Genomic DNA, 115343 nt, shown 5'->3' on the forward strand with positions numbered 1-115343 from the left:
ACTGGTTAACCATTGCCACGAAATTCGAACAAAACACTCATAGCGTAGTAGGTCAAACAGAGAGTTTACAAGGTTATAAAAATGCCCAACCGAGGTCGAGACCAAATCAAAAATGCTGTCAGTTACTGGCCTAGAAGCAATACTTGAAATCAAATGTCCTCAGAGTAGACGTAATGTATATACGACATACCAACTCGCCTGAAAAACGCGTTTTCCAAATCAAAACCGCTCAGCCTACTTAGAAATATTTCACTGATACGAGTTTCCATGAGTTTCTCAATAACAAATAGAAATGAGGCGGATAGCTTGTTAGTCTTCTCTTTAATTGGGTGTCTTGTATCGCCTTGTATCGCCGTCTCAACTTCCTATCCTCAATATGGATCTGGTGGGGCTCGACAATTGGTACCAACTGAAACTATAAATATTACTACTGATAAAATAGATATTCTTCCAAGTAAGTGACTTATGATGAACGAAGAGCAAGCACAATACGCATTAATTGGTTTAGTAAATAAATACCTTACCTCTGATCCAGAAATTGATAATATATTAAAAATTATTAATGATAAGTCTAGACCCGGATTACCAATCCGGGGTGTGCTAGAAAAAATAAAAAAATATCGAACAATAGAATATTCTGAATTAGATAAAGATATTATCGAAGAGCTTCTATATTTATATGGCTAATAAATTTCAACGAGCTGAATTTTCAATATTTTCAATAAGTTAAAATCCTTTAACTTCTTCCAAAGCTCAATCCTGCGATTGAGCTTTTTTGTTTCTCCAGAAAAAACCAAAATTACCAAAGCCTTAGGTCAGCTCACACAATTTAACAAGACCCCCGCCTTAAGTTGCCAACAAAGTGGGCAATGCGGAAGTGGATCACAGGCAGCTTTATGCGTCAGAAATTATGGCCATTAAAGACGTGAGCAAAAGCTACGCGGAGCAAGCGGGCATCACGCAAAATCGTGCGGAAAAAGTCTTAGGTGACAATTTACGTTATTACGTGGACAAGGACTTCCAAGAAAAAGCCAATGCTAATGGATTTGTGCCAGACGACAAGGTATTGGCAGTGTTGGCAGAGTCGTTGGAGGGTGAGGATTACTTAACTGGTGACCTTCCTGTCGTGGAACCCAATTACAGTACTGAAGATGTCATCACTGGTATAAAAAATTATGAGAACAATCAAAGTTACGACTTTAATAACTCGATCATTGGCGGTGAGGCACTTATCGGAGAGGCATCTGATAAAACAGGACGAGATCAGATAGTAAGAGAGTTTTATGATCAAAACTATCTGATTAATGCAACGGACGATGATAAGGCGCTAATGGAATTTGCAAGACAAGCGGGTATTCTTAAAGAGACGGATCAAACCGCAGAGGATGTTAAAGACGGAGTTATTTACCTATTAACGTCGAATCCAATAGAGACGGTGCCACAAATTGTTAATGGGATCGCAGAAGAAGTGCATGACATCATTACGGATGTTGGTCAATACGCTTCGGACAAATACAAACCTATCGAAGAGAAATACATCGCTTCGAACCTTGCTCAACGTGCGGGTGACTTCTACGAAGCCGGTGTGCTTAAAGGGGAAGGGCAAGTCAAGACAGGTGTCTTAGGTATTGAAATTGTTACTAGTGTAGTGGGCGCTGGTAAAGTTGTTAAAGTGGCTACAGACGTTGCTGCAAAAAAAGCCGTTGAGCAAGCTTCGAAAAAAGTGGATTTTGTTGATACTGACAGTGAGATGATTGGAAGCATCGATGTTAGTATGGAGCCTGAAGCAAATTTTGCTGGAAACGTTGGAGATGTTAGTGATCCATCGATAGGTTCAATCACTGAACATATGGTTGAAGCTTCTGTTAAAGGGAAACAGATTTACGGCGGACATGATTCAGACAATTTTTATAAAATTTTGAGTGAAGCTGGTGGTGAAATAAAAGGAAGTCCCGATGAGATTGCGCCAGGTATTTACGAAATAAAATATACTTTACCAGGAAAGACGTATAAGAATGGCTCAGCTTCGAAGACAGTTTATGACCCAGAAGTTTATCCAAATATGAATAAGTTAGCTGATGCAGCTGCACATAAAGCTTTAACTGAATATCAGTTAACTGGAAATGTTCCTGATACGGTTGATGTCGGCGGTATTAAATTCAAAACACCAGTTGTAATTAAAGATGGAGGCGAGCTTCCAATTGTTCCAACTGTTTATCCCGTTGGAAAGGCTGATTAATCGATGACTAATTGGGATGTGGTGCCTAGTGATGAATCTTCTCACCTTTATTTACCTTTAATCTTTGCGTTGAAAGGATATGGCTGTTCTGATAATCCGAAAGGTTTTTATCTTGATAAGTTTCTAGATGAACTACCCTTTGAGGTTGGCGGAGAGCCTGGATGGTTTATTCGACCAGTTGAAGAAGGGTATTTGATTTGGAATTCTTTAGTGTGCCCTAATGAAAAGGTATACAGCAAAACAGAATTTTTGTGTGCTTTAAAAAAAATTTTATCTGCATATATTGAAAACTTTCCAGAGGAAGAGGTTTCTGTTTGGAATATTTTAAATAATTACTTTCTTAATTCTGAATAACAATAATTTAATATAAGGAAATAATACAGGACAGGCATAACTTAGTAGGTATTCACCCTTCAAGGGTGAAGTTTAATGATCAAGGTTTCCCTGATTTTTCACCCTATTCTAAGGCGCAGGTTGACATCAAAGGTTTGACCGGTAATTACATTAAAGACGCAGCGATGGCCAACAAGGCTGTTGGCTTAAAAATCACTCCAGATGGGTATGTTTGGCATCACGTTGAAAACGCAACAACGATGCAGCTCATACCTAAAGACATACATAATGCAGCCCGTCACACTGGTGGAGCTGCGGTATTGCGTAATTAGTAAATTGTGGAATTTTCTTAATGAGCGTAAAATTCTCTAAACCAAAAGCTATTGAGAAAAAAGACATAGATCTTTTTGCTCAGGCTCTAGGCTGTTCTATAACTGATGACTTGAAAAAGTTTTTTGTAGAGTTCAATGGTTCGAAACCTGAGACAAATATTTTCACTATCAGTCAAGATAATGAGTCGGGAGTTAATGAATTGATTCCTATCTCCAAAATTTTGGGAGAGCGTAAATATTTAGATCATGTCGGGGAAAGAGTTTTCCCGGTGGCAGTGGCTGAAGGCGGTAACTATGTCGTTATCGACCTTGACCAAGGTCAATCAGTTTATTTTTGGGATCACGAAGAGCCACAAAATATGATTAAGTTGGCAAGTGACATTCTCAAATTTTTAGATGCCTTGGTTCCGTTTGATCCGGGTAGTGTCGAGTTAAAAGAAGGGCAAGTTGAGTCAGCATGGATTGATCCAGACTTTTTAAAAAGCTTGAAATAATTATCTAGCCCGCATTCGCGGGCTTTTCAATTCATCAACACATCCATCCTAAAATATTCATATTTTCAATAAGTTAAGAATCTCATTGGTGATCGGGAAGACACCTATGACACCACAAATGAAACCATCACTAAGACTAAAACCCTCACGGTAGGGGTGAAAAACGCCTATGCGGATACCTACCTTGCGGTACGTGCTTTAGATCAAGCCAAAGACGCGGTGAAAGACGCCAAAGCGGCCTACGAAGACGCCAAGCAAAAAGTAAAAGACGGCAAATTGCCGAAAAGCGATTTGGACTTTTACAAAGCCAACCTTGCCGTGGCGACGGCTAATGTGGCCAGTGCCACCACGGCGGTTGCGGCATCGGGTGCGGCCGCTGCCGCCGCAGCGTCCACCAGTGCGGGAACAGGCTTTTACGCCACAGCGGGCGTGACCACGCAAACCGACACCAGCTCGACCACCACCAGCCAAGGTCAGTGGAAAGGTTCCAACCTCCAAGTGGGCGGCAACACCAGCTTAACCAGTGACAACAATCTCAACATTGAAGGATCGAACGTCGCTACAGGTGGTCAACTTGCCTTGAATGCCAGCAATATTAATATCACGGCAGGCAAAAACACCCTCACTGAAAGCACTGAAAGCCACAGCGAAGGGGCCAATGCCAGCTATGGCATCAACAAGGGCAGTGTGAGTGGTGGCATCAACGCCAACCAAAGCAGCAGCGACAGCCAGAGCGTGACGCACATTAATAGCCAACTGGTGGCCGGTAATCTGGTCAGCAAGAGTGATAACCTGACCATTGCAGGCGGTAAACTGGACGCGGCCAGCATTGACATCACCACAGACCAACTGGTGGTCACCAGTTTACATGACACCTCCAGCAGCCACAGCGAGAGCTTAGGTGGCAACATAGGTGCCGGTGGCGATGGCATCAGTAATATAGGCGTGAACGCCAGCCAAAGTGAGGCCGAGCGTGCTTGGGTGGCGCAACAAAGTGGCATCACGGGTGGTCAAGTTAACATCACCGCAAACGATACCAGCTTAACCGGGGCGGTATTGGCGTCAACCAATGCACAGGGCGAAGACAATGGCCAACTGACCCTCACCACCAAGACCTTAAATGTGTCGGACATAGAAGACATAGACGAGAGCAAAAACCTCGGTTTCAGTCTGTCCGGTGGTGGCGATACCACCAACATTGGGGCCAACTTTGATGGCTATGAAAAAGCCCAAATCACCAAAGCCACCATCGGCCTTGGCAATGTCACAGTCGGTGGAGACGATATCAACGAACAAGCCCAGTTCGCCGACCTCAACCGCGATGTCACCAACAGCCAAGAAATCACCAAAGATGTTGAGCGTGGTGGCTTAAACGCCAACCTCAGGGTAGACAACCGCCTATTAACGGAAACGGGTCGTCAGAAGATTGCGAAAGACATTACCGACACAACTCAACATGCCTCAGAGATAGCGCAAGCTGTAGTAGATGTCATGGATACCAATCAGGGTGTGGTAGAGGTCTTCGATAATGTTAAGAATTATGCCATTGAGCGGACGGCATTAGTCGAACGCGCGATGGATAAAAAGGCACAAGAAAAGCTAAAAGGAGAAGAAGGAGCTGAGGGCAGTCAGGAAGGCATGCAAGAACTCAGTGATGCTTTAACGAAAGCACAGGGCTTGGAAGAGAAAGCCAATGTTGCACTGTACGATGGCAGCCTAGTTCAAGATGACACCTTAGTGATAGATAAGACTGAGGTAAACAAATCTGAGGTTGAAGGGGCTTATCACGAAGGCGGCAATACTATCTATGCGAACATAGATAAAACCGATATGACGGACAGCAGCAAGGTGGTTGCAACGCTTGTTCATGAGCAAACGCGTCATCGTTTAAGTCAAGAAGGCAGTACTGGCAGTTTATCACGAGATGACCAAACCACCTTGGCGACGAACCATGGTGACAGAGCCGAAGAAGTTTGGAACGCTTACAGCAAGCTAGCAGGCATTAGTACCACCAGTAGCACATCGCAATCTTCGTGGAATGCAGCAAACCGTAATACCTCGGTGGTGCAAGCAGGTACGAAACAGATTGTTGGTGTTAATAACAGTGAACTCAAAGCCAGACAATTTACCCGTACGGAAGCCAGTTTATTGGATCAAGCCAGAGCGAAGATCCAAGACAGCGCTTTGTCGGAGGAAGCCAAAGCGGAAAAAATCACTGAGCTTGAGCAAATTGCTTGTGCAAAAGTGAAGTGTGCGGCAGGGGTATCTGAAAATGATCAACTGTATGACAGCCTGAACGCTTTACAAAAAGCAGGAGAGGAACAGGTTGCCAGCGGAGAAAATATTTACGATGTGTTACACAAATTAGGAGTGAAAACACCAACAAAATCGAATGGTCGTATGGGAGGACGATCTGAAAGTACCTTTGGCTATAACGAAGTTACCGCGTTAAATGATGCTATAGACAGTAATGAAAAACTGGTCACCAAGACCACACAGGTTGCATCAGCAATGGCAGGTGGTGCGGAAGTGGCTACGGGTGCGGCATTATGTGCGACAGGTGTTGGTTGTCCTGCTGGGGGTGCTCTAGCGACCTTGGGAGCGATTACTGTAAAACAAAGTGTTGATGCACTGAATTCAGAGTATGTGTATAAAAGCGGCCAACGGGTAACGGATTCATTCTCCCTTGAAACGCATGGTGGCAGTCATAACCCAGCGCTGGATGCTGCGGTAGACCTAGGTGTCAGTGTGACAAGCGGTGCGGTTGTCAAGACGGCTTTAAAACTCGGAGATGATGCGTATGATGCCGCGAAGAGTGCGCTGAAAGATGGAGCTGGTGCCAAGGGGACTGATAATGTAACCAACGCTGAAGGGTTTAAGGTACCAGATACGGTTACTCGACAAGATAATGACTTTAAGTCACCTACTTTTATAGATGACAAAGGTAATATTAGAGATAAAGCATATATTAAAGATAACGGTGATTTAACACCAGTCGATCCGAATGGAACTGTGTCAGTTAAATCTCATGTCCAAGGAGGGGCTAAAAATAACCAAAATATTTCTACGTCCGACCCTTCGGGCTCTGGTACCCCCAAGGTCTATGGTTCAGAGAAAATAGAAATTGATACGAAAGGATTACAAGAAGCGATTAATCGTGGTGAAGTCAAGGATGTAAAGATTATTACACCTAAACAGGTTCTGAATGAACTAACATCTGACTTAGAAAAAGCTCAGAAACGTTTTGATATGAACCCTAGTGTTACAAACAAGAAAAAATTAAAGAGTGCTATTAGTCGTTTAAATAATGCTAGCCGTGATAATGAATGTATAATCTCCGGTGGTTGTGTTCCTTCAAAATTCATTAAAAAGGTTGAATAATGTTATCGTTTAAAGAGCGAGTTGGAGAGGAAATTTATCATATACTCTATTCTTACGAGGATAAGCATGGGAATGAATTTGAAGATCGTGATGACCTTCTTTTGTGTGAAGATGAAGATATTCCCTTAGAGCGAGTTAAAAAGCTGAAGCTCTTAATCTCTTATGGTTCATCTGATAAAGAAGTGATAATCGCCTTTGAAGCAGCCAAGCTATTATGTGCTTGGGGAGAAGTTGAAGGGATTAAATACATGAAATATTTCATGGAAAAATACTATGGTGATCTTCGTTCATCGTACCCTATGTCACATCATCGTTTGTATGGCTATGACACAACAGTTGAAGAGATAGAAGAGGTTATTATGTGTTATCAGGCGCGATGGAGTGATCGTTTGGCGGCACAGGGTAACTCAATTTGTCCTGAAATAAGGCATATTGTTACTTTAATACTGAATAGAGCGAAGCTCTGTGAACATAATATGCTAGGTATAATCCAAGAGATAAAACAAGAAAAATGGCACTATTTCGATACCCAATTAAAAGAATGCATGATTGCTTATCTAGAAAAAGAAGATCAATCACGCAATAGCTATTGGAATACCATCGATCTGAAAGTTTTTTTTGAAGAACGGGATCCGGAATTTTTATCAAAAATTGAAGAGAAATATGGGGTTATTGATATTCCTGACTCTGTAAGAAATCAGATCTGAGTTGTGTTAGTATTTTGCCGAGAAGATTTAGTCCTTTCCAGTTTTTTTGTTCTAGTATGAGTGGATCTGTTTTATGTAGGCCGACACCCCATATAGTGTCAACAGGGCTTGATTCTACTAATAACGATGGTGCTGTTTTTAAAAGCTTTTTCATAAATTTGGGGTTTTGAGAGAATTTTGCTTCGTTTCCAGTGTAAACGATTTCTTCTCTATGACTCTCCCAAATAGTATCGTCATAATTTTTGATTAGTCTTCCAATTGCTTTTTGCTGCTTTGGATCATCACTAGATAGGATGAGACCAGCAGCGTTCTGATCATTAAAAAGAATTGCTTTTTTATACATCATATATTGTTCAGCGGAATTAAAAGTTGTTCCTTCTATTTTGAAAAGGCAAGGTTCCCACTGACTAAAAGTGCCACTCCAAAAAAAATAATACTTTCTATCTGGTGAATAACTCATTGATTTCGACTTTATTAAGATATTTGAATATGCAATATTTGCGAATGATGTTTTATCGTATTGTAAAACATTTTAATGAAATTATGAACTTAATGAGGAACCTAACGTAAATTTAGTAAAACACTCACTTTAAGTTATTTCTAAGGCCATAATACAGGACAGGCATAACTTAGTTGACTGGCTAAAAAATATACTGTAATTTTATCCAGTATTTTTCACGTTGGAAAAGGAGTTTCCAAATGCCTAGAGCCCGATATCAACAAATCAGTTTAGACAGCACCCCTTACTATCACTGCATTTCTCGATGTGTTCGTCGAGCCTTTCTTTGTGGTGAAGATTCCGTTAGCGGTAAGAGCTTTGAACATCGTCGAGGGTGGATTGAGGCCCGTTTATTGTTGCTTGCTGAAGTCTTTGCGATCGATGTGTGCGCTTATGCCATTATGAGCAACCATATTCATGTCGTGCTTCATATTGATGAACGAGAAGCTATGGAATGGACAACGAAAGAGGTATTAGTGCGTTGGCATAAGTTACATAAAGGTACTTTGTTCACCGAGCAGTACGTCAGTGGTCAGGATTTGCCTGATTATGCTTTGCAACTGGTTGAAGCCTCCGCAGAAGCCTATCGAGAACGCTTGATGGATATTAGCTGGTTCATGAGGGACCTCAATGAGCCTATTGCTAGAATGGCTAATCGAGAAGATCAATGTAGCGGCCACTTCTGGGAAGGCCGTTTTAAATCTCAAGCATTACTGGATGAAGCGGCGCTGATGGCCTGTATGGTGTATGTGGATCTGAATCCAGTCAGAGCTGGCATTGCAGAAACACCCGAAGCATCAGATTACACTAGTGTAAAGCAGCGAGTAAAATCAGCCAAAGCCAGTGAACAACCCAAACCGTTATTGGATTTTATTGGCTATGATCGAGCAGAAAGCCCAAAAGGACTCAGTTTCAAACTATCTGAATACTTGGAACTTGTTGATCTTACGGGCCGCATTGTAAGGGAAGATAAACGAGGCAGCATTGATATAAACTTAATGCCGATTCTTAAGCGTCTGAATATTTCCCATCAAAACTGGTTAACCATTGCCACGAAATTCGAACAAAACACTCATAGCGTAGTAGGTAAAAAAGAGAGTTTACAAGGTTATAAAAACGCCCAACCTAGGTCGAGAGCAAATCAAAAATGCTGTCAGTTACTGGCCTAGAAGCAATACTTGAAATCAAATGTCCTCAGAGTAGACGTAATATATATACGACATACCAACTCGCCTGAAAAACGCGTTTTCCAAATCAAAACCGCCCAGTCTACTTAGAAATATTTCACTGATACGAGTTTCCATGAGTTTCTCAATAACAAATAGAAATGAGGCGGATAGCTTGTTAGTCTTCTCTTGAATTGGGTGTCTTGTATCGCCGTCTCTTTGTTTGAATTAAGCTCACCGGCTCACAATGTTAAGACAGGCCAAGGAGCCGAGGCTCTGCACCCCTACAAGACTAATCGTGGCAGGGAGTTGAACGGCGAAGGTTCCGGCCCTAACAATAGCGCTCACCCTGATAAACCAGTAGACAGAACCAAGTTTGATAAAGACAGGAATCAATACTGGCAGGATAGAATTCAGGAAATTGATGGGGGTAGTTGATGTTGCCAGATAGCGTTACTAAATATTTATCACAGAATTTGAACTGGTGCTTTGAAGATACCTATTCACATGATCAAAAGCAGTTCATCATTACAGACGAACATAAAGATTATTTTTGCGGCTCACTAAGGTTAAAAATATCGAGTTCTGCTTTTATAGATTTCTATTCTGTAGTCGCTTTTATCCCATTAGGGGCTGGCTCCGAACTATTCAACTTGGAATCAATATTAGAAGAGAATACAGTTGGCAGTCGTTATCTGCGTTTTACTTCGATTGAAGGTGAAGGCAGCTATTTTTATGATGTCGAAACTGACGCGGTTTATGACGTGAACTGGGGTGAAGAAGAACTGATGGAGTCAGGCCAGAAAGAACCTTGGTTTACTTCCTTCTTTGATTTTCTTGAGTGGTATTACTCTGGCGTATAAATTTCGCACGTGCGAAATATTGCAGGATACGCAAAAGGTTAACATTGTGCTGCATGAGTGATGGTGTGTTTTTATGTTTTATGAAATGATTTACTGTGATTCAGTAAAATACAGTAAGAGTTAAGTACTTATCAGGACAGGCACCTTAAGAACTCAGTGCTTCCAAGAATTTAACAAGACACCCACCTTAACTCTTAACCTTTTCAATAAGTTAGAATCTTTTAACTTCTTCCAAGGCTCAATCCAACGATTGATCCTTCTTGTTTCTTCTGAATAGCCCAAACCACTAAAGCCACCATCGGCCTTGGCAATGTCACAGTGGGTGGACTTTCCATTGAAGAAAGCATCAACGAACAAGCACAGTTCGCCGACCTCAACCGGGATGTTACCAACAGCCAAGAAATCACTAAAGATGTTGAGCGTGGTGGCTTAGACGCCAACCTCAGGGTGGACAAGCGTATGTTGATGGAAGCAGGGTGTGTTGAAATTGCCGAAGATGTTGCAAAAACCGATATGCTGGTCGACAGCGTCATATTGGTGTGATGAAAATCCAGTCCTTGATTAAGCATTGTGAGCATCGAAATATGTCAATGCCTTATTGAATATTAAGGCTTTTTCTTCAGTAAAAGTTACTAAAATCTTGCTAGCCTGCTATTCTCAACGATTAGGGCAGAAGAAATGATCACGTTGGCAGAAATGTCGGTTGTTTCGTTATGCCTCTCTTATGTTTTAAGGAAGAGAAGGGATTTATATGAATATGTTGAATGCCAGTATGGTAGGTTTTTTGTTGATCGCCGCTATGATGTCAAATCTTGCCCGAGCCCATGAGGCTGGGACTTGGTTGGTTCGAGGTGGTGTCGGCAGTGTTATGCCACAAGAAAGCAGTGGTGATGTATTGGGAACTGGTGAGTTTGAGGTCAGTAATGATACTCAGCCGACGGGCACCATTAGCTATATGTATACGGATCATGTTGGCTTTGAGACGATTGTTGCTTTGCCTTTTGTTCATGATGTGAGTACACCAGGATTAGGCAAGATTGCTGAAGTTTCTCAATTACCTTTCTCCTTTATGGTGCAATATTATTTTGGTGAAGCGACCAGTGATATTCGACCTTATGTTGGCGGTGGTGTTAATTACGCCGTGTTTTTTGATGAAGAAACCGAAGGGAATTTAGCCTCTGACACTGCTTCAGTGGATGCCTCCTTTGGCTTAGCGGCCCATGTCGGAGTTGATGTAACCGTGTCTAATCAATGGTTTGTCAATGCTTCTCTATGGTATTTGGATGTGGATACCACAATTAAAACGCAAAACTCGGGTAATTTTGATATCACGCTTGATCCAATTGCCGTGGTGTTAGCGGCAGGTTACCAGTTTTAGTCTTAAAACTTATGTCTTTCAGAAAACAACCCCATTTTATGATGGGGTTGTTTATGTTTGTTGTGTGATGTTCTGTACTTTCCATAGAGATTAAGCTTTTTCTAGAATAAAGCTCCAAGAGCCATTAATATTTCCTTGTGTTGTTTCAAGGAAAGACAATGAATATCCAATCCGTAGTAAGCTTTTGTCTCTTTTTTTTCTATTCCATTTCGGCCAATGGCGCCAATGATTATCAATACATTGATTATGCACTTGGTATCAGTGACTTAGAAAACACCCAATCCAATGGGGATTACGAATCATTTTCAGGTTCTTTTATAATACAAGATCAGACTTTTCTTGCTTTTGAGGCCAATAACTATCACAAGCAGGGGGTGTACGATATTGATTTAACGGGTTTTGGTATTGGTTCTTATACGGACTTTGGCAGAGCAACGGATTTATACGCTCTCTTACAGTTGATTGTTGTGGATTTGGAAAATAATAACGATAAAAGGGGCTTGCGCTTGTCCCTTGGTGTGCGCTCTAGTATTTCAAGCCGTATGGAGCTGGCCGGGAAAATATATTATGAGGATGTTTATGAAAAAAGCAGTAAAAGTTATGCCCTGGCGCTTAGATATTATGTGACGACAGATTTTTCCGCTGGACTAGGATACGACATGACCAATATCGCTGAGGATGATATGAATCATTTATACGCCGCTTTACGTTTAAATTTTTGAATGCGGGTGAGTTTGGCATAGGATCAAAATTCATCTGATGTCTCTTTATTCAATAATATGTGTTTTATAAAACCAATAATTGTTATTGTGTAACATATCTAACTTGTGGTCATTCTAGGCTGTGGCGATTAGCTTGAGTCATTACTAATGCTTGTGTGAGTGGTATGAATCGTTTTTTTCTAACAGCATGACACAATGCTAAGGAAGGTGCGAATAAACCATATTAATAAGGAGAATTGAGTGGATAATTATTTGCTCTATGTGGGAGTGGTAATGGCGACAGTGAGTTTACCGGGCCCCGCGGTTTTACTCACCTTGAACAATGCTGTTCAGAAAGGCCTTATAAAGACGTTTGCAGGAATCTCGGGTATTGCTTTGGCTATCTTGTTAGTCGCAACTTTATCAGCTACCAGCTTAGGGATTATTTTAGCCGGTTCAGCTGTGGCGTTTAATCTGATCAAAATAGCTGGTGCTGTGTATCTGATTTACCTTGGCGTTAAACTGTGGCGAAGCAAAGTCAGTTTTATAGAACAAACTAGCACAAAGGAAAGCTCTCTATTTAGGTGTTTTATGGAAGGCTTTTTAGTCTCTATTACGAACCCCAAAGCCATTGTTTTTTTCATGTCAATTTTTCCTCAGTTTATTGATGTGCACCAAGCCTATATCCCCCAGTTTGTATTATTGGCTGTGACCTTTAGCTGTGTCGTGGTGGCCATTCATACTCTCTATACTCTGTTTGCTTTGCGGACAAAACGTAAGATCAATGAAAATCACAAAGCTTCACAGGGGATCAGTAGAGTACTTAATAAGATGAGTGGCGGTATATTCATCGGTTTTGGTGTTGGTTTGGCTGCGTCCAGTAGGTAGCCTTGTCTCACTAATTGAATAAATGGCTTCTCATTCAACTTTCATTGTGAGAGACCATTGTGAGAGACAGTCATTTTGGATGCTATTATTCATTAAAAAATACTGCGGTCTTGCCTGTGCCGTTTCTTGTCTGTTTTTGAAAATCATTGTTTATAAAACGACGATGAAAAGTTACACCTTGTTAATTGTAAAATCACGAGACTGAAAGCTGGCCAATTTTTATGATTGGCCAAGTTTAGTTTTGATTAAATCATCAAAATTTCTCCCGAATCTCCATCCGATATGATCATATACGCAATTTTCTTCTAATAGATTTTATAACAAATTAATAAAAATAATATAAATATCAATTGGTTATGATTTTTAAAAGGGTGGCATGGACCTTGCCATAAGGAAATCTGTGTTTTGTCGTTCCTGGTATTAGCGAACTTGAACACAGCATGACTTGTAACGAAAAATAAAAATAAGGGTAAACCATGATATCTAGCTTGCTTCATGACGTGTTTTGGCAGAGCTGTCTTCTGTCAAAAAGTCATCTAATCACACCACAATGCTCTCATCCAGATTTAGACATTTCCATGGGAAGTAAATACGACAAAAGACAATGGTAACGGATACACATCCCTAACAATTGGCTTTTGTAGATTATTTCGAGGGAAGTTATGAACCAGTTTATTGGCTAAAGCAACTGCTGCGTTACGCCTATCCATTCTATTTAGATATAGAGGTTGGCGTATGGGTAAGCCTTATTGTAAGTAGCTTTCTGAGATTCTTGATTCTGAACTCACAATAAAAACAAAATGGTGTTTAAATGAAAATAAATACATATGAAAATCGTCTTTTGTCGATTCTATTTCTTTGTTTCGGCTTTGTCTTTTTTGATCGACTGGCCTTGTCTTATCTTTTCCCTTTTATTGCGCAAGATTTGCAACTGACCAATAGTCATTTGGGGATTTTATCCTCCGCTTTGTCGGTTACTTGGGCTTTATCTGGTATGACCTTGGGTCACATTGCCGATAAAAAAGACTCGAAAAAACTGATTCTAGTGGTGTCAGTTATTGCATTTACCTTGTGTTCTGTCCTTTCTGGTATTGTTACCAGCTTTGTTAGTTTGCTGTTTTTCCGTTCCCTTATGGGGGTGGCTGAAGGTCCTGTTTTGCCTGTTGTTCAATCCTTGATGGCTTCGGCTTCTAACCCTAAACGACGCGGGTTAAATATGGGCTTGATCAATGCCAGTGCGCCAGGTTTGATTGGTGCTGTTATTGCTCCTGTGGTGTTGGTATGGATAGCAACTGAATACGGTTGGCGTTCGGCTTTTTACGCGACCATTATTCCAGGTTTGGTTGTGGCAGCTTTAATTATGTTGTTTGTGAAAAACAAATATGAGCACCCGAATACCGAACCAATGATGGAGACTGATAGTAAAACCAGCATTAAGGATTTACTTAAGCATCGTAATATTGTGCTGTGTACCATCATTTCATGTGTTTATGTTTCTTGGTTTGTCACCATTATCACCTTCACACCAACTTACCTGATTAAAGCGCGAGCGCTTTCACCTGATGTGATGAGTGGCATAATGGGCGCATTAGGGATTGCCTGGATGTTATGGGGTTTTGTGGTCTCTTTTGTTTCTGATCGTATTGGACGTAAACCCGCTATGATCTTTTTTACTCTGGTAACAACAGCCTTCCCACTGGTACTGATTTTTGCTGAGACGGACATGATTTTACCCCTCGCTTTCATTACTTATACTGGGCTTGGGTGTTTCACTTTATTTATGGCAACCATTCCAGCAGAAACGGTATCCCCTCGACAAGTAGCGACTGCGCTTGGTTTGATTATGGGGGTTGGTGAACTGGTTGGTGGTTTTATTACGCCTATCATAGCTGGTGTGCTGGCTGATCAATATGGTCTGGATGTTGTTATGTGGATAGGGGCAGGGACCTCTTTCACTGTGGTGATATTGTCACTATTTTTGCAGGAAACAGCTCCAGCTGTTATCTCTAAACAAGAGGGTAAAGCGGTTTCCTCTTTATCCTAATGAATCTGTTGTAATTCTGTCATTCATACCCACAGGGAGGTGGGACTAGTTTTCTTCCAACATTTTTTCAAAACATCTTTTCTTCAAATACTTTTTCTCCAATTGGTTTTAGATCGACTTTAAAAATCGGTTTCTTGCTTTCAGTATTTCAAATCGAATTTCATTACCTTTGACTATCACCAGTTCGATGTTGCTTCTGGTTGAAACTTGCTGAATTTGGGAAAGCGCTTTTTTTTAGTGCGGAAGAAGGTTGGATGTTACACAAGTGTTCTTTTTTATTTCATCTCTTCTCTTTTATAGACAATCTTATAATGCTTTCAATCTGAATTGAAAGACATGGGTGATATCAAAGCACTGTCTTTTAAGCACTTTCTTGTAAACACTGTCTTAAAAGCCCAGGGGATCATTCAATAAGGTTAGATTGGCAAAGGTTTTGCTTTCTTGATAGGAAATAAATATTCCTTTTGGTGCTTTTTTAAAGCTGTTAACGGTTTTTTTAATCAAACTGAACAATAGAGAGGGGAAAATGGCTAATTCTTGGCGTATGTCTGCTTTATCTGATCGCCATCGGGCGCTCGGTTCAACTCTTGAAGATTGGAATGGTATGGGGACTCCCTGGACCTATGACAGTGACTTGGCGCTGGCGCATGAAGCCATACGCACCAAGGCTGGTTTGATGGACGTATCTGGTTTGAAGAAAGTGCATTATGTTGGACCTCATGCAGAGAGTTTGCTGGATTATGCCACCACTCGTGATATGTCCAAGCTTTATCCTGGTAAGTCGGTTTACGCATGCATGCTCAACGATGAAGGTAAGTTTGTGGATGATTGCATTGTCTATCGAACAGGGCCTAATGCCTTTATGGTGGTACATGGCGCGGGGAAGGGAGATGAAATGTTAGCCCGAAGTGCCCTTGGGCGTCAGGTGGCGATGTTATTTGATGATGATCTGCATGATATTTCTTTACAAGGCCCGCTAGCCATTGATTTTCTTGAAGAGCATGTACCAGGTATTCGTGACTTAGCTTATTTTCATCATATGCAAACACGCTTGTTTGATTGTCCTGTGATGATTTCGAGAACGGGTTATACCGGTGAACGGGGTTATGAGATTTTTTGTAAAGCGGCGGATGTGGGATTGCTTTGGGACACCATTTTAGAAAAAGGTAAACCTCTTGGCATTATTCCTTGTGCTTTTACTGCCTTGGATATGCTACGAGTGGAAAGCTATTTGCTCTTTTACCCTTATGACAATTCAGAAATGTACCCTTTTCCAGATGAAGCGGCTGGAGACACATTGTGGGAGCTGGGATTGGATTTCACCGTCTCAAAAGACAAGACCCAGTTTCGTGGTGCCATCGAACATTTTCGTTTACAAGATACACTCAGGTTTAAAATATTCGGTGTGTTGCTAGAGGGTGATCAAGCCGCAGCGGAAGGGGATACGCTTTGGGTGGATGGTAAACAGGTTGGTGTGATTACTTGTGCTATGTATTCACGCTTAACCAATAAATCCATGGCCATTGCCCGTTATGATGTGGCCTATGCCGTTCAAGGTCAGCCACTTCAAGTCAAGGGCAGTATTGAAGTGGCTGCTGTGGCACATAGCTTGCCATTTGATGATCCTGAAAAGAAAAAACGCACTGTTAAAGGCTAACGATTAGGAGAGGTTATGGAAGCGGACTTTGATTCAAGCATAAAGAGTCGTCCTCTGTATCAAGCTATCAGTATTAATGATAAAGCGATTTTTTCTTTGTTTGTGGTAGAAGCTGGCCAAGATTCAAATTTACAGGCGTTATATCAATTTTGTGATACGCAAAAAGCCATTATCACTTTGCCACTCACTGAGTTATCCGATTCTTCATTGAAAGGCTTTGAGCGAACAATCTGTCCGGATGTTTTGTCCGTTGCCTTTGCGAACTTGCCCATGTCTGCGCAATTGTATGTTAGTGGGTCGGAAGCGTTTCTGTGGGATGTCCATAAATTGGCGGTACAGGCTGGTCTGTTAGCCGAACAGATTAGGCTTAGCCAACCGACGACACCGGCTCGTCGTGTTTTTTGCACTCATTGTTACAACCAAATGGAGAATGTTCTTCATACCCCAGTTGAGTGTTCTGGTTGCGGTTTACCCTTGTTAGTGAGGGATCATTTTTCGCGGCGTTTAGGGGCTTATGTTGGTTTGAATATTAATGCTGAAGATAAAACTGAGTTACCGGCAAGGGAGGCATTAAAATGAATAATGGGCAATTATCAGTAAGAGTTGTTGGCATTCATCAAGTTGCTCCGGCCATTCGTGAGTTTGTTTTGGAAGCCTGTGAAGATGCTCCAACCTTGTTGCCATTTTCACCGGGTTCCCATGTGGTAGTCACCATGCAGGATGGAGCAAAAAAATACTCTAATCCGTATTCCTTGTTAAGCGATCCAAATAATACTATGCAATACAAAATCGCGGTGCGATTACAAGATCAGTCCCGTGGCGGTTCTGTGTATATGCATAAAAAAGTTAAAGTCGGCGATTGCTTAAGTATTTCCGCTCCGGCGAATTTATTTGCGCCTTATTGGCGCGCCAAAAAGCATTTGATGTTGGCGGGTGGGGTTGGTATCACCCCCTTTCTATCGTTTTTGCCTGAGATGCTAAGGCGTCATGCAAAGGTTGAATTGCACTATATGTTTGATGGCTCAGTGACGGGAGCCTATCAAACAAGGTTATCAGACATGCTGGGTGACAAATTGCATTGCTACGACTCCAATCAAAATACGCGCTGCTCTATTGCTGATGTGATGGCTGAACAACCTTTAGGAACGCATCTTTATATTTGTGGGCCAGAGTCTTTGTTGAATAGGGTCAAAGAGGTTGCCGCAGACATAGGGTGGCCGCAAAGTGCGATTCATTACGAAGCTTTTACGGCACCAGCACCGGGTAAAGCTTTTGCGGTGACATTGAATAGTGGAAAACGTATTGATGTTGCTGACGATGAAAGCTTATTGGACGCATTGGAAGCAGCCGATGTGGCGATTCAAAGTTCATGCCGTGGTGGTGTGTGTGGACGTTGTTTTACTGGCGTGTTGCAAGGACAAGTGGAACATCGCGATGAATTTTTATCCTCGTCAGAAAAATCCCGTCAAGATTGTATGATGCCCTGTGTATCGCGCGCGATCAGCGATACGCTGGTGCTCGATTTATAAAGGAAACGAAGTATGCGAGTTGCACCAAAACCGATTCAAACTTTTCGTGATGATTTTTCTTATACCAATAGCTCAGATGCGATTAAACGCTTTCCTTTCCCTTTTCCTGATGACACCTATCGTTATTCGGTCAATATAGAGCCGCATTTGCCAAAAGAGGGTAAGGGCTCGGCCTATGAGTTTTTTTATGATGTGGATGAGCATTACTTGTCGGAAATGGCGGAACGTGATCTTGTCTTGCGCAAACGTCCTTCCAGTTGCTTGATGTTGCCACATATGGATTTGGCCTGTTGGGATTTAATTGATGTGTCCATGACGCATCTTGCTAAGGATTATCCAGAATATTTTACCTTAGCCAAAAATGACGATCAGTGGTGTTGGGAAAATAAGCTGTTAAAGATTAAGGATGAGTTTGTCTTCGGTGATTCTTCAAGCTTACCCATGCCACCTATGGAATACATAGGCAGGCAGGTTCAGGGAGATTTAGTGCTTATGGATCAGCGCGATCAAAATCTCTTTATGGACGCGGGTATTTTGACTTGCCCTGCGGATTGGTCATTGGCTTTTGATGTGGGCATGTCATTTGCCGAATGGCATGGTCCGGTTCCTTTTGTACACAGTGAAGGCATTATTGAACGAGCGCTTAAATTTTTAATATCGATTCCTCAAGGTCAAGCAACACGGCGCTTGAATTGGACCTTAACCGTTAATCCAAGAATGGATGTTTCGCCAGAAACCTACCCTGAATGGGGACCGGATCGCTTGACGGTTACGCCTGATAATATTGCTGAAAAGGTTTTTCTAAGAGTCGAGTTGCAGGTATTTGATCGTATGCCACGCAGTAATGCGTTGATGATGAACATCCGTACTTATTTAATGAATATGCAGGATCTGGTGACCAATCCAGTTTGGGCAAAAAGGCTTTATCATGTTATGAAAACCTTGCCACCAGAGTTGGTTGAATATAAAGGCTTAACCCGTTATCACCCAATGCTGGTGGATTGGTTAGCAAAATATCAAAAGTGATATCGTGGATTGTAAGTGATGGCGCTGTATCTCAAGCTGTGGCTTATAAGTAAGGGGATAAGCGTGTTTAACTGTCCTCAAAAACTTTTTCCATATCGACTTTTTTGTTTTCCCAGAAGTCCAGATTGAGGTGGCTTTCAATCTCTTTTAAGTGAATTTTCATGCACTGAACCGCCGCACTTACATCATTTTGTTCAAGGGCGTCCACTATGTCTTTATGGTCGTTACAACCACATAGGTCGACCGCTTCTATTTGATAGAGAGAAATGATTAATGAACTCCGGGTGATGAGATTTTGTAACATATCAGTCAGTACTGAATTGCCAGCCAGTCTTGCCAAAAGTAAATGGAATTCGCCGGACTCTTTAATGATTTGACCACGTTTATTTCGCTTGATGGCCTCTAATTCTGTTTTCAACTGCTTTTTTAAGATGGCTATGTCCATTTGTCGGCATTTTTCACTTAGGGTCTCAATGATGCCTCGTTCCACAATGGATCTTGCTGTAAAGACTTCTCTCGCTTCTTCTACGGAGGGCTGAGAAATACTGGCGCCTTTATTGGGCACTATGGTCACAATACGGTTAAGTTCTAATCTTTTTAACGCTGAACGAACGTGATTTCGGTTGGCTTTAAGACGAGTGACCAATTCGCCCTCGACCAGACGTGTCCCCGGTGGTAGGCGCTGCTCCGCAACGGCGTTACTGATAACATGAACAAGGCGCTGGATTTCAGATTCTTTGTTAAGGGACATAATATATAAAAGATTGTTAGCAATATGAGATTTTAAATTTACTGTCTCTTATTCACTAAATCAAATGATAAATTTGCACTAATTGAGTACTTTGTGAGCAAAAGTGCACCAAAAAATCCTATTTTTTCGATAGGAAGCCAAACATCCCATTCTCCATAAAAAGTAGTCAAGATACACATTTACAAAACATGGCACCACAATTGCAATATTTAAATTCATGATTGCTAACAATTTTGGATGTTAATGTATGTCGGGTTCGGTTGAGTTGGTTCAGACGACTAAAATTTATGATCAGGTTGCGGTAGTGGATGCCATCAATGTCAAGGTGGAGAAGGGAAGTTACTGTTGTCTGCTGGGCCCAAGTGGTTGTGGTAAAAGCACCACTCTTAGAATGATTGCAGGTCATGAAAGCGTTACTGAAGGCGACATTCTACTGAATGATCGTAACGTGACGAATTTGACACCACGACAACGTGGCACCGCCATGATGTTTCAAAACTATGCCTTATTTCCTCATATGACTTGCCTAGACAATATCGCTTACGGTTTAAAAGTTAGCGGCGTTAATAAAGCGGAACGCCATGCTCAAGCTAATGAAATGTTGTCTCTGGTGAATATGTTAGAGCATGCGAATAAATTGCCGGGTCAGCTTTCTGGTGGGCAACAACAGCGTATCGCTTTGGCTCGAGCCCTTATCTGTAAACCAGATGTGGTGTTATTGGACGAACCACTGTCGGCACTCGATCCATTTTTGCGCATTCAAATGCGTAAGGAATTAAAACAGCTACAGCAACAGCTTGGCTTAACCTTTATTCATGTTACTCACTCACAGGAAGAAGCCTTTGCTTTAGCGGATCAAGCCATTGTGATGTCGGCCGGTAAAATTGAACAAGCCGGTTCCCCAAGAAGCATTTTTGAATCCCCTAAAACAGAGTTTGTAGCGAACTTTATCGGCGGACACAATGTTCTCACTGTGTCTGAAGCAATGCCTATACCAGATGTAACGAACACTTTCTCGGTGCGAGCTGATCACATTCAAACCACTTCTACTTCTGATGATGACATTGTTGTCAAAGTACAAATTATAGACGTTGAATTTCAGGCTCAATTTTATCTATTGGAAGCCAAATTAGAAGATGGTCAACATCTAATTTGTTATTTACCGGAAGATAAATTCAATACCGAACTGATGACGATAGGTAAGTCTATTAACCTGTATTGGTCCCCTGAGCGGATCAATGCGTTTCACTGTTAGTCAACCCAAACGGAGACAACAAATGAAAGATAAAGCGATAATTGATCCAACACATCAAGCGGATAGCCCTGCTACTGAGACGGCAGCAAAGACTCCGTCTTTTAGCCGTCGTTCGTTATTGAAAGGAGCGGCCAAAGCAGGTGTTGCGGCGGGTGCTATCTCTGGCTTCCCGATGATTTGGGCACAAAATATTAAAAACGTGACCTTGCGTCAGTTTGGTACAGGGGTGTCGAATCTTAATGCCATTGCAGATAAGTGTAAGGAAGATTTGGGATTTAACTTACAGCTTACGTCATTGGATTCTGACAGTGTCACGCAACGGGCTGTGACTCAGCCTAAGTCCTATGATATTGCAGATATTGAATATTGGATATGTAAAAAGGTGTTCCCAGCGGGCGTCATGCAACCTTTGGATACCAGTAAATTAAAGAACTTTAGCAAAATTTCACCGCTTTTTATCACTGGTAAATTGACACCAGATTCTGAAATTGCACAAGGGACTGCACCTCATACGGTGGGCTTTGTTGAATCCAAAGGATCCACCAAATTTGCCACAGAACAAACCAATTGGATGACCTTGATTCCAACTATTTACAATGCCGACACACTGGGTATTCGTCCTGATTTGGTTGGTCGCCCCATTACCACTTGGGCAGACATCATGGATCCGGCCTATAAAGGTAAAACCTCAATTTTAAATATTCCATCCATTGGCATCATGGATGCCGCCATGATTTGTGAAGCAATGGGCGAGATTAAATACGCTGATAAAGGCAACATGAGCAAAGCGGAAATCGATAAAACCATCGATATTTTGATTGCCGCGAAGAATCAAGGCCAATTTCGTGCATTTTGGAAGTCATTTGATGAATCAATAAACTTGATGGCGTCTGGTGAAGTGGTGATTCAGAGTATGTGGTCTCCAGCGGTAACAGCCGTACGTAGCCGCGGTATTCCATGTGTATATCAACCTTTGAAAGAAGGCTATCGAGCTTGGGGCGGTGGTTTAGGCTTGGCGTCTCATTTGTCTGGTCTAGAGTTGGAAGCCGCTTATGAATACATTGACTGGTACTTATCTGGTTGGGTCGGTGCTTACCTGAATCGCCAGGGCTATTACAGTGCTGCACCTGAAACCTCTAAGAATTATATGACACCTGACGAATGGGGCTTCTGGATAGAAGGTAAAGCTGCGAAAGGGGATATTTTAAACCCAGATGGTAAGGTCATGGAGAAAGCGGGTGCCGTTCGTGATGGAGGTTCTTATTGGGATCGTATGGGGGCTGTTGCCTGCTGGAACTCAGTAATGGATGAGAACAAGTATATGGTCAGAAAATGGAACGAGTTTATCGTTTCATAATCTGTCTTGGACAAGAGGGCAGGAAGCCCTCTTTTTTATAAAGGTTTACTATCACATGGCGTTATCAAAAAACCATCACAGTTACTGGCAGTCTTTGCCGCTTAGCTTGGTACTTTTAGGCTTTCTCGTTTTTCCTATAGGCGTGATGCTCGTGGTTAGCTTTTGGGATTACAATGAATACTCTTTGCTACCCGACTTTATTTTTGATAATTACGAGTTTTTATTAACCTCAAATGTGACGTTAAAAGCTTACTTACAAACCTTAAAATATGCCTTTTTAACTTGGTTGTTTACCTTTGGAATCGGTTTTACCCTTGCCTATTTTTTAGCCTTTCATGTGCGTACACAAAAAATGCAAACGGTATTGTTTTTACTCTGTACTGTGCCGTTTTTCACTTCGAATATTATTCGTATGATTTCTTGGATTCCGCTACTTGGTCGAAATGGCTTGGTGAATTCCGCATTACAGACAGGCGGTTTCATTGATCAGCCAGTGGATTGGCTGCTTTATAGTGACTTTGCCATTATTCTTGCTTATGTCCATCTCTATACCATGTTTATGGTGGTGCCTATTTTTAACAGCATGATGCGAATTGACCCTAATCTTGTGGAAGCGGCTTTGGATGCAGGAGCCGCACCTTGGCAAATTATGAAAGACATTATCCTGCCCTTATCAAAGTCCGGCATCATGGTCGGTAGTATCTTCGTGTTTACTTTGGTGATGGGGGATTTTATTACCGTCAAAATTATGGGGGGCGGTATTAAAGCCAATGTTGCCACGCTGATTTATAACGAAATCTCTTTACTTCAGTATCCTGCCGCTGCCGCTGGTGCCATTGTCTTGCTGATTACGGTGTTAATGATGTTGATGATTCTGTTTCGTTTAGTGGATGTCCGCAAGGAGCTTTAAAATGAATAAACGACCTTTAAGCTTCTACTTTTTGGCCGCTTTCTTTGGCATTTTTATTTTGTTTCTTTATGGCCCAAATATCACCATTGCTATTTTGTCTTTTCAAGGCGCCGATGGTGGCCTAACTTTTCCTATGCGTGGTGTATCCTTACATTGGTTTGCGCAATTATTGGAGCGTCAGGCGGTGGGAGATTTCGCTAGTGCTTTAGTGCGATCATTAGTCTTAGGTGCCATGGTGATGGTATGTACAGTGATTTTTTCTTTGCTGGCCGGCCTTGCCTTTCGTAAACGCTTTGCTGGCAGTAGTGTGATTTTTTACCTTACTCTTGCAAGTTTAATTTTACCTTCAATTTTAGTGAGTCTCGGCATTGGTCTCATGTTTGATCGCTTGGGGTTAACACCAGAGTGGTTTAGTTCTGGCTTCGGAGCGCATCTTACATGGACCTTGCCGTTCGGCTTGCTCATTATGTTCGCCGTGTTTAACCGATTTAATCCAAGTTATGAGATGGCTTCTGCGGATTTAGGAGCCACCTCTTGGCAAACATTTCAATTTATTCTATTGCCTTTACTGGCACCAAGCCTGACAGGCATAGGCTTATTTGGTTTTACCTTAAGCTACGATGAGTTTGCTCGAACTCTGATGACATCCGGGAGCTTAAACACTTTGCCACTGGAATTGTTTGCCATGACCACCAATGTGACTTCTCCTGTATTGTATGCCTTGGGAAGCGTGACGACTTTAGTGTCATTTGGCGTCATCCTTATCACATTAATATTGGTAAAACAGTTAAGCCCAAGCTCGAAAAAATAAAATCGCTTTTGCAACCTGCTTCAACTTTGTCGTCATTAAGACCACTTTAAACGCTTTATTTGCATGGATTGAAAAGCTGAATAGATTGAGGATGATTAGATGACCATTGCGATTATTAACCCCAACGCATCCCATTTTATGACCAAGCAAATGCAGGCGTCTTGCTCTAACCTAGCTTTACAGAATGAGACCTTGTGGTTTGAATGTGAGAAAAGTCCAGCCAGTATAGAAGGGCATAGTGATGGCATATACGCAGCTTATCATTTGCTGGAAAAAGTTCGCCAATTGGAAAATTCTGCCACACCACCTAAGGCCTATGTGATTGCTTGCTTTGATGATACGGGTTTGGATGCCGCGCGAGAAATTACCGCTTCTCCAGTGATTGGCATTGGTGAAGCGGCCATGCACGCAGCAAGCTTTATTAGTCAGAATTTTTTGGTCATGACAACCTTACAAAGATCTGTTGGTATTCTGGAGCGTAATCTTGATCATTATGGTTTAAGGGTTCGATGTGCTGGGGTGGCGGCATCGGGATTGCCTGTTTTATCTCTTGATGCGGATGAGAAGAGTTACGACATTGTGAAGCAAGCAGCGCATAAGATGTTACAGGCGAAAAAAGCCGATGCCTTGGTGCTAGGTTGCGGTGGTATGAGTCATTGGGTGGACGCGTTACAACAAGACTTGGGTTTGCCAGTTTTAGATGGGGTGCGCATTGCCATCAGCTTTGCTGACAGTTTTATTGGTTTAAAATTATCGACTAGTAAGGTGTTGGGTTATGCCTGGCCTGAGGCAAAGACATCTTGATGAAGACATTTAAAATAGGAAGTTAGGATAACTGGTCATAGTGGTTTAATTTTACTCTTACGCAAAGCTATTATTTAAAGACTGAAATCTAAGGGGGAGAGTGATATTTTGTTCTTAATATCACTCTCCCCACTTCTTATTATTGATGTCGGCTTAATCCTTTTTCAAAAGCGGATAAATGATTTTTCGAAGCCTGCATCAGTTTAGTAAAAGTGCTCTTAATGTCGTCATTGTCAGCTTGTTCTAGCAAAGGATTCTTCAGGAAAGAATCGTACATGGCAATGTTATCAATCTCGGCTTGGACACCGATTGCAAAGGCATCTTTAAGTGATTTTGGCAGCTCTACATGGTTTGCCGAGTTATCATGAGGGATAGGGATACTGTGATTGTTATAAACTTCTTTTAGCCATTTTATGTGTGTTTCTTCAGATCTAATGATGTTGCTAAACGGGCGTTGCTCACCAAATTTATCCATAATCAGTTCATACTCGGAACGCGCTAAATATTCATCCTGTATTGCGTAATCCAACATTTGTTGAATAGACGGTGATTTATTTTGTTTTGCCGCATCAGCACCAAATGATCGATCACTTGCATTAACGACATTAACGACATTAAAGGCAGCAAAGATGATCGCTATTGCCATGCATATTACATACTTAGTCATATGTATTTCCTCGATTGGGATTTATTTTGAACTCTTTATATTAGAATAGTTTAATATATTGGGTGTGCTATCTAACAATGGGTAAATTAAGGTAAAGCCAAGCAGTGAAATGATCTGAATGTGGCTTAATTTGAGGCTCACTCTTGCCTTGATAGGCCGTTTCTCTGATAAGACTGATGCCCAGAAGACTTATTCGCACCTTCCTTAAGCTGATGATAGGCATGTGATCTCTTGAATCATTCATTTGCACATTACTTTTTTTCAATGTAAATACAGGCACTTTTGCTATAGTAAGCTCGCTTAAATATTTGTGAGGTAGTAAGGGTGTCTAAATCGCTTTCGTATTCTGTTCTTGAGCAGCGTCTATCAGAAAATGTGTTGATCCTAGATGGTGCAATGGGAACCATGATTCAAGCTTATAAGCTTGAAGAACAGGATTATCGAGGCGAACGTTTTGCGGACTGGCAGAGCGATTTAAAAGGCAATAATGATTTGTTGTCGATCACTCAGCCTAAGATCATTAAAGAGATACACGCTAAGTATCTTGAAGCGGGTGCTGACATTATAGAAACCAACACCTTTAACGCCAATGCTATTTCCATGTTGGATTATCACATGGAAGCCTTAAGCTACGAATTAAATTTTGAATCTGCTCGCTTAGCCCGTGAAGCCGCTGATGAATTTACAGCAAAAAATCCAGCCAAGCCGCGATTTGTGGCTGGTGCTGTTGGTCCTACCAGCCGAACTTGTACCATATCTCCAGATGTAAACGATCCCGGTTTTCGTAATATTCATTTTGATGAATTGGTAGAAGCTTATACTACGGCTGTTGATGGCTTGATTAAAGGTGGGGTCGATATTCTCTTGATCGAAACCATTTTTGATACCTTGAACGCGAAAGCTGCTATTTATGCTGTACTGGATTATTTTGAGAAAACCGGTGTGCGCTATCCCATCATGATTTCCGGCACCATTACAGATGCGTCTGGTCGTACCTTATCAGGTCAAACCACCGAGGCTTTTTGGAATTCCATCGCTCATGCTAAACCCATTTCAGTTGGTCTCAACTGTGCCCTCGGTCCAAAAGACTTACGTCAGTACGTTGAAGAAATGTCGCGTATTGCTGATACCAAGGTTTCCGCCCACCCGAATGCAGGTTTGCCTAATGCTTTTGGTGAATACGATGAGTCTCCAGAAGAAATGCTGGAAGAAATTCAAGGTTGGGTGGATTCCGGCTTCTTAAATATCATTGGTGGTTGTTGTGGCACCGCCCCAGAGCACATTGAGACCTTTGCCAAGGCGTTTGCAGATGCAACACCACGTGTGATTCCTGACATCGCAAGAGAATGTCGTTTGTCTGGTCTTGAGCCCTTTAATATTGGTGCCGATGCCTTGTTTGTCAATGTGGGGGAGAGAACCAATGTCACGGGTTCCGCCATGTTTAAGCGCTTAATCAAGGAAGGGGATTTTGATACCGCCTTGGATGTGGCGCGTCAACAGGTTGAGAATGGGGCGCAAATTATCGACATCAATATGGACGAAGGCATGTTGGATTCGCAAGCGGCCATGGAACGCTTTTTAAAGTTGATCGCTTCTGAGCCAGACATTTCTCGTGTGCCTATCATGTTGGACTCCTCGAAATGGGAGATTCTTGAAGCCGGTTTAAAATGGATTCAAGGCAAAGGTGTGGTGAACTCCATCAGCATCAAGGAAGGTGAAGAGAAGTTTAAAGAACAAGCTCGTAAACTGATGAAATACGGTGCCGCTGTGATTGTTATGGCGTTTGATGAAGTCGGCCAAGCGGATACTCGTGAACGTAAAATTGAAATTTGTCGTCGTTCTTATCGCATCTTGGTTGACGAAGTGGGTTTTCCGCCAGAAGACATTATTTTTGACCCTAATATCTTCGCTATTGCCACAGGGATTGAAGAACACAACCGATATGCCTTGGATTTTATCGAGGCGACTGGTGACATTACTCGTGAATTGCCTTATGCCAAGGTATCCGGTGGGGTATCCAACGTATCTTTCTCATTCCGTGGTAACAATCCGGTGCGTGAAGCCATTCATGCTGTTTTTCTATACCATGCCATCAAGCAAGGTATGACTATGGGGATTGTCAACGCAGGTCAGCTTGCTCTGTATGAGGACATTCCTTTGAAATTACGTGATGCGGTGGAAGACGCCGTATTAAATCGTACCCCTGATGCCACGGATAACCTATTAGCCATTGCCGGAGAATTTGCGGGTACAGGAGAAGCTGCTGAGAAAGAAACGCAAGAATGGCGTGCTTTGCCAGTGGCTGAACGTTTATCTCATGCTTTAGTGAAAGGTATCACGGAGTTTATTGACGAAGATACAGAAGAAGCCCGCTTGGCTTATGATCGCCCTTTGGAAGTGATTGAAGGGCCATTAATGGATGGTATGGGCGTGGTTGGCGATTTGTTTGGCTCTGGCAAAATGTTCTTGCCGCAAGTGGTTAAATCGGCGCGAGTGATGAAAAAAGCCGTGGCTTACTTGATGCCTTTTATAGAAGAAGAAAAAGCCCGTAATCAAGATTCTGCTTCCTCCAGCAATGGTAAGATTGTTATGGCCACAGTAAAAGGCGATGTTCACGATATTGGTAAAAACATCGTCGGAGTCGTATTACAGTGTAATAACTTTGAAGTGATCGATTTAGGCGTCATGGTGCCATCGGAAACCATTTTGCGTACTGCTAAGGAAGAAGGTGCAGACATGATAGGTTTGTCTGGTTTGATCACGCCATCATTAGATGAAATGGTTCACGTGGCCAAAGAGATGGAACGCCAAGGCTTTGATTTACCTGTGATGATAGGTGGCGCAACCACTTCAAAAGCGCATACCGCGGTGAAGATTGAGCAAAACTACAAACGCAATCAAGTGGTGCACGTTACTAACGCATCCCGCAGTGTTGGGGTGGCGAGTTCGTTATTAAGCCTAGACAATGAGCGTCGTCAACGATTTATTGATGAGGTGCAGGCTGATTACGAAAAAACCCGTATTCGTTATAAAGACAGAGCCAAAGCTGGTCGTCGCGTGAGTATTGATAAGGCGAGACAAAATAAGCCGCCAGTCACCTTTGATAAGCAAGTCGTCAAACCAAATCAGCTAGGTCTGACTGTGCTCAGTGAGCAAGATATCGACCTAGGGAAGGTGAAAAATTATATTGATTGGACGCCATTCTTCCAAACCTGGGAGTTGGCTGGCGCTTATCCGCGAATTTTGACGGATGAAGTGGTCGGAGAAGAAGCCACGCGAGTTTATCAAGACGCTTTAGTCATGCTGGATAAGGTGATTGCTGAGGCCAGTTTACAGGCAAGAGCCGTGGTGGGCTTGTTCCCTGCTAATCAAGTGAATCATGACGATATCGAGATTTACTCTGATGAATCGCGCAGTGAGGTTGTGGAAACCTTATCCTTTTTACGTATTCAAAACGAGTTAACGGCTCCGGGCAAATACAATCATAGCTTGGCGGATTTTGTCGCGCCGAAAGAATCTGGTGTTGCCGATTACATGGGGGCCTTTGCTTGTGCAGCTGGGTTTGGTATTGAACCTCTGGTTGAGCAATATGAAGCGGATCATGATGATTATAATTCCATCATGATAAAAGCCGTTGCAGACCGCTTGGCAGAAGCCACTGCCGAGTACCTGCATGAGAAAGTACGTAAAGAGTTATGGGGTTATGCGCCACAGGAAAACTTGAGCAATGAAGAGCTAATTAAAGAGAAATATCAAGGTATCCGACCTGCACCGGGTTATCCTGCTTGTCCTGATCATACTGAAAAGAGCAAATTGTGGGATTTATTAGGCGCGAAAGAAAGTATTGGCATGGAGCTAACCGAAAGCTTTGCTATGTTACCGACTGCGGCAGTAAGTGGCTGGTATTTCGCGCACCCAGATTCAACCTATTTTGGTGTTGGTAAGATTGGTCCAGATCAGGTTGAAGAGTACGCCGAACGTAAAGGCATGAGCAAAGATGAGGCTGAGCGTTGGTTAGCGCCAAACTTAGGATACGATCCTGAAGACGATCGAGTGTAAAGTAATTCCAACGAGAGAGAGGCGGCATGGCTAAGGTTATTAAGGATTCAGAGCAGCATAAAAATCGCATGCAAGCCATCAAAAAGCATGTTGATAAACGCATTGCTAAGGCACAAGAAGATAAGGGTACCTTTGTTCTGTTAACGGGCAATGGCAAAGGCAAATCCAGTTCCGCTTTAGGTATGGTGGCTCGTGCGCTAGGCCACGGTATGAAAGTGGGTGTGGTGCAATTTCTCAAAGGGGAATGGAATACCGGGGAAATAGATTTCTTTCGTCAGCAAGATAAAGTTCGCTGGGAAATTATGCCGTCTGGTTTCACTTGGGAAACGCAAAATCGTGACGCCGACATTTTATCTTCAGAACAAGCTTGGTCTCAGGCAGAAGAGATGCTGAAAGATGAAAGCTTCGACCTTGTGGTCCTAGATGAATTAACCTACCTATTACATTATGAGTATCTCGACGAAGGGAAAGTCTTGGAGGCTTTGATGGCACGGCCTGACAGCCAACATTTAGTGGTAACAGGACGTGGCGCTTCTGATGCTCTTGTTGAGCTTGCTGATACGGTTAGCGAAATAAAAGAAGTGAAACATGCTTTTAAACGTGGCATTAAAGCGCAGAAAGGTTTGGAATTTTAATCAAAATTAGATTCTTTATCTAATTTAATGAGTTTATTTAGGTGAATATACTCTTCTCTCGCTGATATCATTTGTTTTTTTATATTCGTCAGAAATTTGAGGTGAGATATGTCTTCTATCGAACGTTTAGAAGTGGGTCAACGTATGAGTCGCATTGTGAAACACAATGGCACCATATATTTATGTGGCCAGGTCGCAGCAGATGCGAATGCTGGCATTACTGAGCAGACGCAAACCATGTTGGACAAAGTCGAGTCCTTGCTAGTGCAGGCTGGCTCAGATAAAGAACACATTCTATCAGCGACAGTCTACATTCGTGATATGAAAGATTTTGCAGCGATGAATGCCGTTTGGGATGCTTGGGTGCCAGAGGGGCATGCTCCTGCTCGTGCATGTGTTGAGGCAAGAATGGCTCGTCCTGAGTTGCTGGTTGAAGTGTCCGTTGTTGCTTCAGAAAAGTAATATTGGATTAACTATTATCTTAATTGCGTTTCACGATAACATCATTTTCGACCAAAGCATTGCTTAATACGCGAATGGTTCTTGCCATATCACGAGACAGGTTCATTAATAAAATGCCGAAGTCGAAAGGGTGATTGTCGTGGAAGTCGCTGAACAATTGGCTAGATATTTCTAATAACAAGCTGTCTTCTAATGCGTATAAGCTGCCTGCTCGTTCGTGTAGAGCAATCATAGAGACAAAACCTATGGCTTCGCCAAATTTAACAGTACGAGTGCGTGTCCTTTTTTCATTATGTTGTTTGTAAAAGTCTAACGACCCGTGTAGCACGGTATGAAAACTATTACCTTGGCCACCATAAGAAAAAATTTCTTCTCCTTCCATGACTCGATGAATGACGCCATTTTCTAATAAATATTGGATGCCCGTTTCAGATAAAGCACCAAAAATAGAACCTTTTTTTAGTTCTGCAGGTGAAATATCGTATTCAGACTCTGTTGCTAAGACGGTATGCATAATTTCCTCCCGTCAATTTTCTCTCTCTTATATTTCTTCGGCCACTTCAATCAAAACTGAATAGTCGATCTGTTACTAGCTATTATCGACATTGTCCCCAAATATCACTAAGGGCTTTTTGTTTGAACTGGTAACACTTTTGTTTTTCTAGTTAACACATTATGCGGCTTTGTAAGCGTCAGTGATCTTGTGTGGAACTTATTCTATGTAAAGTCGCACCTTGAGTAACTTGTATGCGATAATGGGGCCAACTTTTTGCTACTTAGAGCAATTTTTATTATTTTCTGATTAAGAGTGGAAGAATACTTTGTTAACGACAGCCAATATCACCATGCAATTTGGTGCAAAACCTTTATTTGAAAACGTGTCTGTTAAATTCGGCGAAGGCAAACGCTATGGACTGATAGGTGCGAATGGTTGTGGTAAATCCACTTTTATGAAGATTCTTGGCGGTGATTTGGAGCCAAGTTCAGGTAATGTTTCAAAAGATCCCAACGAGCGTTTAGGTAAATTGAAGCAGGATCAATTTGCCTATGAAGACTATTCTGTTATTGATACCGTTATTATGGGGCACACAGAGCTTTGGGCCATTAAGTCGGAGAAGGACGCTATTTATGCTAAGCCTGAAATGACTGAAGAAGATGGTTTGCGCGCAGGGGATTTGGAAGCGGAATTTGCTGAAATGGATGGTTATACTGCTGATGCTCGTGCCGGAGAGCTTTTGCTGGGTGTGGGTATTCCGACAGAACAGCACTATGGTTTAATGAGTGAAGTGGCGCCAGGATTGAAACTTCGTGTATTGTTAGCACAGGCTTTGTTTTCCGATCCAGATATCTTGTTGCTGGACGAGCCAACCAACAACTTGGACATTAATACCATTCGATGGCTAGAAGGTGTGTTGGTAGAACGTACCTGTACCATGATCATCATTTCCCATGACCGTCATTTTTTGAATTCAGTCTGCACCAATATGGCCGATTTGGACTATGGTGAATTGCGTTTGTTCTCAGGTAACTATGATGAGTACATGACGGCTGCCACACAGGCTCGTGAGCGTTTGTTGGCAGACAACGCCAAGAAGAAAGCGCAAATCAATGAGCTGAAATCTTTTGTCAGTCGTTTCTCGGCAAACGCGTCGAAATCTAAGCAGGCGACTTCTCGTGCTAAGCAAATAGACAAGATTCAATTAGAGGAAGTGAAGCCTTCCAGTCGTCAAAATCCCTTCATTCGCTTTGAGCAAGAAAAAAAGCTGCACCGTTTGGCATTACAGGTTGAGAACCTTGCTAAATCCTACGATGAGAGGATTTTCAGTGATCTTAATATGATGGTAGAAGTCGGTGAACGTATTGCCGTTATTGGTCCAAATGGCATTGGTAAATCGACCTTGCTGAAATGTTTAGTGGGTGATACAGAACTGACTAAAGGTGAGGTGAACTGGTCTGATAACGCCAATATTGGTTACTACGCTCAGGATCATGCTCATGAATTTGAGAAAGATATGGATCTTTTGCAATGGATGGGGCAGTGGGGTCAAGAGGGTGACGATGAGCAAGTCATTCGCGGTACTCTTGGGCGTTTGTTGTTCTCCCAAAACGATATTAAAAAGTCAGTGAAAGTCTTGTCTGGTGGTGAACAAGGGCGTATGTTGTTTGGCAAACTGATGCTGCAAAAGCCAAATGTTCTGGTTATGGATGAACCGACTAACCATATGGATATGGAGTCGATTGAATCCCTAAACCTAGCGTTGGAACACTATCCTGGCACCTTGGTTTTTGTCAGTCATGACCGTGAATTTGTTTCCTCCTTGGCGACGCGCATAGTTGAGGTGACAGCGGATGGCATTGTCGATTTCCACGGCACATACGATGAATATCTGGCCAAGATGGACAGCTAAAAAAGCTTGTCTAGTGAATCGTTAACATAAAGGGAAATCGATTGATTTCCCTTTATGTTATCTTGTTGAATTTTATGATGCTAGCGTTTGTCTTCGTACTGATCTGCTGTCTGAAATTCTATTATTTCCACCTTGTCTCCTTGCTGAATCACCCCTTGATTCAGAGCGATCATATTGATGCCAAAAGTAATTCCCTCGTTTTTTAGTTTACGAAATTTTGCTAGGGTTTTCAGTGGCTCTCCTTTTTTGCTACGCTCAGCATTATCAGGATCTATCGTTGTGAAAATGCAGCGTACACAGGGTTTCACATATTCAAATTCTACTTCTCCAATGCGAATGCGTTTCCAAGTGTCTTCGGCAAAGGCTTGATTGCCTTTGATTATCATATTGGGACGAAATTGCGCCATGCGGATGTGTTCTGGACAAGTTCGATTGAGCTCTTCAAGTGAGGCTTCGGTGGTTAATAAAAATGGATAACCGTCTGCAAAACCAACTGGTGAGTCAGGGCGTCGGCTGGTAAAACGTTGTGTGCCTTCACCAAAAAAAACCAGCTCAGCTTCGGTGCCTAGTATAGATTGAAACCAGTGGTTGGCTTCACTACTTACAGATTGTGCTGACAGGTTCTGCCCCCAAATAGTGACATCTCTGTAGTCTTCAGAGAAACTCACAGGGTCTAGAATTAATGTTTTTTCGTTGCTTGGATGGCTTAGTTCAAGGCAATTATTAGGCAATATCTTGCCGTTAATTTGGGTTAATTGCGGATGTTTTCGGCCTGTAATAAAGTCGCCATTAGGCTTAACTAACATATAGCGTCGATCATTAGTAAGTCCTGAAAATAGCACTTCGGTTTGATCGATGTTAATTCCATGAATGGATTTAATTGGGTAAATCGTGAGTTCACTGAGCAAATAAGACATAACAACTCCTGCTTTGAGAAATTATTATTGCCTATTTTTTAATCGCTGTAAAAAGGGCGGTATAAAAACCTTGCAAGCCTAGCTACAAGGTTTTCTCTGTCTAGATTTTGATTTATAAGTAATAGGATTTTAATGGTGGGAAACCATTAAACTCGATTGCGCTGTAAGTGGTCGTATAAGCTCCTGTAGACAACCAATACATACGGTCACCAATGGCTAAATTCAAAGGCAAGCCGTATTTGTAATTCTCATACATGATGTCGGCACTGTCACAGGTTGGTCCAGCAATAATAACTTCTTCCAACTCGCCACCTTTGTCGACATGAATAGGGTACTTGATGGATTCATCTAAGGTTTCGATCAAGCCAGAAAATTTACCAACATCGGTAAATACCCAGCGATTCAAAGCAGTATGTGATTTACGGGAAATTAAGACCACTTCACTGACCAGAACACCCGCGTTCGAAATTAAGGAACGACCCGGCTCAAGGATGATGCGGGGAATATCATTTCCGAAATCTTCTTCTAGGAAGCGGGTAATCTCTTCTGCATATACGGCTAATTCGTTGGTCTTAGAAAGGTAGTTAGCGGGAAAACCACCGCCCATATTGATCATTTGCAATACTATACCGTCTTCTTTTTTTAGGCGTTCGAAAATGACTTTCACACTCGCAATAGCGGCATCCCATGCGCCAATATCACGTTGCTGAGAGCCCACATGAAAAGATACACCATAAGGTACTAGACCTAATTCTTTTGCCAATTTCAATAAATCCATTGCCATGTCAGGACGACAGCCAAATTTACGGGACAATGGCCAATCCGCTGTGACCGTACCTTCTGTGAGGATACGCACGTAAATATTAGAACCTGGCGCGGCTTTGGCAATGTTGCGCAAGTCAGCTTCAGAATCCGTCGCAAACATACGCACGCCCTGGTCATAAAAGTAACGTACGTCTTTGGCTTTTTTGATGGTGTTGCCATAACTTACCCGATCTGGTGATACATCGCCAATTGCGAATAATTTGTCCAGTTCGTAGCGAGATGCAACATCAAAGTTGGCACCACGGTCGCGTAACAGGGTTAGAATTTCTGGTGCTGGGTTGGCTTTGATGGCGTAGAAAATATCCGCAACAGGAAAACCTTTGGTCAGCTCAGAATAGGCCTCATCAATGATTTCAGTATCAATAACAACAAAAGGGGTTTCTTTGCTTTCTGAAAAAGACTTGATACGCGCGAAGCGTTCAGGTGTGTAGAATGCATTGACGTCAATAGACATGGAGATACTCCTATTTAGCAAACATAAACCGATAATTAAGTAACGTCTTTACCTTCTCCCGTCCTACTTATGGCTGTTACTTATCCGGCTATATGGCCTTAAGCGACGAGCGCAGCAGTTGAAGCGGTGCGGATTATGTTCAGCAATGACGCGGAGCGCAATTTAAGGCCGAATTGGCTGTCCGTCAAGTGTTTTTTTGGAGAGTTTAAATAAAAAAAGAGGCAACAAAGCCCCGGTGAAATTTTTGTATCTTTGCTTGCTTTTATTTACGCAGAAAAACAGTCTGAATTTGGAAAATACCACTTCCAGCGATTAGAGCAACAACGAAATAAATCCCTTCCATAGGGTTATTGGTTAAGGCGGTAAGGCCTGGACCCGGACAGTAGCCACTTAATCCCCAGCCAATACCAAATAGACCTGCGCCAACAAGTAATTTGCTGTCAATGTGTTTGAGGTTAGGTACTTGCCATTCTTTGGCGAGGATAGGATTTAGACGTTTATTTTTGATCCAATAGCCAAGTATGCCAATGGCTAACGCACCTCCCATGACCGCAATGAGGGAAGGATTCCAATGGCCAAAAATATCTAAAAAACCTATTACAACAGCGGGATTGACCATTTCCGAAATAGCGAGACCTAAGCCAAATAACAAGCCGGTTAAAAAGGTGATCAATGCGTACATAAGTGATTCCTATTATTTGGTGATGGCAACAGTGAAAATGGCTGTCGTCATAAAGATTAGGGTGGCCACAATAGATCGCATAGATAGGCGAGAAATACCACATACACCATGCCCACTGGTGCAGCCTCCACCTAAACGTGTGCCATAGCCAACCAATAAACCTGACAAAATCAATAACCAAGGACTTCTTAGCTCTGGTAATGGCATACTAGGTTGAGTGAGAGTTCCGTAGGCGCTGCCTCCAATAATAAGGCCGATAATGAAAAGCAATGGTAAGAGCCGTCCCTTATTAAAAAGAAGCTGTGATAAAATACCACTGATACCGACAACACGGCCCATAGTAAGTAGGTAGAATGTTGTGGTAACGCCGATAAGCAAGCCCCCTATTAGGGGATAAAATAGCTGCTCCATAATCTACTCCTAAGTAATATTAGATAATACTAATTCAATAACATTAGTTTTGTCTAATGTTATTTGTCATGAAATAGTGGAAACAAGTGTGAAATCAATTTGGTTGGGTCAAAACCCACAGCAAGCAAAGTATATTTTTATTTTGCCTAATCTGCCTGAATGGCATTCAGCAATGGATAATCTCAAGCCCGATGTGGCGGATTTGATTCAGCGCAATGGTAATCACTGGCGAAAAATTTTGACCATAATGGCAAAATTAACCGTAACTAATGGAAATGATTGGCGTGTTCATAGAGATCATAGCTTATTTGAGCAGCTTGCTGTTGTTTTTGATATTGCCTCATTAGAGAAGGTGAAACCTTTATCAGAACACACTTTGGTATTCATCGTTGGGCGTAAATTGCGTGCAGAATTACCCATTGCAGAAGAAAGTACTAAGTTAAACTATGAGTGTTGGTGGCACCGCAATTATATTTGGTGTCCGTATTTGGATTATCGTCAATTTCCAAATGCACTTATTGCCGAATTGAAAGGCTATGTATTGGAGAAGTAATACATGTTGAACCTGTTAAAAAATTTGTTCAGTTTGCCTGCTGAGGAAGAAGAACAAATCACCTATCAAAAAGCGGTTGCATCCTTGTTAATGGAAGTTATGTTGGCGGATTTCCAAGTGGCCCCGCAAGAAGAACAAGAGATCAAGCGTTTACTCAAAGAAGTGACTGATCTTGGTGAAGACATTGATCAACTTTATATTGATGCTCGCGCGGGTGTAGAGGAAGCTAATGACTTATACCAATTCACTAAGGTTATTAATGAGAAAGCATCCCTGTCCCAAAAAATGGATCTATTAAAAGCATTATGGCATGTGGCTTTGTCTGATGGCAGTCTTGATGCTCAAGAAGACCATAGAATTCGCCGCATCAGTGAGTTGCTATTTATGCCCCATTCGGAATTTATTCAGGCCAAGTTGGCGGTGCAGCAAGAATTGCAATCCGAATAAGATCTAGCTGATTTAATGTTAGGAAATAAAAGAGGTTTTAAAACAAAAAAGCGCAGCTCAGGCTGCGCTTTTATTATGACTGGACTCAATTATTGAGCAAAGGCTTATGCCGCAAAGTTGGCTGCTGCAAATTCCCAGTTTGCAAGTGCCCAGAAACCTTTTAGGTAGTCCGGACGAACGTTACGGTAATCAATATAGTAAGCATGCTCCCATAGATCTACTGTGATTAGAGGCGTTTGGCCTTCAGTTAGAGGTGTCGCAGCATTACTTGTGTTAACGATATCTAGCTCGCCTGAAGCCGTTTTTACTAACCAAGTCCAGCTTGAACCAAAGTTGTTAACTGCTTTGTCATTGAAGGCTTCTTGGAACTTCTCGAAAGAGCCCCATTTTGCATTGATTGCGTCAGCCAAAGCGCCAGTAGGTTGTCCACTGCCGTTTGGTGTTAGGCTGTTCCAGAAGAAAGTATGGTTCCAGATTTGAGCTGCATTATTGAATACAGGGCCTGCAGGAGCTGACTTCAAAATCTCCTCTAGGCTTTTGCCTTCATACTCAGTACCCGGTACTAGACCGTTCAACTTAACAACGTAAGTATTGTGGTGCTTGCCGTGGTGGTATTCCAATGTCTCAACAGACATGTGTGGCTCTAACGCATCTTTTGCGTATGGAAGAGCGGGCAATTCAAAAGACATTACGATTCTCCTTGCTTTTAATTAACTAAATTGCTTGTTATCAAGCAGTTAATGGTGCATATATAGTAGCACCTATGAAACTAAGATAATATTATTTAGAATTGTTCTGTAAGGTTTTTCCATAATTTTTGTTAATAACCAATATATTAGAATTCCATGCGAAGAGATGATGATGTAGAGATCCCGAGTATGACTCTGGATCAAGATGAAGTGACTGAAAGAAGAGCAATGGACGCGACTAAAGCACGGCCTGCACCTTCTCCTGCAAAACCTGCTCACGCACCGACTGTCGTACATAAGAAGCAAAGTTTGCTAGGCGTGTACCTTTTGCTGCTGATCGTATTACTGGTGTCTGCTGGCGCTGGTTACTGGTTATGGCAACAAAATCAACAATTACGTGATGAACTGTATGGTGCTAAGAGCGAAATTGAGAACTTAGATCATCAGCTCATAGCTGCTGATGTATCGGCTAATGAACAAGGTCAAACGGTTGAGCAAACACTCAAAACCCATGATAGCGAAATTCGTAAATTATGGGGGGTGGCTTATGATCGTAATCGCAAGAGCATCGCACAAAATTCGGAAAACGTGGAAGCGTTAAAGCAAGAAATTGCTTCACTTAAAGCTGATATTTCCACCCAAACTAAGCGTATTGCTCATCAGGATGAAGCCTTCAATGAGCTTGAAGCCGCCTATAATAAATTGCTGGCCAGCGTCGCTCAATTAGATAAGGACTCAAAAACTACGTCAGATCAGCTTAAAGCCCAACAAGTTAATCTGCAAGGCCAAGCGGCACAAATTGCTTCAGCTGAGCGAAGTCTTTCAACTCAAGCGAGTAAGGATCAGGCTCTAACCACAAGCCTTGATCAACTGTCACAAAATGTTTCCAATTTACAGCAACAATTGAAACAAGTGGAAAATAAAGCGTCTAGTGTTAGTAATGCTGAAATTATTAATATGCAGCAAACACTCAAACAACAGCAGGAAGCCATTCAGTCCAGCGATGCTTTTCGATCTCAGGTTAATACTGAGATTATCCGTCTGCGTAAGCAAATTAATCAGCTGATGTTAGAGCAGCAGTTGAACGCGCAATAAAAAACCAAGTATTTGTTGTTGCAAAAGGCCGATGTTGTTATGCATCGGCCTTTTTACTTGTTCCTTTATATAAGCCATTTCTATATAGCTTTTTTAATATGCATATTCTACTAAAGTCTAGAAGGAATGATTTTTATAACCTAAAGGCATGTTATAGTGGCGAAATTGTAAAAGCCTTAAATTTTGAGTAGGACGTTATGACAGAGGCAAGACTAACCCACCTAAAACAGCTGGAAGCGGAAAGTATCCATATTATTCGTGAAGTCGCGGCTGAATTTGATAACCCGGTAATGCTGTACTCTATTGGTAAAGATTCAGCTGTGATGCTGCATCTTGCAATGAAAGCCTTCTATCCGGGCAAACCACCTTTTCCTTTGATGCATGTTGATACCGGCTGGAAATTCAAAGAGATGATTAAATTCCGTGATGAAATGGTTGCCAAGTTGGGACTTGAGTTAATCGTACATCAAAACCAGGAAGGCTTGGAGCAGGGTATTGGGCCTTTCACACACGGTAGTGCCAAACATACTGATGTGATGAAGACTCAGGCATTGAAACAGGCTCTAGATAAGTACGGTTTTGATGCCGCATTCGGCGGAGCTCGTCGTGATGAAGAAAAATCCCGTGCCAAAGAGCGGGTTTATTCGTTCCGTGATAACAAACATCGCTGGGATCCAAAAAACCAACGTCCAGAGTTGTGGAACATCTATAACGGTAAGGTAAACAAGGGGGAAAGTATCCGAGTTTTCCCACTGTCAAACTGGACTGAGCTGGATATTTGGCAATACATCTACTTAGAAAGTATTCCAATTGTACCTTTGTATTTCTCTGAGAAACGTCCTGTAGTTGAACGAGATGGCACTTTGATCATGGTCGACGATGACCGTATGCCCCTCAATGGTGAACAGCCTGAAATGAAATCGGTTCGTTTCAGAACCCTAGGTTGTTATCCGCTGACAGGTGCGGTGGAATCACAAGCCAATACCTTGCCTGAAATCATTCAGGAAATGTTGTTGACCAAGAGCTCTGAGCGTCAAGGGCGTATGATTGACCACGATTCAGCAGGATCGATGGAAGAGAAGAAGAAACAAGGTTATTTCTAAGTTTGGAGTAAATAGAGCATGTCTCATCAGTCAGAATTGATCAGCCAAGACATACTTGGTTATCTGAAACAGCACGAAGAAAAAGACCTGTTGCGTCTTCTTACCTGCGGTAACGTGGATGATGGTAAAAGTACTTTAATTGGCCGTTTATTACACGATTCAAAACTTATTTATGAAGATCATCTTGATGCCGTAAAACGCGACAGTAAAAAGTCAGGTACGCAAGGTGAAGAGGTGGATTTGGCTTTGCTTGTGGATGGCTTGCAAGCCGAACGAGAACAAGGTATCACCATAGATGTTGCTTATCGCTACTTTTCTACTGAAAAGCGTAAGTTCATCATTGCCGACACGCCTGGGCACGAACAATATACACGTAATATGGCGACAGGTGCCTCTACTTGTGATCTGGCGATTATCTTGATCGATGCACGTTATGGTGTACAGACACAAACCCGTCGTCACAGCTACATTGCTTCTTTATTAGGTATTAAGCATGTGGTTGTTGCTGTAAACAAAATGGATTTGGTGGATTTTTCGGAGCAAACTTTTAATGACATTCAAGCGGATTATTTGAAATTTGTGGATCAGCTTGGTGACAGAAAGCCTGCCGACATTCAATTTGTACCTATGTCGGCGTTGCGCGGTGATAATGTGGTGAACTTATCGGACAGCACACCTTGGTACCAAGGCGATACCTTGATGGCCATTTTGGAGTCTGTAAAAATTGATCGTGATGTAAAACAAGATGCTTTCCGTTTGCCTGTTCAATATGTCAACCGTCCTAACTTAGACTTCCGCGGTTTCGCGGGTACCATTGCTGCGGGTCAAGTGAAACCTGGCGATCAAGTAGTGGCGCTACCATCAGGTAAGACCTCTAACGTAGCTAAGATAGTTACTTTTGACGGTGAATTGAATGTCGCTAAGGCAGGTCAGGCGGTTACTATTACCTTAACGGATGAGATCGATATTAGCCGTGGCGATATGTTGTCTCATGTCGAACAAGAGCCTCTCATTTCCTCAGCGTTACGTGCATCTATTGTATGGATGGCGGAACAAGCTTTGGTGCCGGGTAAGCTATACGACTTTAAGCTGGGTACTCAAACTGTGCCTGGTAAGGTACATCACTTTAATCACAGGGTGGATGTAAATACCCTTGAGAAAAGTGAGATTAGTGAACTTGAATTGAATGGCATTGGTGATGCTGTTTTACAATTTGATGCGCCAGTCGCTTTTGATGAGTATCAAAATAGCCGTTTAACCGGTGCCTTAATTATTATTGATCGTTTGACCAATGTGACCGTTGGTGCGGGTATGGTGGAAGAGGCTGTGCTTGAGCTGGATCAAGAGTCGGTTGTTACTGCTGAAGATCGTGCTGCACGTCTTGGTCAAAAGCCTGCCGTGATCGCTTTAAGTTGGGATGTGCTTGAAAAATCTGATGCGTTAGAGCGCTTGTTATTGCGTCAAGGCATTACATCTTTAGTGAATGTCAATGCAACGGCTGAAGAAGCGGCTTTGCTTCGTGAAACGGGTGTGGTTATTTTGGTTTCAGACGAAAGTGTTGCGGACTATAGTATTTCAACCAGCAATATAGACGATGCGGTAGAGCAAATTATCGCCAGCATTCGTTTATAAAAGCTGAGTAAGAATGGTAAAGGCCAGAATTGGAGCTTTCTCCAATCCTGGCCTTTTTGTTTTTGAGTCTATATTTATTTGGATTTAAGCCAATTCAGCGTCTTGTCGTTTTACTTCTTTATGTTGGTCTTCATTGCTACCATATTTCCAATAACTGGAAATATAAAGCTCTTGCTTTGCGATGCCTTTTTCATGTTTAAAATAATCACGTAACAAACGCATACTACTGAATTCACATGCTGTCCAAACAGCGGGTAATCCTGACAACCAAGCCAAGTTTTTAACTTGGTCGAGTAGAAATGTTTCATTCTTGCCCGGTTGTGGGTTAACGGCCCAATGCAGGTTAATACCTTCTGGGTGGGTAAGGGGTTGAATGTCTTCTTCAGAAACCACTTCGATCACAGCGTGACCTCTGGCATTGTCGGGTAATTGCGCTAGATTAACACTGATAGCGGGTAGGGCTGTCATATCCCCCACTAATAAAAACCAATCTCCTGATTCGGCAATCATTTTCTTAGGGCCGGGACCGCCAATCATTATTTCATCACCAGCTTCGCAGTTACGAGCCCAGCTTGATGCGGGACCACCGTCTTCATGTAACATAAAATCAATGTCGAATTCATCAGTACGTTGCTGGCGTATGGTATAGGTTCGAATGATAGGCTTTGAGTCTGTGATAAAAATCAGTTTTACATATCCGCTTTCTTGATCGGCCGGAAGGGTATCCATATTGCTGCCGCCTAAAGTCACACGTAACATGTTTGGGGTGACTAATTGTTTACGAATAACGGTGAAGTTACGAGGTTGCATTCTACTCATGATAACGCCCCTTCTGATTGTGTGGGTGAGGTTAAATTCTGTTTCATTCGATTGGCTAGGGCAATAAATTGCTCCAGCTCAGATTCAGCGATGTTTTGACACATGCGCTGACGATTTTGTTGGTCGATTTGCTGAATCTTAGCGTAAATGGCATAGCCTTTATCCGTCAGGTTAAGTGACTGACAGCGGCGATTAGTAGGGTGTTTATCTTTACTAATGTAATCTTGTTGCAGCAAGTCTTTTAGTAATCTGGCAATTTGAGATTTATCAAGATGGAGCTTTTGAGCAATGTCTCGTGCGCTGCAATTTGGAATCTTGCTAATGCATTTTATGGCTCTGATGTGTGTAATGGCTAATTCTATGCCAGAATTTGTGGTTGCAGTTTTTAATGCCGTTCGATAGCTGCTAACCAAACCGTGTAAAGCTTCGCTAATGGATGCATTCATAAATAATAATCTCTATTAATTGAGAATGATTGCTAATGTATTTAATTGGGTTGATATTGTCAACTCAGTGGTTTGCAAAGAATTGAAATACCATATTTTTTACAATATTCAAGTATTCCCTGCATCAGGATTTAAGTGTGAATGATAGATAAATCTTTTGTTTTTAATGAGGTTTTGGCAGCGCTTGAGCTGCGTTTTGTGACCGCCAAAAAGGCCGCTCAACAAGCGAAAGAAGCGGCGACTAATGAAGAAAGTGTGGCTGAAACCAAATACGATACTTTTGGTCTTGAGGCCTCTTATTTGGCGCATGGTCAATCAGAACGCGTTTATCAGTGCGAGCAAGATTGGCTTAATTTTAAGCGTATCATGACAACAAATATGCTATTAGATCCTCAAGATGATGTGATTAGTTTATGGAGCACGGTACATCTTCAAGCATCTGAAAATGGTGCAGGTGAAAAATATTTTTTATTAAGCAATATTGCTGGTGGATTAAATCTCCCCCTGATTGATAAGGGTAAAGAGCTGGGGCTTCTTGTTTTGATTTCGCCTAGTGCTCCAATAGGGCAAATGCTTATGAATAAGAGTAAAGGTGAGACAGTCTTTATTCCGAAAGCAGGGCAACAGATTGAATTTGAAATTGTTGGCATCAATTAAGGGTTTCAACAACACAAATTTTACTCTGCCTATAGAGAGTCGGACGCGCTTCGCATATAATGCTTGGCCTTTAAATTATTCAGATACTCTGACATTGAAAGAATAGCGCCTTAATGCTGTTTGTTTGATCAGAAAACATACTAAGAACACTAGCTTCTCGTACTGAGACGGTAATAGGAAAGAAATTATGCGCAGCCATTATTGCGGCGAATTAAATGCTTCTAACATTTCACAAGAAATTACTTTATGCGGTTGGGTTCATCGTCGTCGAGATCACGGTGGTGTTATCTTTTTAGATGTACGTGATCGTGAAGGAATTACACAGGTTGTTTTTGATCCAGACCGTGCCGATAGTTTTGCTTTGGCTGACAGTGTGCGTAATGAGTACGTTATTCAATTGACTGGTTTGGTTCGTGCTCGTCCAGAAGGCACCATCAACCCCAATATGCGCACGGGTGAAATTGAAGTATTAGGCACCAGTTTAGAAATCTTGAACGCTGCGCAAACGCCACCTTTCCAGTTAGATGAACATCAGGCAGTAGGCGAAGACATTCGTCTTAAGAATCGTTTTATTGATTTACGCCGTCCTGAGATTCAACAAAAAATGCGTTTTCGCTCTAAAGTGACCTCTGTTTTGCGTCGTTATCTTGATGACAATGGCTTTCTAGACATTGAAACGCCTATTTTAACACGTGCTACTCCTGAAGGTGCTCGTGATTACTTGGTGCCAAGTCGTACTCACCAAGGTAGCTTTTTTGCTTTGCCACAATCGCCTCAGTTGTTTAAGCAATTGTTGATGGTGTCAGGTTTTGATCGTTACTATCAAATCGCAAAATGTTTCCGTGATGAAGATTTGCGTGCGGATCGTCAACCTGAATTCACACAAGTGGACATTGAAACTTCTTTCATGTCCGAAGAACAAATCATGAGCATGACAGAGCAAATGATTGTGAACTTGTTCAAAGAGTTAATGGACATTGATCTTGGCTCTTTCCCACGCATGCCTTATTCAGAAGCCATGGAAAGCTATGGTAGCGACAAACCAGATTTGCGTATTCCATTAACTCTTGTGACAGTGTCTGATTTGATGACAGATGTTGACTTTAAAGTCTTCTCTGGTCCTGCAACAGACCCGAAAGGCCGTGTTGCAGCGTTGAAAGTACCAGGTGGCAACAGTCTAACGCGTAAACAAATCGACGATTACACCAAGTTTGTTGGTATTTACGGTGCGAAAGGTCTGGCCTACATTAAGGTGAACGATAAATCTAACTTAGAAGAAGGTTTGCAATCTCCGATTGTCAAGTTCTTGCCAGTAGAGGTGCGTGCTGCATTGCTTGAGCGTTTAGAAGCACAAGATGGTGATTTGATTTTCTTCGGTGCTGACTCTGCGAAAATTGTCAATGAAGCTCTAGGAGCATTACGTTGCAAGTTGGGTGAAGACATGGATCTTTACACTTGCCAGTGGGCACCTCTTTGGGTAGTAGACTTCCCAATGTTTGAAGAAACAAGTGATGGTGGCATAACAGCGATTCACCATCCGTTCACCGCACCTTCTTGCTCACCAGAAGAATTGAAAGCGAATCCGCTAACGGCTTTGTCACAAGCTTACGACATGGTGCTTAACGGCACTGAGCTCGGTGGTGGTTCCATTCGTATTCACCAAGCGTCCATGCAAGAGGCTGTGTTTGAATTGTTAAACATCAGTGAAGAAGAGCAAGAAGAGAAATTTGGTTTCTTATTAGACGCATTGAAGTTTGGTGCGCCACCACATGGTGGTTTAGCGTTCGGTCTGGACCGTTTGGTTATGTTGATGACTGGATCAAATTCCATCCGTGATGTGATTGCTTTCCCGAAAACTCAGAGCGCGACTTGTTTGTTGACTCAAGCGCCGGGTGAGGTGAGTGAAAAGCAGCTTAAAGAATTGAGTATTCGCGTTCGTAAGCCTATTGCAGAATAAGATTTGCAAGGCAAGTGACAGATTTGACCTGCTTGTCGTGATGGAAACGAAAGAATAGCGTAAAAGGCCGCAAAAATGCGGCCTTTTTTGTATTTACAGATTGCATCTCTACGAAAGCCCTGTTGAAATATACAGTGATGTTACAGAACATGAGAAAACAATGATTCAAACTCGAATTATGGCCATTGACCCGGGGTCACGTGTAACTGGGTTTGGCATTATCGATATCATTAACGGTAAGCCCCATTATGTGAATAGCGGTTGTATTCGCTTGCCCGATGAAGACTTATCAGTCAGGTTGAAGCACATTTTTAATGGTGTTGAATCCTTGTTAAAAGAATACCAACCTGCTGAATTCGCCATTGAAGAAGTCTTTATGGCAAAGAATGCCAACTCGGCATTGAAACTGGGGCAAGCCAGAGGCGCAGCCATTGTTGCTGCTTCTTTACAGGAATTGGCGGTTAATGAATACGCAGCTCGTCGAGTAAAACAGTCGGTTGTGGGCAATGGTAATGCCGATAAATCCCAGGTTCAAAGCATGGTGCAATTGTTATTAGGTTTGACGGAAAAACCACAGGCCGATGCGGCAGATGCCCTTGCGATAGCGCTTTGTCATGCCAATACCCGCACTTCTGGTGGCTTAGAATACGGTACAGGTAAACGTGCTGGTAGAACGGCCAAGCGCTGGTCAGAACTAGATATAAGGAAAATGATGTGATAGGTCGAATTGTCGGAACCTTGGTGGAAAAAGCCCCGCCAGAGCTGTTAGTGGATGTGCAAGGAGTGGGTTACGAGATCAGTGCCTCAATGACCACTATTTACGATTTACCTCAAACTGGCGAACAAGTCATTCTATTTACCCACCTGATTGTCAAAGAAGATTCTCATGCCTTATTCGGCTTTTCTGATAAGAGTGAACGCGCTCTGTTTCGTATTTTAATTAAAGTAAATGGCATAGGGCCGAAAATGGCGCTGGCCATTCTTTCTAGTATGTCGTCAGAAGAGTTGATTGCTAATGTTCAGGATTCTGATGTGACGGCATTAACTCGTATTCCTGGTGTAGGAAAGAAAACGGCGGAACGACTGATTGTTGAATTACGAGATAAATTGGGACAAGCGGCGAAAAACGATTTGTTTGCCGCGCCAACTGTACTTCGTCAAGTTCAGGCTGATCCTCGTCAAGAAGCAGAGGCTGCTTTGATTGCGTTGGGTTACAAACCTCAAGAAGCTGCTAAAGCCATTGCCGCTGTGCCAGTGGATGGTGCTGACAGTGAAACGGTAATTAAGGCGGCCCTTCAAGGCATGTTGAGGAAATAGCATGATAGAACAAGACCGCATCATCTCGGCAGAGTTAAAAGGCAATGATAGGCAAGTAGACCGAGCCATTCGACCGCAAGCCTTGGCCGAATACATAGGTCAGCCTGTGGTTCGTGAGCAAATGGAAATTTTCATCCAAGCGGCTCGTCAGCGGGGAGAACCCCTTGATCATACTCTTGTGTTTGGCCCTCCAGGATTAGGTAAAACAACGTTAGCGCATATTATCGGTAACGAGATGGGGGCTGATGTGAAAACCACATCAGGCCCCGTGCTAGAGCGTGCAGGGGATTTGGCTGCATTACTAACCAATTTGAATGAAGGCGATATTTTGTTCATCGATGAAATACATCGCCTTAGTCCCGCCATCGAAGAAGTGCTTTATCCAGCAATGGAAGACTACCAATTGGACATTATGATAGGTGAAGGGCCAGCGGCTCGTTCAATAAAAATTGAACTACCACCCTTTACGCTTGTCGGAGCTACAACGCGAGCGGGTTTGTTAACTTCTCCTTTGCGTGATCGTTTTGGGATTGTGCAGCGTCTGGAGTTTTATGATGTTGAATCTCTTACCACGATAGTAACCCGATCGGCAGGCAAAATGGGGATAGATCTGGATGAGTCAGGCAGCTTTGAAGTGGCACGCCGTTCTCGTGGAACGCCGCGTATAGCCAATCGATTATTGCGACGTGTAAGAGACGTTGCGCAAGTCGAGGGTGCTGAGTTAGTTGGACAAAAAGTTGCCCAACGGGCATTAGATATGTTAAGTGTAGACAGTCAGGGATTCGATCATTTAGATAGACGTATGTTATTGACTATGATAGAAAAGTTTGACGGTAGGCCAGTAGGCTTGGACAGTGTTTCTGCCGCTCTTGGGGAAGATAAGGATACGATTGAGGATGTGATAGAGCCGTTTTTAATTCAACAAGGCTTTGTGATTCGAACACCTCGTGGTCGTCAGGTGACCAAACGAGCTTATGAACATTTTAATTATCAGTTACCAACCGATTTGAAATAGAGGTCAATAATGTCAATTTGGGGACTTATCGCCAGCGCTAGTTTAGTTGTACAGCTTGTAATGTTGACACTATTGGCGGCATCTTTATTTTCTTGGATTGTGATTTTTCAACGCATCCGAGTGATTAAACAAGCGAAAAAAATTCGCTCAGAATTTGAAGATCAGTTTTGGTCGGGCATGGATCTTAGTCAGTTGTATCGTAAATTGACACAGGATGGACGTATGGTGGAAGGAATGGAAACCATTTTCACCGCAGGTATAAAGGAGTTTACTCGCTTGAGACAAAATCCAAATATGGACCCTGATGCCATAATGGATGGTGTTCAGCGTGCCATGCGCGTTGCTTTGTACCGTGAAGAAGAAAAATTAGATCAACATTTGCCTTTCTTAGCAACGGTGGGGTCAACCAGTCCTTACATCGGCTTGTTTGGTACCGTTTGGGGGATAATGCATTCTTTTATCGGTTTGGCACAGGTTCAGCAGGCAACGCTAGCAACTGTAGCGCCTGGTATTGCGGAAGCTTTGATTGCAACCGCCATAGGCTTAGCCGCTGCGATTCCTGCGGTAGTGGCTTACAACCGTTTTTCGACAGCTTCTGATTCCTTAAGTGCGAGTTATGATAATTTTGCCGAGGAATTCGCTAGTATATTACATCGAAAAGTGCACGTTCGTGAGGGAGGCGCAGCATAGTGGCTCGCTCTAGACAAAAGAATAAGCGCCGTCCAATGTCAGAGATCAATGTCGTTCCTTACATTGATGTCATGTTGGTACTTTTGGTGATTTTTATGATTACCGCTCCTATGCTGACCCAAGGTGTGGATGTTGAGCTGCCCAATGCTAATGCTGCTCCCATTAAAAACAGTGAGAATGATGTATTGATTGCATCCGTTGATGCAAAAGGCCTGTTTTATTTAGATGTGGGCGGAGAGCAAGAAACCATTAGTTTGTCTAATTTGCAAACTAAAGTACGTAAGATACTCAATCAAAACCCGAATATGTCGGTTTTGGTACGGGGCGACAAAAGTGTTTCATATGGTGATGTTGTTGGTCTAATGGTAGCGCTTCAAGGGGCAGGTGCTCCAAACGTAGGTTTGGTGACTGAGCCGGAAAATTGATATGAAGTGGTTACGCAGTGACAGTTACAGTCTTCCTATAGTATTGGCTTTAGTACTTCATACTGGCGTTGTTTTGGCGGCTTTTTTCGCAGTTGGTTTTGGTACTAGTGAGCGTAAAGAGCCTAAGCAACCTGTCATTGTAAACGCTAAAATTATTGATGTTTCAGACACCATTATTGGTCGGCGAGAAGCAGAACAAAGGGCGGCAGAAAAGCGTGCTGCAGCCTTGGCAGAAAAAAAACGCAAAGAAGCAGCAGAGCAAGCAAGACAAAGAGAAGTGGCTCGTAAAGCTTTGGAAGAAAAGCAAAAGCAAGTTGCGCAAGCTAAGCGTTTAAAAGAACAAGCCGCAGCAAAGCAACGTCAAGAAGCGGAAAGGAAAGCTTTGGAGCAGAAGCGTATTGCCCAAGAAGCTGAGAAAAAACGTCTTGAAGAACAAAAACGCATAGCGGAACAAAAGCGACAGGAAGAAGTTAAACGAGTAGAAGAACAAAAACGTCGTGAAGAGGCTTTAGTTCGTCAAGCTGAGGCCGATAGGTTGGCAGAACAAGAGCGCAAGCGCCAAGAAGAAGCGGCTCGCATTGCAGCGCAGAAGAAAGCAGAGCAAGAGGCTGCACGTCAAGCCGCTGCTGAAGAGGAAGCTAAACGTCGTGCAGCAGATGAAGCTCAGATGGTTCAGTCAATGAGTGATTTAATTAATGCTCGTGTTACCGCTGCTTGGATTAGACCTCCAAGTGCACGTAATGGAATGAAAACGGAATTACGCATTTTTTTCTTACCTAACGGGGAAGTTATGAGTGCTCAGGTAATGCGAAGCAGTGGTGATGCCATATTTGACCGAAATGCTTTAAATGCTGTTTATCGAGTGCAACGCATAGAAGAGTTGTCTGATGTGGATTCGTATATTTTTGAGCGTAACTTTAGACAAGTAGATTTAATATTTAACCCGCAAGACTTGAGAAACTAATATGTTTAATAAAAGCTTAGCTGCTATCTTTTTATTTTGTGTCATGCTAAATACAGCAAAAGCCCAGTTAGTGATCGAAATTACCAGTGGGGCAGATCAATTGCTGCCTATCGCGATTGTACCTTTTGGATATGATGGTGTAGATGCGTTACCAGAAGATATCGCACAAATAATTCAAGATGATTTATCCAGAAGTGGATTGTTTCAAGCTATTCCTCGCAGTAATATGTTAAGTATGCCAAGCAAAGAAGAAGATGTTTTCTATCGGGACTGGCGTTTGCTAAAGAGTGATTACGTTGTTATTGGTTCAGTGAGAAAACTGCCAAATAATAATTATAGAATTGGCTTTGAATTATTGAATGTATTAAGTCAAGAACCCGTTGAGAAACATGCTTCCATCGATGTTGGCGTTAATAACTTCCGTGATGCAGCACATTATATTAGTGATAAAATTTACGAATTATTAACAGGTTCTCGTGGTGCATTTAGTACTAGAATTTTATATGTTACAGCGGACGGTGATCGCAGTGCACCAACTTATCGATTACAGGTTGCTGATGCGGATGGACATAGACCCCAGATTGTTGTGGAATCAAAAGAGCCTATTTTATCGCCATCGTGGAGTGGTGACGGCAAGAAAATTGCTTATGTTATGTTTCGCAATAGACGCCCTAATATTTTTATACAAGAATTAGCTTCTGGGACACGTCAGCAAATCGCACAATTTAGAGGCTTAAACGGTGCGCCAGCTTGGTCACCAGATGGAAAGAAACTGGCTATTGTGTTATCTAAGGATAATAATCCAGAAATTTATACGCTCGATATTGAAACACAAAAACTCGAACGTATGACAAACCATTATGCAATCGATACAGAACCGAGTTGGGAGCCTGATGGTAAAGGAATAGTTTTCACATCAGATCGAGGGGGGAACCCGCAGATTTATCGATTGGATGTAGATAGTAAGCGTGTGGAAAGGGTAACATTCGAAGGTGACTTGAATACACGAGCAAGAATGACACCGGATGGACGTTATCTTGTTACTGTTCAGAAAAATGATGGCAATTATCATATTGCGTTACAGGATATGAAGACTGGCCGAGTGCAAATTCTGACAGAGACTTACTTAGACGAATCACCAAGTATTGCACCAAATGGCAGTATGGTGATATATGCCACAACCTATCAAGGAAAGGGTATCTTAGCCGTAGTATCCGTTGATGGACTTGTTAAATATAGGTTACCATCAGCAGACGGTGATGTACGAGAGCCATCTTGGTCCCCGTATTTCAAATAAAGACATTGAGGAGTGAATAATGAGTGTAAACAAACTAGGTAAGTTTGCTGTAATTGGGTTGTCTGCTGCGTGGCTAGCAGGCTGTAGTACAACAGCAACAGATACTGATTCTTCTACTGTAGCTGAAGACGGAACGACAACTGAGCAAGTTGATGATTCCGCTACTGGCTCTTCAGACCAATCTTTTGGTGCTGATGAAGACGGCGCTGTAACAAGTGTTATCGTTGAAGAGTCCGCTGAAGATACAATGGTTGATCCGCTTGCTGGTGTTGACACTGTATTCTACTTCGACTTTGATAAATCAATTGTCCGTCCAGAAGCTCGTGAAGCCTTGGCGAAACACGCTGAGTTTCTAGTGGCAAATCCTGATGCAAGCGTTGTTCTTGAAGGTCATGCTGATGAGCGTGGTACGCGCGAGTACAACATGGCACTGGGTGAGCGTCGTGCTAAAGCGGTTAGCCGTTACCTAACTATCCAAGGCGTTGCTGCTTCTCAAATCGAAACGGTAAGTTTTGGTGAAGAAGTGCCAGTTGCTTTTGGTCATGATGCTGAGGCTTGGCAATTAAACCGTCGTGTTGAAGTTCGTTACGAATAATGAACGGCAAAGACATAAAGATTCGCTCTTTAGCAGTGGTGCTGTCTTTGGCAGCGCCACTGGCTTTGTCTGAATCTAGCCAATCTGCCGGAGGTTTATCTCCAAGTGCCGCAGCGGACTTGTTATTTCAGTTAGAGACTCTTCAACAAGAAGTTCAGACCCTTCGAGGTATGCTTGAGCAACAAGGTCATGAACTTAAGTTAATGAAACAAAGTCAACGAGATCGCTATATTGATCTTGATAAGCGTATTTCATTGCTCATGTCTGCTTCAGTAAATAAACAAGCTGCTCCTACTATTACTCCCTCTATGCCTTCTGCTGTGATACCGGTTACGCAGACAGAAAGTGTGCCGTCTGATGTTGTGCCTGCAGGATCACAACCTCAATCAACACCAGTCGCAACACCAACCGCTAACTTGCCAAGTACGCCATTAGCACCTGTGCCTTTGTCTGCTCCTTCTGAACAGGCTAAAGAAGCATACGCAAATGCTTACAACCTTATTCGCGAACGTGAATTTGCGCAAGCGGACGTGGCTTTGACTCAGTTTGTTATGGACTATCCTAGCAATACATTAACGGGCAATGGCTATTATTGGTTAGGCGAGGTGAAGCTAGTACAGGGTAAGGCTCAAGAAGCCTTGACCGCTTTTACCACAGTTATTCAAAAATTTCCTGGGCATGGTAAAGAAAAAGATGCTTTGTATAAACTGGGAACTGTAAATGACCAATTGGGTAACAGTGAGCAAGCAAAAGCTTATCTACAAGACGTTATTAAGCGCTTTCCAAACAGTAAAACGGCTAAGTTAGCCGCCGGTTATTTAGGTAAAATTAAATAACTTGCATTTCCCAACGGGCCCTGTATCATACGCAACCCGTTGGGTCGTTAGCTCAGTTGGTAGAGCAGTTGACTTTTAATCAATTGGTCACTGGTTCGAATCCAGTACGACCCACCAATATTATCTTTTACAATGGCTAACTTTATTCTATTTTGTCATATTAGGACCAAATGGATTTTCCATTCGATCTACTAGCCATACTTTTTCCTCGCCCAGTTTTAGTAGGGGTAATATTATGTTTGATACTTCCACCAAAGCCGCTCTTAGAAGTACAGTGCAAAAATATTTAGCCGATGCTGAAAAGCAGCTTGAGGTTCCTGCTGTAGATAATGAGTCGCTTCGCCAAGAGATCAAACAACTCCTTAAAGAGAAGCAAGCGGTTTTAGTGGCGCATTATTATACGGATGATGCCATTCAAGAATTAGCCGAAGAAACTGGCGGTATTATTGCGGATTCATTGGAAATGGCTCGTTTCGGAGCCAATCATTCAGCACAGACCTTGGTGGTTGCTGGTGTAAAGTTTATGGGCGAGACCGCTAAGATTCTCAGCCCTGAAAAGACCATTTTAATGCCTACTTTGGAAGCTACCTGTTCTTTGGATATTGGCTGCCCAATTGATGAATTTTCTTCTTTTTGTGATCAGCACCCAGATCGTACTGTGGTGGTATATGCCAATACATCTGCTGCGGTAAAGGCTCGAGCAGATTGGGTTGTTACTTCTAGTATTGCACTTGATGTCGTCAATCACTTGGTTGATCAGGGAGAGAAAATTATTTGGGCTCCCGATCAGCATCTGGGAGGCTACATTCAGCGTGAAACCGGCGCGGATATGATTCTTTGGGACGGTGCTTGTATTGTTCATGAAGAGTTTAAAGCGAAAGGTATTTTAGATCTTAAAAGCATTTATCCAGACGCAGCTGTATTAGTGCATCCAGAGTCACCAGAAGCCGTTGTTGAAGTTGCAGATGTCGTTGGCTCTACATCACAATTGCTGAATGCTTCAAAGAGTATGAATAATAGTACCTTCATTGTTGCCACAGACCGAGGTATCTTTTACAAGATGAAGCAGGCTTCGCCTGAAAAGCGTTTTGTGGAAGCACCTACTGCAGGTTCTGGCGCAAATTGTCGTAGTTGTGCCCATTGCCCTTGGATGGCTTTAAATAGCCTTGAGCTGCTTAGGGATTCATTAAGAAACATGTCTGGTGAAATACATGTTTCAACTGAATTACGCGATCAAGCTTTGATTCCATTGCAACGTATGTTGGACTTTAATAAGCCCGCTTAAGTTATTTGTTTAAGGTCGCCAGATATTTCATTTCTAAGTCAGAGTACGCCAGTTGCAATCTGTCGTATTCTAAGCTCTTTTTATTAAAACTAACCCTTAATTCTTGGTAATCATTTTCCGATATATGGGTATTCAATTGCTCTTTGAGCTGAGCTGTCGCTTGGACTAATTTCCGATTTCTCTCTTTTTCTTGCTTTAAAGGAATAGATTGGGAACCAAAATCTGGATTTTGCAAAATGATTGCATCTACCTGTTGTTTTAATTCATTATTTTTTTCTTCCGCCATTTCCAACTCTTGAGCCAGCAAGGTAACGCAAGTTTCTGATTCTTGTAACAGTCTTTCAAGTGCTTGAGTGTCTTTTTCCTGTTGCATTAGATTTTCAGAATTGTTATCGGCGGCCATGGCGTCACTCAAATCATCTATTAATGAACCAAGCGTTTCTTTTTTACTGCCAGCAAGGCTTTGTAAATTGCCAACTGCGGTTTGATTTTTATTTGATAATTGTTGTTCCATTTCAGCTAAACGTTGATCTTTATCGGAGATGTTTTGTCGTAAAGCTTCGATAGAAAGGTCGGAGTTTTGTAATTCATTTTCAAGTTGCAATACTAAGCTGTTCGATTCTTCAGACATTCGTTCTAATTTTGCCACGGCTACTTTTTGAGATTCGAGGGTTTTATCTGAGGCCTGGTGTTGTTTGGCGTATTCTAACTCACTACGCAGTTGTTCTATGACGAGTTTTTGTCTGTCCGCTAAACTATTTAACGACATGATTTGTTTGTAAGAAGAGGTGCGATTTGGCTCTTTTTGACGTTCATTTTGATTCAGCTTAGTGGATATGTTGGATGTGTGCTCAACAGCATCATCTTGCAATTCTTCTAACCTTTCAATGCGTTTTTTTAGGGCGTCAGCTTCTTTCTGAAGACGTTGTTGTTCGTTTCTTTTAACGTTCAGTTTTTGTAATTTAGCGGCGGCATTGTCAATACTCTTACGTAAATCCTCGTTCAGTTTATGTTGATTCTTAGATAATGTTTCTTTTGTAATAAGGGATTCAGAGGTCTGATAGAACTCTTCTTCCATTTGCTTAAGATTTTTATGCAGCTCTTCAGGGTCTGAAGTTTGTAGCTTGGGCGTGGTAAGTGCATATAATAAGCTAGATAAAAAACGGGCGAGAATAGGTTTAGGTTTATTGCTGACTTGATTCAGTACAATGGCTCTTTCAGCTTGCAAGACGGTGCCCCATATTTTTAAGGTGGTTATTTGATTTGGCTCCATAGCGTCAGGATTGATTGATGCAGCGGCATGGCTAATTTGTTTATCGAGAAATTGCGCAAAAGCCTTATAGGATAAATCTTCTGATGGCGTATCCTTCGAGTTTGTATCATTGGTTTCTGTGATCTTACTATCTAAGGTTTGTTCTTCAGAATCGGCTTGAGCGATTTTATTTTTTACTGATTTGTTAAGCCATATGAACACCAGATTTGCTACAAGCAAAACTGTGGTGATTTCAAGTATTGTCCAAATTAACCACTTTGACATAAGCACTCCCAACGCAATTTTATCTGATATCCATTATCATTAACGTTTGATACTTGATAAACTAATATGATTCTTATGAGCATAGTTTAAAGGAAAGCTGCTTTCTATGAGTAAAGATTTTTTAACCTTCATACGTAATCGTGTATCTCAACCTGCTTTAACCTCGCCAGCACCAAGTGAAAATGAATGGCGAGATATTTTAGACGCGGCCAGCCGTGCTGCTGATCATGGCAACCTGAAACCGTGGCGGTATCGGATTTATGAAGCAGAAGGGCGTAATAAGTTAGGTGAAATATATTGGCAGCATGCACTAGCTGAAGTGCCTGATTTACCAGACAATAAACGTGAATCCTTTATTAATAAAGCGTTTCGAGCTCCCGCTGTATTATTAGTCTATGCCAGCATCCAAGAGCACCCAAAAGTACCTGCTATTGAACAGGTTATGGCGACATCTGCTGCTGCCCAGCAGGTATTGTTGGGTTTAAATGCACTAGGTTATGGAGGCATGTGGCGCAGTGGGCCTGCCTGTTTCACGCAAAAAACAAAAGATTTGCTTCAATTGCAAGGCAATGATCAAATTGTGGGTTTAATTTATGTTGGCACACCAAAAGATGCCGAAAAAGTGGTTCAGGAAACTCATTTAGAAGAACGTCTTAGTTGGGTAAGGGATTAATTTTTAACAACAAATCCTAAAAACAAGTTGCAAAATGACAGCTGCATCACTAATATATGCGCACTTGTTATCCAGTAGGTAACAGACCTGTTTTGGTGAGCTGTCCGAGTGGCCGAAGGAGCACGCCTGGAAAGTGTGTATGTCGAAAGGCATCAAGAGTTCGAATCTCTTGCTCACCGCCATAATCGCTTAAATCGATATAAAAAAACCGCTACTATGAAGTGACCCCCAATAGTTGGACACCAATTATTGGGGGTCTTTTTATGCCTGCAAAATATGTTTTTGTGTTTCATTCATCAAAGAGTTTATGTGCTTGATCAAAAATCACAGGTTTGCCTGCTTGATTGGTAGAGGCGATGGTCATTTTGGCTTCCAGTACAATTTGCTGATCCGCTTGTCGAATAATGGTTTGAAAGAAAGCAAATTTTAATTTAGATACCTTTTCTGCTCGGGTAAGGATCTCAAAGACATCGCCACTTCGTAAAGACCGTTTGTAATCCAATTCGCCTTTTATTAAAACCAAATTAATACCTTGCTCGGTGATTTCAGCAAAGTCTAATCCTTTAGTCTTGATAAAAGTATGACGAGCATGCTCAAGGTAGTTCTGATAAACAGCATTATTCACTATGCCTTGCATATCACATTCATAATCCCTTACTTCAAATAAAAGAGAGTGTTTTTTGTCGTTCGACATTAATTGATCATCCTTCTATACGTGATGTGCGACTCGATTTTTGCCTGATCTTTGAGCATATGTTAAATAATGTTGAGTTCTTTGTACTAAGTCGATAGGGCTTTCATCGCCAAGTAAGGTGGCAACTCCAATGGAGGCTGTTACTTTTCTGAGTAGGCTATTGTCGTTTTTATTACGAATTTTTTGCTGTGCAATATGAAGTCGAGTTGCATCAGCCAAATCAGAGGCTTCTCCCAACTCCATTTCCTTGAGGATGACAGCAAACTTGCCATTTTTAAGTCGTGAGATAAAAGCAAGCTCTGGCAAAAATTGAGTCAGGGCTTTGGCAATATAGAGAATTAAAGAAGCGGTAACTTTCTTACCGTATTCTTGTTGGAAATTTGCCAAATCATCAATCTCGATTAATAGTAGCGTTAAATCATCTTCAGCAAATGGCGCTAATGAAAAAAGAGTTCGCTCAAAGCCTTTTTCATTAGACAGTAAGGTCATTGGATCCAACTCAGTATTTTTCTTAACGTCGGCCAGTTCTTGTCGCAGTCTAACCAACTCATCTTGAGCATGGATTAAGGTTTCCCCAAACTGTTCCACTATTTGATTGGCTTTAAAAGCACGTCGATCCAATAGGGTAGCAATTTGTTCTAGTCTTTTTTGATCAGGACTGTTGTTAAGCGCATTACGGGCATCTTTAAGAGATTGGTTGAAAATAGATAATTCTTTAGTAATCGAAACACTTTCTTCTGACAGGGTTTCAGTCAGGTGATTCAATGAAGCATGCTGTTCATCAGACTGTTTGATGTCCTCGGACATAATGAATTCATTAAAAAGCTCTTTTGAAACAAAGGCCGGAAGACTGCCAAAGCGACGGATGGCGCGATCAACCACTTGATTTAATTTAGGGTTGCTATTCGATGCGTATTGATACCAAATGCCATAGTTGTAGGGTGTTGGTGGTATGTCCAACTTTACCATTAATGGTATTGCTGACCTCATTAACTGGTTGGCTTCTTTTGTACTATGTTGAAACATAGAAACCTCTATTGCGACTCATCACCACTAAAGTGTTCTTTTCTTGGCGGCATTCCATCTATTGAGCTATCGCTCAGCCATATCGATGATGTTGATATTAAAAAAATTGATAGAAATATGAGTTTTTATACTTATCGGATTAAACACCCGAAAATTTAGCTTTATAGCCTTCTTTTTCCAATAAATCCTTTAATTTATTGCGATTATCCCCTTGAATTTCGATATTGCCATCTTTTACCGAACCACCGGTACCGCATTGAGCTTTTAGTTTTTTTGCTAATGTTTTTAACTGTTCCGCTGTTAAGGGAAGCCCTGTTATAAGTGTTACTCCTTTTCCTTTTCGACCTTTAGTTTCCAACTGGATGCGAACATTGCCATCACCAAGTATCGAGTCATTTTGACATTGGCAATTGTCTACAGAAGATTCGCATTCAGGACATAAGCGACCTTGATCTGTAGAAAAAACTAGGTTTCTTTTTTTCATCAGGTAAGCATTAAAATTAGTATAAAAAACGGATACTTAGTATAACACTTATCCTGTTACACTTAAGTGAATAAAAGTAAAATTAAACATTTTTCAGCAAAATTTAGCTAACTCGTCTAAGATCATAGGGTATGCTTTGTAAACCCTATGTTGATCATGAAAAACTTCATTCAAATTCGTCTCGCTAAGCTATCAGATATTGATCAAATTTTACAATTTGAAACGAAAAATCGTGAATGGTTTGCGCAATTTTTCCCTCATTACAGGACAACACCGCCAAGTGAGCAAAGATTGCGCAAAGACTTATGTGGTAAAAATGCCAAATTACACTATCTGGTCACATGTGGAGAAGATAAAATCATTGGCCGTTTTAATGGACAATTTTTGGAATATAAAAACAATTCTATTGAGGTTTCGTATCGGCTTGATAAAGCCTTTATTAATCTTGGCATTGCCAAATATGCTCTTAAGCATTTGTTATTAATTTGGTCTAGTCAGGGCATTCAAGAAATTTACGCCACGGTTGGTGACTACAATAAACCCTCTATAAGAGTACTTTTATCTTGCGGTTTTTTTGTCGACGAATTTTGCCCAAGTTCCGTCAATTTGCATTCTAAGATTGAAGATGGCTGGGTGTTTCGCTGGTCAGATTTGGTTGAGGTTAAGGAAGGAGCCTATAAGTCTTCTGAACATCAGTCTTATCAGAGAAACGGCCTATCAAGGCAAGAGTGAGCAGGAATGTTAATACCTTTCAATCACTCTTAACACAGAGAGTAATCACCACTTTAGTCAATTTGATAGGGCGCTAACCTATTAAACATGTCTTGTATATCCTCTGGAAGAGGAGCATGAATCTGCATTCTTTCTTGATTGATAGGGTGTGTAAACTCAAGCTTAGAGGCATGAAGTGCCAATCGTAAATCCTCTCCCCAAGCTTTTCGTAACGCTTTATTTATATGTCGGCACCCATAGCAAGTATCGCCCACCAGCGGATTAAGAATATGTTTAAAATGACGTCGAATTTGGTGCTTTCTGCCTTGTTTCGGTATGACTTCAAGCCAACTTAAACGCATTTCCTCATAACGACTCACTGCAATAGGTATTTGATAACGATGAAGACGTCGATAACGGGTTTCTGCGCTTTTTTCAGTACCTATAATTTTAAAACGTGAGCGTCCTTTATGTTCATTGAGCTTGGCCAATGGGTAATCAATATGACCTTCTTTATTGCTAAAACCCCGCACCAAACAATGATAGATTTTCTGTGTTTTTGAATCACTAAATTGATCAGATAATTCTCGTGCCACACTAGGGGAAAACGCCATTACCAGTGCTCCAGATGTGGCTCTATCTAAACGATGAACAGGGAAAACCCATTGCCCCGTTTGGTCTCGTAATCTTTGTACGACGGCGTCTTCTTCTCCTTTTGCTAAATGCGTACGATGAACTAAAAGACCTGAAGGTTTATTAACGACAACTAGGTGTTCGTCTTGGTAGAGTATGTCTAAGGTCATTACTGGTGTTTCACAAAATGGCTGATGTGTGCAATAGCAAGTTTAACCAATTCTCGCATAGCGCCTTCACTGGCCCAAGCAATATGTGGTGTTAGTAAAAAATTAGGGTTTTGGTTTAATTGATTTAAAGGAGAAGATGATGGCATAGGTTCGACAACCGACACATCAAACGCAGCACCTGCAATTTGGTTTTTTTGGATAGCTTCCACTAAAGCGGATTCATCGACTATGCCGCCACGACTCATGTTAATGAGTAAAGCATGAGATGGCATGAGGTCAAATTCTCTGGTTGAAACGAGATTGCGAGTTTCTTCGGTCAGTGGACAATGCAGACTGACTATATCAGCTTGCTGAATTGCTTCCTCAAAAGCCATGTAGCCTTCACGGATGTTTTTTGCTTGCTTACGTTCAGCAAAGATGACCTGCATACCAAATGCTTTCGCCAAAATAGCAACTTGTTGTCCAAGTTGGCCACTGCCGATAATGGCCATAGTAGAGCTTGCTAAATCCCTAATAGGATAATCCATCATGCAAAAAAACTCGGATTGCGACCAATCACCAGCCTTAACATCCGTTATGTAGCTTAATAGGTTACGTCTTAGGGCCAGCAACATGGCAAAAGTATGTTCTGGAACACTAATTTTAGAATAACCTTCTACATTTTGTACTTTTATGCCTAGTTCTTGACAGGTTTGCATGGGGACATTGTTGGTACCCGTCGCCATTACTTGAATCAATTTTAGTTTGTGTGCTTGCTTTACCGTCTCTGCAGATAAAACCACCTTATTGGTTAACACTATGTCGGCTTCAGCAATCCGCTGCAAAACTTTATCTTCTGATGTGTTGTGAAACTCAACGTACTCTGAAACCAAGCCAGTTAAATCAATTTCAATATCTTGCGGGAAAGAGCCACGGTCCAAAAATACGGCTTTCATAAAGTTTCCTTATTTATCCTCTACCGATTCTTCCTTTACTGTTTATTTTTCTCTATCAGGGTCATGATATAGGGAAGTATGTTTTTTAAAATGATTGGTTGGCCATCTTTGTTAGGGTGGAGGCCATCACTCTGCATAAGATCTTTGTTTAATGCTACGTCTTTTAGCATAAAAGGCATATAGGCAATTTGATACTCAGAGGCGATGTCCTTATAAAGGTTAAAAAACATCTGGGTGTAGCGTTTACCATAGTTTTGCGGAATTTGATTACCTACTAATAATATCTTGGCATCAATCTGTTGAGCTTGCTCAATCATGGTTTTTAGATTTTGTGTGGTCTGATTCAAAGGGTAACCACGTAAAGCATCATTGGCCCCTAGTTCAAGAATAACAAAATCAGGCTGATATTCATTCAATAATGCGGGCAAACGCGACAAACCACCCTGAGTGGTTTCACCACTAACACTGGCATTGATCACATTAATTTCAGGGTGTGATTGATTTAATTGATTTTTTAGTAAACTAACCCAGCCATCTTGTTGTCTTAGATTATAGGCAGCACTGAGACTGTCTCCCATAACCAGTAGATTGGCGGCATTGGCAGGCACACTAAGACTGAATAAAAGCAGCAAAACTGCAAGATTTTGAGCGATTTTAACTAACATAAACAACCTTTAGAGTATTTAAGTATGAGCAATAAAACGGCAATTAAAGTCAGTAATCTTACTCACACAGTGACATCAAATACAGGGAATTTAACCATATTGAAAGGAATCAATATGGAAATTAACGAAGGTGAGTCCGTGGCAATTGTTGGTTCATCTGGCTCAGGCAAGTCTACTTTGCTTGGATTGTTAGCGGGTTTAGATGTCAATACATCAGGCGACATACTCATTTATGACAAACCCTTTTCACAGCTTGACGAAGAGCAAAGGGCAATTATTCGAGGTCAGTATGTGGGTTTTGTGTTCCAGTCTTTTCATTTGCTACCAAGCTTACAAGCCATAGAAAATGTTATGTTGCCCGCCGAACTCAAAGGTGACAAAGAAGCTCGATCAAAAGCCGAAGCCTTGTTGGACAAAGTAGGTTTGTCGCATCGTTTGACACATTACCCCAATCAGTTATCTGGTGGTGAGCAGCAACGGGTTGCCATTGCCCGCGCTTTTGCCTCACAGCCAAAGATTTTATTTGCTGATGAGCCAACCGGTAATCTTGATGAAGACAATGGTAAGTTAATTGTTGATTTGTTATTTGATCTTAATCATTCACAAGATACGACTTTGGTATTGGTAACTCATGATAATGATTTGGCGAATTTGTGTGATCGTCAACTGGTTATGTCTGCAGGTCAATTAACGGAAAAATCCCTATGATGTTTATTTTACGTTTAATGCTGCGTGATTTGCGTAGCGGAGATTTAATTACCTTATTGGCAGCACTGGTCATTTCGGTTGGTACTGTGACATCGATTGGTCTATTTATAGATCGCTTACAGTTGTCTTTTGAGCAAGAATCCGCCAATTTACTTGCCGCTGATCGTCTGGTCAGAACGGATTCACCGATAAAAGCAGAGTGGCAAGAGAAAGCGGCTGAGCTTTCTTTGGAGCAAGCTCAGCGCACCTCATTTACCACCATGATGTTCGCCAATGATGCTTTACAGTTAGCTCAAATCAGTGCGGTAACGGACAATTATCCGTTACGTGGTGCTTACCTAGTGGATCAAAATCTGTTCGGTCAAGGAGCGAGCTGGGATAAACCGCCAAAACCCGGTCAAGTGTGGTTGTCATCTCGTTTGGCAAGCATGCTTGGCGTCAATATTGGCGATCAGGTGGAGATTGGCGAAGCAGAATTTATCGTAAGTCAATTTTTGGTACGAGATCCTGGTTCTACGACATCCGCTTTCGCGATTTCTCCGAGAGCTGTAATCAATGCTGCTGACTTAGATAAAACACAAGTTATTATTCCTGGTAGTCGTGTTCGTTATTCTTTGTTGATGGCAGGAGATAGAGATGCTTTAACGGAATATGGCGATTGGCTGCAACCACAGCTACAAGAAGGTGAAAGATGGCGTACACCAACACAGCGTGGTGAGCGAGTAGGCGATACGATAGGGCGAGCGGAATCTTTTCTCTTATTGGCGGGAACTCTTGCAGTTGTGATGTCAGGTATTGCTATGGCATTAGCTTCATCGCGCTTTGTGAAACGACATCTCATGCAAGTTGCCATTCTTAAAACCTTAGGCGCAACCCCTAAATTTTTAAGCTGGGCATTTATTCAACAACTTAGTTTGTTATTTACCATTGGTACACTCATTGGTTTAACCATTGGTTGGGTAATACAAGAAGTCATTGCATCCTTGTTGTCCGGCTTGATGTCAACACAACTTCCAGAACCCTCAGTGACTCGTATGTGGCTTGGTATCGCAACGGGTTTAGTTTCCATGCTGGCGTTCTGTTTACCTTTGGTCCTGCGTCTTATCAAGATATCGCCTTTGTCGGTTCTGCAGCCCAGTGTACGAATTGAACAGAATACCGCCATTATCTATGCTTTAGGTTTTGCGGGTATGTACGCTTTGATGTGTATTTACACTAAGGGCTTTTTACTGCCCACGGTAATGACCTTGAGTATTATTGGTATTGGACTCATTGTTGGTTTACTCGGCTTTAGTGTATTCAAGCTTGGTCGCAGTTTGACCTCAGGTGCTACCAGCGGTTGGCAGATAGGCTTGGCCTCCTTGTATCGTCGTTTACTGCCAAATTTATTTCAACTTTTGGTGTTCACCTTGATCATCATGTTGACCTTGATTTTGATTGGTGTGCAATCTAGCTTGATCAGTGATTGGCAAAAACAGCTGCCAGATGACGCGCCAAATCATTATGTGTTTAATGTGCAAAGCAATCAGGTAGAGGCGATTAATGAAACCACTGCAGCACTGGATATCCCGCATTCGTCTTGGTATCCAATGGTTCGTGGTCGTGTTATTGAACTCAATGGTGAAAGCGTTGATGACTTGTATCCAGAAGGTCGCGGTGAACCTGAACTAGTAGATAGAGAGCTTAATTTGACTTGGTCTGATGAATTAGGGCAAGGCAATAAGCTGCTAGAAGGGGACTTTTCTGCCAATGGTTTGTCTATTGAGCAAAGAGTGGCTGAAGAAGTGGATCTTGGCATAGGCGATGAGCTAACGATAAACATAGGTGGCAATATTATGACCTTACCCATTACCTCTATTCGTGAGGTGGATTGGGGATCCATGCAGCCAAACTTCTTTCTGATTTTACCTAAGCAAGCCTTAGAAGATTATCCAGCCAACTTTGTAAGTAGCCTGTTTGTGAGTGAAGATCAGGCGCAAAGTTTTTATAAAGCCATGTCCAACTTCCCTACAGTCTCTATTCTCAACGTAGGAGATGTATTGAAGCAGATTCAAACCATCATTGGACAGTTATCTCAAGCGATTCAGTTGGTCTTACTCTGTATTCTTGCTGCTGGTGCATTGGTCTTGTTAGCCAGTGTTCGTTCTACGTTGGAAGAGCGACTTGAAGAAGGGGCCTTGTTACGTGTACTTGGCGCTAAGAGTCAACTGGTAAGGCAATCTATCTTTGTGGAATTTGGCGCCTTGGGCTTTTTCTCCGGAGTGATTGCAGCGCTTGGTGCAGAGCTTTGTCTGTATGGCCTGCAAGTCTATGTGTTTAATAGTCAACCCAGTTGGCATTTAAACCTTTGGTTGTTTGGGCCGCTGATTGGTATCATTGTGATATTAACGATAGGTGTGTTCGCTAGCCGTAAAGTGCTAAGAGTGCCACCCATGCACCTATTACGAGATATTTAATCTTAATAAATCAGAGCATTCATGTATAAAGAACAACAAGGCTACATCGTCAGTCGGCACACCAAGGAAGTAGATGGGCAGATTGAGATGAGCCTTTTTGTTAAGACCTCAGACAAAACCCTTAAAGTCGTTCCAGATAGACAGTTGCTGAGCTTTTTCAGTGATATTCCACTTGAAGTTTTACCCGATAAAATATCTGGCGTTACTTATCTACCAAGTCAACTGCTTTCTTTTGAGCACAAAGCCGTACAACTTATTCAGAGTAAAAGCCAAAAAGTACATCAGCAGTTAGTTCAGTTTGTTAAGCAAGCTGGTTACCAGGTTTACGAAGAAGACATAAAAGCACCAGATCGATATTTGATGGAACGCAACATACGTGGCGCAGTGCGTTTTATTGGCGAAGAAGCACATGGCGGAAACCTCTATCGGAATGCCAAGCTCATCGCCGGAGAGTTTCAACCAGCTTGGAAAGTCTGGTCGTTAGACATTGAAACCTCTGTCACACATAACCAAATTTTATCCATTGGTATTATCGGTGATGATTTGCGCATGGCTTTTGTGGTTACTCAGCAAGAAGCTGAGATTGATGGTGTGGCATGCTACCAAGATGAACGCAGCATGTTACTGGCTTTTATGCAGTGTATGAAAAAGCATAACCCGGATATCCTGATCGGTTGGAATCTAATTGGCTTTGATTTGAATTTTATTGACCGACGTTGTCAATATCTAGGCATTCGCCCGGCCTTTGGTGTTAATGGAGAATCCTGGAGCATTCGTTCATCGGAGAATCAGGGTAAGTTTTTTGCCACCATTCCTGGTCGAGTTGCATTAGATGGCATTACTTTACTTAAAGTAGGCGGTTATCATTTTGAGTCTTATAGCTTAAACAATGTGAGTCAGGAAATACTTGATGATAGCAAGTTGTTACATGGCGGTGACCGATGGCAAGAAATTGAGCGTTTACATCAGGAAGATTTAGCCTCTTTTGTAGCTTACAACCTGCAAGATTGTGATTTGGTTTGGCGGATTTTCGATAAACTCAAATTGATCGAGCTTCAGCAAACACGAGTAGACCTTACCGGCATTCCATTAGAGCAAACTGGAGGCTCGGTGGCTGCTTTTGAGAATCTATATCTGCCTCGTCTTCATAAAGCGGGATTTGTGGGGCCTGCCTGGCGAGATGAAGCTTTCGTTGCCAGTCCTGGTGGCTTTGTAATGAATTCGATTCCAGGCTTGTATAAAAACGTTCTCGTGTTTGATTTTAAGAGCCTTTATCCAAGCATTATTCGTACCTTTTACATTGACCCTTTAGCGCGTATAAGTGGTCAACAAAGTCTTTCACAAAATCAACACCTGGTCCCTGGATATCGCGGCGCTAAGTTCAATGCCAATATGGCCATTTTACCCGAGTTAGTAGGTGAGCTTGCTCAAGCTAGGGAGCAAGCAAAAGCGAAAAACAACGATATCCTAAGCTATGCCATAAAAATCATTATGAACTCTTTTTATGGCGTCTTAGGTTCTAATGTGTGTCGTTTTTATCATGCTGAATTAGCCAGTTCCATTACCATGCGCGGTCATGAAATTTTGCAAAGGACCAAGGATTGGATGGAAGAAACAGGAGCGCAAGTGATCTACGGTGATACGGATTCGCTGTTTGTGGTGTTGAACGATGACTCGCAAGATCCAGAAAGACTAGGACATGCTTTGTGTCAATCCATCAATAATAAACTTCGCCATTGGTGTCGAGAGTTTGCACATCTAGATTCCTATTTGGAATTAGAGTTCGAAACGCTTTACCAGGCTTTTTTTATGCCAACCATACGTGGTCAAGAAGAAGGCAGTAAAAAACGATATGCCGGAAAAACCAAAGATAAGATCGTCTTTAAAGGTCTAGAAGCAGCTCGAACCGATTGGACTAAGCTGGCTCGAGAGTTTCAAAAGAATTTATTTGAAATTGTTTTTAATGATGAGCATCCAGCAGACTATATCAAATCGGTTGTTGAGGACTTGAGATTAGGAAAGTTTGATTCGTGGCTTATTTACAGTAAGCAGCTTAGTCGTCCTTTGTCTGAGTATCATAAAAATAAGCCACCCCATGTTCGTGCTGCCATGATGATAGACGAAAAACGCGCACAACAAGGCTTACCGTTAGAATACGATAAAGGTCGTAAACGAGTGTTTTACCTTCATAAGACAACTGGAGTGTATCCGTATGAGACAACAGCAGATTTAACAGATCTTGATTACGAACATTACATAGAAAAACAGTTGTTGCCCATCGCTGATAGTATTTTACCGGCTTTTAAGACAGACATGACAAGCTTATTGTCTCAGCAAATTTCCTTACTTTGAGCTAGAGAACTATTTTGCTTTAACAACTAGGTTAAAGACACGTTGGGTATTGTCCACACTGGCTTTTATGACAGCGTCCAGATCCATATTGCGCAATTCTGCCACCTGTTTTGCAACATAAGCCAAATATTTGGGATGATTTTTTTTCGGTCTTGGACGAATGGTACGAGGTAATAAATAGGGCGCATCCGTTTCCAGCAAAAGCTTGTCCAAAGGTATGTGAGGCACCGCAGCTTGTAAGTCCGCACCGCGTCGTTCATCACATACCCAGCCTGTGATTCCTATATGTAAACCTAGGGCCAGATAGTTATCCAGTTCTTTTATTGAGCCAGTAAAGCAGTGAATAACGGAATGTTTTGCCACCTCGGGACATTGCCGTAAATACTGGATCATTTCTTGGTGAGCATCACGTTCATGAAGGTATAAAGGCAAAGAGTATTGTTCAGCTAACTCAATTTGCTGTTCAAATACGAATCTTTGCTGTGTTGGAGTAGAATAATTACGATTAAAATCCAAACCTGTTTCGCCAATTGCCACAGGGTTCAGTCGCTCAATCAAGTCTGTTAGTGTTTGTTTGGAACTGGATTGCCAAGTCTTGGCTTGATGAGGATGACAGCCAATGGTTTGCCAGAGGTTTTGATAGGACTGGCTATATTGTCCTAGTAAATGACTTTCTTCCAAGTCTGAAGCGATGCATATCATGCCATTGACGCCTTCAAGAGCCGCTTCATCAATTGTGTTTTCTAGATCCTTTAAAAAGAGTGAGTGATTAAGGTTTACACCAATATCTATCATGCTTGTATCATATCTTTTGTGTCAATTAGGCTGTCTACATAGATTTTTTTCAACACGTCTTTACTGATTCCTTTGCTCAACAATTGATCAAAAGGGATCTTTTCCCAACGTCCTGACTCATAGGCTTCCACCATTCTTAAAATACCGCCTAAATTCCCTTGGTATTCCAACAATGCCTTTTTGATATTCACATCCAGAGGCAGATCTTTTAAAAGACTGTTGAGGTCTTCATCATAAAAACTGGGTAAATATGAAAATAAGCCTACTAAAAATGCCCCTTCCAATTTAGGAAACAAGGTAGCACAAATGTTTTGGCAGAAGTAAGCTCTTGAAACAGCCATAGAAAACAAGCAATCGGGCTTTCCTGAGACGCTGTTGAGCATCACCAGTCCTAGCCATTTCACCAAATCTCTGACCCCAATAATCTCAACTGCACGTTGGGCATTAGAAACATTAAATTGACTGTGATATCGCGCTGTATGGGTAAGTTTTATAATACGGTAAGTTAAGGTAGGGTCCTGTTCTATGCAATCTGCCAGTAACCGCGGAGAGGTTTCATGATTATTGAGATGGTCAAGTAACTCAATCAAAATGTCTTTGTAAGCAAATATTCGCTTGCCAGTGACTTTGGATATTTTACGAATAAATGGGCCACTAAAATTGGCATTTGGCAAAACCGCTTTCAATACTTCAAAATCATGGGCTTTATGGATATTGTTAATCCATATATTTTTTGCGGCGATCTCGGTTTGTTCGGTAAAATTCAGAATATCATCAAGCGTGCATTTCTCTAAATCATATTCTACATACGAAAAAACATTGATGAAATCTGATTCATAGCTATTGGCGCATGGGTTTATCAATCCCAATTGGTAGCCAGCAAAGCGTGCATTTAATAGAACATCATAATACTTATCTTGATCTAACCCCTGGCAATCTATAAACAAAACAATCTGAGTATCGTTAAGTTGCGGAAGAGTCGATAATTGTTCAGGGTGGATAGCAAAAAAACCGAGTTTATTCTGAATGATTTCATTCAGATCCATATCAACAAACAATGTACTTATGAATGTCTTTTCATCTTGGTATAAGTTAGTATCAGGGTATAAGAGCTGATAAGCAACGGTCTGGGATCTTTGATTAACGACAGCTTTTTGGCAGAAAAGTACTTCATCGTGATTCATTTTGTTTCCCTACGTAAAGAAAGACGTCACAAAAAAATACTGTAAGCCATAGCTGAATGCAATATCATGGTTATAATGGAATAACGCCTTAATTAGAAAATTGTGTGGAGTGATGTATGGCGAGCATGTTAGACGCTGTAGACCAAAGAACCAAACTGGTAGGTGAGAACCGCTTAGAATTGCTAATGTTCCGACTCGGCGGAATGCAAATGTTTGCAATTAATGTCTTTAAAGTTCAAGAAGTCGTACAGTTACCAAAACTCAACTTAATGCCACATCGTCATCCCTCTGTTGCGGGAGTGACACATTTCCGTAATCGTACTATTCCAGTCATTGATTTGTCAGAATCCATTGGTATGAAACCCATTGAGAGAAATGAATCTTGCAATCTTATTGTTACTGAATACAACAATACGGTACAAGGCTTTATGGTGGGTGAGGTTGATCGCATTATCAATATGAACTGGAATGAGATTTTACCACCACCAGATGGGGCAGGACGTCAGCATTATTTGACTGCCATCACTCGTGTAAGCGATCGCATTGTTGAAATCATAGACGTAGAAAAAGTATTGGCTGAAATTTCACCTTATGACAGTACAGTAAGTGATGAAGTAATCGATAATGATCTTCTGGCTCTAGCGAAAGGTTTAGAAGTGCTAGTTGTTGATGATTCCTCTGTTGGTTTGGCTCAATGTCGTTCAACATTGGATTTTATGGGCATTACAGTCCATACAGCAACGGATGGTAAGCGTGGCCTTGAGAAATTAAAGAAATGGGCTGACGAAGGTGAAACCGTACCAGATAAGCTCTTAATGATGATAACAGACGCTGAAATGCCAGAAATGGATGGCTATCGATTGACGAGGGAAGTTCGTGAAGATGCACGTCTTAAAGATTTATACATTGTACTACATACTTCCTTGAGTGGTAGCTTCAATAAAGCCATGGTACAAAAAGTAGGGTGTGATGATTTTTTATCAAAATTCCAGCCAGATAAATTGGCGAGCTTAATTCAAGAGCGTATCCGTAGCGTTGTTCATCGAGAATAATGTTTAATGATGAGAGGGCATTTGGCCCTCTAAATCTGTTTAATATGGCTTTTGTTCTCTTATTTATCTTTTCAATTGACCTGATTTAATGATCATTAAACTCTCGGTGTTGTTTTTTTTTATTGGTGTCATGGCGGGCGTTATTAATCGTTACACACCTATCTCACGGTCTATTCTAAGTCTTACTTGCGGTTATTTCTTCTTACCCGTGCTTGGCATTAATCTGGCGAGCTTTTATCCCTATTTATTGGCCAGTGTGCTGGTGGCGTGTTTGCCTGTTTGCCTCTATGTATGGTTAAAAAAATTGCGTCATGTAGAGCCCCAAAAACTGGTGTTTAAATACGCTCCAGGCATTTCTATGGGGGCAGTTGTTGGTGCGCAGTTAGTGAGTATATTGTCCTACAAAGTACTGATTATAGTCTTGTCAGTATTTCTTTTTTCTTTACTCTTGATTCAATCCTATAGATTAATTAGCCATGTTAATGGAAGCGTCATATTACATTCACACGTCAATAAGTGGCTTAAAGCATTAAAACCTTTGCCGCTAGGAATGTTTTTAGGCACAGGCGCCGTTCTTTTTGCTGATGATTGCCATACTGTCTCAAAGAGTGTCCTTGATGGGGCTGACTCACATCAGCCTGACAATCAAAATGGACTAAGTGTGTTTGTTTGTTTTGCGGCAATGATAGGATTTGTTTTTCCAGCAGTACAACCCGTATTCATTGATGTGAATGTGTCAATGGATTGGTTTGCTGGTTTAGTGTGTTTGCCCATTTCTATGAGTCTGGCCGCTGGACTTTTTATTGCGGCTTGTTTTCCAGCTTGGACAATTAATGATTTTGAAAAAAAATTCATTTCTTTTTGTATCATTCTGTATCTGGTTATCTGTTTGATACGCATTTGGTTTTAGCAAGTAAAAGAAGTCATTTGACCGTAAAATAACGTGTTTTTACACCTTGTTAATTTACTGTTGGCCTATAATAAGCAAGGATTTTCTAAAGGGTTTAATTCCATGAAAAAAAATAATATTGGCGTTTTAATGATGAATCTTGGTACGCCAGATGCCCCAGAAACAGGGGCGGTAAGGCGCTACTTGAGAGAATTTTTATCTGACCGTCGGGTTGTGGATCTAACCCCATTGCTTTGGAAACCTATCCTAAATCTTATTATTCTTACCATAAGACCACCAAAAGTGTCTAAGGTCTATCAGCAAGTATGGATGGACGATGGTTCGCCTTTATTGGTACTAAGTCAAAGACTAAAAGACAAACTCAAGATACAGCTCACGGAAGAATTTCCAATGCCGATCGCCATTGAGTTGGCCATGACTTATGGCAATCCTAGTGTTGAAAAGGCGGCTCAAAGTTTGCGCGAACAGGGGGTCAATAAAATTTTGGTACTGCCTATGTATCCACAATTTTCATCCACGACAACCGCTGCAGCATACGATCGCCTAATGCGTTCATTAAAATCATGTCCGCATTGGCCTGAATTGCATTTGTTGGAAGATTACGCTGATCATCCATTGTATATCACTGCCTTAGCAAATTCGGTAAAAGCACAATGGGAATTACAAGGAGAGAGACGTCATCTGGTCTTTTCTTATCATGGCATTCCTAAGCGTTATGTCGGCAAAGGCGACCCTTATCAGCGTCGTTGTGAACTGACTAGTCGATTAGTCGCTGAAGAGTTAGAGCTGGACGATCAGGATTGGACGCATGTTTATCAATCTCGCTTTGGCCGTGAAGAGTGGTTAAAACCCTACGCTGATGAGACCTTACGAGCCATGCCGGAAATGGGCATTAAGAAAATTAATGTTATTAGTCCTGCGTTTTCAATCGATTGTATCGAGACTTTGGAAGAAATTACGCTGGAATTAGGTGATGAATTCAAACAACATGGTGGCGTCGCATTTGATTACATTCCTGCATTGAATGACAGCTCAGATCAAATCGCCTTATACATGAGCTTAATTGAAGAACACATAAAAAATTGGACTTAACATGACTACGAATCGCCAAGCTTTCAAATTCATAGCTTTTGATGCCGATGATACCTTGTGGCGAAATGAAGAAATTTTTATGAATGCACAAGATGAATTCATTCATTTATTGTCACCATATCATGATGAAGTTTATGTGCGCGAACACTTAGCTGAAGTGCAAATTAGAAATCTTGAACATTTTGGTTATGGTATCAAAGGCTTCACCTTGTCTATGATAGAAACAGCGATAGAGCTGACGGAAGGCCGAATTCTTGGCAGCGAAATTCACGAAATTATCGCTTTAGCCAAATGCATGGTTGCTATGCCGGTTGAGGTTTTACCCAATATTGAAAACGTATTGAAGACGCTAAAGAAAGAGCATAAATTATTCGTCATTACCAAAGGTGATTTATTGGATCAAGAAAGTAAATTAGCACGTTCAGGGATTGTTGATTACTTTGATGCGATAGAAATTGTCAGTGATAAAACAGCGGCCACCTACGAATCGATTTTGCTTCGTCATCAGATAAAAAAAGAAGATTTTTTAATGATAGGCAATTCATTAAAATCAGACGTGCTGCCAGTGTTAGATATTGGCTGTCAAGCCATACATATTCCTTATCACAGTACATGGGCTCATGAACAAGTAGATGACGCAGTGCTCGCTGAATACGACAACTTGATTCAATTGAAAGAGGCTGGTGATATTTTGACTTTTATCAATCAACATGAGTCGACCACTTTTGCCACTGTTTAAATAAAATGTGTTGCTACTTTTTTTCTGCTTGATAAGTGAAAATGATGAAAAAAATACTAATATCCTTATGCCTAATTTTATTCATGTCCTCCTCTCTGGCGGCAGCGTCCAATGTTGAGCAAGCGCAAGAAAGTGCTGCGGATATGTGGGATAAAACCCAGCAGGCGGCTGTTGAATTCGCAGATAAAGCCTCAATCACCGCGAATGATTTGGGAGATAAAATCATTCATCACGGTTCCATAGCAGGCGATAAAGCCGCTGATATTAGCTCTGACGTATGGCAAGCCATGAAACAGGTGGGGGCAGAAACCGCCGAAGTGGCCCGACATGGAGCAGATAACGTTCGAAATCTATTTCAAAAAGAAGAAGCACAGTGTCAGCAAGATTCTGCACTTTGTTTTAAGGATTAGCTTTTATCATATTGGTGTAATCGATAAGCATGGCTCAAGATAAGGATTCGACACATCCTCCAGACAACCATTGGGAAGAAGAGTTTCTTCAGCAAGATGACGCGCATATAGCGGCTGCTCAGGTGCGTTACCGTTGTCCGAAGTGCCAAAGCTATCTGCAAAAACGCAATGGATCAAATGGCGTATTCTGGGGCTGTGAAGCCTATCCAAGTTGTGATTACACTGCTAATGATGAAGATGGCATACCTGTTAGGGCAAAGCGTTATCTCTGTCCTGCTTGCCAATCGCCGTTACGGCGCAAACAATTTAAAGACAATGTGTTTTGGGGATGCTCAAATTACCCCGACTGTAAAGTGACAGTAGAAGATGATAATGGCGTTCCTTCTGCTACTAAAAAGTACCCCTGTCGTGTTTGTGGCCATTATTTGGTGCGAAAAAAAAGTAAGAACGGCTATTTTTGGGGCTGTATTAACTATCCTAAATGCACCAATACGTTAAATGATGACAAAGGACTGCCAGTATTACGTAAGAAGCGGTGAGGTCACTTCAAATTGAGCTCTTGCTGGTAGGCATTATGACTTGCCTCAATATTTTCTAATGCAGGCACCAAATCCGGGTAGATAAATTCATAGCCTTGTTGCTGTAAATGAGAAGGCAATACTTTTGGTCCTAAGGTTAGTAAAGTTGACATTTCACCGAAGATCATTTGCAGAACAAATGAAGGGGTCCATAAAATACTAGGTCGATTTAAACCTTTTGCATATTGTTTGGCAAACTCTTCCTGTGTCACATTATTGGGGGCGACCAAATTATAAATACCACGGAAATTTGGGTCTTCCATCGCATTTAAAATGCACTTTTTCACATCTTCAATGTGAACCCAGTTGAACCATTGCTTGCCACTACCAATAGGCCCGCCTAGACCTAAGCGGAATGGCAGGCGTAATTTGGCTAACGCTCCACCATCTCCTAACACTACACCCAATCTAAGAATAACTAATCGTGTTTCATCATTAGTGTGGCTGGTTACAGCTTGTTCCCATAAATCACAAAGCTCATGTGCAAAACCAGGCTGAGTAGGGCTATTTTCATCTAAATCCATTTGGTTGCTTGGTCCGTAAAAACCAACCGCAGACATAGATATAATGGTTTTGGGTACCTGATGCAGCAAATCAAACACCCGATGGGTAAGGTTGACGCGGCTGTTGATCAGGGCTTCTTTGCGTTTTCGGGTCCAACGTTTAGCCGCAATGTTTTCCCCAGCGAGATTAATAAAAACATCGAAAGTAAAGTCCAATTGAGATAAAGCGGAAAAATCGATCTGTTTTACCTGGTCGGAGAGTTTTTTGGACTTCTTGCGTACTAAAGCATAGATGTTGGCATTAGGACTAATCAGCTCTTCCAGAAGTGATTGTCCTATGAAACCTGTCGCACCTGTGATCAGAATATTCATCTTAGCTGCCTTTTCTCTTTGCCTGTCTTAAAATCTAGTAGAAACGCATCAAAATGGAAACTGGATCATATTAAAACAGATTCACTTCTGTTCATGTCTAGGTCTGTAGTATTTATGTCTAGCTCGGTCGACTCTTTTAATACTTCTTTTTAATCAATATGTTATGCCTTTATTGGCATAAGCTTAGAAGGGCTTATTGGTATGTTGTTAAAGCATTTTAACGTTTTTTTACGTGGCACCTTCTTTTTCTTGAATAGGATGGCTAAAATGGTCGTTAGTTCGATTTATTAGGTAAGATAATGCAACGCAAAGAATACGATCACATCATTCTTCTTGCACACGGAAGTCCTGACCCTCTTTGGAAAGAACCTTTCGAAACCCTGCATCAACGCGTTACTGCACTGTATGGTGAAGACAACACCAGTTTGGCTTATATGGAGTTAACAACGCCGTCTTTACAAGACGTCGTACATGCTCTCGCCCCTGAAGTAACATCAGTAGCGGTTTTGCCATTATTTTTAGCCGTTGGACGTCATTTGCGTTCAGACGTACCTGCGCAAATAGCAGAGCTTCAATCAGAACAGCGTAATATCGTGTTATTACCACCAGTCGGTGACGATGACATAGTAAAGCAAGCCATGGAAAGTGTGATAGCTGGATATTTAGGTAAGGAATGAGAATGCAATTGTTTTTAGTGATGAGATGGAGCCAATGCTATGCTGTTTAGCCATTTGCCAGATGAGATTTTTCAGGCATTAAGCGGTTCGAATAAGGCTCTTGTCGAGGCGGTATTATCTGATTTAGCCGATGTTTTCTATGATCACGCTGAGGATCCTATTAAGGACAAATCCACCATCATAGAATCGATAGAAGATACCCTTCATAAATTGGATACTCTGTCATGGCATGAGGATCAAAAAGAGTCCTTTGATTCACCTAAGACAATTCACGATTATGCATTACGTATATATCATCGTTTGGTCAATACCGGCTGGCTAGTAGAAGAACAAGAACTGTATCGTGTTAGTGTGTTGATGACTCCGCAAATCTCTATGCTGCTACGATCTCTGGTGGAAATTAGCCGTCACGGTAAACGTAATTATGGTGCAACGGTGCTAAGTATCTTGAGCAATCTAGAAGCCGTAGCGAAACACCCCAAAGAACGTGGTGTTACTTTAAGACAATCCGCCGAAGCTGCTCGTGAATTCTCAGCCCACTTGAACCAAATTCTTCTAGGTATACGTAGTCTACAAAGAGAACTCTTTGCGAGCCGAGATCCTAAGGCCATAGTCTCTGGCTTTTTTGAATTATTTGTAGAAGGTATCTTAATTGCCGATTACAAAACCATTAAGACCAGCAACAATCCATTCCGTTTTCGTCGTCAAATCCTCGAATTGACACAGGAATTCCTCTCTAATCCAATAACCCTGGGGCAGGTAGCCCAATGTTATGTCGACCAACAGGTTATCACTATGGCCGAAGCCCAAGTCATGGTAGAGAGGGATTGTCGTGATATTATGCAAACCTTTAGCAATATTGAACAACGTCTTGAACGTATTGATGAATATCGCTATCGACTTGAAAAACGTGCCGCTGATACGGCACGATATATGGACAGCTCTCGTCCCGGTATGGCGACGAAAATCGCCGGAATAATAAGCGACGTGGCAGAATACGATCACTTGCCAAGCTTAACACAAGTGATTGGTGCAAAATTTGTTGGAATGTCTTCAGCAGCACAGCCGACTAAGCGTCGAGAGCCGCCACCACCACGAATCATGACACCAGCTGAAGTGTCTGCCGATGCGATTAAATTCCGCGATCAACAACGTCGTTTCCATGAAGCTCGTCAAGTGACGGTTGCTAAGATGCAAACTTACTTAGAGAAACAAATGGCGGCGGAAAAAGAAAAACATATCTTGGAATTCACCATTAATTCAGTTGAAGATTTTGTATGCTTTGACCATTTGCGCTACATAGGCTCGTTGGGCGTCAACTCAAAGAAACTGGAAAATGTGTTTGAAATTCAATTTACCGATCAATATTTAGATGTTCATGATTTCGTTGAATGCCGAGAGTTCAATGTCGTACGTAGGAGCGAAGCGTAATGCTTAGAGAATTAAAAAAGGTCGTTGAAGAGTCAGGAAAGGATGCGCAAGAATTCCAACAGACTGCTAACTATGTCATTGCCAATCAATTTGCCAGCGCATATAAACATGGACAACGTAAACATTACCTACTACTTGAGTCTTACCAAGAGTATTTTGATCGTCTTTTTGACGCTCTGGGCATGAAACTTTATATAAATGAAAATGAGCGTTTGGCTGGCGTCTTACCAATTCAACGAGAAGCCTTCGTACGATTAAAAACAGACGAAACACTCTTCCTACTCGTACTGCGTCAAATTTATGAAGAAAAGGTGGAAAATTTTGAAGTTGACAACGGTTTTGTGGCTACCAATACCCACACAATTTTGGACCGATTTGTACACCTAGTAAAACGTGAAATCCCCAGTGAAACACGTTTTAAAGATATCTTATCTCTCTTTAGCCGTCATGGTGTGATCATACGCGGTAAGACATACGAAGAAGACAGTAAAAATCAAATAATCAACATCACACCTGTGGTGCGTTTGATTGTGACAGAAGCGTATCTAAGACAATTAGAGTCTTTTAATGGTACAGACCCTGATGACGATGACACGGAAAGCAATGAAAGCGATGTTGAACTCACATCTGAAATCAACCAAGACTAGGGCCTGAAAATGAAAAAGTTAAATCGAATTGTTTTAGTGAATTGGTACCTGCTTGGTGCAGAAGAAATTAGTATTCGTGGTAATACTGCGATTATAGGTCCTACAGGTTCTGGTAAATCTTCCCTGTTGGACGCTATTCAGACCGTACTAACCGGCGCCAGTAAGCGTCATTTGAACTACAATGCCAGTGCTAATGATGGCAAAGCAAGTGGGCGTAGTATTCGTTCCTATATATTGGGTATGATTGATTCAGGCCAAACCAATGCAAAAATGTTTGGTACGGAGCCAAGACAAGATGCCACTTGTTATCTAGCCTTGGTTTTTGAAGACAGTGTGACCGGAAAAGAATCCACTGTTGGGTTAACTTTAAGTGCATCATTGGCGTCCCCTGAAGAAGATGTATTGGGCCGTTTTGTATTACCTAACTTCGGCGCTAGAAAAACCGATTTCATCGACCCTATGCAGGGCAAAAGTTATCAAGCCAAACCCTGGATTGAAGTTCGTGAAGCCCTAAAGAAAGTCTGTTTAGACCCATACATCAAATCTGGTAGTGCATCCGCTACACAATACATTAATCGCTATTTAGAAGAACTTAGCCCAAGTGCGGATCAATTAATTACCATTGATAGTTTCTTGAAAAACTTTAAGAACGCGTTGAAATTTGTGCCAATTGCCTCTCCAACACGATTTGTTCAGGATTTTGTACTAGCAGAAGCGCCACTACAAGTCGGTGCCTATCAAAAATCTTTGAACGAATATCGCCAACTTGAAGCAAAAACCCTTGAAGTGTCTAAGCGCATTGATGACCTGAAACTGATTCAACAAGATTGCGAGAAAAAACATCAACACGACCAAAATGCCATCAACTATCAATGGATTGCCACAGAAGCACGTTTTGACGAGCTGGGTAGTAAACAAGATGACATACAGGATCAGTACGACCTTCAAAAAGAGCGTGAAGAAGAAATTGAAGAAGAACTGGCAACCCAGTCAAGCTTGTTAAAACAACTGCAATCCCAGTTGCTTAGACTCGAGCAACAATATGAACATTCTGACGTAGGCTTAAAGCTTCAACAACTTGAACAAAATAAGAAGCTGATTGAGCTACAAGGCAAACAAGACCAAAAATCCATATTGCAATTACGTCAACTCGCCGTTCTGTTAAAAGCCCTAGATGGTTTCAGTGAGCTTGTTTCTAACAACACATTAGAATTGGCAAAAGAACTCAGCCAATTAGAAGAAGTCATCTCGGAAGATGGCCGTATTCTTGGCAACCTAAAACCACTAACGCAAAAACTAGCCGCATTAAACGAGGCCCTAGACAAAGAAAAGTCTTTAGTATTTGGTCAGCGTTCTGAATTGAATCGCAGCATCCTCAACTTGAAGGACGAATGTAAGCAATTAGAATCGGATGTGTCCTCATTAAAAGGGGGCATCAGTCCATTATCGCAAAATACTAAGCGTCTAATTGCTTTATTGAAAGAAGCAAATATTACCGCTACACCACTTAGTCACTTAGCAGAAGTAACTGAGCTTAAGTGGCAAGATGCCATTGAAGGGTATTTAGGCGCTCAGCGTGAAGCTCTGATTGTTGAACCCGAAGACGCAGAAGAAGCGATTCGTATTTTTCGAGCCCATCGTCGTCAGCTAATGGGCTGTCGTGTCGTTGATACCACACAGACCCGTCTATGGCTAAACCGTGGTGACCATACTTCCGCACTGAAATTCATTCGCTGCAATAATGATCACGCTCAAGCCTATTTGAATCGCCGTCTCGGTGGCATTAAGCCAGTTGAAACAGAGCGTGAATTGTTGCGCGAAGACAGTGCAATGACTGCGGATGGTATGTTAAAGCTTTCTGGGACAATTTCGACCATACGTTCTGTGCCCCATATGATGGTAGGTATCAACACGGAAGGTATGCGCGAGTCCCGTGAACAGCAATTAAGAAACCTCAGTAATGAATTAGCTGAATTACTTAAGTCAGATCAACGTTTGGAGCAAGCGGATTCTTTGCTAGGTCGAGTGATTGCAAACAATCAATTTGATCTCGATAGCTTGGGCAATGCCAGTCACGCTGTTACTCGTCTAGGACAAGAACTGGAAAGCGTTAATGCTGAAATCAGTCAGTTACAAGAACATGATGACACCGACTTACAAGAACGCATCGAAGAATTAAAGTCACGCATCACCAATGTTGAGTTAGAACAGAAAAAACTGGATCGTGAACGCCAGCAAATCTCTGAACAATTTGGTGCTTTAAACACGCAAAAAACTCAGTTAAGTACTGCCCTTGCTGCGTTAGATGAAGAGCGTACTAAGCTGACATCGAACCCTAAGTACGATGCAGAATTTGCCAGTGAACGTTATGCTTTACTCGAAAGCAGTATGGTTCATGGTGCCGCAATTTATAAAGAGGCCATCAGTCGTGCGGAAAAGGCCAGTGAAAAAGCACGTAATTTTGATCAGAAAGTTCGCAAAGAAGTGGCTGATCATTACGCTAAATACCATCAAGCAAGCTTAGACGATGATAACCAACTCGATTATTTAGAGTCTAAGTTTGAAGAGTTCGAGCACTACGTGTCTTATCAAATTGATGTGTTAAGCGAAACCGAATTGGCCAAGTACGCTAAAAGAGCGGAAATTGCACGCCGTGAAGCAGAAGAAACCTTCCGTTCAGATTACGTCTCCAAGTTGAAAGACTCCCTTGATCAAGTGGCACACATTATTCGTGAGTTAAACCACAGTTTGAAACGTCGCCCATTTAACCAAGAGATTTATCAGTTCCGCTATTACCCTAACGGTGACATGAAAGACATTCTGGATTTAGTTGAACGCTTTAGCGTACAAGATCAAGCCAATGTCGGTGGTTTATTTGACCCTCAAATGAGCAATGATCCTGAACATGCTCGCGCGATCGAAGCCATTCAAGACTTGATCTCAGATGAAGAAAAGCAACAAGATTTAGCCGATTACCGTAAATTTTATAACTTTGAAGTCGATATCTTAGATAATGAAGGTAATAAGAAGACCACATTGAGTCAGCGTATCCAAACTGGATCGGGTGGTGAGCACCAAATTCCGTTTTATTTGGCCATCGCAGCCGCTTTGTCTACTACTTACCGCTTACATGAAACCATGGATGGCGATATTGTAGGGGGCTTCTCATTGGCTATGTTTGATGAAGCTTTCAATAAGATTGATATGGTGAAAACCTCGACTTGTATGGGCTTTATGAAAGATATTGGTTTGCAAGTTATAGCCGCCGCACCAGATGATAAACGAGCCGTTATGGCGGCCAATATGGATACCATTATCAGTGTATGGCGAGAAGGGGGTGCGGTGTCAATTGATGTGGCGTATCCTAAAGAGAAAGGCCAAGTTTTGTTAAATGGGCAATCTGAAAATTTATTAACCCTAGCTTAATGAGTAATGCATGAAGATACAGCAACAAATTGAAGGGGTTTTGACTGAGGCCTTTGCTGTTCATCATATGACTTTGTTGAATGAAAGTCATATGCATAATGTGCCGCTGGACAGTGAGTCGCACTTTAAACTCATACTGGTATCTGATGACTTTATCGGTAAGAGAGCGGTACAAAGGCATCAGCAGATTTATTCAGTGCTGCATGAGGAAATGCATTTGATACATGCTCTCGCACTGCATCCATATACAATAGAAGAATGGCAAAAGCGGAATGAAAATGCGCCGCTATCACCAAAATGTCACGGAGGTGAGTAACGTCTAAGCGTTACTCTAATAAAATGAGTATTAGTGTTATACAAGACGATAAGACAAAAGTGGTTACTATTAGCCTAATCGGTAGCTTTGATTTTTCATTATTTAATGATTTTCGTGAAGCTTATTCAGACTTGAATGGGTCGTATGATCGCTACATAATCGATATGTCTTCTGTCGAGTATTTAGACAGCGCAGCTTTAGGTATGCTACTCAGTATGCGCAATGCCATCCCGGATCATCAGGAAATTGAATTACAGGGCGCAAACACTTTTATTAAAAACATTTTAATGATTTCTCGCTTTGATAAACGCTTTAAGATCATATAGATAAACGCTTTAAGATCATACAAAAGGGACGAATGAAACTATTATGCATAGACAGTGAACCAGTTTATCGTGAGGTACTAACACTCTGTGCGCAGAAGGAGGGCCTCGAAGTAATGACAGTAGGTTCTTATACTGAGGCCATTTCTGCTTTCATGGATTTTTCACCTGATATTGTCACTATGGATGTGATAGTCAAAGGGGGAAAAGGCTTAAATTTGGTCAAAGAACTGAAGAAACTAAGCGGTACACGCTTTGTCCCCATGATTTTTTTGGCCTCACACACATCTGAATCGGTTATGGATCAGTGTTTCCATTCTGGCGCTGACGATTTTTTACCTAAGCCTTTTGATGAAATGCTCTTTAATATACGTCTTAAAACTCATATGCGACATGTAGCATTGGTTAAAGAGATGTATAAGAAAAATAAAGCGCTTACTTTTTTCCAAGACATGATTGAACGTGAGCATGAAATGGCTCATCAAGTTCTGGATCATATTCAAACTCGTAGCGAGAAAAATTCTAACCAAGTTGCCATTACGCGCATTTCGGCCGCCAGCTTTAATGGTGATTTGGCTCTTGTCAAAAAACGATCGGACGGCTCTAGATTAGTCTTCGTTGGTGATTTTACTGGTCATGGCTTACCTGCATCGATAGGTGCTTTACCTGTTATGCAAACTTTTTTTGATGCCGTGGATGATTTGACTGGTCTTAGTGAATTGGCCATTCGAATTAATAAAACTCTTTATAGTCTTTTGCCGGATTACATGTTTTGTGCTGGCTATCTGTTGCTATTAAGTCCTGATGGGAATTTTTGCTATTGGGGAGGAGGTATGCCGCATGCGGTGATACGCCGACAAAATGGTGAATTGGATTTTATCCAATCTTGTCATATGCCCTTGGGAGTCCAATCGACGTGTGAATTCGACCCTAGCCTAAAAACCAACCACCTTAATTCAGATGACACCCTAGTGATATTGTCAGATGGGGTTGTGGAATTAAAAAATATTGAAAATCAAATGCTTGGTGATAAGAAAACCAATGAATTGATTAACCTGCATTATCAAGATAAGAATCTTGTTTCCGCACAAACTAAAATGGAAAATGATCTTGAAGAATATTTAGGAGAAGCAGTGCAATTGGACGACATTACTTTGGTTGCACTGCGTACTTAAGGAAGGTGCGAATACGTCTTACTTAAGGAAGGTGCGAATAAGTCTTCTGAACATCAGTCTTATCAGAGAAACGGTCTATCAAGGCAAGAGTGAGCAGGAATGTTAATACCTTTCAATCACTCTTAACACAGAGAGGCCGTTTCTCTGAAAGACCCGAAGGGCGTGGTCTAAGCTCTCTTTATTCTTTGTTAAGCTTCTTGCCAATATGTTTAATATTGGACAGCGAAACTTGCCTCGAATAAAAGAGAGTTATCCACACGCTGAAGTCAGTGGACTTGTTCGTACCTTCCTTAACTGTTTTTACGATTATTTTTCTTAGAAGATTTGTTTTTATTGCTTTTCTGGCGCGCATTTTTTGCCACTGATTTTTTCTCTGGCTCAGTACGTAATACCAAGAATAAATCGGTCATCACCTCTGGAATTTGGGCGATACAGGAAAGCGTTAACTTTTCACTAGAACGTATATCAATGACTTCATCGTCATCAAAAAGATCTGAGGCAACCATGATGGGAAGCAAAAGCTCAGCTACTACTTCCTCTTTCTCTGATTCAAACCATTGGGCTTCGGTCATAAAAACACCTTCCATGAAACCTGTGGCCCATTCTTGCAACTCGCTTAGTTCTTCAGGAGAAGACCCCATTTCGATAGCACATGGCAAGATAAAACCGTCTTCTGACTCAAGCTCTTTTTGAATATCAATAAAAAGACGAGACAGATACTGCGTAATTTGCTTTTGTTGCTTGTCGTTTTCGAATTCAGGTGTTTCTTCAAACACTACAGGCAGCCAATTTGATTCACTGATAGTCACAGGACAAATTGACAAGGCTGTCAGAAAGCCGTGAGCCATCACAAAGTTTTGGCATTCTTCATGAACCAGGTCAGAATCTAAAAAATCTTCTAATGTTTCCAGTTCAAGATCATCAAGAGGTTGGTGAGCCATGTGTGTATTCCTAATTTGAATTTAGCTGAGAATTCTAGCGAAATGCCCCTTAAAAATCGATGCAGATTTTTCGCAAATCAGTGATAATGAGCGAATGAGTGCAAATAAACAATCTGCCTTGGAGCAACTAGGCTTCTCTGCATATCGCCCCTTGCAAGAAGAAGCAATTGATGCCTTGCTTAATAATAGAGATGTGGTTCTGGCCGCACCGACTGGTGGCGGAAAATCCCTTGTTTATCAAGTAGCTGGTTTGGCAAAAGAGGGGGTTGCTGTTATCGTCAGCCCATTAATTGCTTTAATGAAGCAGCAAGTTGAATTTTTGAACCTTAAATCAGTACAAGCAAGGTTTCTAAACTCCACGCTAAATCCAGGGGAGCAAGACGACTTAACTTGGTCTATTCGACATAATCACATTAAATTTCTTTACTTGTCACCAGAGAAGCTAATTCAACCATCTGTCATCGGCTTATTGCAAAGTGTCGACATAGCCTTGTTCGCCATAGACGAAGCTCATTGTATCGCACAGTGGGGGGGATATTTTCGTCCTGAATACAATCAACTAGGCCAAATTAAACAACTCTTTCCGGCACCTCCTATAGTTGCTTTAACAGGCAGTGCCGATAAAACCACATTAAACAGCATAAATCAGTCACTTAATTTACATAATAGCTTGTTGCTAAAAGGCAGTATTGATCGACCAAACTTACAGCTGCAAGTTGCTCAAAAAAAACAAGCGAAGCAGCAAATCCTATATTTTTTGCATCATGAAGTTGCTGGCCTTTCAGGCATTATTTACTGTCGTTCACGCAATAGCACCGAACAATTATCTCAATGGCTCAATCAGCTTGGCTTCAGCAGTGTTTACTATCATGCTGCCATGCAGGACGAGGCTAAAAATAGCAGTCATAAAATTTTTTCTGAACAGCTTGGTACTATTATGGTAGCAACCACTGCCTATGGAATGGGTATTGACCTTCCGCATATCGGCTTTGTCATACACATGGATTTACCCAGTTCACCTGAGTCTTATTATCAAGAAATTGGACGTGCAGGACGTAATAATCAAAGTGCTAAAACCTTATTACTCTATGGCTTGCAGGACATGATCAAAGCCCAGCAATTAATTGCTTTAGAGGCACGAGATTACTTTACCGAAGCACAACGATTACGAGACTTATTTGCCATAATTGAAAGTCGTCAATGTCGAAAACAAAGTTTATTAGCTTATTTTGATGAAGAAATAGAGGAGTGTGGTTATTGTGACCGCTGTAGAGCCAAACAAAAAGAACATAATGTCACTATCGCAGCACAAAAGTTACTGTCACTTATTTATCACACTCGAGGAACGCAAGCCTTTTCAACTTTAATTCAGGTGTTGTTGGGCAAGCGAGTCAAAGCCACAAAAAACATTCAAGCGGAAAAACTGTCTTTATTTGGTCAAGGAAAAGAATTGTCTGAAGCCCAATGGAAATCAGTAATCCGACACCTTTTGGCTTTTGAATACATTCAGTTGGAAAATACACAAGTGTTTTTTGTTCGTCTAACGGAAAAGGCACGACAGATACTAAAAGGTGAAGCTCAGCTTATTGTTGCCAACGATTTCTATTACCCAAGGCTAAGCGAATCAGAATTGTCCAATGAGCATCTGGCTTGGCACACGGTATCTGCTTGGCGTCATCGAAAATCTGTGCCGTTATCGGATGTACAATTGCGTAAGATATGCCAACATAAACCTAAAAACGCCGCCTCATTAAGCCGTTTAGTAGGAATTTCTCTTGAGGAGGTAAATCACTTTGCCGAGTCACTATTGGTATTATTGCATCAAGAGCAGTCGACATCAGTATTGCAATGAATCATGAAGAAAACACAAGCTCGCCAAATGAACAAGCCATACTAGAAGCATCGGTTGAACACTGCTTTCAGTGTGCTGATGCTTTTTTTGGCCACACATTTCTGCGTGCTTCATGTAATTTAAAACAAAGGGGCAAAGCTGCCGGTACAGCCCATTTGCAAAAAAACGAGGTACGCTTTAATGCCTTTATGTATCGACAATCACCAGAAAAGTTTCTTAGCACCGTTGTGCCACATGAGGTGGCTCATATCATTGTGTATCAAATATACGGTTCTAATGTTCGTCCTCATGGTAAAGAGTGGCAAGCTGTGATGAGAAAAGTCTTTGGACTCTCACCAGATAGAACCCATGATTTTGACGTTCCACCCCCAAAAACGCAATTTTTATACGCCTGTCAGTGTCAGCAGCATGAATTTACCGCCCGTCGCCACAATAAGGTGATGCGAGGAACGGAATATCGTTGTAAGACTTGCTTACAAAAGCTTAGCTTTGTAAATCAAATCTAAATATGATGGTAATTGAAGCCTAAATCATGGAATTTTATGCACAATTTACTCTGACGCTGCATTTTTAATGCTATGTGTATGCGCTTATAGTAAAATGCATCTGTTTTGTTTTTAGTGTGTGAATGATGGATCTATCAAATCGTCCCAAAGAAAAATTAGAGCTGAATAAGCTGCAGAAACGCCTTAGAAGATTGACAGGTCAAGCCATTGCCGATTTCAATATGATTGAAGAAGGCGATAAGGTTATGGTGTGTTTATCTGGCGGTAAAGATTCTTATACTATGCTTGAGATTCTACGTAATCTGCAAGCCAGTGCACCGATTGATTTCTCAATCGTTGCAGTCAATCTTGATCAAAAACAACCTGGTTTCCCAGAGCATATTTTACCCGCTTATTTGCAAGAAACCGGAGTGGATTTTCATATTTTAGAGCGCGATACCTACAGTATTGTTAAAGAAGTGGTGCCAGAGGGTAAAACAACTTGCGGCTTATGTTCACGCTTACGTCGCGGCTCTTTATATGGTTTTGCTGAAGAGATAGGCGCGACAAAAATTGCCCTTGGCCACCATCGTGATGACATATTAGAAACCTTATTCTTGAATATGTTTTTTGGTGGCAAACTAAAATCCATGCCCCCCAAATTACTAAGTGACGACGGCAAACATATTGTTATTCGCCCGCTTGCTTATTGCAAAGAAAAAGACATCGAAGCCTTTGCTGAGTTAAAGAACTTTCCTATCATCCCTTGTAACTTATGTGGTTCACAGGAAAACTTACAACGACAAGTAGTAAAAGACATGTTGCAAAATTGGGAAAGGGAGCACCCCGGACGTACCGATACTATGTTTACTGCCATGCAAAATGTTGTACCATCTCACTTAGCCGACACAGAATTATTTAATTTTAAAGAGCTGAAGCAATCTTCTTCAGCTCTTGATCGACTTAATATTATTTCACTATAGGATTTGCGAAATGAATTTAAACCTTAAAGCCCTTTTCCTAACTCTAGGTCTATTAGGCTCATCCATTGCCACTGCAGCTTCAACAGCGACCGTTCATTTAACCAATGATACTGTTCAAGGTGATGTGAATTTGGATATGGGTACCTTTGGTCTTGGAGGAGGGGTGTCCTATGATAAGGATGAAAGCATCACAGCTGGGTATTTGGGCTTCAATGTTCAGGATTCCGAAGGTGCTTCAGGGCCCCTGCAAATTGGCATTGGCGCTCGAGTATACGCTGTTGAGGCAGACAGAACGGTTGATGACGACGATATCTATACAGCGATAGCGCTTGGCGGTTGGTATCGCTACACACTTCAAGAGGCTAATCGCGTTGCTATCTATGGATCTGGTTATTACGCACCTGAGGTGCTGTCATTTACCAACCTAGATCACATGTATACTTATGAGTTCCGACTAGAATACATGACCATGAGAAATGCTCGCGCTTTTGTACGTTACGGTAATACTGTCATTGTTTTTGATGATAATAGTCGTAAAGAAGCCAATACAGGCTTTGCTGTTGGTGCAGAAGTTGAATTTTAATTCAATGCGATAGTTTGAAGATTAAAAATTGCTGAAATATAAAAGGTGGCCAAATGATGGCCACCTTTTATATTGCCCAGCTTATCGAAAACAAGGCTTAAAGTTCCTTATTCACCATCAAAAGCGCACAAGCTGAACACGGGAACCTGAGTATCACGTAATTTCTGGCTGCCACCTAAATCCGGTAAATCAATAATGGCTGCCACTTCTTTAATATTGGCACCTTGAGCTGTTAATAACTTGATGGCAGCAAACAGGGTACCACCAGTCGCAATCAAATCGTCAAATAATAGCACTTGATCACCAGAATTAACCGAGCCTTGTTGAATCTCCAACTCAGCTTCGCCGTATTCCAATGCGTACTTTTGAGAAATGGTCTTGCCTGGTAATTTGCCTTTTTTACGAACCAGAATAAGAGGCTTTTGTAACTCATAAGCTAACACAGCAGCAATTAAGAAGCCGCGAGCATCAATGCAAGCTATGTGAGTAATATCGGAATCGATGTAGCGATGAATATACGCATCCACAACCATTCTCATGCCTTTGGGATCACTGAAAATAGGGGTGATATCACGAAAACTAATACCTTCCTTTGGCCAGTCTTCTACGGTTCGAATGAGAGATTTAACGTAAAAATCATCGTAAAGCATCTCGAAAATTGCCTCTGTATTATTCAAAAGTGTGCAATTTTATCACAATCAGGCGCTACGCCAATGAGTTTTTGCATCTCTTCAAAATTCACGATTTGTATTTCCTTACCATCAACATGAATCAGTTCATTTTTCTGAAAGCGAGTAATGACGCGACTCACTGTCTCAACTGCTAAGCCAAGATAATTACCCATCTCGCCTCGAGACATTGATAAGCGAAATGCTGAAGCAGAATAGCCACGTTTTTTAAACCTATTAGACAGATTTAATAGAAAAGAGGCGACTTTTTCATCGGCATTTTTTTTGCCTAATAACACCATCATCTGCTGATCATCTGAGATTTTTCGGCTCATCAAACGAAAAATTTGGTGCTTCAATGAAGGAATTTGATTGGATAAATCTTCAAGATGGGCAAACGGAATTTCGCATACGGTCGTTGTTTCTAATGCTTTAGCAGAAACAGGGTAACTGTTTGAATCAATACCACTTAACCCCAATAGCTCACTGGGGCAGTAAAAACCAGTAATCTGTTCTTCACCAAAAGAAGTAATTTTGTAGGTTTTTAATGTGCCTGAACGAACGGCAAAGAGTGAACCAAAAGCATCTCCCTGACGGAATAAAAATTCACCTTTTTTAAGCGGACGCTTACGTTCAATAATTTGATCAAGTCGGTTAATGTCTTCATCAGCTAATGCAATAGGAAGGCATAATGCGTTTAGACTGCAATTCTGACACTGTGAAGTAAGTTTACTGCTGAATCTAGGCTGAGCGTGTGTAATAGCCATAGTGAGTTCTCCCTGATAGAAATCTAGATAACTTTTGAATACTGTATTGCACTATTAAGATGTTTATCGAACACCATACAAACGCAACGTATTAGCAATCTGCCTCGTTCGGTTACTCTTATCCCATTTCTGCCTTGAGATGAAAAGTATTGCACCATATTATCTGCGAGAATTGGCTCCAATCTTGCCAGCTCATCAGAGAAATATTCGACAAATTTAATCTTATGTTTTTTCTCAATAAAATCAAAACTCAGTTGAAATTGGGACAATAAGGTCATAATAACATCATGACGAATACGATCGTCATTATTACTGATATATCCTTTTGCAATGGCTAGCTGTCCGTTTTCGATACTTTCTTTGTAGGCATTCAATTCCAATAGGTTTTGCATGTAAACCCCATTGATGTTGCTAATCCCAGAAACACCGAAGGCGAGTAAATCTGTGCCAGAATGTGTGGTGTAGCCTTGGAAATTACGATGTAACAACCCCGCATCACGAGCTTTGGTCAGTGCATCTTGCGGTTTGGCAAAATGATCCATACCTATGTATTCATAACCTGAGTCCAGCAAATAATTAATGCTCATCTTGAGTATAGCCAGTTTTTCTTTGGCAGGAGGCAAGTGTTCTTCTGGCAAACGTTTTTGTGAACGAAAACGGTTAGGTAAATGTGCATAGTTAAATAAGGATATTCGGTCAGGCGATAACCTAATTACATCGTCTAATGTTTTCTTAAAACCAGACACGGACTGAAAAGGCAAACCATAAATAAGATCAAAATTAATAGATTGAATACCCAGTTCACGGGCGTTATTAACTAACGCCTTGACCAAATCATAGGACTGGACGCGGTGAATACTTTGCTGAACCTTAGGGTCAAAATCTTGCACGCCTAGGCTAATTCTATTAATGCCAAGTGAAACTAATTCTGCAAGCTTATCCTCATCAATTTCTCTAGGGTCAATTTCAATACTAAAGTCCTGACGCCCATCTTGCTGCAAATTAAAATTATCGTGCAGATGAGCAAACAAGATACGAAAATGTTGAGTATTCAAAAAAGTGGGGGTGCCGCCCCCAAAATGTAATTGTGTCACCTCACGACGATTGTCTAGCATCAGACTTCTCAAACGCATTTCTTCGCCCAACAGCTCAACATAATCAGAGCCTTTATCATATTGCTTGGTGACTATTTTATTACAAGCACAGTAGTAGCAAAGGTTCGCACAAAAAGGGATGTGGAAATACAAGCTCAATGGCGCACGCGATGGCGCCATCATATTGGTAATTAAAGCGACTTTATCAATATTCACATCAAATTGCGGCGCGGTAGGATATGAAGTGTATCGTGGCCCTGAAAGGTCATACTTGGCGATTAGAGCATCATCCCAAATCATTACTTGCTCCTATTAAAATTTCTAATAGGAAGTGTACTCTTTGCCCAACGTCCGTTAGCTGACCTAGATCAATAAATTTAGACCCAAGTGAATTAAATCCCTATAATTGAAGCTTTTGCGGCATTCTATGACAAGCAGACTTGTATTAACCCATGGTGCTGGGGCAGGCCATCAAAGCGATTTTCTCACACAATTAAGAATGGAGTTAAATGCGCATCAGACCTGTTCCGTTGAACCTATAACCTTTGACTATATGAAAATCCAAGAAAGCAACGGGAAAAAACGGCCACCGCCTAGATTTCCTACCTTGGTTACTGAGTTAGAGGCACATATTAAAAATACTAGCGATTGTGTGCTGGCAGGAAAGTCCATGGGGAGCAGGGTGGCAACACAGCTTACTGAATTGCCAAATATTAAAGGAGTTGTTTGTTACGGCTTTCCTTTTTACCCACAAGGCAAACCGGAGAAAAATCGTTTATCCTTTTTAGAAAATCTAGCCAAGCCTTGTCTAATCATCCAAGGCACGCGGGATGGACTTGGAAATTTTGATTGGGTGAATCAGCAAACGCTTAATAGCAAGATTCAAATGCATTGGATCGAAGGTGCTGACCATGACTTTAAATTGTTAAAAAAATATCAGCGAAGCCAACAAGATGTCATTGCCGAATTGGCTAAAGTAACACTTGCATGGCTAAAGCAAATAGCGAAACAGTAATTAATTAAAAGAGGTTTTGAATGGAACACCAAGCTGAGCTTGATGCGAGTGGTCTTCTTTGCCCTGAACCCGTCATGATGTTACATGGGGAGATGCGAAAAATAGCGGCAAACGAAGTATTAAAGGTCATAGCAACGGACCCATCCACCACACGAGATATTCCAAAGTTCTGCCAATTTTTAGGCCATAAACTGGTTCAACAAGAAGAACACGAGAACATCTATTATTATTGGATCGAAAAAAAGGGGGCTTAACGCCCCTATTTCAAGTGCTCATGCGCAACCCATTAGGCCACTCTGAGTTTTTGATTAGTCTTATCGCCTTGTACAGCAATTTTATAGATTTGTTGAAAGTTAGAGAATGATACGTCGATATCCAAGCGCAATTCTCTTGCCACATCATTTGAAGACACTAAGCCTCGAATGGATTTGGTGTCCTCGTCAATAACCAATAAGTGTTGATACTGATTGTTACGTTGACTAAACAACAAGGATTCAATATCTGAGTTCGCCAATGATTTATATGATAAAGCCAGTAAGTTTTCCTTTGGGCGCATTAAATCGGCAACCAATAATTCCGAGCGCTGGTAACCATCTGCTACTTGCTTAATGAAAATATCCTCAGAAAGATCTTCCAGACTGATCACTCCGATAAAATGATTGCCAGCGTCGACTACCAACTTCATACGCACATGCTCTTTACGCATTAATTTTACCAGTTCGTCTGCTCTTACATTAGATTCAATCACTCTTGGTCCACCCGTTTTAAAATCCGTAAATACGGTTAGAGCGGGTGAATAGAGATTGGTATTATCAGCCATTACGGGCCAAGTTAGTTCGTTTACGTCTTTTGTAGATACATAAGTTAGCGTTTTCATAGCCATGTTCCTCGATACAATAAAAATAAAAAACAATTAGATGAGGTTATGACTAGGCGGCGCTCTGGCTTCGGTTAGGGTTAAGTAGGGGCGGGGGGTAAAATCCTGCAGGCTATTGTAGAGATTGAATTTTCTAACAAATGTTAACGGCAAGAAACTTTGATTTTGACCTATATCTTTGTCAGAGCTTATTTCCTGATCGGCGACACTGGTCTCGGTAAAAGCTTGTTCTATAGCAGGTTCTATCCAACGCAATTGACTCACTTCATTGGCATTAGCGCGCTGAGACACTGTCAATAATGACGACAGCAAAACGGCCAATATGATGAGTAATTGTGTTTTCATTTCACACCTACAAAAATAACAACACCTTCAATATATGCCTGTTAAACAAAAAAGCACAGTATTTTTGTAAAGATGCCCAAAATTTGCACTCTGTGCATGATTTAAGCCCATGAAAATCTGATCATATATTGATCTATGTCGCGTCTATTGTCTTTTTAATTGCCTACAATTTTAACGGTCGATATCACTTTTAGGAGAAGATGATGAAAGCGGCAGTTGCAAATCAATTTGGTGACAACTTAAACATCGAGACATTAGCCAAACCCGAAATTCAAGACCATCAAGTACTGGTCAAAATTCATGCCTGTGGGGTTTGCCACACAGACCTTCATGCTTGTCATGGGGATTGGCCCGTTAAGCCAACACTGCCTTTGATTCCGGGACACGAAGGCGTTGGTGAAATAGTGGAACTAGGTGCCAGCGTTAAACATCTTAGTATAGGTGATCGTGTTGGTATCCCTTGGCTCTATAGTGCTTGTGGTCACTGTGAATACTGCTTGGCAGGAGATGAAAATCTTTGTTTGTCACAGCAAAATGCGGGCTATTCTGTGGCAGGCAGTTATGCCGAGTTCTGCGCGGCTCATGCCGATTATATTGTAAAGATTCCTGACGGTTTGAGTTATCTTGAAGCCGCGCCTTTATTCTGTGCTGGAGTAACCACTTATAAGGCATTGAAAGTGTCCGAAGCCAAGCCTGGGGACTGGGTTGCCATATTCGGTATTGGCGGCTTAGGGCACTTAGCGATTCAATACGCCGTTGCTATGGGATTTAGGGTAGTGGCCGTCGACACAGGAGATGCCAAACGACAATTGGCGGAAAAACTGGGTGCGGAAGCATTTTATGATTTCAACATCGACAATGTAGTAGCTGAAATTAATGAATTAACAGCTGGTGTTCATGGCAGTATTTGCACCGCCGTGAGCAAAGTTGGCTTTAGACAAAGTTACGATGTGGTAAGGCGTGGGGGCAAGTGCGTTCTAGTAGGATTGCCACCAGAGGAAATGCCATTACCCATATTCAATACTGTTCTCAATGGCGTCAGTGTGGTTGGCTCTATTGTCGGCACCCGCAAAGATCTTGAAGAATGTCTTGATTTTGCCGCCCGAGGTAAGGTTAAAGCCATCATAGAAGAAAAGCGTTTGGAAGACATTAATGACATCTTTGCTGATATGGAAAAAGGCGAAATCACAGGCCGTATTGTCATGGGCATAAGCTCTTAACTTCTTAGCATCAATCCTCATTGAGTGCGCAAAGGCAGGCGCACTCAACTTTTCACATCATTCAATTTTTCACATCACTAACTTTGCCTTACTCAATTCCAGTAAACATTTTTGCCGTCTATTTCGAGCATTATTGGAAAAATACGTCAATACTATGCATTTAGCACTCATGTTCTGTATCAGTTTGTATTAGAATAAGGGCGTTTTTTCGAAGTCATTACTCAGTGTTGCGTAATTCTGCCATCCTATGAGTCGACTTGAAACAAATTATCCAACCGCGTATTGATTGATAAAGGAGCTCAATAATGAGCAAAACTCGACCGGTCAACTTAGATATAAAGACCATACGTCTGCCCATTACGGCAATAGCCTCTATTTTGCATCGTATCTCAGCTGTCATCATTTGGGTGGGCTTGGGTATGGCCTTGGCTGCTGGCTATTTCTCTCTACAATCAAATGACAATTTTGATGCTGTCTTTGGGTTTATTACTGAAAACTTTATTGGTCAGTTTATTGTATGGGGTCTGTTGACGGCGTTTGGCTACTACATAGTGGCAACGCTGAAGCACATTATTCAAGACTTTGGTCATTTTGAAGAGCTTGAAAGTGGTCTAATGATTGCCAGAGTTGCAATCGGCCTAGGTATTCTATTAAGCATTTTTTCAGGAGTTTGGGTATGGCTATAAGTGCTGCGGACAAAGCAAGAAGCGGAACAAAAGAATGGCTTTTTCAGCGCATAGCGAATGCTTTGATCTGTATTTGGGCTATTGTGACTGTCATTTTATTAATCGATCATCAGCCAGCTAGCTTGGCGGATTTGTCGGCCTTACTTGCACCTATGTGGTTTAAAGTCTTTTCAAGTCTAGTTTTGATTATGGCGGCATTTAACTCTGTATTAGCAGGATGGCAAATCAGTACGGATTACGTTAAAGGCATTTTGATTAATTTGCTTTTTAATTTATTGGTTCGTTTAATCAGCCTAGTTTATCTTGTAGCGGGTTTATATATGCTCTGGAGCTAGCAGATAGCTGGCTTTATATAAATATACCTTTAAAAAAGGGGTTGCTAGTTAACTAGCAACCCCTTTTTACTGACAAGCATAATCAAGCTGGCATCATAATAGTGGCTTCACCTGACACAACCACCTTGCCCTCACATTCGCATATTGTCTTAAGAGTAACCCGGCGGCGGCGCTCATTTATATCGATCACGGTGACCTTGGTGACAACTTCTTGCCCAATCAGTACAGGAGCACGAAACTTCAAGCTTTGCTCAAGATAGATGCAACCCGGTCCTGGAAGCTGTGTACCTATGGCTGCTGAAATAAAACCAGCGGTTAGCATGCCATGAGCAATGGGTTGGCCAAAGGATGTGGTTGCGGCGTATTCAGCATCAAGATGAACCGGATTGGTGTCACCAGTAACTTGTGCAAATAGATTAACATCTTCCTGAGAGACCTTTTTCACCAGTTCTACGGTTTGATCTAGAGTTAATTCTTCAAGCGTATAACCTTTGTTCATAGGGAATCCTTATTATCAAAATTTTCGCTATGTTACACTTTCAGATATCCAATTAACAAACATTTAAGGTTGACAATCAATGAGCTGGACGGAAGAAGAGGATAAACAGGCAGCGCAAACTGCGCAGCAAAATCCTTTGGACATGGAATCTTCACAAGACATTAACCCAAATCAAGAAATTTGGAGCCTACTAAAAGAAACCCTGGCTGAAAATGTAGCGGAAAAGCGTCGGGCAAGACGTTGGAAAATATTTTTTCGTTTTGTCAGTTTAGGGATTTTTGTTGGCATCCTAGTGACTTGGTTTTCTCGTATTAATATGGATGACATTGGCATACAAGGAAATACGGTCGCCATTATCCCAATGCAAGGCGTTATTGGTGCTGAGTCAGACATTGAGTCAACAGAAATGGTGTCTCTTTTGGATCAAGCTTTCCGTACACCGCAATTACAAGGTGTGGTGATAGAGCTAAACAGCCCAGGGGGCAGTCCAGTGCATTCAGGCATTATTTATGATGCCATACGTAACAAACAAGCTGTGTATCCTGATATCCCTGTCATAGTGGTGGTAGGCGACATGGCGGCATCGGGTGGCTATTACATTGCCTCAGCGGCGGATGAAATTTATGCCAACCAAGCCAGTCTAGTGGGATCAATCGGAGTCATTTCCGCGGGCTTTGAGGCCAGTGAGTTCCTTGAGAAAATCGGCGTCGAGCGCAGAGTCTTTACCGCCGGTCGCAACAAAGCATTTCTTGACCCCTTTACCCCCATGACGGATGAAGCGAAACCAAAGTGGCAATCTGTTCTGAACGAAACACACCAACAATTTATTAATGCCGTAAAAGCAGGGCGAGGCGATAAATTGCAAATAACAGACGATGTGTTTTCCGGTATGGTCTTTACTGGTTCACAAGCGGAAAAAATTGGCCTGATTGATGGATTAGCCAGCATTAATCAACTTTTGGACATGCGTTTTCCTGAGGCCAAGCCTATCTTGTTTGAACCGAAAGAAGAACCACTAAAAGAACTGGCCAAAGAATTGGGTGTTGAGTTTGCATTACAAGCTTTTAAGCAAGTTAATATACAGTAACCGCTTAAAGAGTTAGTCTTCAAAAGCGCCATTTCTAGATCAGAATAAAGGGCGCTTTTTTTATGTCTATCCAATAAGCCCTTACGCCAGACTGTGTAAGCAATTTACATTTTTGCATGGTGAATTCTTACAATAAGGCATCTCACCTAAGAAACATGGAGCCAACTAAGAATAATCGTTATACTGTGCGCTTCAAATTCATCTCAAGGGCAAATAAGACGTAATGAGCAACAGACAATCTGCCATTCGCGATTTATCTAATATTAAAGACTTTATCCGCTGGACCTACACACGCTTTCAAAATGCCGATTTATTCTATGGCCACGGTACAGACAATCCTTGGGATGAAGCCGTACAGCTGGTGATGGGAGCATTAAAATTACCCTTAGATTTTGATCGCGACATGCTGGATTGCGCCCTCACTCAAAACGAAAAAAAGCAGATAGTCAAACTTGTCCACCGTCGTATAAACGATCGTGAACCCTTGCCATACCTGCTGGGCGAGGCATGGTTTATGGGCTTGCCATTCTACGTTAGCAAAGACACTCTGATTCCCCGATCGCCAATTTTGTCTTTATTGGAGTGCGAATTTTCACCTTGGCTGATGCATTACCCCTTTAACATTTTAGACATGTGCACGGGATCAGGCTGCCTTGGCATTGCCGCATCCTTGGTGTTTGAAGATGCTCAGGTGGATATGACAGATATTAGCGAAGCCGCCCTCGACATTGCCAAGAAAAACATACAGCGTCATCAACTAGAAGACAGAGTACAGACCATTCACTCTGATATGTTTGCAGCCTTGCAAGGCAAACAATATGAATTGATCATTTGCAACCCACCGTACGTAGACAAAAAGGATTTTGATACGGCACCGCAAGAATTTCACAATGAGCCGCAACTGGCACTTACCTCTGGGGAGGACGGCTTAGAATTTACCCACAAATTCCTACATCAAGTCGCCCATTACCTTAAGGATGATGGTATTCTTGTGTACGAAGTTGGCAACACAGAAATCGCTCTACAAGAAGCCTATCCTGATACCCCTTTTATGTGGGTTGAGTTAGAGCAGGGTGGTAACGGCGTGTTTATCTTAACCAAAGAACAATTAAACGAACTATTACACGAGCAAAATTAATCTATGTCCGGCAATACTTTTGGAACGCTTTTTAAAGTCACCACGTTTGGTGAAAGTCATGGGTTGGCCTTAGGCGCCATAGTCGATGGCTGCCCTCCAGGCATTGAAATCAGTGAAGCCGATCTACAGCGCGATCTCGATTTGAGAAAACCAGGCACATCTAAACACACCACGCAACGTCGCGAACCCGATCAAGTCAAAATCTTATCTGGCGTGTTTGAAGGCAAAACGACCGGCACACCAATAGGCCTACTGATTGAAAATACCGATCAACGCTCTAAAGATTATGGCAACATAGCGAATACTTTCCGCCCAGCTCACGCAGATTACACCTACGACCAGAAGTACGGTTTTCGAGACTATCGCGGAGGTGGTCGTTCATCGGCCAGAGAAACAGCCATGCGAGTGGCTGCTGGCGCCATTGCCAAAAAGTATCTCAAACAGCAGTTTGGTATCGAAATTCAAGGCTTTCTATCTCAACTTGGCCCCATTAAGCTGGACACCAAAGATCTGTCGCAAGTGTACGATAACAGCTTTTTCAGTCCAGACCCTGATGCCATTCCACAACTTGAAGAATACATGACAGCTTTGCGTCGTGCAGGGGATTCGGTGGGGGCTAAAATCACCGTCATTGCTCGCAACCTCATGCCCGGACTCGGTGCGCCTGTGTTTGACCGCTTAGATGCCGATATCGCCAAAGCCATGATGGGTATCAATGCAGTAAAAGGCGTTGAAATTGGTGATGGTTTTGATGTGATTGAACAAAAAGGCAGTGAACATAGAGATGAGATGACCCCAGAAGGTTTCTTGAGCAATCATGCAGGCGGTATTTTAGGCGGCATTTCATCAGGGCAAGACATCTTAGTTAATATTGCTCTGAAACCCACTTCAAGCATCACCACGCCTGGTAAGAGTATCGACCGGGATGGCAACTCGATTGATATCATCACCAAGGGACGTCACGACCCTTGTGTGGGCATTCGCGCGACACCCATCGCTGAAGCCATGCTGGCGCTTACTTTAATGGATCATCTATTACGTCATCGTGGTCAAAATGCCGATGTTATGTGCGCTACTCCGATAATAAAAGGGCAAGCGTAAAACTTGCAAAGCAATCAAAAAAGCCGCCTCTTATGTTGCGGCTTTTTTGATTAGCGAAGATTAATTATGAAGGATTTAAAAGAGATTGTTTTTATGTCTTCCGTTATTCGAATACAAGTAGGTTCCAATAATCCAGTCAAGGTCAGTGCAGCAAAAAGTGCTTTTGAACAGGCTTTCCCTAATCACATTATTCATTGCCAAGGCATGACAGCGCCATCTAACGTGGCTGAGCAACCTATGACAGAAGCAGAAACGCGATTGGGCGCACAAAATAGAGCCATTTATTGTCATCAGCATCCTATTGATTCCAACATGCAATATTCTGTTGCTATGGAAGGGGGCGTTGATGACTTTCAAGAAGGGCCTGCGACCTTTGCCTATGTAGCGATTATGGATCAGCAAGGAAACTTACATACTGGCCGCACCGCCAATCTACCGTTGCCAGCGGCCATTTATCAAAGATTACAACAAAATGAAGAACTTGGCCCCATTATGGATGACGTCTTCAACACGGTAAACATTCGTCAAAAAGGCGGTGCCATTGGGTTATTTACTAATCATGCCGCTACGCGAGAAAGTGTCTATAGCCAAGCGATTATCTTAGCCTTGGCACCAGTACTACATCCGATTCATTTTTAAGCACGTTAGAGAAAAGCCATTATGAAGTACCAATGGGTTATTTTTGATGCCGATGAGACCTTATTTCACTTCGATAATTTTTCAGGTCTCAAGCAGATGTTCAAACAACATCAAGTCGATTTTGATCAGGCTGACTTTGAAGCTTACCAAAAAATCAACAAACCTTTATGGGTGGCATACCAAAATGGCGCCATTACCGCCACAGAACTTCAAACCAGACGCTTTGATGAATGGTCAAAACGGCTCGGTATTAGCTCGCATGAGCTAAATCAAAATTTTCTGCATGCCATGGCGGATATCTGTAAAACCCTTCCTGGCGCTAAAGAGCTGGTAAGACAACTACATCAAGCTGGAACCAAAATGGCCATTATGACGAACGGTTTTACCCAGTTGCAAAGCATACGTTTAGAACGAACAGACATGCATCATTTCTTTGACCACCTGATCATTTCAGAACAAGTAGGGCACGCCAAACCCAGCTCAATCATCTTTGATCATGCCTTCGAAAAAATGGGACAGCCTGACAAACAAAACGTACTCATGGTTGGCGACACATTGGAATCAGACATTTTGGGTGGCAACCAATATGGTATTGACACATGCTGGTTAAATCATAACAAGCAAACGGATACCATCATTACTACCGATATCATTCCCACTAAGAGCGTTGGCAGTCTGATGGAATTACACTCCTGGTTATTTAAAGATTCCCTTATCAAATCACTTTAATAAAATTTTTGGGATGTTAAAAATCTTTATAAAACAACGCATCTAAATAAAAGAAAGAGATTATATAGTCCCATCAAACAATCTAGATCAGAATCAAGATTGAATGGCGTTTAATCGAAAGGCTTAATTATCAACGGGTAATTGAATATTGAACGACAGAAAAACTGAGAAACAGTTTTGATTGTACTGGAATCAATAGATACTGCTTAGATATTCACCGTGGACCCAATGGATTGCAAGCATGGAAGGTGAGTGCAGTGCTACTATCCACTTCCCCTAAACTTCTAAATTTCTTATAAAAGTAAATTCTTTGGCGCTTTCTCTCAGCCTATAAGTAGTAGAAGGCCTTCCTTTTCCAGAGGGAGCCTTTATGCCAATTTCTTCTACTATATCTGCTTGCTCTAAACGTCTACGAAAGGATTTTTTTTGAATGGTTTTATCAATCAAAACTTCTAAAAAATGCTGTAACTCTGGCAATGTGAATTCTTCAGGAAGCGCGTAAGCTGGTACCATGGAATAGAGAGCTTTCTGTTTCAACCTTTCCCTAGCGGCTTTCATAATCGCTATATGATCAAACGCGAGATCTTTCGTTAATGCTTCTTCATACACTTCCCAGCGCACTTCAGATACATTCTCAACAAAGCTTTGACAAGCTTGCCAAGCGACTAATGCAGTATAAGCCACAGTAACTGACCACCCTCTAGCATCTCTATGCTGGTTACCAACACTCATCAGTTGTTCTATATAAGGAGCTTTAACACCAGTCTTCTCTTGCAATTTACGTTGCACTGTATCTTCTAAAGACGAGTCTTTTGATTCATCCACGAAACCACCTGGCAAGGCCCATTTATCTTTTTCTGGATACTCGCTTCGCTTGGTGAGTAACACCAATAGCTGTCCATTATGAAAGGTAAAAATAGCCGCATCGACTGTAACAAGTGGCGATAGATAATCTCTACGATCATATTTCTGTAGAAAAGCAGCTTCTGAATTGTGCATTTTTAACCACCTTAAATAACATTGTTAGTAATAATATTAGCACATAGTGTCTTTAAGACAAAAAATATGTTGACAAATATAGTGTCTATAAGACACTATATTATCACACAACGAGGTAATGGAGTGTCAACATGAGTATTCGAGCCATAGCAAATCAACAAGAAGCATTAGATATAGCATTCTTAACTTTTTCAGGAGGAGAGAGGCATGTGCAGTTAGCGGAAACCTCTTTGCTTTACATCAACCAAATCGATCTAGAGTGTCGAATTCAAAACACGACAGATGTTATGGATTTGCTATTACTAGTGAATGCTCTGCGCCATAAGTTTGGTATTGATTTAATGATCAATTTAACCATTCCGTATTTGCCTTATGCTCGTCAAGACAGAGTTTGCGCACCTGGACAGGCATTCTCACTAGAAGTGTTTGCAGGAATATTGAACAGCACAGCTTGTAACAGCATGACTGTATGGGATTGTCATAGTCAGGTTGGTATCGATCTAACTCAAGCGCAAAACATTACTCCTGAGAACATTATTGCAACAAGCCCTAAATTAGTAAGCCTATTAACAGCAGAAAGCAGTGTATTAGTTTGCCCTGATAACGGCGCCAAAGTGCGATGCGAAGCAATTAAAACGTTCTTTTCTCTTCCTTACATGATTCAGTGCGAAAAAAAACGAGACCCAAGTACAGGAAAAATCACTCATACAGAAGTCGGAGTTGAGTCTTTGAAAGGGAAAACAGCAATCATTACCGACGATATCTGCGATGGCGGTTTCACCTTCATTAAGATCGCTGAGCAGCTTAAAGCAAAAGGAGCAGAGAAGGTTGTGCTGTATGTAACACATGGGATTTTCAGCAAAGGTATCGAAGTATTTGATGGTTTGATCGACGAAATTTACACCAGCAACAGTTTTGAGAAAGCCTTCAACAACACAAAATTAAACGTAATTAACTACTAATAGATTATAAAGAAAGGAGTATTTTCATGAATCCATTAATGGCCATAGACTTCTATAAAGCAGACCACAGACGCCAGTATCCAGAGGGAACAGAATACGTGTACTCTAATTTCACCCCAAGATCATCTCGCTTAGCGCCTGTTATTGATGGTTTTGATGATCGAGTAGTCTTTGTTGGTTTACAAGGCTACATAAAGCGTTTCTTGATTGATACTTGGAACGAAAATTTCTTCAACAAACCTAAGCAAGACGTTATTGCAAAATATAAACGCCGTATGGACTCTTCATTAGGGGAAGGAGCTATACCCGTAGATCACATTGAAGCTTTGCACGATTTAGGCTACTTGCCATTAGAGATTAAAGCCTTGCCTGAAGGCAGTCGCGTTAACATAAAAGTGCCCATGTTCACGATAATTAATACGCTCCCCGAGTTTTATTGGTTGACTAACTACTTAGAAACCAGTGTCAGTGCTGAAGTATGGAAAATGTGTACAACGGCAACGATTGCCTACGAGTACAAGCGACTTTTAAATAATTATGCCTCTAAAACCGGTGCACCGTTGGACTTTGTGCCATTACAAGGGCACGATTTTAGCTTCCGTGGTATGAGTTGTATTGAAGATGCTGCTCAATCAAGCATGGGACACTTAACCAGTTTTATCGGTACGGATTCTGTTGCCGCTATTGATTACGCCGAAGATTACTACAATGCAGAAGGGGTGGTTGGTGTTTCCGTACCGGCCACTGAGCACAGCGTCATGTGCATGGGCACTCAAGATGGCGAGATCGAAACTTTCCGTCGGTTAATTACCGAGCTGTATCCAAAAGGCGTGGTAAGTATCGTGTCTGATACGTGGGACTTTTGGCAAGTGGTAACGACCTTCGCTAGTGAATTGAAGGATACCATTCTTACTAGGGAAGAGGATGCCCTCGGCCTTGCTAAAGTGGTATTTAGACCAGACAGTGGTGATCCTGTAAAAATCATTTGCGGTGATCCTAGCGCAGAGCCTGGCTCTCCAGAGTATAAAGGTGCAGTAGAATGTCTTTGGGATATTTTTGGTGGAGATATCACTGACAAGGGATACAAAATGCTCAACCAAAGAGTAGGGTTGATCTATGGTGATTCCATCACGCTACAACGAGCAGAAGCCATTCTAAAAGGGATGGAAGCAAAAGGCTTTGCTGCAAACAACATTGTTTTGGGGGTTGGTAGCTATACCTATCAGTATTTAACCCGAGATAACTTTGGATTTGCGATGAAAGCCACTTGGGGGCAAGTTAACGGAGAAGGAAGAGAAATCTATAAAGACCCTGTTACCGATAGCGGAACTAAGAAGTCTGCCCGAGGCTTACTGCGTGTCGAAAAAACGAAAAATGGTTTTGAGCTCTTCGATCAGCAAACACAGGGACAAGAGAAGCAGGGTGAGTTAAAAGCCGTATTCAAAAACGGCTCATTGTTGATAGACCAGTCTCTAATGGAAATTAGAGACAGATTAGCCATTTAACCATGTCGTGCCTTAATAGATACCATCTTTTAAGGCACTTTCATTTGGAGATGTTTGAATTTGAGTACCTTAAAAACCATCGTTTATATTGATATGGATGATGTATTGTATGATTTTATAGGCGCTTATAATGAAGCCTTGCTTCGAACACCTGAAATCCATTACCCACAATCACAATACGGTTTATAGCAATTTAACGTCTATATTTGGTGCTATTGAATCGGTATCAGAACTCATTAAATCAGAACAATTTGCCCCATAAATCCTTAAACTTATAGAAACTCAATTTTCTCTTTTTTCTTGTAACCGCAAAAACATGTTAATTTTTCAAAAGAAAGATCATTGTATACACGATATATTACTCTTTTGAAATTGGTACTTGGATGGAAGTTTTGAAATCTGCATTGCGATGAAATTCACCTTAATTATTGTAGAAGGAAGGATCACTATATATTTCAGTTATTTCCGATAAATGTTATTATCGGAAATAAATATAAGAGGAAAAATCCCCACAGTTTTGGTTGTACTTTATACTTTTCAATGAGTTAAGTTGTTTGTTAAGACGTGCTAACCCATTCCATCACTTTCTGACAAATAACTCTTCTGATGTTTCACGCACTATTTTATAGCCAGTCTCAGGTATTTATTAATGTCATTTTAATTTGCGTATCAATATAACTAAGAGTCAATCATTGAATAAAGGGTTTTCCAATAAATAACGAAATCGATGAAGGATATTTTCCAATTTTTCAATACAGGGTTATGAACACATAAAGTTGATTAAAATTTGAGCGTCAAGCATTTTGCTGATAGTGTGCATATTAGGTATGTAATTAAATATATATCTACTCATTATAAGATAACCATAAAAAGTAAGATTAAATGACGCTTACAAAGGAGAAGTTACATGAAAGGAAAAAAAGGAATATATAGAGGTTTGATTAGGACGCTGTGTTTTTTAATATGTATGCCATTATCATTCACCGCGATATCTCAACAAAATAGCCCAACCCTAGACCCCGAAAGTGATGGACAGTGGGGCGAATTAAAAAGCTGGCCATTAATTCCATTGCATATGCTCACCTTGCCTGACGGAAAAGTTCTTTCTTTTGGAACCAATGAATATGGTATGCAAGGCGGTTCATTCATTTTTGATGTTTATGATCCAAAGGAAGATCTGCACTTTACCTTGCCCAATCCATTGCCTACCGACATATTTTGTTCGCACGTTGCCCTAGATCCCACAACCGGTAAAGTACTCATTTTTGGTGGTGATGCGCGTAAGTCTGGGCCAGGTAATGCACTTGATGGTGTAAACGCACTAACCATTTTTGATCCAAAGACATTTTCTTTAACCGCTTCATCGCAGACCATGGAATATGCTCGCTGGTACCCTACTGTTGTCACACTCTCTAATGGAGAGATTTTGGTATTAGGTGGCCGAGACTTAGCACAAAATGGTAGCCATATTCCTGAAGTTTGGAATTCATCAACCGGGTTTAGAGAATTAACGAATGCCGCTATTGCAGACTTTCAAGGAAATCTAAACGACGCGGTATCGCTGGATGAAGCCTGGTGGTATCCACATGCATTCCAGCGTTCTAATGGTGATGTGGTGGTTATAGATGCCTATGGTAATGACGTGTACATCATGAATACCAGTGGCACAGGTACCCTTACCAACGCGGGCACCTTGCCCTTTGCTAGCCACAAGATGGATCCGTCGATAATGTACGACGTTGATAAAGTCTTAATGGTGGATATTGATGGTGGTCTGTGGTCTGTTAACCTTGCGACCAGCACACCAACCTATACCGAAGTTGCACAAATGCCTGACGGGCGCACAGCCGCCAATATGAACATTCTCGCAGATGGCTCGGTGATCATTACAGGTGGGACTGATTATGATCAAGCGCTTTTGGGCCAAGGCAGTGATCCCGTCGATTTAACCAATGCACAATACGACGCCTTGCGTTACATTCCTCAAACAAATCAACTTCTTACACTGGAAGCCGAACAAGTTGCTCGCCTTTATCATTCGGCGGCAGTTCAGCTTGAAGACGGACGCATAATTTCAGGTGGCGGTGGTGCACCTGGCCCGTTACAAAACTTAAATGCACAGTTTTTTACCCCCGACATTTTTTACCAAAATGGTTCGCTTGCTACTTTGCCAATCATTCAGTCGGTTGACAAAGTTGCAGATAACGGTGCTCAAATAACGATTAAAGTAAATGATTCATCAGTTATCAGCAGTGTCGGTGCGGTTCGCTCTGGCGGTGTGACACATTCGACCAATTCTGATACTCGCTATCTTAGTCTGACTTTTTCAAAAGTCGATTCAACCACCATTGTAGCAAATTTACCCAATGCCAATATCATGATCCCAGGTCACTGGATGCTTGCGGTTGTTAATAATGCAGGAGTTCCATCAAGCTATTCCTCTATTGGTGTAGGTGTGGCATCGGACTTTTTTGATGGGTTTGGCCCCCTCTCTGCCGCGGCCACCCCTTTACGAAAAGATCAGCCAAACATTAATGGTGCATTTAACGTAGATGCCTTAGCTCGCTTTGACGATATAGATGGCGGAAATTGGCAACGTATCTTTGATTTTGGTAATGGCATAGCAGCGAACAATATTTTGTTAGGGCAAGTCGAGGATACCAATGCAATGCGGTTTGAAATTCACAATGGTGGTGCGTTTGCAACGTTAGATGTAGCAAATGCCATAGTAGAAGGTGAAACCGCATTATTTTCAGCTAATGTGACCGATACTGGTTTTATGTCTCTTTATAAAAACGGCATTTTAATAGGGTCAGTACAAGGGATAGTACCACCAGACGTAGACAGAAATCTCGAACTCGTCGGCTACTCTAATTGGCCCGATGACAGTCCGCTGATTGGTGAAGTATCGAGTTTAGTCTTCACCGGCAATGTTGATTTCCCGGACTCTGATTATACGCCAGTGCCAACCGGCCTAGCGTTTTTTGCAAAAGCGGTGGCACATTTCGATAACCTTGGTGGTGGAGCATGGCAACGGGTTTTCGACTACGGCGATGGCCCTGCAACCAACAATATCTTACTTACCCAAGTGATTTCGGGAAACACGCTACGGTTTTCGTTTTGGAAGGATGGCGTAGAACACATACTTGATGTACCTGGCACAATTGTACAAGGCGAATCTGCAAGCTTTATTGCACAAATCACACAAGACGGACTGCTGCAACTATTTAAAAATGGTGAGTTAATCGGCAACCAACAAGTGACAACACTGCCCGATGATGCCGACAGAACTAACAAACTGATAGCATCCTCTAATTGGGTTGCGGATACCCCTTTAATTGGCGGTGTCACCTCGATTTTAATTGACGAAAATGGCAGTAACCCAGTGCCGACAGGCTTGGCATTTTTTGCCGAAGCCACCGTGCGTTTTGACGATATAAGCGCAGGTACATGGCAACGGGTTTTCGACTATGGAAACAACGACGCAACTAACAACATTAGGCTTACTCAAGTTAACAACACAAGCACCCTACGTTTTTCTTTTTGGAAGGATGGCACAGAACATAAACTCGATGTGTTAGGAGGCATTGAAGAAGGAAAGCAAGTAACCTACCGGGCTCAAGTTGATACCAATGGCATAATGTCTTTGCATAAAAACGCTGAGCTGATTGGCGAATTTGATGCCGCTACTACTCCTACTCACGAAGACAGACCCAATAAACTAGTAGGCTCATCAGCATCTACGGGTAGCGTCAGTACTAACCCGCTCATTGGTGAACTGATATCTATTGTTGTAGATGAAAATGGCAGTATTCCACTGTTAAATAATTTAATCTTTTTTGCAGAAGCAACCGTTCGTTTTGACGATGTTGACGTCGGTGAATGGCAACGGGTTTTTGACTACGGCAATGGCCCTGAAGAAGATAATATCTTTCTCGGTCAAGTAATAGATAGCGAGACAATGCGCTTCGCTTTCTGGAAAGGCGATGTCGAGTATTCACTCGATATTCCAGGTGCCATCGTTGAAGGCGAAGTCGTCACCTATACCGCACAAATTACGTCAAGTGGGTTGATGCAATTATACAAAAACGGGGACCTTTTAGGAGAATATCAAGCGCCAACTGTTCCTGAGAATGTTGAGAGAGCAAACAAGCTTGTTGGCGAGTCTAATTGGCAAGTCGATACGCCTCTAGATGGAGAAGTGTCCTTTATTACAGTACTGGATAACCTGTAAAGCGTGCGAGGATTGCCTTCTCTACTTGCAAGTTGATGCAAGTAGAGAAGGTATACCCTACCTTATGGGTTAAGCTAGCTACTTTCTAAAGATCGCTTTTTATATGAAGCATTATCAGAAAAATTAAAGACCTCTAAAATCTATTTAATTCCTTTCGAATGACGCCCCTAAGCCTGTTGGCATTCATCACCACAGTAACTGAAGACAAGGACATAGCTGCTCCGGCAATAATTGGGCTAAGTAACCAGCCGGTGAATGGATATAAGATTCCAGCCGCAACGGGAATTCCTAAAGTATTGTAAGCAAAAGCCCCCCAAAGATTTTGTTTAATATTACGAATGCTGGCTTTACTCACAGAAATAACGTCCACCAAGGCATTGAGATTGTTATGCAATAAGGTGACGTCCGCGCTTTCTATGGCCACATCGGTTCCTTGCCACATAGCAAAGCCCACATTGGCTTGTGTCAGCGCTGGCGCATCATTGATGCCATCACCTATCATGCCGACCACATACCCCTGACGTTGAAGAGATTGAATCCGTTCGAGTTTGTCTTCTGGCATCAATTCCGCATGACATTCATCCAGTGCTAATTGACTGGCAAGCTGCATGGCGTTTATTTTTTGATCACCGGTCAGCATTACCAGCTTTATGCCCATGTTTTTTATTTTTTTCAATACGTTAGAAACATTTTCTTGAAGCGGATCTTGCAATAAATAATGGCTTAACAATGTGTCTTTTGTGAATAGAAAAATATGACTACCCGCCTCCATAGTATTAATAGAAGGTGGAACAGTAAGCCCCATCTGGTTAAACAGTTTGTCATTACCAAGGTAGTACCAGGTGTTTTGATATCGACCACGTACACCTAAGCCGGGCAAATTTTCATATTCTGTTAATTCAATGTCAGCAAAAGAAGGTTTGTCCCACCTTTGATGAGTCACCTCCTGCTGATCAATATAGTCAAGCAAGGCTTGAGCCAGAGGGTGATTGACTCTATTTTCCAGAGCTTTAATCATAGCATGAAGAAAACCAATTTGAGCATGCTCACTAATTAGCTTGTCTTTTATGACCCTAGGCTTACCTTGCGTAAGGGTGCCGGTTTTATCAAACACTAAACAATCCAGTTTGCTGGCCACTTGCAAAGCGTCCCCATTACGAATCAGTCCCCCAACCTCTGCAGCTTTACCTACCCCTATCATGGTTGAAATGGGGGTCGCCAAACCAAGGGCGCATGGACAAGCAATAATTAATACCGACACAGAGGTTACCAGCATATAGGAGTACTCATGAGCTTCTGCAAAGTGATACCAAGCTAACGCAGTCAGTATGGCGACTATGATAACGCTCGGTACAAATATCTCAGACACCTTATCAGCCAAGTGACTGATTGGCGGCTTAGAATTTTGCGCACGACTGACCATATCCACTATCTTGGCAAGCTGGGTTTGCTTGCCGGTTTTAAGCACCCTAATCAGCAAACTGCCATTGGTATTGATGGTACCAGCCTTAACGGCATCTCCTATCCCTTTATGCACTGGCTCGGATTCCCCCGTTAACATGGCTTGGTTCAGATAAGACTGCCCTGCTACCACTTCGCCATCGACTGGCACCGCATCACCAGCGCGCAATCGCAGCAAATCTCCCACCTTTACAAGTGCAACAGGCACCGAAAGATCTTCACCGTCACGAACCAGAATGGTTTGCTTGGGGGCTAGATATAACAAATTTTGTAATGCTTGATTGGTCTTTCTTCTGGCTTTCACTTCAAGTGCCTGACCTAGGTTAATTAAACCAATAATCATCACTGCGGCTTCAAAATACAAATGTCGAGTATTGGCTGGTAAATAGTCAGGCAACACCACCACTAATGCGGAGTACAGCCAAGCACTGCCGGTGCCAATTGCGATTAACACATCCATATTGGCATGATGTGAACGGACGGCTTTCCATGCACTGATAAAGTAGTGCTTCCCAGCGAAATACATGACGAAGGCACATAGAATCCCCATAAAAGACCATACAAGCTGATCGGTGAGCGAGCTCACTATCATGCTTCCGCCCAATAAGCCATAGAGCATAAGGGGGATACCAAGGGAAAGCCCCATCAAAGATGAGATTATTTTGTGACGATATTCTTTGGCATCTTTAGCCGCTTTTTGTGCTGCGTTTTGTTGCGCATCCGTCACCAACTCACCTTGATAACCCGCATGGTAAATAGCCGCCAATAAGTCTTGATGACTGGCAGAGCTGGTCACTTGAGCAAGGTGACTGGCAAAATTCACGTCAACCTTTTGGGTACCCTCTACTTGGGTTAAGGCTGTTTGAACATTATTAACACAAGCGGCACAGGTCATGCCTGAAATTGCAATTTGATACTCATTTGCAGCTTCCCTTGCGGGTTGAGTTAAATGCGCTGTTTCTCCTCCATCCGCCTCATTCGATGACCCATTATCCACTTCTTGCAGGGAAGCTTTTTCGCTTTTTTCGCTTTTTTCGTTCTTTTCGCTCAATGCAAAACCCGCTTGCTCAACACTGTCTCGGATCTGCTCTAAGGTTAAATCGGATAAAACCTCTAGTTGATTGCCCTTAGGCTCACCACTCACTTCGGCATTCGGGCTCATTGTTTGAATCTGTTCGCGTATTTTACGAACACAGGATTGGCAATTCATGCCATAGACGGACAAGGTCAATTTTGCTTTATTTGCTTCCGTCATGGCCATCCTCCAATGGGCTGTTTTTTTTGGAAACAGCCTGTAGGGAAACAGCTTGCGCTGAGACATCTTGCCAATCTTCAATTAAACAACAAATAGAATGACCATTCGGCACGCCGTCTGGCATAGATTCCCAAGTTGCTAAAGCCGCTTCCATGTTGGCGAGATGCGCTTGTAACTGCGCTATCTTAGCCTTGGTTTGAGGTACTTTTTGCTGGAGTAGATCCCGTACGGTAGGGCAAGGAGAATCACCATTATCAGACTGCTGCAGAATGTTTTCGACCTGCTTAAGGCTAAAGCCAAGTTCAGTCGCTTGACGAATAAATTTCAGCCGTTGCAACGCCTTATTGTCATACAGTTGATACTGGTTATCAGGGTGTCGTTCGGCTGTGATCAGGCCCAAGCGAGTGTAATACCGAACGGTATCTGGGCTAACTAAGGCTTTTTTTGCTATTTCACTGACGCGCATACCCACTCCTAATGTCATTCATTCTAAAAAGATAAACTAATAGCTTGAGTATAAAACCTATGAGTAACACACAGGTCAAACATTAAGACAAAAAAAACCGACCTGCATTTTTGCACATCGGTTCGACAAGAAAGGTAAGAATCCGTTTTTTTAAAGGTAAAGCCTTAATGAAGTTTTAATTTGGGTTTTACCACCTTGCCAATTTTCTGTGCAGCCATAATCACAGTAGCTTTGATCCAGCCGTGAATGGCAATCAAATGCAATCGATACAAGGACACATACACAAAACGCGCTAAACGACCTTCAATAAACATAGAACGACTGCTCAGGTTGCCCATCAAGCTGCCCACAGTACTGTAACGACTTAGATTAACGAGTGAACCGTAATCCTTGTATACGTAGTCTTTCTGAGTTTCACCAAGAAAAGCGGATTTAATGTTGTCGAACACCAAGGATGCCATCTGATGTGCAGATTGAGCACGTGGCGGCACAAATGAGCCATCTGCTTGTTTGCAAGCACAGCAATCACCTATCACATAAACATTGTCGAACTCTGTGGTTTGTAAACTGGGTTTCACCAAAATCTGATTGTTTCTTGTGGTTTCAAAGCCCTCAATCTGTGCCACAAAGTCAGGGGCTTTCACGCCGGCGGCCCAAATCATGAGGTTAGCATCAATGGTAGCTTCCTCAGCGGTTTGAAAACCACCATCAAAAGCGCGAACCACACGGGTTTTTTCGCTGATTTTAACGCCCAAATGGGCAAGTTCTTTGGCGGCTAAGCCAGCAATACGATCTGGCAAGGCCGGTAATATTCGCTCACCTGCTTCAATTAATTCCACTTGAACACGCTTACCAGACATCTCTGGCATGCCATAAGATTTAAGCAATTCTGCCACATGGAAAAGTTCAGCGGAAAGCTCAACTCCCGTTGCACCACCACCGACAATGGCCAATTTCAGTTTGGAGTCACCGCCTTCTTGGTGAATACGCAAAAATTGTTGCAATAAGGCTTGCTGAAAGCGCTCAGCTTGACGATGAGAGTCCAAGAAATAACAATGCTCTGCCACGCCGGGGGTGCCAAAGTCGTTACTCACGCTACCCACCGCCATGACTAAGATGTCGTAACTAAGACTGCGTTCTGGTAAAACTTGGTGGCCTTTATCGTCTTCAATGGCCGCAAGGGTTAACACTCGCTCCTTGGGGTCAACATTGATCAGGGTGCCAAGTTGAAACTGATAGTGATGTTTGGCTGCGTGAGCTCGGTAATTTAAACCATCATTGTTGATGTCTAACGAGCCTGTTGCCACCTCATGAAGCAAGGGCTTCCAAATGTGCGTCTGACTTCTGTCAATCAATACCACTTCGGCTTGACGTTTTTTACCAAACACTTTGCCAAGCTTGGTCACTAGCTCTAAACCGCCAGCGCCACCGCCTACCACCACAATCTTTTTCATATGTGCCACCTATAAACATTGAATTATCGGGAAAAGATTCCACAAAACCCTTTCCCGATAAGACAGTAAGGCCTTTTATTATTATCAATGATTTTGTCGTTGAGCCAAGAGTTTATCCAGGGTATTCGCAAATACCATTCTATCTTGTTGACTGAAACTGGCTGGCCCACCTGTTTGCACGCCAGAAGAACGCATCTGCTCCATGAAATCGCGCATATTCAAACGCTGGCGTATGTTTTCCTTAGTATACAACTCACCCCTAGGATTAATGGCCACAGCACCCTTATCAATGATTTCAGAAGCCAAGGGAATATCAGCCGTAATAACAATATCTTCAGCCGTCGCCTCTTCCACTATGTAATTGTCCGCCACATCGAATCCGGAACTTACCACTCGACGTTCAATCCATTTAGATGGTGGAATAGACACTGCTTGGTTAGCGACAAGAATACAAGGAATTTGAACGCGTTCAGCGGCACGAAACAGAATGTTTTTAATCACATTTGGACAAGCATCCGCATCAACCCATAAACGCATAAGAACTCCTTATTAAATAAGGCGTTATTATTAGCCAGAGAAAGTATTAAATCCAGTTCAATCTACTAGAAAACAAGGAGGCATAACCTCCTTGTTTTACACAAGGGTGACTTTGTAAGCGACAAATGATCACATATTGGGGTAATTTGGCCCGCCAGCTCCTTCCGGCGTCACCCAAGTAATGTTTTGTGAAGGGTCTTTAATGTCGCAGGTTTTACAATGAATACAGTTTTGAGCGTTGATTTGAAAACTGGATGCGCCTTCCGCTTCCACCACTTCATAAACACCCGCCGGACAATATCGCTGAGCAGGCTCAGCATATTTTGGTAAGTTGGTGCCAAGGGGAATATTGGCATCGGCCAAACGCAAATGACAAGGTTGATCTTCCTCGTGATTGGTATTGGATAAAAATACCGAGGACAACTTATCAAAGCTTAACAAACCATCTGGTTTTTTATAATCTGGTGCCGTATGTTTATTTGCGGTTTCTAGACAAGCGTAATCTGGCGTCATGTCATTGAAGCTAAGAGGAAGATTACCCGCAAAGATATTTTGATCCAACCAGTTGTAAGCCCCGCCCCAGAAAGTTCCCAACTTATGCATCACTGGAACAAAATTACGTGCCCGCTGCAATTCCTTGCCCAACCAAGATGAAGTTAACACTTCATCAAAATGAGCAAGCTCAGACACATAACTATCCGCTTGTAAGGCATCATAAACCGTGTCTGCAGCAAGCATGCCGCTCTTCATTGCGGTATGGGTGCCTTTAATTTTAGCAGGGTTAAGGGTGCCCGCATCGCAACCAATAATCAGGCCACCTGGGAAGCTTAACTTGGGCAATGAAGACCAACCGCCTTTGGCAATCGCTCGCGCACCATAGGAAACTCGCTTACCCCCTTCAAGGTGCTTAGCAATCAATGGGTGATGTTTGTAACGCTGAAACTCATCATAAGGACTTAGATAAGGGTTTTTATAGTTCAAGTCGACAATCAAGCCGACGACGACTTGGTTATTTTCAAGGTGGTACAAGAAACCACCGCCACCTGCTTCTTTACCTAACGGCCAGCCTGCTGTATGAATGACGGTGCCAGGCTTACTCATTTCAGCAGGCACATCCCAAAGCTCTTTAATACCTAGGCCATAATGTTGTGGCGCTTTGCCTTCATCTAGCTTGTATTGAGCAATAAGTTCTTTGCCCAAGTGACCACGACAGCCTTCTGAGAAAATGGTGTATTTGGCTTTTAACAGCATACCTGGCATATAGCTGTCTTTTTCCGAACCGTCTTCAGCGATGCCCATGTCGCCGGTAATGATGCCTTGCACATTACCCTCTTCATCGTATGCCAATTGGGCTGCAGAAAATCCTGGAAAGACTTCCACGCCAAGATTTTCCGCTTGTTCCGCCAACCAGCGCGTAAGATTGCCAAGGCTGATAATGTAATTGCCTTCATTGTGTAAGGTTTTTGGCATCATCCAACTGCTCAATTTGCGAGCAGCGCTTTCTGAGCTCAACCAATGCAATTCATCGACATTAACTTTCGTTTCCAGTGGTGCGCCCATCTCCTGCCAATCTGGGAACAACTCGGTTAAGGCTTTGGGGTCAACAACGGCACCCGATAAAATGTGGGCACCAATTTCAGAGCCTTTTTCAACCAAACACACACTGATCTCTTTTTCGTCAGCCTGAGCTTTTTGCATGATGCGACACGCAGTGGAAAGACCTGCTGGGCCACCACCGACAATCACCACATCAAATTCCATTACTTCTCTTTCTGTCATACTGCCTCCCAACAAGGGCAAATTTTTATTGTTATTTCGCGATATTAACGCGCAAAACTCGCTTCATTCAGCACTTCTACCGATTCACGACCAGACTCAATGGCCAGATAGAATGCACTTGCTCTTGGCAAAATATGATCACAATAAAAGATCACGGACTGACGCCAAGATTGCTTTTGCTGTGTGTCCATTTGGGAATCTTGTTGACTGACAAACAAGGCTTTGACTTGCAGCCAAGCACCAATCACGTAACCCATTAACATCATGTAAGCATAGGCGGAACCTGTGCCTAGTCTAGTGTCTTTTTGCATTGCAGCTAAACACAAATCGGTGGCTTGTTTGGCCTGCTCTATCGCCTTCGCCAGTTTTTCCAGCGGCGCATCTGTAACGGCGCCTTGCCACTGCTCTAGGTCGCTGGCCATTTCAACCAACAAATCCTGCACAGCAGCACCTTGATCGGCGTAGAGTTTACGTCCAATCAAGTCGATGGCCTGTATGCCATTGGT

General features: G+C 41.9%; 116 protein-coding genes and 2 tRNA genes (2 of these 118 only partly in view). 83 read left to right on the top strand and 35 right to left on the bottom strand.

The window, feature by feature from the left end; all coding sequences use genetic code 11:
* From ABXS85_RS01865 to ABXS85_RS01900, 8 genes are all read left to right on the top strand, one after another.
* On the top strand, nucleotides 1-134 hold the 3' portion of the coding sequence (locus ABXS85_RS01865) for a transposase (RefSeq protein WP_353668358.1). Its footprint begins 835 nt before the window's first position; the window shows 134 of its 969 coding nt (coding positions 836-969); its start codon lies off the left edge, out of view; the stop codon is at nucleotides 132-134.
* Nucleotides 135-465: 331 nt separating this feature from the next.
* Nucleotides 466-687: a hypothetical protein gene (locus ABXS85_RS01870; protein WP_353668359.1), complete on the top strand. Its 222-nt coding sequence runs from the start codon at nucleotides 466-468 to the stop codon at nucleotides 685-687.
* Nucleotides 688-910: 223 nt separating this feature from the next.
* Nucleotides 911-2239: a CdiA family toxin C-terminal domain-containing protein gene (locus ABXS85_RS01875; protein ID WP_353668360.1), complete on the top strand. Its 1329-nt coding sequence runs from the start codon at nucleotides 911-913 to the stop codon at nucleotides 2237-2239.
* 3 nt (nucleotides 2240-2242) lie between these two features.
* On the top strand, nucleotides 2243-2593 hold the full coding sequence (locus ABXS85_RS01880; RefSeq protein ID WP_353668361.1) for a hypothetical protein: 351 nt from the start codon (nucleotides 2243-2245) through the stop codon (nucleotides 2591-2593).
* Between the two features lie 65 nt (nucleotides 2594-2658).
* Nucleotides 2659-2904 carry an HNH endonuclease gene (locus tag ABXS85_RS01885; protein ID WP_353668362.1) on the top strand — a complete coding sequence of 82 codons (246 nt, stop codon included), beginning with the start codon at nucleotides 2659-2661 and terminating at the stop codon, nucleotides 2902-2904.
* A 20-nt stretch (nucleotides 2905-2924) separates the two neighbouring features.
* Entirely contained in the window at nucleotides 2925-3398 is a 474-nt protein-coding gene (locus tag ABXS85_RS01890; RefSeq protein WP_353668363.1) for an SMI1/KNR4 family protein, read from the top strand.
* Nucleotides 3399-3554: 156 nt separating this feature from the next.
* The gene (locus tag ABXS85_RS01895) at nucleotides 3555-6779 is read left to right on the top strand and encodes a hemagglutinin repeat-containing protein (RefSeq protein WP_353668364.1); all 3225 of its coding nucleotides are present in this window, start codon (nucleotides 3555-3557) and stop codon (nucleotides 6777-6779) included.
* Complete coding sequence (locus ABXS85_RS01900) at nucleotides 6779-7486, top strand: hypothetical protein (protein WP_353668365.1); 708 nt, start codon at nucleotides 6779-6781, stop codon at nucleotides 7484-7486. The genes ABXS85_RS01895 and ABXS85_RS01900 overlap by 1 nt, the downstream gene beginning before the upstream one ends.
* On the opposite strand, the gene ABXS85_RS01905 is transcribed toward ABXS85_RS01900, so the two are convergent.
* Nucleotides 7449-7946, bottom strand: coding sequence for an NADAR family protein (locus tag ABXS85_RS01905; RefSeq protein ID WP_353668353.1), 498 nt, complete (start codon nucleotides 7944-7946; stop codon nucleotides 7449-7451). The genes ABXS85_RS01900 and ABXS85_RS01905 overlap by 38 nt on opposite strands.
* Nucleotides 7947-8185: 239 nt before the next feature.
* Between ABXS85_RS01905 and ABXS85_RS01910 the strand changes: the two genes are divergently transcribed.
* The 11 genes from ABXS85_RS01910 (at nucleotide 8186) to ABXS85_RS01960 (ending at nucleotide 19237) form a co-directional block, all read left to right on the top strand.
* Nucleotides 8186-9154, top strand: a complete 969-nt coding sequence (locus ABXS85_RS01910; protein WP_353668366.1) for a transposase — start codon at nucleotides 8186-8188, stop codon at nucleotides 9152-9154.
* Nucleotides 9155-9588: 434 nt separating this feature from the next.
* Nucleotides 9589-10014 carry a hypothetical protein gene (locus tag ABXS85_RS01915; protein ID WP_353668367.1) on the top strand — a complete coding sequence of 142 codons (426 nt, stop codon included), beginning with the start codon at nucleotides 9589-9591 and terminating at the stop codon, nucleotides 10012-10014.
* A gap of 318 nt (nucleotides 10015-10332) precedes the next feature.
* A complete protein-coding gene (locus ABXS85_RS01920) occupies nucleotides 10333-10557 on the top strand; it encodes a hypothetical protein (protein ID WP_353668368.1) in 225 nt (74 codons plus the stop codon).
* Nucleotides 10558-10765: 208 nt separating this feature from the next.
* Nucleotides 10766-11392, top strand: a complete 627-nt coding sequence (locus ABXS85_RS01925) for an OmpW family outer membrane protein (protein ID WP_353668369.1) — start codon at nucleotides 10766-10768, stop codon at nucleotides 11390-11392.
* 158 nt (nucleotides 11393-11550) lie between these two features.
* Nucleotides 11551-12114, top strand: coding sequence for a hypothetical protein (locus tag ABXS85_RS01930; RefSeq protein WP_353668370.1), 564 nt, complete (start codon nucleotides 11551-11553; stop codon nucleotides 12112-12114).
* A 240-nt stretch (nucleotides 12115-12354) separates the two neighbouring features.
* Nucleotides 12355-12981: a LysE family translocator gene (locus ABXS85_RS01935; RefSeq protein WP_353668371.1), complete on the top strand. Its 627-nt coding sequence runs from the start codon at nucleotides 12355-12357 to the stop codon at nucleotides 12979-12981.
* An 811-nt stretch (nucleotides 12982-13792) separates the two neighbouring features.
* Nucleotides 13793-15025 carry an MFS transporter gene (locus tag ABXS85_RS01940; RefSeq protein WP_353668372.1) on the top strand — a complete coding sequence of 411 codons (1233 nt, stop codon included), beginning with the start codon at nucleotides 13793-13795 and terminating at the stop codon, nucleotides 15023-15025.
* A 526-nt stretch (nucleotides 15026-15551) separates the two neighbouring features.
* Nucleotides 15552-16682: an aminomethyltransferase family protein gene (locus tag ABXS85_RS01945; protein WP_353668373.1), complete on the top strand. Its 1131-nt coding sequence runs from the start codon at nucleotides 15552-15554 to the stop codon at nucleotides 16680-16682.
* A gap of 15 nt (nucleotides 16683-16697) precedes the next feature.
* Nucleotides 16698-17261 (top strand): dimethylamine monooxygenase subunit DmmA family protein, encoded by a 564-nt coding sequence (locus ABXS85_RS01950; RefSeq protein WP_353668374.1) that lies wholly within the window; start codon nucleotides 16698-16700, stop codon nucleotides 17259-17261.
* Complete coding sequence (locus ABXS85_RS01955; protein WP_353668375.1) at nucleotides 17258-18211, top strand: PDR/VanB family oxidoreductase; 954 nt, start codon at nucleotides 17258-17260, stop codon at nucleotides 18209-18211. The genes ABXS85_RS01950 and ABXS85_RS01955 overlap by 4 nt, the downstream gene beginning before the upstream one ends.
* 12 nt (nucleotides 18212-18223) lie before the next feature.
* On the top strand, nucleotides 18224-19237 hold the full coding sequence (locus ABXS85_RS01960; RefSeq protein WP_353668376.1) for a DUF3445 domain-containing protein: 1014 nt from the start codon (nucleotides 18224-18226) through the stop codon (nucleotides 19235-19237).
* Nucleotides 19238-19304: 67 nt separating this feature from the next.
* Here ABXS85_RS01960 and ABXS85_RS01965 read toward each other — a convergent pair whose 3' ends face one another.
* Entirely contained in the window at nucleotides 19305-19988 is a 684-nt protein-coding gene (locus ABXS85_RS01965) for a GntR family transcriptional regulator (RefSeq protein WP_353668377.1), read from the bottom strand.
* 247 nt (nucleotides 19989-20235) lie between these two features.
* Here ABXS85_RS01965 and ABXS85_RS01970 point away from each other — a divergent pair, with 247 nt between their 5' ends.
* The 5 genes from ABXS85_RS01970 to ABXS85_RS01990 all read left to right on the top strand — a co-directional run bounded on the left by ABXS85_RS01970 (nucleotide 20236) and on the right by ABXS85_RS01990 (nucleotide 25125).
* A complete protein-coding gene (locus ABXS85_RS01970; RefSeq protein WP_353668378.1) occupies nucleotides 20236-21243 on the top strand; it encodes an ABC transporter ATP-binding protein in 1008 nt (335 codons plus the stop codon).
* Between the two features lie 22 nt (nucleotides 21244-21265).
* Complete coding sequence (locus tag ABXS85_RS01975; protein WP_353668379.1) at nucleotides 21266-22600, top strand: PotD/PotF family extracellular solute-binding protein; 1335 nt, start codon at nucleotides 21266-21268, stop codon at nucleotides 22598-22600.
* 55 nt (nucleotides 22601-22655) lie between these two features.
* Nucleotides 22656-23510, top strand: a complete 855-nt coding sequence (locus tag ABXS85_RS01980) for an ABC transporter permease (RefSeq protein ID WP_353668380.1) — start codon at nucleotides 22656-22658, stop codon at nucleotides 23508-23510.
* A 1-nt stretch (nucleotide 23511) separates the two neighbouring features.
* Nucleotides 23512-24321, top strand: coding sequence for an ABC transporter permease (locus tag ABXS85_RS01985; RefSeq protein ID WP_353668381.1), 810 nt, complete (start codon nucleotides 23512-23514; stop codon nucleotides 24319-24321).
* Between the two features lie 99 nt (nucleotides 24322-24420).
* Complete coding sequence (locus ABXS85_RS01990) at nucleotides 24421-25125, top strand: aspartate/glutamate racemase family protein (RefSeq protein WP_353668382.1); 705 nt, start codon at nucleotides 24421-24423, stop codon at nucleotides 25123-25125.
* A gap of 139 nt (nucleotides 25126-25264) precedes the next feature.
* Here the strand turns inward: ABXS85_RS01990 and ABXS85_RS01995 are convergent, their stop codons facing one another.
* Nucleotides 25265-25792: a DUF2202 domain-containing protein gene (locus ABXS85_RS01995; RefSeq protein WP_353668383.1), complete on the bottom strand. Its 528-nt coding sequence runs from the start codon at nucleotides 25790-25792 to the stop codon at nucleotides 25265-25267.
* A gap of 324 nt (nucleotides 25793-26116) precedes the next feature.
* Between ABXS85_RS01995 and metH the strand changes: the two genes are divergently transcribed.
* The 3 genes from metH (at nucleotide 26117) to ABXS85_RS02010 (ending at nucleotide 30948) form a co-directional block, all read left to right on the top strand.
* Entirely contained in the window at nucleotides 26117-29851 is a 3735-nt protein-coding gene (gene metH / locus ABXS85_RS02000) for a methionine synthase (RefSeq protein ID WP_353668384.1), read from the top strand.
* Nucleotides 29852-29877: 26 nt separating this feature from the next.
* The gene (gene cobO, locus ABXS85_RS02005) at nucleotides 29878-30486 is read left to right on the top strand and encodes a cob(I)yrinic acid a,c-diamide adenosyltransferase (protein ID WP_353668385.1); all 609 of its coding nucleotides are present in this window, start codon (nucleotides 29878-29880) and stop codon (nucleotides 30484-30486) included.
* Nucleotides 30487-30594: 108 nt separating this feature from the next.
* Nucleotides 30595-30948, top strand: coding sequence for a RidA family protein (locus ABXS85_RS02010; protein ID WP_353668386.1), 354 nt, complete (start codon nucleotides 30595-30597; stop codon nucleotides 30946-30948).
* 19 nt (nucleotides 30949-30967) lie between these two features.
* Here ABXS85_RS02010 and ABXS85_RS02015 read toward each other — a convergent pair whose 3' ends face one another.
* Nucleotides 30968-31462: a cyclic nucleotide-binding domain-containing protein gene (locus ABXS85_RS02015; RefSeq protein ID WP_353668387.1), complete on the bottom strand. Its 495-nt coding sequence runs from the start codon at nucleotides 31460-31462 to the stop codon at nucleotides 30968-30970.
* A gap of 307 nt (nucleotides 31463-31769) precedes the next feature.
* Here ABXS85_RS02015 and ABXS85_RS02020 point away from each other — a divergent pair, with 307 nt between their 5' ends.
* Nucleotides 31770-33356, top strand: a complete 1587-nt coding sequence (locus tag ABXS85_RS02020) for an ABC-F family ATPase (protein ID WP_353668388.1) — start codon at nucleotides 31770-31772, stop codon at nucleotides 33354-33356.
* Between the two features lie 80 nt (nucleotides 33357-33436).
* On the opposite strand, the gene ABXS85_RS02025 is transcribed toward ABXS85_RS02020, so the two are convergent.
* The 4 genes from ABXS85_RS02025 to ABXS85_RS02040 all read right to left on the bottom strand — a co-directional run bounded on the left by ABXS85_RS02025 (nucleotide 33437) and on the right by ABXS85_RS02040 (nucleotide 36645).
* Nucleotides 33437-34273, bottom strand: coding sequence for an MOSC domain-containing protein (locus ABXS85_RS02025; protein ID WP_353668389.1), 837 nt, complete (start codon nucleotides 34271-34273; stop codon nucleotides 33437-33439).
* 112 nt (nucleotides 34274-34385) lie between these two features.
* A complete protein-coding gene (locus ABXS85_RS02030; protein ID WP_353668390.1) occupies nucleotides 34386-35552 on the bottom strand; it encodes a type III PLP-dependent enzyme in 1167 nt (388 codons plus the stop codon).
* Between the two features lie 262 nt (nucleotides 35553-35814).
* The gene (locus ABXS85_RS02035) at nucleotides 35815-36234 is read right to left on the bottom strand and encodes a DUF6691 family protein (protein WP_353668391.1); all 420 of its coding nucleotides are present in this window, start codon (nucleotides 36232-36234) and stop codon (nucleotides 35815-35817) included.
* A gap of 12 nt (nucleotides 36235-36246) precedes the next feature.
* On the bottom strand, nucleotides 36247-36645 hold the full coding sequence (locus ABXS85_RS02040; RefSeq protein ID WP_353668392.1) for a YeeE/YedE family protein: 399 nt from the start codon (nucleotides 36643-36645) through the stop codon (nucleotides 36247-36249).
* Nucleotides 36646-36733: 88 nt separating this feature from the next.
* On the opposite strand from ABXS85_RS02040, the gene ABXS85_RS02045 reads away from it, so the two are divergent.
* Nucleotides 36734-37198 (top strand): hypothetical protein, encoded by a 465-nt coding sequence (locus tag ABXS85_RS02045; RefSeq protein WP_353668393.1) that lies wholly within the window; start codon nucleotides 36734-36736, stop codon nucleotides 37196-37198.
* Between the two features lie 3 nt (nucleotides 37199-37201).
* The gene (locus ABXS85_RS02050; protein ID WP_353668394.1) at nucleotides 37202-37645 is read left to right on the top strand and encodes a TerB family tellurite resistance protein; all 444 of its coding nucleotides are present in this window, start codon (nucleotides 37202-37204) and stop codon (nucleotides 37643-37645) included.
* 104 nt (nucleotides 37646-37749) lie between these two features.
* Here ABXS85_RS02050 and ABXS85_RS02055 read toward each other — a convergent pair whose 3' ends face one another.
* Complete coding sequence (locus ABXS85_RS02055; protein ID WP_353668395.1) at nucleotides 37750-38334, bottom strand: Fe-Mn family superoxide dismutase; 585 nt, start codon at nucleotides 38332-38334, stop codon at nucleotides 37750-37752.
* Nucleotides 38335-38490: 156 nt separating this feature from the next.
* On the opposite strand from ABXS85_RS02055, the gene ABXS85_RS02060 reads away from it, so the two are divergent.
* From ABXS85_RS02060 to cysN, 3 genes are all read left to right on the top strand, one after another.
* A complete protein-coding gene (locus ABXS85_RS02060; protein ID WP_353668396.1) occupies nucleotides 38491-39429 on the top strand; it encodes a hypothetical protein in 939 nt (312 codons plus the stop codon).
* Between the two features lie 197 nt (nucleotides 39430-39626).
* Nucleotides 39627-40532: a sulfate adenylyltransferase subunit CysD gene (gene cysD, locus ABXS85_RS02065; RefSeq protein WP_353668397.1), complete on the top strand. Its 906-nt coding sequence runs from the start codon at nucleotides 39627-39629 to the stop codon at nucleotides 40530-40532.
* 18 nt (nucleotides 40533-40550) lie between these two features.
* Nucleotides 40551-42164 carry a sulfate adenylyltransferase subunit CysN gene (cysN, locus tag ABXS85_RS02070; protein WP_353668398.1) on the top strand — a complete coding sequence of 538 codons (1614 nt, stop codon included), beginning with the start codon at nucleotides 40551-40553 and terminating at the stop codon, nucleotides 42162-42164.
* An 84-nt stretch (nucleotides 42165-42248) separates the two neighbouring features.
* Here the strand turns inward: cysN and ABXS85_RS02075 are convergent, their stop codons facing one another.
* Nucleotides 42249-42983, bottom strand: a complete 735-nt coding sequence (locus ABXS85_RS02075) for a siderophore-interacting protein (protein ID WP_353668399.1) — start codon at nucleotides 42981-42983, stop codon at nucleotides 42249-42251.
* The gene (locus ABXS85_RS02080) at nucleotides 42980-43429 is read right to left on the bottom strand and encodes a MarR family transcriptional regulator (protein WP_353668400.1); all 450 of its coding nucleotides are present in this window, start codon (nucleotides 43427-43429) and stop codon (nucleotides 42980-42982) included. Before ABXS85_RS02080 ends, ABXS85_RS02075 begins: the two co-directional genes overlap by 4 nt.
* 141 nt (nucleotides 43430-43570) lie before the next feature.
* Here ABXS85_RS02080 and ABXS85_RS02085 point away from each other — a divergent pair, with 141 nt between their 5' ends.
* The 13 genes from ABXS85_RS02085 to nadA all read left to right on the top strand — a co-directional run bounded on the left by ABXS85_RS02085 (nucleotide 43571) and on the right by nadA (nucleotide 54467).
* A complete protein-coding gene (locus ABXS85_RS02085) occupies nucleotides 43571-44086 on the top strand; it encodes a GreA/GreB family elongation factor (protein WP_353668401.1) in 516 nt (171 codons plus the stop codon).
* 187 nt (nucleotides 44087-44273) lie between these two features.
* Nucleotides 44274-46043 (top strand): aspartate--tRNA ligase, encoded by a 1770-nt coding sequence (gene aspS, locus ABXS85_RS02090; RefSeq protein WP_353668402.1) that lies wholly within the window; start codon nucleotides 44274-44276, stop codon nucleotides 46041-46043.
* A gap of 160 nt (nucleotides 46044-46203) precedes the next feature.
* Entirely contained in the window at nucleotides 46204-46761 is a 558-nt protein-coding gene (gene ruvC / locus ABXS85_RS02095) for a crossover junction endodeoxyribonuclease RuvC (protein WP_353668403.1), read from the top strand.
* Nucleotides 46758-47360 (top strand): Holliday junction branch migration protein RuvA, encoded by a 603-nt coding sequence (gene ruvA, locus ABXS85_RS02100; protein WP_353668404.1) that lies wholly within the window; start codon nucleotides 46758-46760, stop codon nucleotides 47358-47360. The genes ruvC and ruvA overlap by 4 nt, the downstream gene beginning before the upstream one ends.
* A 1-nt stretch (nucleotide 47361) precedes the next feature.
* A complete protein-coding gene (gene ruvB, locus ABXS85_RS02105) occupies nucleotides 47362-48375 on the top strand; it encodes a Holliday junction branch migration DNA helicase RuvB (RefSeq protein ID WP_353668405.1) in 1014 nt (337 codons plus the stop codon).
* 9 nt (nucleotides 48376-48384) lie between these two features.
* On the top strand, nucleotides 48385-49065 hold the full coding sequence (gene tolQ, locus ABXS85_RS02110) for a protein TolQ (protein WP_353668406.1): 681 nt from the start codon (nucleotides 48385-48387) through the stop codon (nucleotides 49063-49065).
* Entirely contained in the window at nucleotides 49065-49490 is a 426-nt protein-coding gene (gene tolR, locus ABXS85_RS02115) for a protein TolR (RefSeq protein ID WP_353668407.1), read from the top strand. Before tolQ ends, tolR begins: the two co-directional genes overlap by 1 nt.
* Nucleotide 49491: 1 nt before the next feature.
* The gene (tolA, locus tag ABXS85_RS02120; RefSeq protein ID WP_353668408.1) at nucleotides 49492-50454 is read left to right on the top strand and encodes a cell envelope integrity protein TolA; all 963 of its coding nucleotides are present in this window, start codon (nucleotides 49492-49494) and stop codon (nucleotides 50452-50454) included.
* Between the two features lies 1 nt (nucleotide 50455).
* Entirely contained in the window at nucleotides 50456-51751 is a 1296-nt protein-coding gene (gene tolB / locus ABXS85_RS02125; protein ID WP_353668409.1) for a Tol-Pal system beta propeller repeat protein TolB, read from the top strand.
* 19 nt (nucleotides 51752-51770) lie between these two features.
* Entirely contained in the window at nucleotides 51771-52346 is a 576-nt protein-coding gene (gene pal / locus ABXS85_RS02130) for a peptidoglycan-associated lipoprotein Pal (protein WP_353668410.1), read from the top strand.
* On the top strand, nucleotides 52346-53182 hold the full coding sequence (gene ybgF, locus ABXS85_RS02135; RefSeq protein WP_353668411.1) for a tol-pal system protein YbgF: 837 nt from the start codon (nucleotides 52346-52348) through the stop codon (nucleotides 53180-53182). Before pal ends, ybgF begins: the two co-directional genes overlap by 1 nt.
* 41 nt (nucleotides 53183-53223) lie before the next feature.
* Nucleotides 53224-53299, top strand: a tRNA-Lys gene (locus ABXS85_RS02140).
* 118 nt (nucleotides 53300-53417) lie between these two features.
* On the top strand, nucleotides 53418-54467 hold the full coding sequence (gene nadA, locus ABXS85_RS02145; protein ID WP_353668412.1) for a quinolinate synthase NadA: 1050 nt from the start codon (nucleotides 53418-53420) through the stop codon (nucleotides 54465-54467).
* A 1-nt stretch (nucleotide 54468) separates the two neighbouring features.
* Here the strand turns inward: nadA and ABXS85_RS02150 are convergent, their stop codons facing one another.
* The gene (locus ABXS85_RS02150; RefSeq protein ID WP_353668413.1) at nucleotides 54469-56004 is read right to left on the bottom strand and encodes a hypothetical protein; all 1536 of its coding nucleotides are present in this window, start codon (nucleotides 56002-56004) and stop codon (nucleotides 54469-54471) included.
* Nucleotides 56005-56110: 106 nt separating this feature from the next.
* Between ABXS85_RS02150 and ABXS85_RS02155 the strand changes: the two genes are divergently transcribed.
* On the top strand, nucleotides 56111-56677 hold the full coding sequence (locus ABXS85_RS02155) for a nitroreductase (RefSeq protein ID WP_353668414.1): 567 nt from the start codon (nucleotides 56111-56113) through the stop codon (nucleotides 56675-56677).
* A 94-nt stretch (nucleotides 56678-56771) separates the two neighbouring features.
* A tRNA-Ser gene (locus tag ABXS85_RS02160) sits at nucleotides 56772-56859 on the top strand.
* 107 nt (nucleotides 56860-56966) lie between these two features.
* Here the strand turns inward: ABXS85_RS02160 and ABXS85_RS02165 are convergent.
* From ABXS85_RS02165 to ABXS85_RS02175, 3 genes are all read right to left on the bottom strand, one after another.
* Entirely contained in the window at nucleotides 56967-57371 is a 405-nt protein-coding gene (locus tag ABXS85_RS02165) for an acyl-CoA thioesterase (protein ID WP_353668415.1), read from the bottom strand.
* A 15-nt stretch (nucleotides 57372-57386) separates the two neighbouring features.
* Nucleotides 57387-58397, bottom strand: coding sequence for a GGDEF domain-containing protein (locus ABXS85_RS02170; protein ID WP_353668416.1), 1011 nt, complete (start codon nucleotides 58395-58397; stop codon nucleotides 57387-57389).
* A 139-nt stretch (nucleotides 58398-58536) separates the two neighbouring features.
* Entirely contained in the window at nucleotides 58537-58881 is a 345-nt protein-coding gene (locus ABXS85_RS02175) for a translation initiation factor Sui1 (RefSeq protein ID WP_353668417.1), read from the bottom strand.
* A 147-nt stretch (nucleotides 58882-59028) separates the two neighbouring features.
* Between ABXS85_RS02175 and ABXS85_RS02180 the strand changes: the two genes are divergently transcribed.
* Nucleotides 59029-59613 (top strand): GNAT family N-acetyltransferase, encoded by a 585-nt coding sequence (locus ABXS85_RS02180; protein WP_353668418.1) that lies wholly within the window; start codon nucleotides 59029-59031, stop codon nucleotides 59611-59613.
* Between the two features lie 53 nt (nucleotides 59614-59666).
* Here ABXS85_RS02180 and ABXS85_RS02185 read toward each other — a convergent pair whose 3' ends face one another.
* Genes ABXS85_RS02185 through ABXS85_RS02195 form a run of 3 tightly spaced genes read right to left on the bottom strand, consistent with a single transcriptional unit; the run spans nucleotide 59667 to nucleotide 61995 of the window.
* A complete protein-coding gene (locus tag ABXS85_RS02185) occupies nucleotides 59667-60395 on the bottom strand; it encodes a pseudouridine synthase (RefSeq protein ID WP_353668419.1) in 729 nt (242 codons plus the stop codon).
* On the bottom strand, nucleotides 60395-61330 hold the full coding sequence (locus ABXS85_RS02190; RefSeq protein WP_353668420.1) for a D-2-hydroxyacid dehydrogenase: 936 nt from the start codon (nucleotides 61328-61330) through the stop codon (nucleotides 60395-60397). Before ABXS85_RS02190 ends, ABXS85_RS02185 begins: the two co-directional genes overlap by 1 nt.
* A 35-nt stretch (nucleotides 61331-61365) precedes the next feature.
* Nucleotides 61366-61995, bottom strand: coding sequence for an arylesterase (locus ABXS85_RS02195; protein WP_353668421.1), 630 nt, complete (start codon nucleotides 61993-61995; stop codon nucleotides 61366-61368).
* A 24-nt stretch (nucleotides 61996-62019) separates the two neighbouring features.
* Here ABXS85_RS02195 and ABXS85_RS02200 point away from each other — a divergent pair, with 24 nt between their 5' ends.
* From ABXS85_RS02200 to ABXS85_RS02210, 3 genes are read left to right on the top strand one after another with little or no spacing between them, the layout of a single operon-like run.
* Entirely contained in the window at nucleotides 62020-62703 is a 684-nt protein-coding gene (locus ABXS85_RS02200; protein ID WP_353668422.1) for an ABC transporter ATP-binding protein, read from the top strand.
* Entirely contained in the window at nucleotides 62700-65159 is a 2460-nt protein-coding gene (locus tag ABXS85_RS02205) for an FtsX-like permease family protein (RefSeq protein ID WP_353668423.1), read from the top strand. Before ABXS85_RS02200 ends, ABXS85_RS02205 begins: the two co-directional genes overlap by 4 nt.
* A gap of 21 nt (nucleotides 65160-65180) precedes the next feature.
* Nucleotides 65181-67511, top strand: a complete 2331-nt coding sequence (locus ABXS85_RS02210; protein ID WP_353668424.1) for a DNA polymerase II — start codon at nucleotides 65181-65183, stop codon at nucleotides 67509-67511.
* Nucleotides 67512-67520: 9 nt separating this feature from the next.
* On the opposite strand, the gene ABXS85_RS02215 is transcribed toward ABXS85_RS02210, so the two are convergent.
* Both ABXS85_RS02215 and ABXS85_RS02220 read right to left on the bottom strand, forming a co-directional pair.
* Complete coding sequence (locus tag ABXS85_RS02215; RefSeq protein WP_353668425.1) at nucleotides 67521-68306, bottom strand: TatD family hydrolase; 786 nt, start codon at nucleotides 68304-68306, stop codon at nucleotides 67521-67523.
* On the bottom strand, nucleotides 68303-69490 hold the full coding sequence (locus ABXS85_RS02220; RefSeq protein WP_353668426.1) for an HDOD domain-containing protein: 1188 nt from the start codon (nucleotides 69488-69490) through the stop codon (nucleotides 68303-68305). The genes ABXS85_RS02215 and ABXS85_RS02220 overlap by 4 nt, the downstream gene beginning before the upstream one ends.
* A gap of 116 nt (nucleotides 69491-69606) precedes the next feature.
* On the opposite strand from ABXS85_RS02220, the gene ABXS85_RS02225 reads away from it, so the two are divergent.
* The 6 genes from ABXS85_RS02225 to ABXS85_RS02250 all read left to right on the top strand — a co-directional run bounded on the left by ABXS85_RS02225 (nucleotide 69607) and on the right by ABXS85_RS02250 (nucleotide 74232).
* Nucleotides 69607-70542: a chemotaxis protein CheV gene (locus ABXS85_RS02225; RefSeq protein WP_353668427.1), complete on the top strand. Its 936-nt coding sequence runs from the start codon at nucleotides 69607-69609 to the stop codon at nucleotides 70540-70542.
* An 88-nt stretch (nucleotides 70543-70630) separates the two neighbouring features.
* Entirely contained in the window at nucleotides 70631-71452 is an 822-nt protein-coding gene (locus tag ABXS85_RS02230; RefSeq protein WP_353668428.1) for a hypothetical protein, read from the top strand.
* A gap of 102 nt (nucleotides 71453-71554) precedes the next feature.
* Complete coding sequence (gene hemH, locus ABXS85_RS02235) at nucleotides 71555-72544, top strand: ferrochelatase (protein ID WP_353668429.1); 990 nt, start codon at nucleotides 71555-71557, stop codon at nucleotides 72542-72544.
* 1 nt (nucleotide 72545) lies between these two features.
* Entirely contained in the window at nucleotides 72546-73283 is a 738-nt protein-coding gene (locus ABXS85_RS02240; protein WP_353668430.1) for an HAD family hydrolase, read from the top strand.
* Between the two features lie 44 nt (nucleotides 73284-73327).
* On the top strand, nucleotides 73328-73693 hold the full coding sequence (locus ABXS85_RS02245) for a hypothetical protein (protein WP_353668431.1): 366 nt from the start codon (nucleotides 73328-73330) through the stop codon (nucleotides 73691-73693).
* A gap of 29 nt (nucleotides 73694-73722) precedes the next feature.
* Complete coding sequence (locus ABXS85_RS02250; protein WP_353668432.1) at nucleotides 73723-74232, top strand: topoisomerase DNA-binding C4 zinc finger domain-containing protein; 510 nt, start codon at nucleotides 73723-73725, stop codon at nucleotides 74230-74232.
* Nucleotides 74233-74234: 2 nt separating this feature from the next.
* Here ABXS85_RS02250 and ABXS85_RS02255 read toward each other — a convergent pair whose 3' ends face one another.
* The gene (locus ABXS85_RS02255; protein ID WP_353668433.1) at nucleotides 74235-75146 is read right to left on the bottom strand and encodes a TIGR01777 family oxidoreductase; all 912 of its coding nucleotides are present in this window, start codon (nucleotides 75144-75146) and stop codon (nucleotides 74235-74237) included.
* A gap of 299 nt (nucleotides 75147-75445) precedes the next feature.
* Here ABXS85_RS02255 and ABXS85_RS02260 point away from each other — a divergent pair, with 299 nt between their 5' ends.
* The 7 genes from ABXS85_RS02260 to ABXS85_RS02290 are packed head-to-tail and all read left to right on the top strand — an operon-like array spanning nucleotide 75446 to nucleotide 83141.
* Nucleotides 75446-75823 carry a CbiX/SirB N-terminal domain-containing protein gene (locus ABXS85_RS02260; RefSeq protein ID WP_353668434.1) on the top strand — a complete coding sequence of 126 codons (378 nt, stop codon included), beginning with the start codon at nucleotides 75446-75448 and terminating at the stop codon, nucleotides 75821-75823.
* A 39-nt stretch (nucleotides 75824-75862) separates the two neighbouring features.
* Entirely contained in the window at nucleotides 75863-77254 is a 1392-nt protein-coding gene (locus tag ABXS85_RS02265) for a Wadjet anti-phage system protein JetA family protein (protein WP_353668435.1), read from the top strand.
* Nucleotides 77254-77901, top strand: a complete 648-nt coding sequence (locus tag ABXS85_RS02270; protein ID WP_353668436.1) for a DUF4194 domain-containing protein — start codon at nucleotides 77254-77256, stop codon at nucleotides 77899-77901. Before ABXS85_RS02265 ends, ABXS85_RS02270 begins: the two co-directional genes overlap by 1 nt.
* A 9-nt stretch (nucleotides 77902-77910) precedes the next feature.
* Nucleotides 77911-81327 (top strand): SbcC/MukB-like Walker B domain-containing protein, encoded by a 3417-nt coding sequence (locus ABXS85_RS02275; protein WP_353668437.1) that lies wholly within the window; start codon nucleotides 77911-77913, stop codon nucleotides 81325-81327.
* Nucleotides 81328-81337: 10 nt separating this feature from the next.
* Nucleotides 81338-81643: a BolA/IbaG family iron-sulfur metabolism protein gene (locus ABXS85_RS02280; protein WP_353668438.1), complete on the top strand. Its 306-nt coding sequence runs from the start codon at nucleotides 81338-81340 to the stop codon at nucleotides 81641-81643.
* A 23-nt stretch (nucleotides 81644-81666) separates the two neighbouring features.
* Nucleotides 81667-81969 carry an STAS domain-containing protein gene (locus ABXS85_RS02285; protein ID WP_353668439.1) on the top strand — a complete coding sequence of 101 codons (303 nt, stop codon included), beginning with the start codon at nucleotides 81667-81669 and terminating at the stop codon, nucleotides 81967-81969.
* 32 nt (nucleotides 81970-82001) lie between these two features.
* On the top strand, nucleotides 82002-83141 hold the full coding sequence (locus ABXS85_RS02290) for a fused response regulator/phosphatase (protein WP_353668440.1): 1140 nt from the start codon (nucleotides 82002-82004) through the stop codon (nucleotides 83139-83141).
* 290 nt (nucleotides 83142-83431) lie between these two features.
* Here ABXS85_RS02290 and ABXS85_RS02295 read toward each other — a convergent pair whose 3' ends face one another.
* A complete protein-coding gene (locus tag ABXS85_RS02295) occupies nucleotides 83432-84082 on the bottom strand; it encodes a YecA family protein (protein ID WP_353668441.1) in 651 nt (216 codons plus the stop codon).
* Between the two features lie 94 nt (nucleotides 84083-84176).
* Here ABXS85_RS02295 and ABXS85_RS02300 point away from each other — a divergent pair, with 94 nt between their 5' ends.
* From ABXS85_RS02300 to ABXS85_RS02315, 4 genes are all read left to right on the top strand, one after another.
* The gene (locus ABXS85_RS02300) at nucleotides 84177-85934 is read left to right on the top strand and encodes a RecQ family ATP-dependent DNA helicase (protein ID WP_353668442.1); all 1758 of its coding nucleotides are present in this window, start codon (nucleotides 84177-84179) and stop codon (nucleotides 85932-85934) included.
* Nucleotides 85931-86440: a SprT family zinc-dependent metalloprotease gene (locus tag ABXS85_RS02305; protein ID WP_353668443.1), complete on the top strand. Its 510-nt coding sequence runs from the start codon at nucleotides 85931-85933 to the stop codon at nucleotides 86438-86440. The genes ABXS85_RS02300 and ABXS85_RS02305 overlap by 4 nt, the downstream gene beginning before the upstream one ends.
* Before the next feature lie 122 nt (nucleotides 86441-86562).
* Nucleotides 86563-87402, top strand: coding sequence for a tRNA 2-thiocytidine(32) synthetase TtcA (gene ttcA / locus ABXS85_RS02310; RefSeq protein ID WP_353668444.1), 840 nt, complete (start codon nucleotides 86563-86565; stop codon nucleotides 87400-87402).
* Nucleotides 87403-87412: 10 nt separating this feature from the next.
* Nucleotides 87413-87985 carry a YfaZ family outer membrane protein gene (locus ABXS85_RS02315; RefSeq protein ID WP_353668445.1) on the top strand — a complete coding sequence of 191 codons (573 nt, stop codon included), beginning with the start codon at nucleotides 87413-87415 and terminating at the stop codon, nucleotides 87983-87985.
* A gap of 107 nt (nucleotides 87986-88092) precedes the next feature.
* Here the strand turns inward: ABXS85_RS02315 and ABXS85_RS02320 are convergent, their stop codons facing one another.
* From ABXS85_RS02320 to hemN, 3 genes are read right to left on the bottom strand one after another with little or no spacing between them, the layout of a single operon-like run.
* Nucleotides 88093-88635 (bottom strand): adenine phosphoribosyltransferase, encoded by a 543-nt coding sequence (locus ABXS85_RS02320; RefSeq protein WP_353668446.1) that lies wholly within the window; start codon nucleotides 88633-88635, stop codon nucleotides 88093-88095.
* A 23-nt stretch (nucleotides 88636-88658) separates the two neighbouring features.
* On the bottom strand, nucleotides 88659-89420 hold the full coding sequence (fnr, locus tag ABXS85_RS02325) for a fumarate/nitrate reduction transcriptional regulator Fnr (protein ID WP_353668447.1): 762 nt from the start codon (nucleotides 89418-89420) through the stop codon (nucleotides 88659-88661).
* A gap of 23 nt (nucleotides 89421-89443) precedes the next feature.
* Nucleotides 89444-90814 carry an oxygen-independent coproporphyrinogen III oxidase gene (gene hemN / locus ABXS85_RS02330; protein ID WP_353668448.1) on the bottom strand — a complete coding sequence of 457 codons (1371 nt, stop codon included), beginning with the start codon at nucleotides 90812-90814 and terminating at the stop codon, nucleotides 89444-89446.
* A 127-nt stretch (nucleotides 90815-90941) separates the two neighbouring features.
* On the opposite strand from hemN, the gene ABXS85_RS02335 reads away from it, so the two are divergent.
* Both ABXS85_RS02335 and tusA read left to right on the top strand, forming a co-directional pair.
* Entirely contained in the window at nucleotides 90942-91529 is a 588-nt protein-coding gene (locus tag ABXS85_RS02335; RefSeq protein ID WP_353668449.1) for an alpha/beta family hydrolase, read from the top strand.
* Between the two features lie 20 nt (nucleotides 91530-91549).
* Nucleotides 91550-91783: a sulfurtransferase TusA gene (tusA, locus tag ABXS85_RS02340; protein ID WP_353668450.1), complete on the top strand. Its 234-nt coding sequence runs from the start codon at nucleotides 91550-91552 to the stop codon at nucleotides 91781-91783.
* 32 nt (nucleotides 91784-91815) lie between these two features.
* Here the strand turns inward: tusA and ABXS85_RS02345 are convergent, their stop codons facing one another.
* Together ABXS85_RS02345 and ABXS85_RS02350 are read right to left on the bottom strand one after the other, a co-directional pair.
* The gene (locus ABXS85_RS02345) at nucleotides 91816-92406 is read right to left on the bottom strand and encodes a CBS domain-containing protein (RefSeq protein WP_353668451.1); all 591 of its coding nucleotides are present in this window, start codon (nucleotides 92404-92406) and stop codon (nucleotides 91816-91818) included.
* Between the two features lie 36 nt (nucleotides 92407-92442).
* On the bottom strand, nucleotides 92443-92751 hold the full coding sequence (locus ABXS85_RS02350; RefSeq protein WP_353668452.1) for a hypothetical protein: 309 nt from the start codon (nucleotides 92749-92751) through the stop codon (nucleotides 92443-92445).
* Between the two features lie 203 nt (nucleotides 92752-92954).
* On the opposite strand from ABXS85_RS02350, the gene adhP reads away from it, so the two are divergent.
* The 3 genes from adhP (at nucleotide 92955) to sdhD (ending at nucleotide 94992) form a co-directional block, all read left to right on the top strand.
* Nucleotides 92955-93971 carry an alcohol dehydrogenase AdhP gene (gene adhP, locus ABXS85_RS02355; RefSeq protein WP_353668453.1) on the top strand — a complete coding sequence of 339 codons (1017 nt, stop codon included), beginning with the start codon at nucleotides 92955-92957 and terminating at the stop codon, nucleotides 93969-93971.
* Nucleotides 93972-94276: 305 nt separating this feature from the next.
* Nucleotides 94277-94657 carry a succinate dehydrogenase, cytochrome b556 subunit gene (gene sdhC, locus ABXS85_RS02360; protein ID WP_353668454.1) on the top strand — a complete coding sequence of 127 codons (381 nt, stop codon included), beginning with the start codon at nucleotides 94277-94279 and terminating at the stop codon, nucleotides 94655-94657.
* Nucleotides 94648-94992, top strand: a complete 345-nt coding sequence (sdhD, locus tag ABXS85_RS02365) for a succinate dehydrogenase, hydrophobic membrane anchor protein (protein WP_353668455.1) — start codon at nucleotides 94648-94650, stop codon at nucleotides 94990-94992. The genes sdhC and sdhD overlap by 10 nt, the downstream gene beginning before the upstream one ends.
* Before the next feature lie 82 nt (nucleotides 94993-95074).
* Here the strand turns inward: sdhD and ABXS85_RS02370 are convergent, their stop codons facing one another.
* Entirely contained in the window at nucleotides 95075-95491 is a 417-nt protein-coding gene (locus tag ABXS85_RS02370; RefSeq protein WP_353668456.1) for a MaoC family dehydratase, read from the bottom strand.
* Between the two features lie 79 nt (nucleotides 95492-95570).
* Between ABXS85_RS02370 and sppA the strand changes: the two genes are divergently transcribed.
* The 5 genes from sppA (at nucleotide 95571) to yjjG (ending at nucleotide 100185) form a co-directional block, all read left to right on the top strand.
* Entirely contained in the window at nucleotides 95571-96578 is a 1008-nt protein-coding gene (sppA, locus tag ABXS85_RS02375; protein WP_353668457.1) for a signal peptide peptidase SppA, read from the top strand.
* Nucleotides 96579-96801: 223 nt separating this feature from the next.
* Nucleotides 96802-97716: a 50S ribosomal protein L3 N(5)-glutamine methyltransferase gene (gene prmB / locus ABXS85_RS02380; protein WP_353668458.1), complete on the top strand. Its 915-nt coding sequence runs from the start codon at nucleotides 96802-96804 to the stop codon at nucleotides 97714-97716.
* A gap of 3 nt (nucleotides 97717-97719) precedes the next feature.
* A complete protein-coding gene (gene aroC, locus ABXS85_RS02385) occupies nucleotides 97720-98817 on the top strand; it encodes a chorismate synthase (protein ID WP_353668459.1) in 1098 nt (365 codons plus the stop codon).
* A 66-nt stretch (nucleotides 98818-98883) separates the two neighbouring features.
* Complete coding sequence (gene yjjX, locus ABXS85_RS02390) at nucleotides 98884-99456, top strand: inosine/xanthosine triphosphatase (protein WP_353668460.1); 573 nt, start codon at nucleotides 98884-98886, stop codon at nucleotides 99454-99456.
* Nucleotides 99457-99477: 21 nt separating this feature from the next.
* Complete coding sequence (yjjG, locus tag ABXS85_RS02395; protein ID WP_353668461.1) at nucleotides 99478-100185, top strand: pyrimidine 5'-nucleotidase; 708 nt, start codon at nucleotides 99478-99480, stop codon at nucleotides 100183-100185.
* A gap of 276 nt (nucleotides 100186-100461) precedes the next feature.
* Here yjjG and ABXS85_RS02400 read toward each other — a convergent pair whose 3' ends face one another.
* A complete protein-coding gene (locus tag ABXS85_RS02400) occupies nucleotides 100462-101184 on the bottom strand; it encodes an NUDIX domain-containing protein (RefSeq protein WP_353668462.1) in 723 nt (240 codons plus the stop codon).
* A 131-nt stretch (nucleotides 101185-101315) separates the two neighbouring features.
* Here ABXS85_RS02400 and prs point away from each other — a divergent pair, with 131 nt between their 5' ends.
* From prs to ABXS85_RS02420, 4 genes are all read left to right on the top strand, one after another.
* Nucleotides 101316-102146, top strand: coding sequence for a ribose-phosphate diphosphokinase (prs, locus tag ABXS85_RS02405; RefSeq protein ID WP_353668463.1), 831 nt, complete (start codon nucleotides 101316-101318; stop codon nucleotides 102144-102146).
* A gap of 26 nt (nucleotides 102147-102172) precedes the next feature.
* Nucleotides 102173-103651 (top strand): nicotinate phosphoribosyltransferase, encoded by a 1479-nt coding sequence (locus ABXS85_RS02410; RefSeq protein WP_353668464.1) that lies wholly within the window; start codon nucleotides 102173-102175, stop codon nucleotides 103649-103651.
* Between the two features lie 130 nt (nucleotides 103652-103781).
* The gene (locus ABXS85_RS02415) at nucleotides 103782-103913 is read left to right on the top strand and encodes a hypothetical protein (protein ID WP_353668465.1); all 132 of its coding nucleotides are present in this window, start codon (nucleotides 103782-103784) and stop codon (nucleotides 103911-103913) included.
* A gap of 645 nt (nucleotides 103914-104558) precedes the next feature.
* The gene (locus ABXS85_RS02420) at nucleotides 104559-107885 is read left to right on the top strand and encodes a galactose oxidase early set domain-containing protein (RefSeq protein WP_353668466.1); all 3327 of its coding nucleotides are present in this window, start codon (nucleotides 104559-104561) and stop codon (nucleotides 107883-107885) included.
* A gap of 133 nt (nucleotides 107886-108018) precedes the next feature.
* Here ABXS85_RS02420 and ABXS85_RS02425 read toward each other — a convergent pair whose 3' ends face one another.
* The 6 genes from ABXS85_RS02425 to ABXS85_RS02450 form a co-directional block, all read right to left on the bottom strand.
* The gene (locus ABXS85_RS02425; protein ID WP_353668467.1) at nucleotides 108019-110601 is read right to left on the bottom strand and encodes a heavy metal translocating P-type ATPase; all 2583 of its coding nucleotides are present in this window, start codon (nucleotides 110599-110601) and stop codon (nucleotides 108019-108021) included.
* A complete protein-coding gene (locus tag ABXS85_RS02430) occupies nucleotides 110585-111067 on the bottom strand; it encodes a MerR family transcriptional regulator (RefSeq protein WP_353668468.1) in 483 nt (160 codons plus the stop codon). The genes ABXS85_RS02425 and ABXS85_RS02430 overlap by 17 nt, the downstream gene beginning before the upstream one ends.
* Nucleotides 111068-111231: 164 nt before the next feature.
* Nucleotides 111232-112521 (bottom strand): NAD(P)/FAD-dependent oxidoreductase, encoded by a 1290-nt coding sequence (locus tag ABXS85_RS02435; RefSeq protein WP_353668469.1) that lies wholly within the window; start codon nucleotides 112519-112521, stop codon nucleotides 111232-111234.
* Between the two features lie 84 nt (nucleotides 112522-112605).
* The gene (locus tag ABXS85_RS02440; RefSeq protein ID WP_353668470.1) at nucleotides 112606-113058 is read right to left on the bottom strand and encodes a YaiI/YqxD family protein; all 453 of its coding nucleotides are present in this window, start codon (nucleotides 113056-113058) and stop codon (nucleotides 112606-112608) included.
* 129 nt (nucleotides 113059-113187) lie between these two features.
* Complete coding sequence (locus ABXS85_RS02445; RefSeq protein WP_353668471.1) at nucleotides 113188-114837, bottom strand: electron transfer flavoprotein-ubiquinone oxidoreductase; 1650 nt, start codon at nucleotides 114835-114837, stop codon at nucleotides 113188-113190.
* Between the two features lie 44 nt (nucleotides 114838-114881).
* A protein-coding gene (locus ABXS85_RS02450; RefSeq protein WP_353668472.1) for an acyl-CoA dehydrogenase crosses the window boundary here: on the bottom strand, nucleotides 114882-115343 show its 3' end. It continues 1308 nt past the right edge of the window; only the last 462 of its 1770 coding nucleotides appear in the window; its start codon lies beyond the right edge, outside the window; the stop codon is at nucleotides 114882-114884.

Source organism: Marinomonas sp. THO17 (assembly GCF_040436405.1).
GTDB lineage: Bacteria > Pseudomonadota > Gammaproteobacteria > Pseudomonadales > Marinomonadaceae > Marinomonas.

Coding starts and splice junctions, on each gene's coding strand:
- ABXS85_RS02165 (WP_353668415.1), bottom strand. CDS start 57,371: ATGTCGAACGACAAAAAACACTCTCTTTTATTTGAAGTAAGGGATTAT.
- ABXS85_RS02295 (WP_353668441.1), bottom strand. CDS start 84,082: ATGGCTCACCAACCTCTTGATGATCTTGAACTGGAAACATTAGAAGAT.
- ABXS85_RS02075 (WP_353668399.1), bottom strand. CDS start 42,983: ATGAGTAGAATGCAACCTCGTAACTTCACCGTTATTCGTAAACAATTA.
- ABXS85_RS02410 (WP_353668464.1), top strand. CDS start 102,173: ATGAATCCATTAATGGCCATAGACTTCTATAAAGCAGACCACAGACGC.
- ABXS85_RS02040 (WP_353668392.1), bottom strand. CDS start 36,645: ATGGAGCAGCTATTTTATCCCCTAATAGGGGGCTTGCTTATCGGCGTT.
- aspS (WP_353668402.1), top strand. CDS start 44,274: ATGCGCAGCCATTATTGCGGCGAATTAAATGCTTCTAACATTTCACAA.
- ABXS85_RS02245 (WP_353668431.1), top strand. CDS start 73,328: ATGAAAAAAATACTAATATCCTTATGCCTAATTTTATTCATGTCCTCC.
- ABXS85_RS01940 (WP_353668372.1), top strand. CDS start 13,793: ATGAAAATAAATACATATGAAAATCGTCTTTTGTCGATTCTATTTCTT.
- ABXS85_RS02195 (WP_353668421.1), bottom strand. CDS start 61,995: ATGTTAGTTAAAATCGCTCAAAATCTTGCAGTTTTGCTGCTTTTATTC.
- fnr (WP_353668447.1), bottom strand. CDS start 89,420: ATGGCTATTACACACGCTCAGCCTAGATTCAGCAGTAAACTTACTTCA.
- ABXS85_RS01900 (WP_353668365.1), top strand. CDS start 6,779: ATGTTATCGTTTAAAGAGCGAGTTGGAGAGGAAATTTATCATATACTC.
- ABXS85_RS02280 (WP_353668438.1), top strand. CDS start 81,338: ATGAAGATACAGCAACAAATTGAAGGGGTTTTGACTGAGGCCTTTGCT.
- ABXS85_RS02335 (WP_353668449.1), top strand. CDS start 90,942: ATGACAAGCAGACTTGTATTAACCCATGGTGCTGGGGCAGGCCATCAA.
- ABXS85_RS02440 (WP_353668470.1), bottom strand. CDS start 113,058: ATGCGTTTATGGGTTGATGCGGATGCTTGTCCAAATGTGATTAAAAAC.
- sdhC (WP_353668454.1), top strand. CDS start 94,277: ATGAGCAAAACTCGACCGGTCAACTTAGATATAAAGACCATACGTCTG.
- cobO (WP_353668385.1), top strand. CDS start 29,878: ATGGCTAAGGTTATTAAGGATTCAGAGCAGCATAAAAATCGCATGCAA.
- prmB (WP_353668458.1), top strand. CDS start 96,802: ATGAGCAACAGACAATCTGCCATTCGCGATTTATCTAATATTAAAGAC.
- yjjX (WP_353668460.1), top strand. CDS start 98,884: ATGAAGGATTTAAAAGAGATTGTTTTTATGTCTTCCGTTATTCGAATA.
- ABXS85_RS02180 (WP_353668418.1), top strand. CDS start 59,029: ATGTTGATCATGAAAAACTTCATTCAAATTCGTCTCGCTAAGCTATCA.
- ABXS85_RS02010 (WP_353668386.1), top strand. CDS start 30,595: ATGTCTTCTATCGAACGTTTAGAAGTGGGTCAACGTATGAGTCGCATT.
- ABXS85_RS02215 (WP_353668425.1), bottom strand. CDS start 68,306: ATGATAGATATTGGTGTAAACCTTAATCACTCACTCTTTTTAAAGGAT.
- ruvC (WP_353668403.1), top strand. CDS start 46,204: ATGATTCAAACTCGAATTATGGCCATTGACCCGGGGTCACGTGTAACT.
- ABXS85_RS01925 (WP_353668369.1), top strand. CDS start 10,766: ATGAATATGTTGAATGCCAGTATGGTAGGTTTTTTGTTGATCGCCGCT.
- ABXS85_RS02275 (WP_353668437.1), top strand. CDS start 77,911: ATGAAAAAGTTAAATCGAATTGTTTTAGTGAATTGGTACCTGCTTGGT.
- ABXS85_RS02025 (WP_353668389.1), bottom strand. CDS start 34,273: ATGTCTTATTTGCTCAGTGAACTCACGATTTACCCAATTAAATCCATT.
- hemN (WP_353668448.1), bottom strand. CDS start 90,814: ATGATTTGGGATGATGCTCTAATCGCCAAGTATGACCTTTCAGGGCCA.
- ABXS85_RS01955 (WP_353668375.1), top strand. CDS start 17,258: ATGAATAATGGGCAATTATCAGTAAGAGTTGTTGGCATTCATCAAGTT.
- ABXS85_RS02445 (WP_353668471.1), bottom strand. CDS start 114,837: ATGACAGAAAGAGAAGTAATGGAATTTGATGTGGTGATTGTCGGTGGT.
- ABXS85_RS02085 (WP_353668401.1), top strand. CDS start 43,571: ATGATAGATAAATCTTTTGTTTTTAATGAGGTTTTGGCAGCGCTTGAG.
- ABXS85_RS01875 (WP_353668360.1), top strand. CDS start 911: ATGGCCATTAAAGACGTGAGCAAAAGCTACGCGGAGCAAGCGGGCATC.
- ABXS85_RS01980 (WP_353668380.1), top strand. CDS start 22,656: ATGGCGTTATCAAAAAACCATCACAGTTACTGGCAGTCTTTGCCGCTT.
- ABXS85_RS02080 (WP_353668400.1), bottom strand. CDS start 43,429: ATGAATGCATCCATTAGCGAAGCTTTACACGGTTTGGTTAGCAGCTAT.
- ABXS85_RS02230 (WP_353668428.1), top strand. CDS start 70,631: ATGATCATTAAACTCTCGGTGTTGTTTTTTTTTATTGGTGTCATGGCG.
- ABXS85_RS02200 (WP_353668422.1), top strand. CDS start 62,020: ATGAGCAATAAAACGGCAATTAAAGTCAGTAATCTTACTCACACAGTG.
- ABXS85_RS01880 (WP_353668361.1), top strand. CDS start 2,243: ATGACTAATTGGGATGTGGTGCCTAGTGATGAATCTTCTCACCTTTAT.
- ABXS85_RS02345 (WP_353668451.1), bottom strand. CDS start 92,406: ATGAAAACGCTAACTTATGTATCTACAAAAGACGTAAACGAACTAACT.
- cysN (WP_353668398.1), top strand. CDS start 40,551: ATGTCTCATCAGTCAGAATTGATCAGCCAAGACATACTTGGTTATCTG.
- ABXS85_RS01995 (WP_353668383.1), bottom strand. CDS start 25,792: ATGACTAAGTATGTAATATGCATGGCAATAGCGATCATCTTTGCTGCC.
- ABXS85_RS01975 (WP_353668379.1), top strand. CDS start 21,266: ATGAAAGATAAAGCGATAATTGATCCAACACATCAAGCGGATAGCCCT.
- ABXS85_RS01960 (WP_353668376.1), top strand. CDS start 18,224: ATGCGAGTTGCACCAAAACCGATTCAAACTTTTCGTGATGATTTTTCT.
- ABXS85_RS02305 (WP_353668443.1), top strand. CDS start 85,931: ATGAATCATGAAGAAAACACAAGCTCGCCAAATGAACAAGCCATACTA.
- ABXS85_RS02050 (WP_353668394.1), top strand. CDS start 37,202: ATGTTGAACCTGTTAAAAAATTTGTTCAGTTTGCCTGCTGAGGAAGAA.
- sppA (WP_353668457.1), top strand. CDS start 95,571: ATGAGCTGGACGGAAGAAGAGGATAAACAGGCAGCGCAAACTGCGCAG.
- ABXS85_RS02425 (WP_353668467.1), bottom strand. CDS start 110,601: ATGACGGAAGCAAATAAAGCAAAATTGACCTTGTCCGTCTATGGCATG.
- ABXS85_RS01870 (WP_353668359.1), top strand. CDS start 466: ATGATGAACGAAGAGCAAGCACAATACGCATTAATTGGTTTAGTAAAT.
- ABXS85_RS02300 (WP_353668442.1), top strand. CDS start 84,177: ATGAGTGCAAATAAACAATCTGCCTTGGAGCAACTAGGCTTCTCTGCA.
- ABXS85_RS01945 (WP_353668373.1), top strand. CDS start 15,552: ATGGCTAATTCTTGGCGTATGTCTGCTTTATCTGATCGCCATCGGGCG.
- ABXS85_RS02225 (WP_353668427.1), top strand. CDS start 69,607: ATGGCGAGCATGTTAGACGCTGTAGACCAAAGAACCAAACTGGTAGGT.
- ABXS85_RS01950 (WP_353668374.1), top strand. CDS start 16,698: ATGGAAGCGGACTTTGATTCAAGCATAAAGAGTCGTCCTCTGTATCAA.
- ABXS85_RS02400 (WP_353668462.1), bottom strand. CDS start 101,184: ATGCACAATTCAGAAGCTGCTTTTCTACAGAAATATGATCGTAGAGAT.
- sdhD (WP_353668455.1), top strand. CDS start 94,648: ATGGCTATAAGTGCTGCGGACAAAGCAAGAAGCGGAACAAAAGAATGG.
- ABXS85_RS02315 (WP_353668445.1), top strand. CDS start 87,413: ATGAATTTAAACCTTAAAGCCCTTTTCCTAACTCTAGGTCTATTAGGC.
- hemH (WP_353668429.1), top strand. CDS start 71,555: ATGAAAAAAAATAATATTGGCGTTTTAATGATGAATCTTGGTACGCCA.
- yjjG (WP_353668461.1), top strand. CDS start 99,478: ATGAAGTACCAATGGGTTATTTTTGATGCCGATGAGACCTTATTTCAC.
- ABXS85_RS02255 (WP_353668433.1), bottom strand. CDS start 75,146: ATGAATATTCTGATCACAGGTGCGACAGGTTTCATAGGACAATCACTT.
- ABXS85_RS02240 (WP_353668430.1), top strand. CDS start 72,546: ATGACTACGAATCGCCAAGCTTTCAAATTCATAGCTTTTGATGCCGAT.
- ABXS85_RS02185 (WP_353668419.1), bottom strand. CDS start 60,395: ATGACCTTAGACATACTCTACCAAGACGAACACCTAGTTGTCGTTAAT.
- ABXS85_RS02435 (WP_353668469.1), bottom strand. CDS start 112,521: ATGAAAAAGATTGTGGTGGTAGGCGGTGGCGCTGGCGGTTTAGAGCTA.
- ABXS85_RS02260 (WP_353668434.1), top strand. CDS start 75,446: ATGCAACGCAAAGAATACGATCACATCATTCTTCTTGCACACGGAAGT.
- nadA (WP_353668412.1), top strand. CDS start 53,418: ATGTTTGATACTTCCACCAAAGCCGCTCTTAGAAGTACAGTGCAAAAA.
- ABXS85_RS02150 (WP_353668413.1), bottom strand. CDS start 56,004: ATGTCAAAGTGGTTAATTTGGACAATACTTGAAATCACCACAGTTTTG.
- ABXS85_RS01985 (WP_353668381.1), top strand. CDS start 23,512: ATGAATAAACGACCTTTAAGCTTCTACTTTTTGGCCGCTTTCTTTGGC.
- cysD (WP_353668397.1), top strand. CDS start 39,627: ATGACAGAGGCAAGACTAACCCACCTAAAACAGCTGGAAGCGGAAAGT.
- ABXS85_RS02420 (WP_353668466.1), top strand. CDS start 104,559: ATGAAAGGAAAAAAAGGAATATATAGAGGTTTGATTAGGACGCTGTGT.
- tolB (WP_353668409.1), top strand. CDS start 50,456: ATGTTTAATAAAAGCTTAGCTGCTATCTTTTTATTTTGTGTCATGCTA.
- ttcA (WP_353668444.1), top strand. CDS start 86,563: ATGATGGATCTATCAAATCGTCCCAAAGAAAAATTAGAGCTGAATAAG.
- ABXS85_RS01965 (WP_353668377.1), bottom strand. CDS start 19,988: ATGTCCCTTAACAAAGAATCTGAAATCCAGCGCCTTGTTCATGTTATC.
- ABXS85_RS01930 (WP_353668370.1), top strand. CDS start 11,551: ATGAATATCCAATCCGTAGTAAGCTTTTGTCTCTTTTTTTTCTATTCC.
- ABXS85_RS02060 (WP_353668396.1), top strand. CDS start 38,491: ATGCGAAGAGATGATGATGTAGAGATCCCGAGTATGACTCTGGATCAA.
- ABXS85_RS02250 (WP_353668432.1), top strand. CDS start 73,723: ATGGCTCAAGATAAGGATTCGACACATCCTCCAGACAACCATTGGGAA.
- ABXS85_RS02320 (WP_353668446.1), bottom strand. CDS start 88,635: ATGCTTTACGATGATTTTTACGTTAAATCTCTCATTCGAACCGTAGAA.
- ABXS85_RS02415 (WP_353668465.1), top strand. CDS start 103,782: ATGAAGCCTTGCTTCGAACACCTGAAATCCATTACCCACAATCACAAT.
- ABXS85_RS02285 (WP_353668439.1), top strand. CDS start 81,667: ATGAGTATTAGTGTTATACAAGACGATAAGACAAAAGTGGTTACTATT.
- ABXS85_RS02175 (WP_353668417.1), bottom strand. CDS start 58,881: ATGAAAAAAAGAAACCTAGTTTTTTCTACAGATCAAGGTCGCTTATGT.
- ABXS85_RS02270 (WP_353668436.1), top strand. CDS start 77,254: ATGCTTAGAGAATTAAAAAAGGTCGTTGAAGAGTCAGGAAAGGATGCG.
- ruvB (WP_353668405.1), top strand. CDS start 47,362: ATGATAGAACAAGACCGCATCATCTCGGCAGAGTTAAAAGGCAATGAT.
- ABXS85_RS02370 (WP_353668456.1), bottom strand. CDS start 95,491: ATGAACAAAGGTTATACGCTTGAAGAATTAACTCTAGATCAAACCGTA.
- ABXS85_RS01905 (WP_353668353.1), bottom strand. CDS start 7,946: ATGAGTTATTCACCAGATAGAAAGTATTATTTTTTTTGGAGTGGCACT.
- adhP (WP_353668453.1), top strand. CDS start 92,955: ATGAAAGCGGCAGTTGCAAATCAATTTGGTGACAACTTAAACATCGAG.
- aroC (WP_353668459.1), top strand. CDS start 97,720: ATGTCCGGCAATACTTTTGGAACGCTTTTTAAAGTCACCACGTTTGGT.
- ABXS85_RS01910 (WP_353668366.1), top strand. CDS start 8,186: ATGCCTAGAGCCCGATATCAACAAATCAGTTTAGACAGCACCCCTTAC.
- ABXS85_RS02210 (WP_353668424.1), top strand. CDS start 65,181: ATGTATAAAGAACAACAAGGCTACATCGTCAGTCGGCACACCAAGGAA.
- ABXS85_RS02055 (WP_353668395.1), bottom strand. CDS start 38,334: ATGTCTTTTGAATTGCCCGCTCTTCCATACGCAAAAGATGCGTTAGAG.
- ABXS85_RS02155 (WP_353668414.1), top strand. CDS start 56,111: ATGAGTAAAGATTTTTTAACCTTCATACGTAATCGTGTATCTCAACCT.
- ABXS85_RS01915 (WP_353668367.1), top strand. CDS start 9,589: ATGTTGCCAGATAGCGTTACTAAATATTTATCACAGAATTTGAACTGG.
- ABXS85_RS02015 (WP_353668387.1), bottom strand. CDS start 31,462: ATGCATACCGTCTTAGCAACAGAGTCTGAATACGATATTTCACCTGCA.
- ABXS85_RS01890 (WP_353668363.1), top strand. CDS start 2,925: ATGAGCGTAAAATTCTCTAAACCAAAAGCTATTGAGAAAAAAGACATA.
- ABXS85_RS02265 (WP_353668435.1), top strand. CDS start 75,863: ATGCTGTTTAGCCATTTGCCAGATGAGATTTTTCAGGCATTAAGCGGT.
- ABXS85_RS02035 (WP_353668391.1), bottom strand. CDS start 36,234: ATGTACGCATTGATCACCTTTTTAACCGGCTTGTTATTTGGCTTAGGT.
- ABXS85_RS02030 (WP_353668390.1), bottom strand. CDS start 35,552: ATGTCTATTGACGTCAATGCATTCTACACACCTGAACGCTTCGCGCGT.
- ABXS85_RS02430 (WP_353668468.1), bottom strand. CDS start 111,067: ATGCGCGTCAGTGAAATAGCAAAAAAAGCCTTAGTTAGCCCAGATACC.
- pal (WP_353668410.1), top strand. CDS start 51,771: ATGAGTGTAAACAAACTAGGTAAGTTTGCTGTAATTGGGTTGTCTGCT.
- ABXS85_RS01990 (WP_353668382.1), top strand. CDS start 24,421: ATGACCATTGCGATTATTAACCCCAACGCATCCCATTTTATGACCAAG.
- tolQ (WP_353668406.1), top strand. CDS start 48,385: ATGTCAATTTGGGGACTTATCGCCAGCGCTAGTTTAGTTGTACAGCTT.
- ABXS85_RS02350 (WP_353668452.1), bottom strand. CDS start 92,751: ATGAAAACACAATTACTCATCATATTGGCCGTTTTGCTGTCGTCATTA.
- prs (WP_353668463.1), top strand. CDS start 101,316: ATGAGTATTCGAGCCATAGCAAATCAACAAGAAGCATTAGATATAGCA.
- ABXS85_RS02190 (WP_353668420.1), bottom strand. CDS start 61,330: ATGAAAGCCGTATTTTTGGACCGTGGCTCTTTCCCGCAAGATATTGAA.
- tusA (WP_353668450.1), top strand. CDS start 91,550: ATGGAACACCAAGCTGAGCTTGATGCGAGTGGTCTTCTTTGCCCTGAA.
- ABXS85_RS02290 (WP_353668440.1), top strand. CDS start 82,002: ATGAAACTATTATGCATAGACAGTGAACCAGTTTATCGTGAGGTACTA.
- ABXS85_RS02205 (WP_353668423.1), top strand. CDS start 62,700: ATGATGTTTATTTTACGTTTAATGCTGCGTGATTTGCGTAGCGGAGAT.
- tolA (WP_353668408.1), top strand. CDS start 49,492: ATGAAGTGGTTACGCAGTGACAGTTACAGTCTTCCTATAGTATTGGCT.
- ybgF (WP_353668411.1), top strand. CDS start 52,346: ATGAACGGCAAAGACATAAAGATTCGCTCTTTAGCAGTGGTGCTGTCT.
- ABXS85_RS02220 (WP_353668426.1), bottom strand. CDS start 69,490: ATGAATCACGATGAAGTACTTTTCTGCCAAAAAGCTGTCGTTAATCAA.
- ABXS85_RS02170 (WP_353668416.1), bottom strand. CDS start 58,397: ATGTTTCAACATAGTACAAAAGAAGCCAACCAGTTAATGAGGTCAGCA.
- ABXS85_RS01970 (WP_353668378.1), top strand. CDS start 20,236: ATGTCGGGTTCGGTTGAGTTGGTTCAGACGACTAAAATTTATGATCAG.